The sequence below is a fragment of the Paraburkholderia diazotrophica genome, from assembly GCF_900108945.1.
GTDB lineage: Bacteria > Pseudomonadota > Gammaproteobacteria > Burkholderiales > Burkholderiaceae > Paraburkholderia > Paraburkholderia diazotrophica.
On record NZ_FNYE01000014.1, the window covers coordinates 114,388 to 201,878 of the forward strand.

At 64.6% G+C, this 87,491-nt stretch carries 77 protein-coding genes, 1 other RNA gene and 1 riboswitch (1 of these 79 running past the window's edge); of the genes, 53 read left to right on the forward strand and 25 right to left on the reverse strand.

Annotated elements, in window-relative coordinates:
• A protein-coding gene (gene pepN / locus BMW76_RS19215) for an aminopeptidase N (RefSeq protein ID WP_090867849.1) crosses the window boundary here: on the reverse strand, positions 1-1,993 show its 5' portion. It extends 710 nt beyond the left edge of the window; the window shows 1,993 of its 2,703 coding nt (coding positions 1-1,993); it begins with the start codon at positions 1,991-1,993; its stop codon lies beyond the left edge, outside the window.
• A 190-nt stretch (positions 1,994-2,183) separates the two neighbouring features.
• Between pepN and BMW76_RS19220 the strand changes: the two genes are divergently transcribed.
• Positions 2,184-2,879: a DUF4136 domain-containing protein gene (locus BMW76_RS19220; protein WP_090867851.1), complete on the forward strand. Its 696-nt coding sequence runs from the start codon at positions 2,184-2,186 to the stop codon at positions 2,877-2,879.
• A 114-nt stretch (positions 2,880-2,993) separates the two neighbouring features.
• Here the strand turns inward: BMW76_RS19220 and BMW76_RS19225 are convergent, their stop codons facing one another.
• Entirely contained in the window at positions 2,994-3,566 is a 573-nt protein-coding gene (locus BMW76_RS19225; RefSeq protein WP_090867853.1) for a TMEM165/GDT1 family protein, read from the reverse strand.
• Positions 3,567-3,623: 57 nt separating this feature from the next.
• Positions 3,624-3,805: riboswitch (yybP-ykoY riboswitch) on the reverse strand.
• Between the two features lie 531 nt (positions 3,806-4,336).
• Between BMW76_RS19225 and BMW76_RS19230 the strand changes: the two genes are divergently transcribed.
• The 18 genes from BMW76_RS19230 to BMW76_RS19315 all read left to right on the forward strand — a co-directional run bounded on the left by BMW76_RS19230 (position 4,337) and on the right by BMW76_RS19315 (position 21,449).
• Entirely contained in the window at positions 4,337-5,050 is a 714-nt protein-coding gene (locus BMW76_RS19230; protein WP_090867855.1) for a beta-ketoacyl synthase chain length factor, read from the forward strand.
• The gene (locus BMW76_RS19235; protein ID WP_090867857.1) at positions 5,034-5,828 is read left to right on the forward strand and encodes a lysophospholipid acyltransferase family protein; all 795 of its coding nucleotides are present in this window, start codon (positions 5,034-5,036) and stop codon (positions 5,826-5,828) included. The genes BMW76_RS19230 and BMW76_RS19235 overlap by 17 nt, the downstream gene beginning before the upstream one ends.
• Positions 5,809-6,108 (forward strand): phosphopantetheine-binding protein, encoded by a 300-nt coding sequence (locus tag BMW76_RS19240; protein WP_090868006.1) that lies wholly within the window; start codon positions 5,809-5,811, stop codon positions 6,106-6,108. The genes BMW76_RS19235 and BMW76_RS19240 overlap by 20 nt, the downstream gene beginning before the upstream one ends.
• The gene (locus BMW76_RS19245; protein ID WP_090867859.1) at positions 6,105-6,362 is read left to right on the forward strand and encodes an acyl carrier protein; all 258 of its coding nucleotides are present in this window, start codon (positions 6,105-6,107) and stop codon (positions 6,360-6,362) included. The genes BMW76_RS19240 and BMW76_RS19245 overlap by 4 nt, the downstream gene beginning before the upstream one ends.
• 47 nt (positions 6,363-6,409) lie before the next feature.
• Positions 6,410-7,060: a COG4648 family protein gene (locus tag BMW76_RS19250; protein ID WP_245763279.1), complete on the forward strand. Its 651-nt coding sequence runs from the start codon at positions 6,410-6,412 to the stop codon at positions 7,058-7,060.
• On the forward strand, positions 7,057-8,760 hold the full coding sequence (locus tag BMW76_RS19255; protein WP_090867863.1) for an AMP-binding protein: 1,704 nt from the start codon (positions 7,057-7,059) through the stop codon (positions 8,758-8,760). The genes BMW76_RS19250 and BMW76_RS19255 overlap by 4 nt, the downstream gene beginning before the upstream one ends.
• Positions 8,757-10,523, forward strand: a complete 1,767-nt coding sequence (locus tag BMW76_RS19260) for a glycosyltransferase family 2 protein (protein ID WP_090867865.1) — start codon at positions 8,757-8,759, stop codon at positions 10,521-10,523. Before BMW76_RS19255 ends, BMW76_RS19260 begins: the two co-directional genes overlap by 4 nt.
• Positions 10,510-12,099 (forward strand): HAL/PAL/TAL family ammonia-lyase, encoded by a 1,590-nt coding sequence (locus BMW76_RS19265; RefSeq protein WP_090867868.1) that lies wholly within the window; start codon positions 10,510-10,512, stop codon positions 12,097-12,099. Before BMW76_RS19260 ends, BMW76_RS19265 begins: the two co-directional genes overlap by 14 nt.
• Positions 12,099-12,536, forward strand: coding sequence for an acyl-CoA thioesterase (locus BMW76_RS19270; RefSeq protein WP_090868008.1), 438 nt, complete (start codon positions 12,099-12,101; stop codon positions 12,534-12,536). Before BMW76_RS19265 ends, BMW76_RS19270 begins: the two co-directional genes overlap by 1 nt.
• Complete coding sequence (locus tag BMW76_RS19275; RefSeq protein ID WP_090867870.1) at positions 12,524-13,207, forward strand: outer membrane lipoprotein carrier protein LolA; 684 nt, start codon at positions 12,524-12,526, stop codon at positions 13,205-13,207. The genes BMW76_RS19270 and BMW76_RS19275 overlap by 13 nt, the downstream gene beginning before the upstream one ends.
• On the forward strand, positions 13,207-15,624 hold the full coding sequence (locus tag BMW76_RS19280; RefSeq protein ID WP_090867872.1) for an MMPL family transporter: 2,418 nt from the start codon (positions 13,207-13,209) through the stop codon (positions 15,622-15,624). The genes BMW76_RS19275 and BMW76_RS19280 overlap by 1 nt, the downstream gene beginning before the upstream one ends.
• Positions 15,621-16,802, forward strand: coding sequence for a beta-ketoacyl-[acyl-carrier-protein] synthase family protein (locus BMW76_RS19285; RefSeq protein ID WP_090867874.1), 1,182 nt, complete (start codon positions 15,621-15,623; stop codon positions 16,800-16,802). The genes BMW76_RS19280 and BMW76_RS19285 overlap by 4 nt, the downstream gene beginning before the upstream one ends.
• Before the next feature lie 36 nt (positions 16,803-16,838).
• A complete protein-coding gene (locus tag BMW76_RS19290) occupies positions 16,839-17,321 on the forward strand; it encodes a hotdog family protein (protein ID WP_090867876.1) in 483 nt (160 codons plus the stop codon).
• Positions 17,318-18,043, forward strand: a complete 726-nt coding sequence (locus BMW76_RS19295; protein ID WP_090867878.1) for a 3-ketoacyl-ACP reductase FabG2 — start codon at positions 17,318-17,320, stop codon at positions 18,041-18,043. The genes BMW76_RS19290 and BMW76_RS19295 overlap by 4 nt, the downstream gene beginning before the upstream one ends.
• A complete protein-coding gene (locus BMW76_RS19300; protein WP_090867880.1) occupies positions 18,043-19,269 on the forward strand; it encodes a beta-ketoacyl-ACP synthase in 1,227 nt (408 codons plus the stop codon). The genes BMW76_RS19295 and BMW76_RS19300 overlap by 1 nt, the downstream gene beginning before the upstream one ends.
• Positions 19,266-20,492: a beta-ketoacyl-[acyl-carrier-protein] synthase family protein gene (locus tag BMW76_RS19305; RefSeq protein WP_090867882.1), complete on the forward strand. Its 1,227-nt coding sequence runs from the start codon at positions 19,266-19,268 to the stop codon at positions 20,490-20,492. Before BMW76_RS19300 ends, BMW76_RS19305 begins: the two co-directional genes overlap by 4 nt.
• A gap of 72 nt (positions 20,493-20,564) precedes the next feature.
• A complete protein-coding gene (locus BMW76_RS19310) occupies positions 20,565-20,993 on the forward strand; it encodes a hypothetical protein (RefSeq protein ID WP_090867885.1) in 429 nt (142 codons plus the stop codon).
• Positions 20,994-21,017: 24 nt separating this feature from the next.
• A complete protein-coding gene (locus BMW76_RS19315; RefSeq protein ID WP_090867887.1) occupies positions 21,018-21,449 on the forward strand; it encodes an excinuclease ABC subunit A in 432 nt (143 codons plus the stop codon).
• 67 nt (positions 21,450-21,516) lie between these two features.
• Here BMW76_RS19315 and BMW76_RS19320 read toward each other — a convergent pair whose 3' ends face one another.
• Positions 21,517-22,257: a class I SAM-dependent methyltransferase gene (locus tag BMW76_RS19320; protein WP_090867889.1), complete on the reverse strand. Its 741-nt coding sequence runs from the start codon at positions 22,255-22,257 to the stop codon at positions 21,517-21,519.
• Positions 22,258-22,383: 126 nt separating this feature from the next.
• Between BMW76_RS19320 and BMW76_RS19325 the strand changes: the two genes are divergently transcribed.
• Entirely contained in the window at positions 22,384-23,625 is a 1,242-nt protein-coding gene (locus BMW76_RS19325; protein WP_090867891.1) for an NAD(P)/FAD-dependent oxidoreductase, read from the forward strand.
• A gap of 97 nt (positions 23,626-23,722) precedes the next feature.
• Here BMW76_RS19325 and guaD read toward each other — a convergent pair whose 3' ends face one another.
• The 7 genes from guaD to BMW76_RS19360 form a co-directional block, all read right to left on the reverse strand.
• Positions 23,723-25,060 (reverse strand): guanine deaminase, encoded by a 1,338-nt coding sequence (gene guaD / locus BMW76_RS19330; protein ID WP_090868010.1) that lies wholly within the window; start codon positions 25,058-25,060, stop codon positions 23,723-23,725.
• Positions 25,061-25,088: 28 nt separating this feature from the next.
• Positions 25,089-26,129, reverse strand: coding sequence for an adenosine deaminase (locus tag BMW76_RS19335; protein WP_090867893.1), 1,041 nt, complete (start codon positions 26,127-26,129; stop codon positions 25,089-25,091).
• A gap of 100 nt (positions 26,130-26,229) precedes the next feature.
• Positions 26,230-27,240, reverse strand: a complete 1,011-nt coding sequence (gene xdhC / locus BMW76_RS19340; RefSeq protein ID WP_090867895.1) for a xanthine dehydrogenase accessory protein XdhC — start codon at positions 27,238-27,240, stop codon at positions 26,230-26,232.
• A 101-nt stretch (positions 27,241-27,341) separates the two neighbouring features.
• Positions 27,342-29,771: a xanthine dehydrogenase molybdopterin binding subunit gene (xdhB, locus tag BMW76_RS19345; protein WP_090867897.1), complete on the reverse strand. Its 2,430-nt coding sequence runs from the start codon at positions 29,769-29,771 to the stop codon at positions 27,342-27,344.
• Positions 29,768-31,318 carry a xanthine dehydrogenase small subunit gene (gene xdhA / locus BMW76_RS19350; protein ID WP_090868012.1) on the reverse strand — a complete coding sequence of 517 codons (1,551 nt, stop codon included), beginning with the start codon at positions 31,316-31,318 and terminating at the stop codon, positions 29,768-29,770. The genes xdhB and xdhA overlap by 4 nt, the downstream gene beginning before the upstream one ends.
• A 428-nt stretch (positions 31,319-31,746) precedes the next feature.
• On the reverse strand, positions 31,747-32,253 hold the full coding sequence (locus BMW76_RS19355; RefSeq protein ID WP_090867899.1) for a disulfide bond formation protein B: 507 nt from the start codon (positions 32,251-32,253) through the stop codon (positions 31,747-31,749).
• 108 nt (positions 32,254-32,361) lie between these two features.
• On the reverse strand, positions 32,362-33,738 hold the full coding sequence (locus tag BMW76_RS19360; protein ID WP_090867901.1) for an amidase: 1,377 nt from the start codon (positions 33,736-33,738) through the stop codon (positions 32,362-32,364).
• A 197-nt stretch (positions 33,739-33,935) separates the two neighbouring features.
• Between BMW76_RS19360 and BMW76_RS19365 the strand changes: the two genes are divergently transcribed.
• The 3 genes from BMW76_RS19365 to BMW76_RS19375 all read left to right on the forward strand — a co-directional run bounded on the left by BMW76_RS19365 (position 33,936) and on the right by BMW76_RS19375 (position 38,255).
• On the forward strand, positions 33,936-35,693 hold the full coding sequence (locus tag BMW76_RS19365) for a cation:proton antiporter (protein WP_090867903.1): 1,758 nt from the start codon (positions 33,936-33,938) through the stop codon (positions 35,691-35,693).
• Between the two features lie 192 nt (positions 35,694-35,885).
• A complete protein-coding gene (locus BMW76_RS19370) occupies positions 35,886-37,241 on the forward strand; it encodes a gamma-glutamyl-gamma-aminobutyrate hydrolase family protein (protein ID WP_090867905.1) in 1,356 nt (451 codons plus the stop codon).
• 270 nt (positions 37,242-37,511) lie between these two features.
• Positions 37,512-38,255 (forward strand): DUF2968 domain-containing protein, encoded by a 744-nt coding sequence (locus BMW76_RS19375; RefSeq protein ID WP_090867907.1) that lies wholly within the window; start codon positions 37,512-37,514, stop codon positions 38,253-38,255.
• A 150-nt stretch (positions 38,256-38,405) separates the two neighbouring features.
• Here BMW76_RS19375 and BMW76_RS19380 read toward each other — a convergent pair whose 3' ends face one another.
• Together BMW76_RS19380 and BMW76_RS19385 are read right to left on the reverse strand one after the other, a co-directional pair.
• On the reverse strand, positions 38,406-39,506 hold the full coding sequence (locus BMW76_RS19380; protein WP_090868014.1) for a hypothetical protein: 1,101 nt from the start codon (positions 39,504-39,506) through the stop codon (positions 38,406-38,408).
• A gap of 219 nt (positions 39,507-39,725) precedes the next feature.
• Positions 39,726-40,283: a GNAT family N-acetyltransferase gene (locus BMW76_RS19385; RefSeq protein WP_090868016.1), complete on the reverse strand. Its 558-nt coding sequence runs from the start codon at positions 40,281-40,283 to the stop codon at positions 39,726-39,728.
• A 446-nt stretch (positions 40,284-40,729) separates the two neighbouring features.
• On the opposite strand from BMW76_RS19385, the gene tcuC reads away from it, so the two are divergent.
• A complete protein-coding gene (gene tcuC, locus BMW76_RS19390; RefSeq protein ID WP_090867909.1) occupies positions 40,730-42,031 on the forward strand; it encodes an MFS transporter in 1,302 nt (433 codons plus the stop codon).
• Between the two features lie 98 nt (positions 42,032-42,129).
• Here the strand turns inward: tcuC and BMW76_RS19395 are convergent, their stop codons facing one another.
• On the reverse strand, positions 42,130-43,977 hold the full coding sequence (locus BMW76_RS19395) for a tetratricopeptide repeat protein (protein WP_090867911.1): 1,848 nt from the start codon (positions 43,975-43,977) through the stop codon (positions 42,130-42,132).
• A 126-nt stretch (positions 43,978-44,103) separates the two neighbouring features.
• Between BMW76_RS19395 and BMW76_RS19400 the strand changes: the two genes are divergently transcribed.
• The 3 genes from BMW76_RS19400 (at position 44,104) to BMW76_RS19410 (ending at position 47,411) form a co-directional block, all read left to right on the forward strand.
• Positions 44,104-44,460: an ArsR/SmtB family transcription factor gene (locus BMW76_RS19400; protein WP_087738087.1), complete on the forward strand. Its 357-nt coding sequence runs from the start codon at positions 44,104-44,106 to the stop codon at positions 44,458-44,460.
• Positions 44,457-45,584, forward strand: coding sequence for a cation diffusion facilitator family transporter (locus tag BMW76_RS19405; RefSeq protein ID WP_090867913.1), 1,128 nt, complete (start codon positions 44,457-44,459; stop codon positions 45,582-45,584). Before BMW76_RS19400 ends, BMW76_RS19405 begins: the two co-directional genes overlap by 4 nt.
• A gap of 105 nt (positions 45,585-45,689) precedes the next feature.
• A complete protein-coding gene (locus BMW76_RS19410; RefSeq protein WP_090867915.1) occupies positions 45,690-47,411 on the forward strand; it encodes an FAD-dependent monooxygenase in 1,722 nt (573 codons plus the stop codon).
• A 78-nt stretch (positions 47,412-47,489) separates the two neighbouring features.
• Here the strand turns inward: BMW76_RS19410 and BMW76_RS19415 are convergent, their stop codons facing one another.
• The 4 genes from BMW76_RS19415 to BMW76_RS19430 are packed head-to-tail and all read right to left on the reverse strand — an operon-like array spanning position 47,490 to position 52,808.
• Positions 47,490-47,744 (reverse strand): formate dehydrogenase subunit delta, encoded by a 255-nt coding sequence (locus BMW76_RS19415; protein ID WP_090867917.1) that lies wholly within the window; start codon positions 47,742-47,744, stop codon positions 47,490-47,492.
• A 9-nt stretch (positions 47,745-47,753) separates the two neighbouring features.
• Positions 47,754-50,696, reverse strand: a complete 2,943-nt coding sequence (gene fdhF / locus BMW76_RS19420; protein WP_090867919.1) for a formate dehydrogenase subunit alpha — start codon at positions 50,694-50,696, stop codon at positions 47,754-47,756.
• Positions 50,697-50,709: 13 nt separating this feature from the next.
• Positions 50,710-52,266 carry a formate dehydrogenase beta subunit gene (locus BMW76_RS19425; protein WP_090867921.1) on the reverse strand — a complete coding sequence of 519 codons (1,557 nt, stop codon included), beginning with the start codon at positions 52,264-52,266 and terminating at the stop codon, positions 50,710-50,712.
• A complete protein-coding gene (locus BMW76_RS19430) occupies positions 52,263-52,808 on the reverse strand; it encodes an NAD(P)H-dependent oxidoreductase subunit E (RefSeq protein ID WP_152760786.1) in 546 nt (181 codons plus the stop codon). Before BMW76_RS19430 ends, BMW76_RS19425 begins: the two co-directional genes overlap by 4 nt.
• A 92-nt stretch (positions 52,809-52,900) precedes the next feature.
• Here BMW76_RS19430 and BMW76_RS19435 point away from each other — a divergent pair, with 92 nt between their 5' ends.
• Both BMW76_RS19435 and BMW76_RS19440 read left to right on the forward strand, forming a co-directional pair.
• A complete protein-coding gene (locus tag BMW76_RS19435; RefSeq protein ID WP_090867924.1) occupies positions 52,901-53,971 on the forward strand; it encodes a substrate-binding domain-containing protein in 1,071 nt (356 codons plus the stop codon).
• 153 nt (positions 53,972-54,124) lie between these two features.
• Positions 54,125-54,391: a hypothetical protein gene (locus BMW76_RS19440; RefSeq protein WP_090867926.1), complete on the forward strand. Its 267-nt coding sequence runs from the start codon at positions 54,125-54,127 to the stop codon at positions 54,389-54,391.
• Positions 54,392-54,454: 63 nt separating this feature from the next.
• On the opposite strand, the gene BMW76_RS19445 is transcribed toward BMW76_RS19440, so the two are convergent.
• The 6 genes from BMW76_RS19445 to ompA all read right to left on the reverse strand — a co-directional run bounded on the left by BMW76_RS19445 (position 54,455) and on the right by ompA (position 58,331).
• Positions 54,455-54,814, reverse strand: coding sequence for a COG4315 family predicted lipoprotein (locus tag BMW76_RS19445; RefSeq protein WP_090867928.1), 360 nt, complete (start codon positions 54,812-54,814; stop codon positions 54,455-54,457).
• Positions 54,815-55,018: 204 nt separating this feature from the next.
• A complete protein-coding gene (locus BMW76_RS19450; RefSeq protein ID WP_321574485.1) occupies positions 55,019-55,246 on the reverse strand; it encodes a PAAR domain-containing protein in 228 nt (75 codons plus the stop codon).
• 272 nt (positions 55,247-55,518) lie between these two features.
• Positions 55,519-55,887, reverse strand: a transfer-messenger RNA (tmRNA) gene (ssrA, locus tag BMW76_RS19455).
• Between the two features lie 113 nt (positions 55,888-56,000).
• Entirely contained in the window at positions 56,001-56,714 is a 714-nt protein-coding gene (locus BMW76_RS19460) for an HAD family hydrolase (RefSeq protein WP_090867932.1), read from the reverse strand.
• 34 nt (positions 56,715-56,748) lie between these two features.
• On the reverse strand, positions 56,749-57,447 hold the full coding sequence (ubiG, locus tag BMW76_RS19465) for a bifunctional 2-polyprenyl-6-hydroxyphenol methylase/3-demethylubiquinol 3-O-methyltransferase UbiG (protein ID WP_090867934.1): 699 nt from the start codon (positions 57,445-57,447) through the stop codon (positions 56,749-56,751).
• A gap of 236 nt (positions 57,448-57,683) precedes the next feature.
• Positions 57,684-58,331: an outer membrane protein OmpA gene (ompA, locus tag BMW76_RS19470; protein WP_090867936.1), complete on the reverse strand. Its 648-nt coding sequence runs from the start codon at positions 58,329-58,331 to the stop codon at positions 57,684-57,686.
• A 502-nt stretch (positions 58,332-58,833) separates the two neighbouring features.
• On the opposite strand from ompA, the gene gyrA reads away from it, so the two are divergent.
• The 17 genes from gyrA (at position 58,834) to cysM (ending at position 78,256) form a co-directional block, all read left to right on the forward strand.
• Positions 58,834-61,461 carry a DNA gyrase subunit A gene (gene gyrA / locus BMW76_RS19475; protein WP_090867938.1) on the forward strand — a complete coding sequence of 876 codons (2,628 nt, stop codon included), beginning with the start codon at positions 58,834-58,836 and terminating at the stop codon, positions 61,459-61,461.
• A 115-nt stretch (positions 61,462-61,576) separates the two neighbouring features.
• A complete protein-coding gene (locus tag BMW76_RS19480) occupies positions 61,577-62,182 on the forward strand; it encodes a DUF2059 domain-containing protein (protein ID WP_090867940.1) in 606 nt (201 codons plus the stop codon).
• Positions 62,183-62,394: 212 nt separating this feature from the next.
• The gene (gene serC, locus BMW76_RS19485) at positions 62,395-63,477 is read left to right on the forward strand and encodes a 3-phosphoserine/phosphohydroxythreonine transaminase (protein WP_090868018.1); all 1,083 of its coding nucleotides are present in this window, start codon (positions 62,395-62,397) and stop codon (positions 63,475-63,477) included.
• Positions 63,478-63,548: 71 nt separating this feature from the next.
• Positions 63,549-64,631: a prephenate dehydratase gene (pheA, locus tag BMW76_RS19490; RefSeq protein WP_090867941.1), complete on the forward strand. Its 1,083-nt coding sequence runs from the start codon at positions 63,549-63,551 to the stop codon at positions 64,629-64,631.
• Between the two features lie 61 nt (positions 64,632-64,692).
• Positions 64,693-65,805: a histidinol-phosphate transaminase gene (gene hisC, locus BMW76_RS19495; RefSeq protein WP_090867943.1), complete on the forward strand. Its 1,113-nt coding sequence runs from the start codon at positions 64,693-64,695 to the stop codon at positions 65,803-65,805.
• A 50-nt stretch (positions 65,806-65,855) separates the two neighbouring features.
• Positions 65,856-66,842, forward strand: a complete 987-nt coding sequence (locus tag BMW76_RS19500) for a prephenate dehydrogenase (protein WP_090867945.1) — start codon at positions 65,856-65,858, stop codon at positions 66,840-66,842.
• A gap of 18 nt (positions 66,843-66,860) precedes the next feature.
• A complete protein-coding gene (aroA, locus tag BMW76_RS19505; RefSeq protein WP_090867947.1) occupies positions 66,861-68,165 on the forward strand; it encodes a 3-phosphoshikimate 1-carboxyvinyltransferase in 1,305 nt (434 codons plus the stop codon).
• A 49-nt stretch (positions 68,166-68,214) separates the two neighbouring features.
• The gene (cmk, locus tag BMW76_RS19510; protein ID WP_090867950.1) at positions 68,215-68,901 is read left to right on the forward strand and encodes a (d)CMP kinase; all 687 of its coding nucleotides are present in this window, start codon (positions 68,215-68,217) and stop codon (positions 68,899-68,901) included.
• A 161-nt stretch (positions 68,902-69,062) separates the two neighbouring features.
• Positions 69,063-70,793 (forward strand): 30S ribosomal protein S1, encoded by a 1,731-nt coding sequence (gene rpsA / locus BMW76_RS19515; RefSeq protein WP_090867952.1) that lies wholly within the window; start codon positions 69,063-69,065, stop codon positions 70,791-70,793.
• A 22-nt stretch (positions 70,794-70,815) separates the two neighbouring features.
• Complete coding sequence (locus BMW76_RS19520; protein ID WP_090867955.1) at positions 70,816-71,139, forward strand: integration host factor subunit beta; 324 nt, start codon at positions 70,816-70,818, stop codon at positions 71,137-71,139.
• Positions 71,140-71,440: 301 nt separating this feature from the next.
• A complete protein-coding gene (locus tag BMW76_RS19525) occupies positions 71,441-71,734 on the forward strand; it encodes a LapA family protein (protein ID WP_087738089.1) in 294 nt (97 codons plus the stop codon).
• Between the two features lie 55 nt (positions 71,735-71,789).
• Positions 71,790-72,965 carry a lipopolysaccharide assembly protein LapB gene (lapB, locus tag BMW76_RS19530; RefSeq protein ID WP_090867957.1) on the forward strand — a complete coding sequence of 392 codons (1,176 nt, stop codon included), beginning with the start codon at positions 71,790-71,792 and terminating at the stop codon, positions 72,963-72,965.
• Between the two features lie 90 nt (positions 72,966-73,055).
• Positions 73,056-74,468 (forward strand): UDP-glucose dehydrogenase family protein, encoded by a 1,413-nt coding sequence (locus tag BMW76_RS19535; RefSeq protein WP_090867959.1) that lies wholly within the window; start codon positions 73,056-73,058, stop codon positions 74,466-74,468.
• On the forward strand, positions 74,425-75,423 hold the full coding sequence (gene rfaE1, locus BMW76_RS19540; RefSeq protein ID WP_090867960.1) for a D-glycero-beta-D-manno-heptose-7-phosphate kinase: 999 nt from the start codon (positions 74,425-74,427) through the stop codon (positions 75,421-75,423). Before BMW76_RS19535 ends, rfaE1 begins: the two co-directional genes overlap by 44 nt.
• 80 nt (positions 75,424-75,503) lie before the next feature.
• Positions 75,504-76,496: an ADP-glyceromanno-heptose 6-epimerase gene (rfaD, locus tag BMW76_RS19545; RefSeq protein ID WP_090867962.1), complete on the forward strand. Its 993-nt coding sequence runs from the start codon at positions 75,504-75,506 to the stop codon at positions 76,494-76,496.
• Between the two features lie 76 nt (positions 76,497-76,572).
• Positions 76,573-76,941: a ComEA family DNA-binding protein gene (locus BMW76_RS19550; RefSeq protein ID WP_090867964.1), complete on the forward strand. Its 369-nt coding sequence runs from the start codon at positions 76,573-76,575 to the stop codon at positions 76,939-76,941.
• A gap of 412 nt (positions 76,942-77,353) precedes the next feature.
• Positions 77,354-78,256, forward strand: a complete 903-nt coding sequence (gene cysM, locus BMW76_RS19555) for a cysteine synthase CysM (RefSeq protein ID WP_090867967.1) — start codon at positions 77,354-77,356, stop codon at positions 78,254-78,256.
• A gap of 88 nt (positions 78,257-78,344) precedes the next feature.
• Here the strand turns inward: cysM and mltB are convergent, their stop codons facing one another.
• Positions 78,345-79,556 (reverse strand): lytic murein transglycosylase B, encoded by a 1,212-nt coding sequence (gene mltB / locus BMW76_RS19560; RefSeq protein ID WP_090867969.1) that lies wholly within the window; start codon positions 79,554-79,556, stop codon positions 78,345-78,347.
• A gap of 207 nt (positions 79,557-79,763) precedes the next feature.
• Between mltB and BMW76_RS19565 the strand changes: the two genes are divergently transcribed.
• A complete protein-coding gene (locus BMW76_RS19565; RefSeq protein ID WP_090867971.1) occupies positions 79,764-80,687 on the forward strand; it encodes a histone deacetylase family protein in 924 nt (307 codons plus the stop codon).
• 33 nt (positions 80,688-80,720) lie between these two features.
• The gene (locus BMW76_RS19570) at positions 80,721-81,542 is read left to right on the forward strand and encodes an enoyl-CoA hydratase (protein ID WP_090867974.1); all 822 of its coding nucleotides are present in this window, start codon (positions 80,721-80,723) and stop codon (positions 81,540-81,542) included.
• A 6-nt stretch (positions 81,543-81,548) separates the two neighbouring features.
• On the opposite strand, the gene BMW76_RS19575 is transcribed toward BMW76_RS19570, so the two are convergent.
• Complete coding sequence (locus BMW76_RS19575) at positions 81,549-82,394, reverse strand: alpha/beta hydrolase (RefSeq protein ID WP_245763283.1); 846 nt, start codon at positions 82,392-82,394, stop codon at positions 81,549-81,551.
• A 273-nt stretch (positions 82,395-82,667) separates the two neighbouring features.
• Here BMW76_RS19575 and BMW76_RS19580 point away from each other — a divergent pair, with 273 nt between their 5' ends.
• From BMW76_RS19580 to BMW76_RS19600, 5 genes are all read left to right on the forward strand, one after another.
• The gene (locus BMW76_RS19580) at positions 82,668-83,702 is read left to right on the forward strand and encodes a methionine ABC transporter ATP-binding protein (protein ID WP_090868020.1); all 1,035 of its coding nucleotides are present in this window, start codon (positions 82,668-82,670) and stop codon (positions 83,700-83,702) included.
• On the forward strand, positions 83,692-84,345 hold the full coding sequence (locus BMW76_RS19585; protein WP_090867978.1) for a methionine ABC transporter permease: 654 nt from the start codon (positions 83,692-83,694) through the stop codon (positions 84,343-84,345). The genes BMW76_RS19580 and BMW76_RS19585 overlap by 11 nt, the downstream gene beginning before the upstream one ends.
• A gap of 26 nt (positions 84,346-84,371) precedes the next feature.
• Positions 84,372-85,172, forward strand: a complete 801-nt coding sequence (locus tag BMW76_RS19590) for a MetQ/NlpA family ABC transporter substrate-binding protein (protein WP_090867980.1) — start codon at positions 84,372-84,374, stop codon at positions 85,170-85,172.
• Between the two features lie 318 nt (positions 85,173-85,490).
• A complete protein-coding gene (locus BMW76_RS19595; protein ID WP_090867982.1) occupies positions 85,491-86,240 on the forward strand; it encodes an electron transfer flavoprotein subunit beta/FixA family protein in 750 nt (249 codons plus the stop codon).
• Between the two features lie 35 nt (positions 86,241-86,275).
• Positions 86,276-87,211 carry an electron transfer flavoprotein subunit alpha/FixB family protein gene (locus BMW76_RS19600; protein WP_090868022.1) on the forward strand — a complete coding sequence of 312 codons (936 nt, stop codon included), beginning with the start codon at positions 86,276-86,278 and terminating at the stop codon, positions 87,209-87,211.
• Positions 87,212-87,491 lie beyond the last annotated feature (280 nt).

Below are 87,491 nucleotides of genomic sequence, written 5' to 3' on the forward strand. Positions count from 1 at the left end.
ACTGCCGCGCGCTATGCACGGCAGCCGGGTTCGACTCGTCCATCTGCTCGGCGAGATACGCCTCCGACGGCAGCATCAGTGCGAGTTCGCGGAACGCCGGCGACAACGTCTCGTCGTTTAGCACGCGGCCGAACGCGGCGACGACGGTATCGTCGAGTTCGAGCGTCTTGCCTGTTGCCGCGCGCTCGGCGAGCGTCAGCAGCTCGCGCGTCGCGAGTCGCTGGCCGGCCTCCCAGCGGTTGAACGGATCGCTGTCATGCGCGAGCAGGAACGCGAGTTCATCGGCCGTGTAGTCGTATTCGACGACGACGGGCGCCGAGAAATTGCGCAGCAGCGACGGCAGCGGCTTTTCGGCGACATCGACGAACGTGAAGGTCTGCTCGGTCTCAGTGAATTCGAGCACGCGAGTAGATTGCGGCGACGCCGATGCTTCGCCTTCGAGGCGCAGCGGCAAGTCCTGGCCGTCCGCGCCGATCAGGCCGATCGCGAACGGTATCAGCAGCGGACCTTTCTGCGTTTCGCGCGCGGCCGGCGACGCGTCGCCGAAGCCTTGCGTGAGCTTCACGGTGTAGCGTTTTTGCGCGGCGTCGTAGTGCGTTGCGACCGTGATGCGCGGCGTGCCCGCCTGGCTGTACCAGCGCTCGAACTGCGCGAGGTCGCGGCCATTCGCGTCGGCCATCGCGTGACGGAAGTCGTCGCATGTCACCGCGTGACCGTCGTGGCGCTTGAAGTACAGATCCATCCCGCGCCGGAAGCCTTCGCGTCCGAACAGCGTCTGATACATCCGCACGACTTCCGAGCCTTTCTCATAGACGGTCATCGTGTAGAAGTTGTTGATCTCGACGTAGCTTTCCGGGCGGACAGGATGGGCCATCGGGCCGGCATCTTCGGCGAACTGCATCTGACGCAGCACGCGCACGTCTTCGATGCGCTTGGTCGCGCGCGCTGCCTGATCCTGGCCGGAGCTGCCGCCGCTTGCCATATCCGCGGAAAACTCCTGGTCGCGAAATACGGTCAGCCCTTCTTTCAGACTCAACTGAAACCAGTCGCGGCACGTGACGCGATTGCCCGTCCAGTTATGGAAGTATTCGTGACCGACGACGGCTTCGATATTCGAAAAGTCCGTATCGGTCGCGGTTTCGGGATTGGCCAGCACGTACTTCGTGTTGAAGATATTGAGGCCCTTGTTTTCCATCGCGCCCATGTTGAAGTCGCTCACGGCGACGATCATGAAGCGGTCCAGATCGAGTTCGAGGCCGAAGCGCTCTTCGTCCCAGCGGATCGAGTGGATCAGCGAATCCATCGCGTGACGCGTCTTGTCGAGATCGTGCGCCTCGACCCACACCTGCAGCAGCTTTTCCTTGCCGGAATTCGTCTTCACGCGTTCTTCGAGCGCGACGAGCTTGCCCGCGACGAGCGCGAACAGATAGCTCGGTTTCCTGAACGGGTCTTCCCAGCGCGCGAAGTGGCGGCCGTCGGGCAGATCGCCCTGTTCGAGCAGATTGCCGTTGGACAGCAGCACCGGGTACGTGGCCTTGTCGGCGCGCATCGTCACCGTGTAGGTGGCCATCACGTCCGGGCGGTCGAGGAACCACGTGATGCGCCGGAAGCCTTCCGCTTCGCACTGCGTGAAGAAGTTGCCGCTCGATACATACAGGCCCGAGAGCGTCGTGTTCGCGGCGGGATTGCAGATGCCCGTCACCGTCAGCTCGAACGAGTCGGGCACGTTGTCGACGGTCAGGCCGTGTTCGTGCGCGTGCACGCCTGCGTAAGGCTTGCCGTCGAGTGACGCCTCGACGAATTCCAGCTGCTCGCCGATCAGCTCGAGGTGCGTGGCGCGTACGGCATCGGGATTGCGACGGATGCGCATCGTATTCCTGACGACGGTGCGCTCGGGCACGAGATCGAATTCGAGTGCGACGGTATCGATGAGAAAGGCGGGCGGCGCGTAGTCGGCGCGGCGGATCACTTGAGGCGTTTCGGTATCGGCCATGGTGTCGTGACGGAAGAAAGCTCGAAGCCGGCGAGCGTCGTGCGCAGGCCGGGCGGGTCGGACCATTGTACAAAGCCTCGGCCGATCGTGCGGATCGTGCGGACAGAACTTTTTACCGGCCGTGTCGGTCAGCGTATTATCGGGCCGCTCGCGCGGCAGACGCGGGCGGACGATATCAACGAGGTAGACCATGAAGCTCGACCGATTGACCCGCCACGCGGTACGGGTGCTGGCGGCGCTCGCTACGCTGCTGGCGGGCTGCACGACCTATGTCACGACGCAGGTGACGGCCTTTTCCGACTGGAACGGCAGCGACGCGACGCGCACCTACGCATTCACGCGCGCGCCGGAGCAGAAGAACAATCTCGAACAGGCCACATACGAACAGATCGTCGCGAACGAACTCGCGTTGCATGCGTTCCGGCAAGCCGATGCGCGCGATGCGCGCTATCTGGTGGCGCTCGCATGGGGCATGCGCTCCGATACCGTGACGGTCGCGCAGCCCGTCTACTACTACAACCCGTGGCCGGGCCCGTACTACTGGGGAAGGCCATTCGATCCGTGGGGCCCGTGGGGTCCGTTCCCGCCGACGTACGTGAACCAGAGCTATCCCGTGTACACGCACCTGCTCGGCATTCGCATCACGGAGCACGCGTCGGGCAAGGAAGTCTATAACGTGACGGCGCGCAACACGGACGAGCAGTCGTCATTGTTCGCCGCGATGCCTTTTCTCGCGCGCAGCGCGATGTCCGATTTCCCGTTGAGCAACGGCGCGGTGCGCACGGTGAAGATCCCACTGAATGGGAAAGAAGGCGCGCCGAACGAGGTCGCGGCGGGCGGCGCCGCGCCGCCGGCTCCGGCGTCGGGCGCGAAGACCGTCGAGTAAGCGCCGAAGACCTTCGGATAAGCGCGTTTTCGCGCGAAGAAAAAAGCCGCATCGCGTGTGAGCGATGCGGCTTTTTCGTTCAGCGACGCCGCGCACAAAGTGCGGCCCGCATCGTCAAACGCCGATGCCCATCAGCGCCATTGCACCCAGCACGACGAACATGATCGCCGCGATGCCATGTACGAGCTTCGTCGGCAGCTTGTGGGCGAAGCGGTCGCCGAGCAGGATTGCCGGCACGTTCGCGATCATCATGCCGAGGGTCGTGCCCGCGACGACGCCGAAGAATTCGTGGAAGCGCGCCGCGAGCGCGACGGTCGCGATCTGCGTCTTGTCGCCCATTTCGGCGAGAAAGAATGTGACCACGGTCGCGCCGAACACGCCGAAGTGCGTGCGGCTGGTGTTCGCTTCCTCGTCCTCCAGCTTGTCGGGCACGAGAATCCACAGGCCCATGCCGATGAACGAGGCGGCCAGCGCCCAGCGCATCACGGTCGGCGTGACGAGCGAGCCGAGCCACGCGCCGAGCGCGCCGGCGCCCGCATGATTGATGAGCGTCGCGGCAAGCACGCCGAGAATGATGGGGAGCGGCTTGCGGTAGCGCGCGGCGAGGACCAGCGAGAGCAGTTGCGTCTTGTCGCCGATTTCAGCGAGCGCAACGGCGCCGGTCGAGATCAGAAAAGCTTGTTCCACGTTTTGATAGATTCCCCGGGCCGAGATGTGTGCGAGCGACGACCCACGACGCGCCGGGCCCTAGAGCGGCGGTGGTGGATCATCGGTCTCGCCAGGCCAGAGGCTGCGTCTGCCATGGCCGATATGGCCAAGTCTGTTGACAGGCGCCCCCGCGATTCATGCGCGCTGCGCTCGCTGTCCGGTCTGACCGAACGTTGCGCGGGCATGAAGCAGGGCGGCTACTCCCCAATGAGCGACGGAGTATAGCACGGCGCCTTGTGCGGCCGACCCGCGCCTTGCGGCCTGTGGCGCCTCCTCGCCCGTTTACAGCAAGCCGTTGCGGTGCGGAGCAGGAATGTCGATTTTTGACGGAATCGTCGTATGCGCCCCACTGGAACGGGGACCTAACCAAACGCGTGGTACTGTTCCGTCCCTGCGTTCGACCGGGCGCGGCGAAAACCCTTGCAACAGCCTGCTGCCCGATCACGGGTAGCCCAGCGAAACGCTTTCGTCGCGTGCAAGAGACGGATACAGATGGATACGTCTTTTCTGGCTGATTTCGGCCAGAATGCTCTGTATCATTTCGGGCGGCCGAGGTAATGACCAGACGAAAGCCCGGTTTTGGCATTCCACCCTAAATAATCGTCGCTGCGTGCCGTTATTTCCGTGATTCCTTAAAACGATTCTGGAGTCACCCAGGCGTCGCGCCCCGCCCCGGAGTAGCGCGCCTCACGTGCTGTCGACGGCAGGCGCGCCCACGGCGCCAGCAGCCTTCACGCGCGAACACCGATATGCCCGATCTGCACTGGACAATTCCGGTTGCTCGCTGGTCTTCGTGGCCTGCCGTCGCAGCCGTCGCCCCCGACATTGGCTTCATCGAGCCGATGGCGCGGCGTCGTCTGAGTACGCTGTCGCGGGTTGCGCTGAAGGTCGCGCACGATTGCGCCGCCGACCACCCCAATGTGCGGATCGTTTTCGCGTCGCGCCACGGCGAGCTGCGCCGCACGACCGATATTCTGCGCAACATCAGTGCGGGCGAGCCCGTCTCGCCGACTTCGTTCAGTCTTTCCGTGCTCAACGCGATGACGGGCGTGTTCGGCATCTCGCGCGGCGACCGCACGGCGGCAAGCGCGCTGTCCGCGGGCGCGGAAACGCTCGGCTACGCGCTGCTCGAAGCGCACGCCCAATACGCGACCGACCCGTCGACGCCCGTGCTGCTCGTCTACGCCGACGAGCCGGCCGATCCCGCCTACGGCACGATCGAAGAGGAAGTGCACGGCGGCGCGCTCGCGATCCTGCTCGAAGATTCCGCGGCAACAGGGCGGCTGACCTGCGCACGCACGGTTGCGATCGCAACGGAGGCGCCCGGCGACAAGGGCGCCACGGACACCGTCTTTGCGACGCAGAGCCAGGCCGTGCATCACTGTCTCGACACGCGCACGGCCGCGCAGTGGCGCGGCGAGCACGCCGCCTGGGCATGGAGCTGGCATGAAGGCGTGGCTTGACTATCACTGGCGCCTCGTGGCGACGGCGCTCGCGTTCACGGCGTTCGGCGTCTGCGGGCTCGGCTTTTCGCTGATCCTGTTCCCGATCGCGTGGATGTGGCCGCATCGCGCGTCGAAGCAACGTGCTGTTACCGCGATCATCCATGCGTTCTTCCGCGCGCTCGTCGCCGTGCTGCAATGGGCGGGCGTGATGGAGCTCGACGCGCACGGCGTAAAAGCGCTGCGCCGCAAGGGCCAAGGCCCCGCGATCGTCGTCGCGAATCATCCGACGTGGCTCGACGTGATGGTGCTGCTGTCGCTGACGCCGCATGCGTGCTGTGTCGTGAAGAGCGCGCACTGGGGCAATCCGTTTTTCTGGGGCGTCGTGCGCGCGGCGGAGTACGTGAGCAACGCCGACCCCGTCGAGCTCGTCGACGCAGGCTCGCGGCAACTGGCGCGCGGCTACACGATGATCATCTTTCCGGAAGGCACGCGCAGCCCGGCGCGCAACCGGATGCATGCCTTTTCGCGCGGTTTCGCGCACATGGCGCTCAAATCCGGCGCGCCGATCCTGCCCGTCCTGATGGACTGCGATCCGCCGGCATTCACGAAGGGCATGCGCTGGTACAACGTGCCCGAGCGCGCGTTCCGCATGCGCGTCAACGTGCTCGAACCCGTCGGCGCGGACGGGCTGGCAGCGCACGACGAACCGCCCGCGCTCGCCGCTCGCGCGGTGACGAGCGCAATCGAAGCACACATTACCCGGCACCTGTTCGACTATGGATTCTTTAAAGCTTGAAATCAAACAGCTTCTGATCGAAGCGCTCGATCTGGAAGACCTGACGCCCGCCGACATCGACGACGATGCGCCGCTCTTCGATACCGACGGCGTCGGTCTCGATTCGATCGACGCGCTCGAGATCGGCATCGTGCTGCGCAAACACTATCAACTGACGATCGCGGCGAATGACGAACGCACGCGAGAGCACTTCCGCTCGATCAATACGCTTGCAGCGCTGGTGGCGAGCCAGCGCGAACTGGCGCATGAGTCGGGCGAAACCACAAAGAAAGGGGAATGACCGTGACCGACACCGAGATTCTTGAGCGCATCCGCGCGATCTTCAAAGAGAACTTTGCGATCGAGCCCGAACGCGTGACGCCCGACGCGCATCTGTTCGAAGAACTCGATCTGGACAGCATCGATGCCGTCGATCTCGCGATCAAGCTGCAGGAAATGACAGGCCGCCGGATCAAGCCCGAGGAGTTCAAGTCGGTGCGCACGGTCGGCGACGTGATCGTCGCCATCGAGTCGCTGCTCGCGGCGCAGGGCTGATGCACGCGCAACGTTCGCACGCGCGCGACGCTTCGGACGACGCGCACATGCAGGCCTCCACGCGACGTCCGCACGACGACGCTCACGCGTCCGCAGTCAACGCGCGTGGCTGGGCAGGGCTCGTGCTCTCGATCGTCGCGAAACTCGCGTATCCCGCCGTGATTTTGTGCGCGTGGTTCTGGGACACGCCGCGTTATGTCGGCTGTCTGCTGTTCGTGCTGTTGTGGCTGCAGCGCTGCGCGGGCACGGGCGCGTTCGGCGCGTCGTTGCGCAGGCTCACGCGTGTCGACTGGAGCGTCGCGTTCATGCTGAGCATCGCATCGGCTGCCATCGTGTGGACCAACAGCGAGCTGTTGTTGCGCATCTATCCGTCGCTGGTGAATCTCGGTCTGCTGATCGCGTTCGGTGCGACGCTCGTGCGCGGCCCGACGATGATCGAAAAATTCGCGCGCATCGGCACGCCGGATCTCGGCGAGCCCGCGATCCGCTACACGCGCCGTGTGACGCAGATCTGGTGTGCGTTCTTCGTGCTCAATGGCGCGTTCTCGCTGTACACGGCGCTGTACTGGTCGCGCGAAGCGTGGTCGCTGTATAACGGCGCGATTGCGTATGGACTGATCGGCGTGCTGCTGATCGGCGAAATCGCATGGCGCTATCTGGTGATTCAGCCGCACGCACGGCGTTCGGAGGCAGCATGATCGCGCTGCACGAACTGCTGTCGTGCGGCCATGACGATCGGGTGCCCGTCTGCCGCAACACACCTCGCGACGGCGAAGCCAACGCCACGATCGACTTCGCGTCGTTCCGCGCGCGCGTTGCCGCGATCGCCGCGCAACTGAGTGGCGCGCATGCGCGCCACTACGCGCTGTGCATCGACGATCCGTTCGACTTTGCGTGCGCATTGTTCGCGCTTTTTGCATGCGGCAAAGAGCCCGTGATTCCGGCGAACGCAACGCCCGGCTATCTCGCCGATCTGGCGGGCGCCTACGATGCCGTGCTGACGGACGCCGACGTCCGCGCGCATGCCGACGCGCAAGCAGCCGCGCCCGTTGCATCGTTGGCAATCGATCCGGACGCGCCGCTCACGCTTTACACGTCGGGCAGCAGCGGTACGCCGAAGCCGATCCACAAGACGCTCGCGCAGTTCAACGCAGAAGTGCACACGCTCGAACGCGAGTGGGGTGCTCTTGTCGGCGATGCGACGATGCTCGCGAGCGTGCCGCATCATCACATCTACGGTTTGCTGTTTCGCGTGATGTGGCCGCTCGCGGCGGGACGCGCGTTCGATCGTGCGATCTGTAACGAGCCGCAGCATGTGCAGTCGCGCATCGAGCGATGCGGCGCGGCTGTCGTCGTATCGTCGCCGGCGCAACTGTCGCGCTGGCCCGCGTTGCCGGGCTTCGCTGCGTTGACGCCTGCGCCGCGCGCGTTCTTTTCGTCGGGCGGGCCGCTGTCGGCCGAAGCCGCCGCCGAATACACGGCGGCCTTCGGCAGCGCGCCGATCGAGATCTACGGCAGCACGGAAACGGGCGGCATCGCGTGGCGCCGGCAGAACGAGACGGCGGCGTGGCAGCCCGTCAACGGCGTCGAAGTGCGGCGCGGCGAAGACGGCGCGCTCGACGTGCGCTCGCCGCATCTCGGCCACGCCGACTGGCATCGCACCGACGACGCCATCGCGTTCGACGACGACGGCCGCTTTCGTCTGCAAGGGCGGCTCGATCGCGTGATCAAGCTCGACGGCAAGCGCGTGTCGCTGCCCGAAGTCGAGGCGCGTCTCGCGCTGCATCCGTATGTCGCGCAGGCTTGCGTCGTGCCGCTCGCGGGCGCGTCGCGCGAGCGGGTCGGTGCCGTCGTCGCGCTCAACGATGCGGGCGGCGACGCGCTGCGCAGCGAAGGGCGCGTCGCGCTCGCGAAGACGTTGCGCCGCCATCTCGCCGCGTATTTCGACGTGGTCGTGCTGCCGCGTCACTGGCGCTTTCGCATCGCGTTGCCGTTCGATGCGCGTGGCAAGCTGCCCGTCGCGGCCGTTGCCGCCGCATTCGACGCGCGCGCCGAAGGATTCGAACTGCTGTCGGAAGCACGCAGTGGCGACGACTTGCACTACGCGCTGCGTGTGCCGCCGACGCTCGTGCATTTCGAAGGCCACTTTCCCGGCCTGCCGATTCTGCCCGGCGTCGTGCAGCTCGACTGGGCGATCCGCCTCGCCGCCGAGCACGTGACGGGCGTGCGCGACATCGAATCCGTCGATCGCCTGAAGTTCACCGCGCCCGTGATGCCCGGCGCGATGCTCGATCTGAAGTTGTCGCACGACGCGGCGCGGCGGCGCGTGCAGTTCGCGTTTCGGCTCGACGGACGCGACTGCTCGTCGGGCGTCATCGTGTATCGGGAGCGCGCATGAGCGAGACCGCCTTCGCCGCGTGCATCGTCATTCCGATCTACAACCATAAGGATGCGATCGGCGGCACGGTCGAGCGTCTGATCGTGCATGGCCTGCCCATTTTCGTCGTCGACGATGGCAGCGACCAGGCGACGCAAGCCGTGCTCGCGAAGCTCGCGTGCCAGTATCGCCACCATATGACGCTGCTGCGCCTGCCCGTCAACGGCGGCAAAGGCGCGGCTGTGATGGCGGGACTGCGTGCCGCGAAGCGCGCCGGCTACACGCACGCATTGCAGATCGACGCCGACGGTCAGCACGACGCGAACGACGTGCCGCTTTTCATCGCCGCCGCGCGCGCCGAGCCGGGTGCCGTGATTCTCGGCCGACCTGTCTATGACGAGAGCGTGCCGAAGGCGCGTCTCTATGGCCGCTATCTGACGCATGTATGGGTGTGGATCGAAACGCTGTCGTTCACGATCCGCGATTCGATGTGCGGCTTTCGCCTCTATCCGCTCGATGCCGCGTGCGCGTTGATCGACAGCGTCGATCTGCCGACGCGCATGGACTTCGACATCGAGATTCTCGTGCGTTTGTACTGGCGGCGTCTCGCGTTCCGCGCGATTCCGACCCGCGTTACCTATGCGACGGATGGCGTCTCGCACTTCGACGTGCTGTGGGACAACCTGCGCATCAGCGCGAGCCATACGCGGCTCGTGTGCGGGATGCTGCTGCGTTTGCCGCTGTTGCTCGCACACAAGTGCATGCCGCGCAAATCCGCCGCTGTCGCGAGCGGCGACGATGCGAAGTGGTGGCGCATCGCCGAACGCGGCAGCCGCCTTGGCATGACGTTGCTCGCGCTCAGTTGCAAGCTGTTCGGCATGCGCTTTACCGCGTTGTGGCTGCATCCCATCGTCGCGTATTTTCTGCTGACGGGCCGCGCCGCGCGCGATGCTTCGCGAAGCTACTTCGCGCATCTCGCGCATTCGACGCAAGGCGGTCGCACGCCGCGGCCCGGCTGGGGTTCCGCCTACCGGCACATGCTCGCGTTCGCGCAATCGGGGCTCGACAAGCTCGCGGCGTGGTCGGGGCGCATCGGCTCGAACGATGTCATCTTCGACGATGCATCCGCATTCGAAGCGCTCGTCGCGAGCGGACGCGGCGCGCTCGTGATCGGCGCGCATCTGGGCAACCTCGAAATGACGCGCGCGCTCGCGTGGAGCGGCGGCCATGCGAAGGTCACGGCCATCGTCTACACCGAGCACGCGAAGCGCTTCAACAGCGTGCTGTCGATGGCGAGCAGCGAGTTTGCGAAGCGCCTCGTGCAGGTGAGCGACTTCGGACCCGAGACGTCGATGATGATGCAGGAGCGCATCGATGCGGGCGAGCTGCTCGTGATCGTCGGCGACCGCGTGCCCGCGCGCGAATCGGGCCGCACGACCGACGCGCAGTTTCTCGGCGCGACGGCGCCGTTCGCGCAAGGGCCGTATGTGCTCGCGCATGCGCTAGGCTGCCCGGTGTATCTGTTCTTCTGCCTGAAAGAGCGCGATGAAGGAAACCGCGAGCGCTATCGGCTGTATTTCGAGCCGTTCGCCGAGCGCATCGACCTGCCGCGCCGCGAACGCGCGCAGCACATCGCGGCATGGGCGCAGCGCTACGCGTCGCGCCTCGAACATTATTGCCGCAAGGCGCCTTATCAATGGTTCAACTTCTTCGATTTCTGGGCGCGTCCCCGAAAAGCGATAACGGGTGGCATCCCGCACGGAGACGCGAATGTCAGAACATGATCTGATCGACGATGCACACACTCACGCCACGCATGCAGCAGCGCCGCGCGCGGTGGTGATCGGCGGACGCAGGCTGTCGATCGAAGAGGTCGTCGCGATTGCGAAGGGGCGCGCGAGTGTCGCGCTGAGCGGCGATCCCGCGTGGCGTTCGCGCATCCAGCGCGGCGCGGATTTTCTGCGCCGGCATCTCGCGGCGGGCGAAACGGTGTATGGCGTGAACACGGGCTACGGCGATGCGTGCATCGTCGATGTGCCGATGGAACTCGTCGAAGCGCTGCCGCTGCAACTGACGCGCTATCACGGCTGCGGCATGGGCGCGTATCTCGACGACGCGCAGACGCTCGCCGTGATCGCCGCGCGTCTGAACTCGCTGGCGTATGGCTTTTCCGGCGTGCGTCCCGTGCTGCTCGAACGGCTCGCCGATCTGATCAATCATCGCGTGCTGCCGCGCATTCCTGCCGAAGGGTCGGTCGGCGCGAGCGGCGATCTCACGCCGCTTTCATATGTGGCCGCGGCGCTCGTCGGCGAACGCGACGTGGTGTTCGACGGCACGCTGCGTGATGCCGCAGGCGTATGGGCGCAACTCGGCCACGCGCCGCTGACGCTCGCGCCGAAAGAAGGTCTCGCGCTGATGAACGGCACGGCTGTGATGACGGGGCTCGCGTGCCTCGCATTCGCGCGCGCCGGGCATCTCGCGCGTCTTGCCGCGCGCCTGACGGCTCTCGCGACAGTTGCGCTCGACGGACGCGCCGCGCACTTCGACGCACTGATCTTCGAAGCGAAGCCGCATGCGGGCCAGGCCGATGCGGCCGCATGGATACGCGCGGATCTCGCGGGCCGCGACGATACGCCGGGCCATCGTTTGCAGGACCGCTATTCGATCCGCTGTGCGCCGCATGTGATAGGCGTCGCCGTCGATGCGCTGTCGTGGGTGCGGCGCGACGTCGAGAACGAACTCAATAGTGCCAACGACAATCCGCTGATCGATCCCGATGGCGAGCGTGTGCTGCATGGCGGCAACTTCTACGGCGGACATATCGCGTTCGCAATGGACGCGTTGAAAACAGCCGTCGCGAATCTCGCCGATCTGATGGACCGGCAACTGGCGCTGCTCGTCGACGACAAGTTCAACAACGGCTTGCCGCGCAATCTGTCGGGTGCAACGTCGGCACGCGCGCCGATCAATCACGGCTTCAAGGCGGTGCAGATTTCGTCGTCGGCGTGGACGGCGGAAGCGCTCAAGCACACGATGCCCGCGAGCGTGTTCTCGCGTTCGACGGAAGCGCACAATCAGGACAAGGTCAGCATGGGCACGATCGCCGCGCGCGACTGCCTGCGCGTGCTCGAACTGACCGAGCAGGTCGCCGCCGCGCACACGCTCGCGACGGTGCAGGCGCTCGAACTGCGCATGCGCATCGACGGCGCGACGCCCGTGCCCGCGCCGCTGCACGCGTTCGCTGCACAGGTCGCGGCGCTGTCGCCGTTCGTCGACGAAGACCGTGCGCTCGAAAGCGATCTGCGCGCGCTGACGGCTCGCATCGCCGATTGCGCGCTCATCGAAAGCGGAGGCGCATGATGAACGAGCGTCTTCAGGGCAAGTCATTGACGGCAAGCGCGGTCGTCGAAGTGCCGTTTCATGATGTCGATGCAATGAACGTCTGCTGGCATGGCCATTATCTGAAGTACTTCGAGATCGGCCGCGCCGCGTTGTTGCGCGCGTTCGACTACGACTATCGCGAGATGCAGGCGTCGGGCTATCTGTGGCCGATCGTCGAGGCGCATCTGAAATACGTGCGGCCCGCGACCTACGGCCAGCGGCTCGACGTGCGCACGGAACTGCTCGAATTCGAAAACCGCCTGAAAATAGGCTATCAAATCGTCGATTGCGCGACGGGTGCACGGCTGACGAAGGGCTACACGATTCAGGTGGCCGTCGATGCAGCCACGCAGGAGTTGCAGTTCGTGTCGCCGTCTGTCGTGTTCGAGAAGCTGGAGCGCGCATGGGCACGCTGACACTTCGCGCCGCGCTGACGGCTGCATTGCTTGCCGTCAGCTTGAGCACGCTGACGACCGCGCATGCTGCAGCTCAGACGCAGCCCCAGACGCAAACCCAAGCGCAGAACGCCAACGCAGCGCTCGTCTCGCAGATCGCCGCACGACTCGCGCAAACGAAGGGTGCGCGCGCGCAGTTCACGCAGACACAGACGCTCTCCGCGATGAAGCAGCCGCTCGTCAGCACGGGCTCGCTCGTGTTCTTTCGAGAGCGCGGCGTGATCTGGCGCATCGACACGCCGTACAAGGCGACCTACGTGATTGGCGACGCGGGTGTGAGCGAAGTCGATGCGAACGGCAAGCGCATCAATACAAAAAGCGCGCAAGGCGTGCGTGGCGTCGCGCAGGTATCGAAGATGATGCGCGCGATGCTCGGCGGCGATCTGTCCGCGCTGTACTCGCAGTTCGACGTCGATGCGCAAGGCACGCCGTCGCAATGGAAGCTCGAACTGAAGCCGAACCAGCCGCAGCTCGCGCAATCGATCAAGGGCTTGCAGATGACGGGCGGTGAATTCCTGCGGACGCTGCGCATCGCGCTCGCGAACGGCGACGTCACGCAGATCGAATTCGCGAAGAGCGAAGCCGTCAGCGAACTGGCGCCCGGCGAACGGACGCTGCTCGGAGCGCAATGATGCTGCTGGCGCGACAGTGGACGAAGACGCAGTTGTGGGGCATCCGGGCCGCGTGGCTCGTCCTCGCGCTCGCCGCTTCGCTTTACTGCGTCCATCGCTTCATGGGGCCGTCGCCGCTGGAGACGAACCTGCTCGCGCTGCTGCCCGCGACGGAAGCCGACCCTGTGGCCGAAAAGGCCGTCGATACGCTCGCCAACGCGCTGGGCGACCGCACGGTGTTTCTCGTCACGAGCCAGGACCCCGATCACGCGAAAGCGGCTGCAAAGCAGTTCGGCGCGGCGCTGCAAAAGAGCGGCGCGTTCGGCTCGGTGACGGCGGAGCTGCCGCCGTTCGACATGTCGCAGATCGGCGCGCTGTACATGCCTTATCGCTTCGGCCTGCTGACGCGCGACGACCGCGATGCGCTCGCGAGCAACACGATGCCGCTGCGCGACACGCTGATGCAGCGCATCTACAACCCGGTGCGCGGCCCGCTCGCAACACAGCTCGCCGACGATCCGTTCGGCTGGCTCGAACACTGGCTCGCGAACTTGCCGCTCGCGACATCGAATCTCGATCTCGAAGACAACATGCTCGTCGCGCATCGCGGCGACAGGACGAGCGTGCTCGTCGTCACGACGCTGCCGGGCTCTGCATACGAAACGCAGACTCAAAGAGCGGTGCTGTCGGCCGTCGGGCAAGCCGAAGCGTCGTTGAAGGCGAGCCATCCCGATGCAAGCGTCGCGCGCACGGGCGCCGTGTTCTACGCGGAAGCGGCGCGCAGCGCGTCGGAGCGCGAAGTGCATCTGATCGGCGTCGCATCCGCGTGCGGCATCGCGTTGCTGATGCTGTGGGTGTTCCGCTCGCCGCGTCTGCTTCTGCTCGGCTTCGTGTCGACGGCGCTCGGCATCGTGTGCGCGCTCGCCGCGACGATGCTCGTGTTCGGCAAGCTGCATCTGCTGACGCTCGTGTTCGGCGCGAGCCTGATCGGCGAGGCCGTCGATTATTCGATTCAATACTTCGTCGTTTACCTCGGCGCGAGGCAAGGCTGGAATGCGCGGCAAGGCGCGCGCTGGGTGCGGCCCGCGTTGAGCGTCGCGCTCGCGACGAGCCTGCTCGGCTACGCGATTCTCGCGTGGGTGCCTTTCCCGGCGCTCAAGCAGATTGCGTGCTTCGCGATCGCCGGCATCTGCACGGCATTCGCGTCCGTGCTGTGGCTGCTGCCCGTGCTGCTCGTCAAAGGGCCGAAGCGCGCGCAACGGCGTCTCTTCGTGCGTGCAGCGGCGCTGCTCGCGCGCTGGCATGCGGCGATCGGCGGACGGCGCGCGTGGATCGTCGCGGGCGTGCTCGTGCTCGCCGCGATTCCTGGCTGGCTGCGCCTGACGAGCGACGACGACATTCATCTGCTGATCCAGCGCGATGCGTCGCTGGTTGCGCAGGAAGATCAGGTGCGCAATGCGATCGGCGTCGACAACACAGCGCAGTTCTTCGTCGTGCGCGGTCCGTCGCAGGAAGTGGTTTTGCAGCGCGCGGAAGCGCTCGGCGCGAAGCTCGATGCACTGAGCGGCGCGCAATCGGTGGACGGCTGGCAGTCGGTTACGCAGTTCGTGCCGTCGGCGCAACGCCAGGCCGATGCGCATGCCGTGCTCACGCAGCATGTGTTCACCGATCCCGCTGCATTGCGTTCGATGCTGCTGCAAGCGGGCTTTCGCGATGAAGTCGCCGATGCGTGGCTTGCCTCTTACGCGAAGTCGAATGCCGCGCCGCTGACGGTCGAACAGTGGCTCTCGGCGCAATGGTCGCAGCCGTATCGTCATCTGTGGCTGGGTGCCGTGGACGCTCGCGGTCAACGCGGCTATGCGGCCATCGTGATTCCGCAGCGCGTGACGCCCGACAACGTTCGAACGTTGACGAACACCGCGCGTTCTGTCGAAGGCGTCGTATTCGTCGACAAGGCCGCGAGCGTGTCGAAGCTCTTCGGCGCGTATCGCGTCGATAGCGGCATCTGGCTCGCGCTCGCGCTGCTGTTCGTGCTGGTGCTGCTGATGGTGCGCTACAAGCCGCGCGGCGGCATCGCGACCACGTTGCCCGTGTTGCTCGCGATTGGCGTGACGCTGGCCGCGTTCGGCTACGCGCGCGTGCCGCTCAATCTGTTCAACTGTCTCGCGCTGATGCTGGTACTCGGCGTCGGCGCAAACTATGCGGTGTTTCTGCGCGAAGGCTGCCTGCGTGACGACGCCGATCTCGGCGCCGTGTGGACGGGCGTGCTGCTGTCGGCGGCGACGACGCTGCTGTCGTTCGGCATGCTCGGCATGAGCGAGATGCCCGCATTGAAGAGTTTCGGCGCCACGCTGGCGCTCGGCATCCTCGTGTCGGTGCTGCTTGCGCCAATCGGGATGCCGCATCAGGAAAGATCCGCAACGAGGAGAGCCGCATGACGCTGCAATCTGTTTATCTGCACGCGCTCGGCATGGTCAATGCGCTCGGTGGCGATGTCGATTCGATTGTGCCCGCGCTCGCGGCGGCGCAATCGCCGGGCATGGGGCTGATGCACACAGGCATCGGCGATGCGTTCGTCGGCCGCGTGTCGACGCCGCTCGACATCGCGCCGCCCGAACGGTTGACGCGCTTCGACTGCCGCAACAACCGCATGCTGCTCGCGGCGCTCGCGCAGATTCGCCCCGCGATCGAAGCGGCGCGCGAGCGCTACGGCGCGCATCGCATCGGCGTCGTGCTCGGCACGAGCACATCGGGCATCGACGCAGCGGAAGTCGCGTTCGTTCACCAGGCGCAAGCGGGGCAACTCCCCGACAACTTCAACTACCGGCAGATGGAGATCGGCACGGCCGCGCCGTTCGCGGCCGCCGCGCTCGACGTGCAGGGTCCCGCGTTCACGATTTCGACGGCGTGCACATCGAGCGCCAAGGCGTTCGTGTCGGCGCGCCGTTTGTTGCAACTGGGTCTGTGCGACGCGATGATCGTCGGCGGCGTCGATACGCTGTGCGAGCTGACGGTGCAGGGCTTCGCGTCGCTCGAATCGACGAGCATCACGCGCACCAATCCGATGAGCCGCAATCGCAACGGCATCAACGTCGGCGAAGGCGCAGCCGTGTTTCTGATGACGCGCGACGAAGGCGAAGTGCGCCTCGCGGGCGCGGGCGAATCGAGCGACGCGCATCATGTGTCCGCGCCGGACCCGCGTGGCGTCGGCGGCGAGCTCGCGTTGCGCGATGCGCTGAAGAACGCGGGCATCGAAGCATCGGCGATTGCGTATGTGAATCTGCACGCGACGGCCACGCGCAAGAACGACGACATGGAAGCGCATCTGATGGCGCGCGTGTTCGCGAACGGCGTGCCCGCGAGCGGCACGAAGCCGTTCACGGGGCACCAGCTCGGCGCGGCGGGCGCGACGGAACTGGGCTTCGCGTGGCTCACGCTCGCGCGCGATGCCGCGATGCCGCTTCATCAGTGGGATGGCGAAGCCGACCCCGCGTTGCCCGCGCTCGATCTCGTGCAGGACGAGCGGCATGTACCGCGCACGGGCGGCGCGCGGTACGTGATGAGCAATTCGTTCGCGTTCGGCGGCAGCAACGTGAGCCTGATACTGGCGCGTTGACCCGCATCGAATGCCACGCAGCAAAAACATAACGACATGACGGCCACACCCGAGACCAACGAAATTTTTCCGCCGATCGACACGATCCTGCCGCATCGCGGCACGATGCTGCTGATCGACGACGTGAGCGCATGCAGCGACGTTGCGCTGATGGCCCATGCAGCCGTGCGCGGCGACGCATGGTACGCGGACCAGAGCGGCGCGATGCCCGCATGGATCGGCATCGAACTGATGGCGCAAGCGGTGGCCGCGCACATCGCGCTGCTCGCGATGCGCGCGGGCGGCCATGCGCGTCCGGGCGTGCTGCTCGGCACACGCAGCTATAAGGCACACGCGAGCGCGTTCGCACGCGACGCGCAACTGACGATCGGCGCGCATGAAGTGCTGCGCAGCGAAGAGGGGCACAGCGCGTACGAATGCACGATCGACCATGACGGCGCGCGCTGTGCGGAGGCCGTCATCAAGGTGTTTCAACCGGGCGATTTTCAGACGTTCATCGAAGGGAGTCTCAGTACATGAGCCGGCGAGTTCTCGTAACGGGCGCGAGCCGCGGCATCGGCCGCGCGATTGCGTATCAACTGGCCGCCGACGGTTTCGCCGTCTCCGTGCATTGCCGCACGGGCCGCACGGAAGCGGAAGCCGTCACGGCGGGCATCGCGGCGCAAGGCGGCTCGGCGCGCGTGCTGCAGTTCGACGTGCGCGAGCGTGCCGCGTGCCGTGAAGTGCTCGAAGCGGATGTGGCCGCGCACGGTCCGTATTACGGCATCGTGTGCAGCGCGGGCGTGACGCGCGACGCCGCCTTTCCCGCGCTCACCGACGAAGACTGGGACGTCGTAATCGAAACGGGACTCGACGCGTTCTACAACGTGATCCATCCGCTGACGATGCCGATGGTCCGCGCAAAGAAAGGCGGCCGCATCGTGACGATCGCGTCGGTGTCGGGCGTGATCGGCAATCGCGGACAGGTGAACTACAGCGCGGCGAAAGCGGGGCTGATCGGCGCGACGAAGGCGCTCGCCGTCGAACTCGCGTCGCGCAGCATTACGGTCAACTGCGTGGCGCCCGGTCTGATTGAAACGGGCATGCTCGACGACGTGCCGCTCGAACACGCGTTGAAGACCGTGCCGATGAACCGTGTCGGTCAACCGGCTGAAGTGGCGTCGGTGGTCAGCTTCCTGATGTCGGACGCGGCCTCGTATGTGACGCGCCAGGTGATCGGCGTCAATGGCGGGATGATCTGATGAAGCGAGTCGTCGTTACGGGCATGGGCGGCGTCACGGCGCTCGGCAGCCGCTGGGACGAGATCGAAGCGGCGTTGAAGGCCGGTCGCAATGCGGTGCGGCGCATGCCGGAGTGGGACTACTTCGAGTCGCTGCATACGCGCCTCGCGTGTCCGCTGCCCGCTTTCGAGCAGCCCGCGCAATGGCCGCGCAAGAAGACGCGCTCGATGGGCACGGTGTCGATGTACGCGGTACGCGCGAGCGAACTGGCGCTCGCCGACGCGGGCCTCGCTGACGATGCGTCGATCAAGGACGGCCGCATGGGCGTCGCCTATGGCTCGTCGTCGGGCTCCGTCGAGCCGATACGCGCGTTCGGCGCGATGCTCGAATCGGGCGCGATGACCAACGTCACGTCGAACAGCTACGTGCAGATGATGCCGCACACGACGGCCGTCAACGTGAGCCTCTTCTGGGACCTGAAAGGGCGCATCGTGCCGACGTCGTCGGCGTGTGCATCGGGCAGCCAGGCAATCGGCTACGCGTATGAAACGATCGCGACGGGCAAGCAGGCGCTGATGCTCGCGGGCGGCGCGGAAGAGCTGTCGGGACCGGCGGTGGCCGTGTTCGACACGCTCTATGCGACCAGCACGCGCAACGACGAGCCGCATCTGACGCCGCGCCCGTTCGATGCGAAGCGCGACGGCCTCGTGGTCGGCGAGGGCGCGGCGACGCTCGTGCTCGAAGAGTACGAGCACGCGAAAGCGCGCGGCGCGATGATACACGCGGAGATCGTCGGCTTCGGCTGCAATTCGGACGGTGCGCACATGACGCAGCCGACGGCGAACACGATGGCGCGCGCGATGCAGCTCGCGCTCGAAGACGCGAAGCTCGACGCGCAGGCCATCGCGTATGTGAACGCGCACGGCACGTCGACGGATCGCGGCGACATCGCGGAGAGCGAGGCCACCGCGCAGACCTTCGGCGAACGCATGCCGATTTCATCGCTGAAGAGCTACGTCGGCCATACGCTCGGCGCGTGCGGCGCGCTCGAAGCGTGGTGGACGATCGAGATGATGAAGCGCAACTGGTATGCGCCGACGTTGAATCTCACCGACGTCGATCCCGCCTGCGCGCCGCTCGACTACATCCGGGGCGAAGGTCGCAGCATCGACGCCGGGTATGTGATGAGCAACAACTTCGCGTTTGGCGGCATCAATACGTCGCTGATTTTCAGGCGCGTTCGATGAGCGGTCAGCGACGCTTGCAGCGTGTCGTCGTGACGGGCATGGGCATCGTGTCCTGTCTCGGCAATACGCTCGATGAAGTGAGCGCCGCGTTGCGCGAAGGGCGCAGCGGCGTCACGCATATCGACGCATGGCGCGCGCGCGGCTTCGGCTCGCAGGTCGCGGGCGCGGCATCGGTGGCGGGCGAGCCGCCGTTCGACCGCAAGCTCGAACGCTTCATGGGCGACACCGCGCGCTTTGCGTGTCACGCGGCGCGCAAGGCGATCGACGACGCCCGTCTCGATCCCGTTGCGCTGCGCTCGTCCGATGTCGGAGCGGTGATCGGCTCGGGCGTCGGCACGATGTCCGCGTATGACGAAGCAGTGGCCGTGGCGCATGCGCGCGGTATCGACAGGACGCCGCCGTACACGGTGCCGCAGGCGATGAGCAGCACGGCGTCCGCGAATATCGCGCAGGTGTTCGGCATCGAAGGTGTCACGTATTCGCCGTCGTCGGCCTGCACGACATCGACGCTCGCCATCGGCCAGGCGATGCAGCTGATCCAGACAGGCCGTCAACAGATCGTGCTCGCAGGCGGCAGCGAATGCCTGCACGACAACATGACGCTGATGTTCGACGCGATGCACGCGTTGTCGCGCCGCTTCAACGACACGCCCGCGCGCGCATCGCGGCCATACGATACGGCACGGGACGGCTTCGTGATCGCCTCGGGCGGCGGCGTGCTGGTGCTTGAAGCGCTCGATCACGCGCTCGCGCGCGGCGCGCGCATCTACGCGGAGCTCGCAGGCTTCGGCCACAGCACGGATGGCGCGGGCATGGTGACGCCGCACGCGCCGGGCATCGCGCGCGCGATCAGGGCCGCGCTCGACGAAGCGGGCACGCGCCCCGGCTACGTGAACACGCACGCGCCGTCGACGCCGCTCGGCGATATCGAAGAACTGCGCGCGTTGCAAACGGTATTCGGCTCGGACGTGCCGCCGTTTTCATCGACGAAAGGACTGACGGGGCACCCGCTCGGCGCATGCGGCGCGCACGAAGCGATCTACACGCTGCTGATGATGCGCGACGGCTTCATTGCGGGCACGCCGGGCATCGAGCACATCGAGCCGTTGGCGCAGGCGCTGCCGCTCGTGCAGACGACGCGCGACGCGCGCATCGACACGGCGATGTCGGTGTCGTTCGGCTTCGGCGGCAGTTGCGCGAGTTTGATGTTCGCAAGGATTTGACCGCCGCCTGTCGGGACGAATCACAGGCACGTGAATGACGCAAAACAAACGACGAAAAAGGGAAGTCGAAAAATGAAAACGAAAATCACGCTGGGGCTGATCGCTGCCGTTTTGCTGACGCAAGCGGGATGCACAACCAAAATCAGGTCGCTGCCGCTGCCGTCCGCGTTGCAGACGCAGAACGCGCAAGACGTCGCGCTCTACTTCGGCGACGACGCGCATGCGCCCGTCAAGCAGACGTTCGGCAACAAGGAGTTTGCAGTGCGTGTGAACCGCCAGCCGGAAAAGAGCCCGGAGGCCACCTGCAACATCGCGCTGACGAAGGCGATCCAGGAACTGCGCGACTATGCGCGCACGCAGCACGCGAATGCCGTTATCAACGTGAAGACGCGCTTCCAGCACAACGAATCGACGTCGCCGGCGGAGTTCACCTGCGGTGCGAGCCTGAACGGTTCGACCCTCGCCGTGCGCGGTGACGTCGTGATGCTTGAAACGAACTAAGCGAATCCAATACGGGGTTAAGCCATGAAAGGTCGTCTCATCAGTGCAGCACTTGTCGCATGTCTGTCCTCGCACGCGTTTGCGCGCGACACGATCGCGAACTATCCTGTCGCCGCCGCGCTTGCGAGCGAGCCCGACAAGGTCGGCGACGATATTCCGCTGTATTTCGCGGGGCAGAATCATCCGGGCGTCGTGAAGTCGTTCGGCGAATTCGCGACGAACAAGAAGACCAACGCGTTCGGCAAGAGTGACGAGACCGCGTGCCAGCACGTGTTCCTGTCGGCCGTGATCGAACTGCAGGATCGCGCACGCAAGGAAGGCGGCAATGCCGTCATCAACATCAAGAGCAACTACAGGAACGAGCTGCGCGAAAGCCCAACGGAGTTCACATGCGGAGCAGGTGCGGTGATTGCTGGCGTCGCGCTGAAGGGCGAAGTGGTGACGCTGAAGAAGTGATGCTGAAAAGGTGATGGAACGGCGTGGCCGGGCATCGTCGATGCGGCCACGCCGCCGCTCAGTACGGTCACGCGGTCTTGACGGCCGCGACGTTGACGAGTGTTTCGCGCCGCTTGCCGGGCTTCGGCGTATAGATGCGCAGACGTTCGAGCAGCCCGAAATCTTTCGCGCGGCTCCACCACAGATACGGCAGCGACACGTTGCGCGCGCCGAACGTGAAGCCGCCTCGACGGATCATGTCGAGATAGCCGTCCGCGCTCTTTTGCACGTGCATCGGGTGGCGGAACAGCAGACGGATCACCCACGACTTGATGTATGCGTCGGTGGATTCGGCGAACAGCAGCACGCCGCCAGGCTTCAGCACGCGGCGGAATTCGGCGAGCGCGCGCTCCTGTTCGACGAGGTGGTGGAACGTCTGATGGCAGAAGACGATATCGGCGCTCGCGTCGGGCATCGGCAGGTTCGCGCAGTCGCCGTGCAGCAGGTCGATCTGCGTCGAACGGGTATCGGCGTGATTGGCGCAGTTGCGCGCCGATTGCGCGGCAAGCGCGAGCGACGCGCGATGAAAGTCCACGCCGACGATACGCGCCGGCTTGAACGTTTGCGCGAGCAGCCGGAATGAAATGCCCTGGCCGCAACCGGCATCGACGATCACGGGCGAAGCGGGCAGCGGCGTATCGATCAGGCGCTTCAGATCGTTGATCGCGACGCGCAGCACGTGATGTTCCCAGGTATGGGTGCGGAGGAACCAGACGCCGAAGGCCGTCTCCGGTACGAAGGGCACGCTGGATGTTTCGGTGGACTGCACGTTGTTCCCCGTGAATCGTTGGTCGTGGTTTGATTTCTTGATGATTGCGCGACATTGTAATCGCTGGCGGGTCTGGCGGATGTCGCGTGTGCAATACGTAATAACGGGTTATCTGAAGGAAGATTGATGAATACGGAATTGTCACTGAACGCCGCCGTGGATGTGGCCATCATCGGAGCCGGGCCGTCGGGCGCGGTCGCCGCGGCGCTGCTGCGCAAGGCGGGGCGCTCGGTGCTCGTGCTCGAACGCCAGCACTTTCCGCGCTTCTCGATTGGCGAGAGCCTGTTGCCGCAGAGCATGGCGTACCTCGAAGAAGCGGGCATGCTGCAGGCGGTCGTCGAAGCGGGCTTCCAGTACAAGAACGGTGCGCAGTTCGTGCATCGCGAACAGACGTCGGCGTATGACTTCCGCGACAAGCATTCGGCCGGCTGGGGCACGACGTATCAGGTCGAGCGTGCCGCATTCGACGATCTGCTGATCCGCTGCGCGGCGCAGCAGGGCGCCGACGTGCGCTTCGGCCACACGGTACTCGCGATGAAGACGGGCGACGCGCCCGTGCTCGATGTGACCGACGAAGCGGGCAATCGCTACGAAGTGCATGCGCGGTTCGTGCTCGATGCGAGCGGATTCGGCCGCGTGCTGCCGCGTCTGTTGAATCTCGAAGCGCCCACGCGCATGCCGACGCGTGCCGCGATCTTCACGCATGTTCGCGACGGCATACCCGTCGACACGCACGATCGCAACAAGATCACGGTCGCCGTGCATCCCGGGCATCGCGACGTGTGGTACTGGATGATTCCCTTGGCGAACGGCCGGTCGTCGGTGGGCTGTGTTGCAGAGGCCGCATTCCTCGATGTGCCGGAAGCGGAGCGCGAGGCGAAGCTGCGCACGCTGATTCAAAGCGAGCCGACGTTGAACCGCTTGATCGGCCACGCGCCGTTCCTGATGCCTGTTCGACATATCGGCGGCTATTCGGCGAATGTCGAGCGGCTGCATGGACCGGGCTTTGCGCTGCTCGGCAATGCCGGCGAGTTCCTGGACCCGGTTTTTTCATCGGGCGTGACGATCGCGCTGCGTTCCGCGCATCTGGCCGTGAAGACGCTGGAGCGTCAATTGAACGGCGAGACGGTCGACTGGCAGCAGGCTTATGACGTCCCGCTGAGAAAGGGCATCGACGCATTCCGTGCATTCGTCGAGCGCTGGTACACCGGCGAGTTGCAGGACATCATCTTCTATCCGGACCAGACGCCTTCGATCAGGCGCATGATCAGCGCGGTCCTCGCAGGCTATGCGTGGGACGAGACGAATCCTTATGTCGCGGACCCGGCTCGCAGATTGAATGCGCTGCATGAGTTGTGCAGGCAGTAGGCGTAGATGAAGAACGGCGGACGAGCGGCGCTTCGTGAACCCACGAAGCGCCGTTTTCACTTCAGCGCACTTCAGCGATATGGCTCGCTGAAAACCGTCATGCCGCGATGCGCGCCTTCCCCGCCGCGTGCTGGCGTGCGTCGTCGCGCCGATGCACGCGCTGGCCCGCCGCATAGGTCTCGTACACCGCGCGATCGTCGCCCAGCAGCGCGAACGCGAACAGCAGTTCTTCGAGCGTTTCCGTGCGCGCCGTGCGTCGCGCGAGCAGCGGCGTCGCCTTCGGGTCGAGCACGATGAAGTCCGCTTCCGACTTCGGCTTGAGCGTGCCAATAGTGTCGCCGAGGTGGAGCGCTTCCGCCGCGCCCGCCGTCGCGAGCCAGAACATGCGCGTCGCCGTCAGATGATGGCCGCCCAGGCGCGCGACCTTGTGCGCTTCGTTCATTGTCTGCAGCATCGAGAACGACGTGCCGCCGCCGACGTCCGTTGCAAGCGCAATGGGCATCCGCGATTCGGCTGCTTTGTCGAAATCGAACAGGCCGCTGCCGAGGAACAGATTCGACGTCGGGCAGTGCGATGCGACCGTGCGCGTCTCGGCCATCCGGCGGCGGTCTTCGGCATCGAGATGAATGCAGTGTCCATAGACGGCACGCGGGCGCAGCAGGCCGTAGTGATCGTACACATCGAGGTAGCTGCGATGACCGGGGAAGAGGCTCGCGACCCACTTCACTTCGTCGTGATTCTCCGCGACGTGGCTCTGGATGAACACATCGGGATGCAGCTTCGCGAGCGCGCCTGTCGCTTCGAGTTGCGCTTGCGTCGACGTCGGCGCGAAGCGCGGCGTCAGCGCGTACATCTGACGCCCGTGGTTGTGCCAGCGCGCGATCAATTCGGCGCTGTCGTCGTAGCCCGATTGCGCGGTGTCGCGCAGGAACTCCGGACAGTTGCGGTCCATCAGCACCTTGCCGCCTATCATCCGCACATTGCGTGCTTGCGCTTCCGTAAAGAGCGCGTCGGCCGACTGCTTGTGCACGGTGCAGTAGACGAGCGCCGTCGTCGTGCCGCACGCGAGCAGTTCGTCGATGAAAAAGCGCGCCGTGTCCTGCGCAACGGCGGGATCGCTGAAGCCGCGCTCGGTCGGAAACGTGTACGTGTCGAGCCACGGCAACAGCCCCGGCGCCGGCGACGCGATCATGTCCGTCTGCGGGAAGTGGATGTGCGTATCGATGAAACCGGGGACGATCAGCTTGTCGCGCATCTCGACCACTTGCGTTCCGGGCGCGAGTTGCGACGCAACGGACGCATGCGCACCCGCCGCGACGACATGTCCGTCTTCGACGATCAGAAGCCCGTCTTCGTCGAAGATGGCCGCGTTGGACGATTGCGCAGGATCGCCGTTGAACGTCAGCAGTTGCGCGCGATAAGCCGTTTGAGTCATGAGTGAAACCGTCTCCGAACTGTATGAATCATGCTGATGCGCGCCAGTGCGCATCGAGTCTGTCGATCATCGCGTCGCGCTCCGCGGGCGTCACGAACGACGCCTCGAAGCCGTTGCGGATGATCGTGTACACCTCATCGTCGCCGAGCCTGAGGGCTTCGATCGTCGCGAGGTAGTTCTCGTTGACGTAGCCGCCGAAGTAGGCGGGATCGTCGGAATTCACGGTGACGGCGACGCCCTCATCGAGCAGCGCCTTCAGCGTGTGTTTGGTCAGGTCGTCGAATACGCACAGCTTCAGGTTCGATAGCGGGCATACCGTCAATGCGACGCGCGTGTCGGCCAGGCGCGTGACGAGCGCCGGGTCTTCGATGCTGCGCACGCCGTGATCGACGCGGTCTACCTTGAGCAGATCGAGTGCTTCGTAGATGTACGACGGCGGGCCTTCTTCGCCCGCATGCGCGACGAGCTTCAGCCCTTTGGCGCGGGCCTTCGCGAACACGCGCTCGAACTTCGACGGCGGATGGCCGCGCTCCGACGAATCGAGACCGACGCCGATCAGCCTGTGCGCGTACTGATCGAACAGGGGCAGCGCGGCATCGAACGTCGCGAGCGCATCGTCTTCGGACAGATGGCGCAGGAAGCACAGGATCAGCTTGCTCGTGAGGCCGCGCTGTTCGGCTTCGGCGAGCGCGCGCTCGATGCCCGCGACGACGGTCGCAATCGGCACGCCGCGCTCGGTGTGCGTCTGCGGATCGAAGAAGATTTCCGTGTGCACGACGTTGTCCGCGAGCGCGCGCTCGACGTAGGCCATCGTCATGTCGTAGAAGTCCTCTTCCTTCAGCAGCACGCTTGCGCCCGCATAGTAGATGTCGAGAAACGATTGCAGATCGGTGAACGCATACGCGGCGCGCAGCGCTTCGATCGAGTCGTACGCGAGCTTCACGCCGTTGCGTTCGGCGAGCCTGAAGATCAGCTCCGGTTCGAGCGAGCCTTCGATATGAATGTGCAGCTCGGCCTTCGGCGCGTCCTTCGTCTTTTGCGCCAGCGGAGAAAGTGTGGTTGTCGTCATGGTCGGTCAATGATTCGAGTTATCGATGAAAAGCTGCAGCGCCCGATGGCTGGTCAGGCGTCCCCCAGGATGTGTCCGGTGATTGCCGCGCTCGTCGTGTTCAGGCCGTCTGCGCCGCGCGCGTCGCGTTGGCCTCGACGGCTTGCAGCAGTTGCGCCGCCGCTGAAATTGCGATGATTTCCGGCGACTTGTCGATGATGCCGTCCACGCCGAGCGGGCACTTCATTCGCGCGACGAGCGCAGGGTCGAAGCCGCGCGCGGCGAGCCGGTGCTCGAACTGCTTGCGCTTCGTGTGCGAGCCGATCATGCCGAAGAACGCGAAGTCGCCGCGCCGCAGGATGCGCTCGGCGAGATCGAGGTCGCGTGCATGGTTGTGCGTCATCACGATGAAGTACGTGTTGGGCGCGGCCTTGTCGACGGCTTCGTCGGGCGCGTCGTTCGCGTCGATGGTCACGTTCGGCGCACCTAGCGTGTCGGGCGGCGGGAACTGCGCGTCGCGTTCGTCGACCCAGCGCACATGGCAGGGCAGCGTCGCGAGCACGCGCACGAGCGCCGCGCCCACGTGCCCTGCGCCGAACAGCACGACGGGGAAATCGCGCGGCGCGATGGTTTCGGTGAGCAGCGCGCTGCTGTCGTCGAAACCCGCGCCGTCCCACAGCAGGCAATCGGCGCTTTCGACGCCCGGCTCCGGATCGGACAGCATCACGGCATCGGGCGCGGGCCCGAATGATACGCTACGCACCACCGATTGGCCCGCCGCGACGCGCTTCGCCAGCGACGTGACCCAGCCCAGGTCACCGATATCGAGCCGCTCGAATGCGAGCACGACGGCACCGCCGCAGCACTGGCCGAGGCTCGGGCCGAGCGCGAAACGCTCGAGCCGCCGCATGTTCGGCGTGCGCATGCCGTCGCGCAGCACCTGGCGCGCGCCTTCGATCGCTTTCCATTCGAGGTGTCCGCCGCCGATCGTGTGACGCGCCGAGTCACGCGTGACGATCATCTTCGTGCCGGCGTCGCGCGGCGCCGAGCCTTCGGCGCGGGCGACCGTCACGAGCACGACGGCGTCGCCGTGCGCGAGCAGTTGTTGCAGATCGGTGAGCCAGGCGTGCATCCGGCAGTTCTCCATGCGAGGCCGCGCGGGATGGCCGCGCAGCCGGTTGATCTCGTGCGCCTCGCGGTCGTGTCGCGCGGCACTTTATTTCGGCGCATTCGCTAGGCCGTCGTGCCCGCGCCGGCGGGCGCAGTCTCTGGTGATTTTGGACTGGCCGTCGTGGCAATCGTTGCGGCGGGCTTCAGCGCGTCGATTGCATCGAGAATCGCTTCGGGCGTCGCGGGCGCGCGCAACGCGGGCGCATGCGCGGCATCGGGCGCCGTCGCGGCGACGGCATCGCGGATCGCGAGAAACACCGAGAACGGCAGCAGCAGCGGCGGCTCGCCGACGGCCTTCGAGCGGAACACGGTCGGCTCGGCGTTCACGTTGCGATACAGCTTCACGTTGAACGCGGCAGGCGTATCGCTGACGGCGGGAATCTTGTACGTCGAAGGCGCATGTGTCATCAGGCGGCCATCGCGATTCCACCAGAGCTCTTCCGTCGTGAGCCAGCCCATGCCCTGAATGAATGCGCCTTCGACCTGGCCGAGATCGATGCCCGGGTTGATCGACTGGCCGGCGTCGTGCAACGCGTCGACGCGCACGAGCTTCCACTCGCCCGTCAGCGTGTCGATCACGACTTCGGAGACGGCCGCGCCATACGCGAAGTAGTAGAACGGATGGCCCGTCAGCGTCTTCGCGTCCCAGTGAACTTTGGGCGTCGCATAGAAGCCATCGGACCACAACTGCACGCGCGCGAGATACGCCGCGCCGACCAGTTGCGCGAACGGCATCGATGCGCCATTCGCGTGCACTGCGCCGTTCGCGAACGTCACGTCTTCCGCGCCGCCGCCGAGTTCTTTCGCGGCCAGCGCGGCAAGCCTTTCGCGGATCGTGCGCGCGGCGGCTTCGGCGGCCTTGCCGTTCAGGTCGCTGCCCGTCGATGCAGCCGTCGCCGACGTGTTCGCCACTTTCGATGTATCGGCGGCCGTCACGCGCACGCGCGTAAGCGGCAGGCCGAATTCGTTCGCGACGACTTGCGCAACCTTCGTGTTGAGGCCCTGGCCCATTTCGGTGCCGCCGTGATTCACGAGCACCGAGCCGTCCTTGTAGACGTGCACGAGCGCGCCCGCCTGATTCAGAAACGGCACGTTGAACGAGATGCCGAACTTCACGGGCGTATAGGCGATGCCGCGCTTGAGAACAGGACTCGTCGCGTTGAATGCGGCGATCGCGTCGCGCCTCGCGTGATAGTCGCTCGATTCGATGAGGTCATCCGTCAGCGGCGCGATGATGTTGTCTTCGACGGTCTGTCCATACGGCGTGACGTTGCGCTCGCCGATGCCGTAGAAATTCGCGCGGCGCACGTCCAGCGGATCGCGCTTCAGTTCGCGCGCGATGCCGTCCATCATCACTTCCATCACGAGCGCGCCCTGTGGCCCGCCGAAGCCGCGAAACGCGGTGTTCGACTGCGTGTTCGTCTTGCACGGCAGCGCGACGATCTCGACGTCCGACAGGTAATACGCGTTGTCGAAGTGGCAGACGGCGCGTGTCGCGACAGCGCCGGAGAGGTCCGCCGAAAAGCCCGCGCGCAGCGCGATCTCGACGCGCGCGCCGAGAATGCGGCCGTCGTCGTCGAAGCCGGCTTCGTACTCGTAGACGGCATCGTGACGCTTGCCGGTGATCATGAAGTCGTCGTCGCGATCGGCGCGCAGCTTGATCGGGCGGCGCAACCGATGCGCGGCGAGCGACGCCGCGCACGCAAACAGCGCCGATTGCGATTCCTTGCCGCCGAAGCCGCCGCCCATCCGACGGCATTCGCACACGACGTTATGCGTCGGCCAGCCGAGCATATGCGCGACGACGTGCTGCATCTCGCTCGGATGCTGCGTCGAGCTATAGACGAGCATGCCGTCCATTTCCTTCGGCACGGCATACGCGACCTGGCCTTCCAGATAGAACTGCTCCTGCCCGCCGACTTCATACGTGCCCGCGATCCGGTGCGGCGCGCCGGCGATTTTTTCGGCGGGCGCGCCGCGCTTCAGATGCAACGGCGGCAGCACGTACTGCTTCTTCGCTTTCGCTTCGGTGGCGGTGAGCACGGCTTCGAGCGGCTCGTAGCGCACGACGTCGTCGCTCTTCGCAAGCGCCGCCGCGCGCCGCGCGAGTTCATGGCTCTGCGCGACGACGATAAAGACGGGCTGCCCGAGATACAGCACTTCGCCGTCCGCGAGAATCGGATCGTCGTGCAGCACGGGGCCGCAGTTGTTCTCGCCGGGGATGTCGTCGGCCGTCAGCACGGCGACGACGCCTGGCGCCGCGCGCACCGCATCGAGATCGAGCGACACGATGCGCGCATGCGCGTGCCGCGACAGGCCGAGCGCCGCGTGCAGCGTCTGTTGAAGCTCGGGGATGTCATCGGTGTAGGTCGCTTCGCCGCTCACGTGCAGCGCCGCCGATTCATGCGGCAACGGCACGCCGATCGCCGCTTGCGTCGTCTGATCTTCGGATGACGCGGCCTGATGGATGAAGGCATCCGTCTGCTTGTTCATGACGTCGGCTCCTGCGCGGGCGCGGCCTGACTCGCGCCTGCATCGAATGCGAATGCGTTGACGTCGCGGAGCGCGAGCGGGGCGGCGTCGCGCGTTTCCAGATGGAAGCGCCATAGCAGATTGCACGCGATCTTCAGCCGGTACGCGGCCGACGCACGCATGTCGGTGAGCGGCTGATAGTCGGCGGCGAGCGCGTCCATCGCGCGTTGTGCCGTCGCTTCGTCCCACGGCGCGCCGTTGAGCGCGGCTTCGGCATGCGGCGCACGCTTCGGCGTGGCAGCCATTCCGCCGAATGCGACGCGCGCATCGGCGATCGTGCCGTCCTCGACGATGCGCAGGGCGAACGCGGCGCACACGGCCGAGATGTCCTGATCGTAGCGCTTCGAGACCTTGTAGGTCCGAAAGCGCAGATCCGGTGCGGGACGCGGCACGCGGATCGCGGCGACGAATTCGCCCGGCTCCAGTGCCGTCTTCTGATAGCCGACGTAGAACGCATCGAGCGGCAGCGTGCGCGTCTTTTGCTCGCGCTGCAGCACGACGAGCGCGTTGAGCGCGATCAGCGCCGGCATCGAGTCGCCGATGGGCGAACCGTTCGCGACATTGCCGCCGAGCGTGCCCGCATTGCGGATCGGCAGCGACGCGAAGCGTGTCCACAGTTCGGCGAGCTCGGGGTAGTCGGCCGTCAACGCGGCATAGGCGTCTTCGAGGGATGCGGCTGCGCCGATCGTCAGCGTCTGCGCATCGCGCTCGATCGTCTTCAGTTCGGCGACGTTGCCGATGTAGAGGATGTCGCCCAGGTCGCGGAACTGCTTCGTGACCCACAGGCCGACGTCGGTGCTGCCTGCGAGCAGCCGTGCGTGCGGATGCCGCGCGCGCAGCGTGGCGAAGCCGTCGAGCGTGACGGGGGCGTAGAAGGTCGGCGAGCCGAACGAAGCGCCGCGCGTGTCGGGCGCGGTGTATTCGAACGTCGCTTCGCGCTGGATCGAACGAAGCGCGTTGACGACAGCGGCGCGGTCAAGCGCGACGCGCGGGTACTGCTGCTCGTCGAACATCTTCTGCGCCGCTTCGACGATCGGCCGGTAGCCGGTGCAGCGGCATAGATTGCCGGAAAGCGCAGTGTTGATCTCGTCGCGGGTGGGCAGGCCCGCGCCCACGGGCTGGTTTTCATACAGCGCCCACATCGACATCACGAAGCCGGGCGTGCAGAACCCGCACTGCGAGCCGTGGCAATCGACCATCGCCTGCTGGACAGGGTGCAGCGCGCCGTTCGCGGAGCGCAGGTCTTCGACGGTGAAGAGTGCACGGCCGTCGAGCGTGGGAAGAAACTGGATGCACGCGTTGACGGCCTTGAGCGAAAGCTCGCCGTGCGCATCGGCTTCACCGACGACGACGGTGCAAGCGCCGCAATCGCCTTCCGCGCAGCCTTCCTTGGTTCCCGTGCAATGCAGGTCGTCGCGCAGATGCTGGAGCACGGTGCGCGAGGCGGGGACGTCGGCAACTTCGTGGACGGTCCCCTGGTGATAGAAACGGATGGTTTGCGTTGTCACGGCGAATCCTGAAGACATTGCGGACCAGGCGCGCGTTACGCATGGGGTCGCGCCGCAGCGGGCCTCGCGCACGTAGATCGCCATCCATGACCGAACATAACACCACTTTGTCCCAAAAATATTTCCCGGCGCGAATGGGGGTTATTCGGGAGCGGTCATGAGGGGCGCAGGTTGGTGGCCGCGAGCGGAGCTCGGGCGCACTGAAAAAGGGCGCGAAGCCTTATGGCGTGCGGCTTTGCGCGTTTCGCGAGCGGCGGACAGGGGATCAGGCGATGCGCTCGCGGCTGGCCAGGTGTTTACGCCGAAGCTGAAGCCGGAGCCGGGCCGTCGCGCCGCTGGGAGCAACGGCAACGCGGACGGCCCCGCGCGGCGGATCAGCAAGGGAGCGCGTTGCGCCGGAAAGGCTTTCCCGGCGCAGTCCAGCGGAATCAGCGTGCCCGCCGGTTCCGCCACAGGCTTATGGCGAGCGCCAGAAACGCGACGACAAACCCAACCAGCGACCATTGCGGCAGCGAGAGACCAAGAATCGGCGGATAGAGCGTCTCGCACAGCCCGGCGACCTTGAACAGACTCGGCAGCCAATGCGCGGGAGGCAGTCCGTCGACGATCGGCTGCAGCGCATCGAACCCGCAGCTGAAGTTCGGGTGCGACTGCACATACACATGCCGCACGGCCGTCGACAAGCCCCCGAGCGCGGAGAGCAGCGCCAGCACTTCGAGCGCACGCACGCCGCGCCATCCGCGCATCGTTGCGCCGATAAAAGCGAACACGGCGATCAGCAGATAGAAATACCGCTGGATGATGCACAGCGGACAAGGGTCTTGATGCTCGACGAACTGGAGGTAAAGCGCCCCGCCGACGAGCGCGACGCAGACGAGCCCGAGCAGAACGAGGAGATTGCGCTCGCGGCGCAGCGTGACGTTATCGTTGACCATAATCCTTATAGCGGTTGAGATTCCGAACAGGCGTCGCGCGATTCTAGCCGAAGGCCGTGGCGCTTGCCGGTGGGCAAAAACTTTGCGATGAGCCGTCGCGAGCAGCCGTCAGCGGATCGTGTTCAATACCGCTTCGACGGCCCGTCCTATTCCCAGCAGCGCATCGTCCGCGTGCGGCGCGGCGGCCAGCATCAGCCCGACGGGCGCATCGCCGCGCGGATGGCAGGGCAGCGACAACGCGCACGCATCAAGGAAATTGAACGCGCTCGGATTGCGCAGCACCAGACCGTTGGCGCGGAAAAACGCGTCGTCATCATCGACGAGTCCGGCGACGCGCGGCGGCATGATGGGCGTCGTCGGCGCGACGATGGCATCGAAGCGCTGCCACATCGTGCGCGCCTCGGCGAGCACGGCGGCGCGTTCCGCGAGCAGGTCGAGATAGTCGGCGGCCGTCGCCGGCTCGCCCTTCAGGATGCGCACGAGCACGCGCGGATCGTAGTCGCCGCGATGCGCCTCGAGCAACGGCCTGTGCCACGCATACGCCTCGATCGGCGAAAAGCCGAAGCGGTTGATTTCCGCGAGACGGTCGAGCGGCGCAAAGCGCACGTCGCTGACGATGGCGCCCGCCGCTTCCAGGTGCTTCAGCGCGGCGTCGTAGGCCTGCGCGACTTCCGGCTCGATGTCGTCCGTCACGTAGTGATTCAGCACGCCGAGCCGCATGCCTTCGATCGGCCGCGCGGCCGGGACGACGGGCTCCAGTCCCGCGAGAATCCGGTCGACGAGCGCGCAGCACGCGACCGTCGTGCCGATCGGACCAAACGCATCGAGCGTCGGCGAGAGCGGCACGCCGCCTTGCTTCGGCACGCGGTCGGCGGTCGGCTTGAAGCCCGTCAGGCCGCACAGCGCGGCGGGGATGCGCAGTGAGCCGCCCGTGTCGCTGCCGAGCGCGACGGCCGCCATGCCGTCCGCCACCGACGCGGCCGCGCCCGACGACGATCCGCCCGACACCCGCTCGTCGCCTTTCACGCCGCGCCGGTACGGCGACAGCGGATTGCCGTAGTGCGGATTCAGCCCGAGGCCGGAAAACGCGAACTCGCTCATGTTCGTGCGGCCGACGATCACGGCGCCCGCGCGTTTGAGCCGCGCGACAGCGGGCGCATCCGACGCGGCGGGCGCAGCGCCCGCCAATGCCGTCGAGCCGGCGCGCGTCACCTGGCCTTCGATGTCGAACAGGTCCTTCACCGACACGGGAATGCCCGCCAGCGGCGACAGCACAGTGCCGGCGGCGCGCAGGCGGTCGTGTGCATCGGCTGTCGCGCGGGCGTTGTCGGCGTCGACGTGCATGAAGACAGTCGAGCCCTGGCCGGCGGGATCGGCGATCCGCTCGAGCGCGGCTTCGACGAGCGCGCGGCTCGTCGTGCGGCCGGCGGCGAGCTCGGCGCCAAGCTGGGCGAGCGGCGGGAAGGGCGTGAGATCGGTAGGCATGGCGGTAGGCATGGCAGTGGTCATGGCGTGAGCGCGGCCGATACGGTCGACGATGGCTGGGAATCGTATTGTGACGCCTCATGCGGGACACGCGCCAATCGCGCGCGATTGCACTCCTTCGCGCTTCGCCACAATGGGTTTTCACCGTTCGTGCGGTACCATCGCGCTCTGTATTACTTTTTGTAAGGAAGGGCGCCATGCACCACGGAATCGGCTTCATTCAGGATCTGGCAGTCGTGATGGCGCTCGCGGGCGTCGTCACCGTGCTGTTCCATCGCCTGAAGCAGCCGGTGGTGCTCGGCTATATCGCGGCGGGTGTGATCATCGGGCCGTACACACCGCCGTTTCAGCTAATCCACGACGAACAGACGATCAAGACGCTCGGCGAGCTCGGCGTCGTGTTCCTGATGTTCTCGCTGGGGCTCGAATTCAGCCTGCGCAAGCTGCTCAAGGTCGGCGCGACAGCCATCGTGGCGGCGCTGTCGGAGATCGTGCTGATGCTGTGGATCGGCTACGAGATCGGCAGCGCGTTCGGCTGGAGCCCGATGGATTCGCTGTTTCTCGGCGCGATTCTCGCGATTTCGTCGACGACGATTATCGTCAAGGCGCTCGCCGACCTCGGCCTGAAGCGCGAGAATTTCGCGCAGCTGGTGTTCGGCATTCTGATCGTCGAGGACATTCTCGGCATCGCGATGCTCGTGCTGCTGTCGGGCATCGCGCAGACGGGCGAACTTTCCGCGGGCATCGCGCTCGTCACGCTCGGCAAGCTGCTGCTGTTCATGACGGTGTCGCTGGTGGTCGGGATTCTCGTCGTGCCGCGCGCGCTCAACTACGTCGCGAAATCCCAGAGCGACGAGATGCTGCTCGTCTCCGTGCTGGGCTTCTGCTTCGCGTTCTGCCTGCTGGTCGTCAAGCTGGACTACAGCATCGCGCTCGGCGCGTTCCTGATCGGCGCGATCATGGCCGAGTCGCGCCACCTGCACCGCATCGAGCATCTGATCGCGCCGCTGCGCGACACGTTTTCCGCAATCTTCTTCGTGACGATCGGGCTGATGCTGAACCCCGCCGTGCTGGTCGACTACGCATGGCCGATCGCGGTGATCACGATCGCGGTGATCGTCGGCAAGATCGTGTCGTGCGGCCTCGGCACTTTCCTGGCCGGCAAGGACGGGCGCACGGCGATGCGCGTCGGCATGACGGTGTCGCAGATCGGCGAGTTCTCGTTCATCATCGCGTCGCTCGGGCTCACGCTGAAGGTGACGAGCGCGTTTCTCTATCCGATCGCCGTCGCCGTGTCCGCGCTGACGACGCTTTTCACGCCGTATCTGATCCGCGCCGCCGATCCCCTCACGCGGCGCCTGGGCCACGCGATGCCGCCCACCATCGCCAACGTGTTCGGCATGTACGGACAGTGGCTCGGCAGCCTGCGGCCGGCCTCGGGCGGGCCGACGGTGTTCGGCCTCACGCGGCGGATCATTCTGCAGATCGCGGTCAATCTGGCGATCGTCGCGGCGATTTTTCTGGGCGCATCGTATGGCGCGCCTTACGGAAGCCGCTTCATCACAGAATGGTTGCCGTCGGAGCCAATACAGCGCGTGGTGCTGTGGAGCGCGGCGCTCGTCGTGTCGATGCCGTTTCTCGTCGCCGTTTACCGGAAGACCAAGTCGCTCGCGCTGCTGCTCGCCGAAATCAGCGTGCAGCCGGCGAAGGCAGGGCGGTTTACGAGCGCGATCCGTAACGCCATTTCGGATCTCGTGCCCGTCGTCTCGATGCTCGGCGTGTTCCTGCTGGTCTCGGCGCTGTCGAGCGCGATCCTGCCGCCGACGGGGCTGCTCGTCGCCGTGCTGCTGGTCGCCGCGCTGCTGCTGGCGGTGCTCTGGCGTTGGTGCGTGCGGATTCACGCGACGATGCAGATCGCGCTGCGCGAAACCTTCGACGAACAGCCGGACCCTTGATGGCAGAGCGTCGTCGAAGTGGCGCATGATGGCGTTGCGCGGATGCATCGGGGACGCGGTATCCGTTCGCACAACATTGCATGTTGTGACGCGATGTGACGAAATGTGTGCTGGTTTGCCCACCCACTGCGCGAGGCGGATAATCAATTATGTTTATTCGTTCGCGCGCCAGGACGCGTTTGGACCACAGTCATGAGCGAAAACAATTCCGATAACGCCGGCGCACCCGGCACCCCCACGCCTTCGACGAGCCAGCCCGGCGCGCCGAAATCCGCACCGGCTCCGACTCCCACACCCGCCAAAGAAGCGGCCTCCACCGATTCCCCCGAAAGCGCCTCCAACGTGACGCCCAAGGACGTCCCCGCGCCGCAGCGCAGCGAGGCCGAGCGCGCGAGGGCGAGCGCCGCAGAGGCCACCGCGCAGCAGGAAGCGGCGGCGCGCGTGCAGTCGGTCGTGTCGAGCGCGGAGCGGGCAGCGGCGCAGGTGGGAAGCTCCGCGGAAACGGCGGACGCATCGGGCACGGCTGCGGCTGCGCCCGTCGGCGGCGAGCCGGACGGCACGCTCGGCTCGTCGGCGAAACCCAGCGGTTCGCCGCCGCCCGGTTTCGGCTCGGCACCGGATTTCAGCGCAGCCAATCCGCCGCCTGCCACCGCCATTCCGCCGGGACCGCCGGCGTATCTGAAGCGCAGCGATTCGGCGTGGTCCGTCTTCGGACGGATCATGGCCGCGCGCGCGCGTCAGCTGTTTGACCGCGCGGGGCGGAGGATCACGCAGCGCACGCTGCGTATCGGCGTGTCGGCGCGAATCTTCCATCCGGAGCCGGGCGCGAAGGGGCTGCGCGGCAAGACGCTGCAGTACCTGGAAGAATCGATTGCGCACTGGGTGATGTCGCGCGACGTGCTCGTGTTCATGATTCCGACGGTCGGCCATCAAGGCATGCTGCACCCGAGCAACATCCGTCTGCGCGACTACGCGAAGCATCTGGACGGGCTGCTGCTGCAAGGCGGCGCCGATGTGTCGCCGCAAACCTATGCCGAAGTCGCCACGCGGCCCGAGTGGCCCGGCGACCGCGTGCGCGACATGTACGAGCTGGAACTGCTGCACGAATTCATCGAGTCGGGCAAGCCGGTGCTGGGCGTGTGCCGCGGCTGCCAGCTGATCAACGTCGCGTTCGGCGGCACGCTGTATCAGGACATCGCCAGCGACGTGCCGACGGCGGGCATCCACGTCAACGAACATTACGACCAGCACCGTCACTCGGTTCACTTCCCCGAGGGCTCGACGCTCGTCAATATGTTTCCCGGACGGCGCGAGGCGATCGTCAACTCGATCCACCATCAGGCGGTCAATCAGTTGGGACGCGATCTGAATATCGAAGCGGTGTCGGCATCGGACGGCATCATCGAAGCCGTGCGCTACCGGCGTGCGCCGTTCGTGATGGGCGTGCAGTGGCATCCGGAATTCCACCGCGCGGGCGGCCCGGAACTGCTCGATTGCACGCCGTTGCTCGACACGTTCTTGCGGGTCGCACGCGAAACGCGCTTCTGATTTCGCGTCTTTCCGTCGATACGCGGGCGCACACGTGATGTGGCGCCCGCGTTTCTTTTTTGCGTCGGCGGCTGGTGGCGGCGATCGTCTCGATTCCGGGGGGGGGCGATTCAGGAATAGGGCGCGTGTTTTACGATGTTTTGCGTTTGGGCATCAGATTGATTAGTTGTCCATTTATCTCGATTTAAAGTCCTGTAGCAGCGCGTCAGAAAGGGCAAAATCCGCGCGATAATCCGAGGCTGTTTCTGGATACGCATGGAGTATCGACGTATGAAGTACCCGTTGGATCTGCGCCGTATAGGATTGCTTGCGATTACTTGCGCGCTCATGCATGGCGGCGTCGCGTGGGCGGCGGGCAAGGCGGCGTCGAACCCGGACGTCGCTCGCGCGAGCGGTGCCACAATCGCGCAGGCCGGCGCGTCGTCTAATGCGCAAAGCGATGCGGACTCCGCCGCCGAGCCGGCCAACGAAGCGAATTCCGACGCGGACATTGGGGCGGGCGGCGTGCAGGGCGATGTCGCCGATCTGATGCAGCTGCTCCACGACGGCGCGCTCACGGAAATGCGCACGACGTACAACGGCGGCTACGGCGCATCGATGTTCTTCTACGCGCAGGACATGACGTACTACGTCGCGCTGTTCCAGAACAAGCGCTTCTGGCGAGTCATCCGGACCTCCGATCAGGCACGCGCCGAAGCCATCTATGCGGGCTTTGCGCGGCAGACGGCGCAGCTTGCCGAAGTCGAAATCCGCACGACGCAATTGCAGGCGCAGAACGCGTCGATAGAGCGCGTGATCAGCGAGTCGCAGGCACGCGCGCAGCGTTTGCAGGCGGACATCCAGGTGGCGCGCGCCCAGGAAGCGAAGGTCGCGGATTACCAGCGGCAAACGCAGGATGAAATGCTCGCGTTGCGCGAAGAGAAGGAAAAGGCGCAGTCGCAGTTACGCCAGTTGCAGCAGCAGGTTCTGCAATTGCAGCGTCAAGCGGAGGCCGGATTGCCTGGCGGGCGCTGAGGGATTGCGCTAGCGGGCTTCAACGTGAAGCCGCGCTGCGCGTCGCGCTTTGCCAGAAAAAACACCCGAAAAGCTGGAGTTCAGCTTTTCGGGTGTTTTTTTGTGCGCGGGTGCTGCGTCTTGTCTGACCGGCATGCTTGCTGACTGGTCCTACTTCGAGAAGTGGTCGGGTATCTCGGTGACGCGTCGTTGCGACATATGGTTCATCCACTCGGTGCTGTCCGTATCGACGTGTCGACGCGCGATGGCAGCGGGCGCCATGCCGTGTATGCCCGCCGACATCGTGACGGAAGCGTAGTCGCTGTCGGCTCGCGGCGACGGCGCGAACGGCGAGTAGGCGCCCGCCATCGACGGTTGAGGACGCGTGCGATGCAGCGAGCCGTGTGTCGCGTGATGGCGTGCGTCCAGCTGCGATCGCCAGCCGTAGCGCGGCTCGGCATCGAGCGAGCGGATCGTCGAATGCTGAGCGCGGTGCGTGGCTGCACTGACGATGGCGTCTTGCTCCCGCTTCGTCGAATGCGTTCGGATCGCGGCTGGTGCGAGTCGATCGACGGCGGGCTTGGGCGACGCGCTTGCGTTCGTATCGACAGTACGTCTGGCAACGGGCAATGCGCGTTCAGATACGTCACGATTGCCGGCGTCGAAGCGCCGGGCGTTCGCGGCGGTGGATGCGCCCGGCTTCTCCGCGGCTTGCGGCGCCGTTTCCGCAGACGCGCGTGCATTCAGATCGCCGCGAGCGCGATTCCAGGCGCCGGGCGCTTCAGTCGATCGCGCGACGTTTCCGGAGCGTAGATGTTCCGAGGTCGCGGGTTCATCGCCGATATGCGTCGCGCGGGCATTGAGCGTCACGTCCGGTGCGGCTGCCAGCGTCGGCGCCGGCGGTTGCCGCTGCTGGCTCGCGACGAGCCACGCAATCAGGGCCGCGCCGCTGATCGCGCATGCGCCGCTCGCAATCGTGTTCCATTGACGGTCCTTGCGCTTGAACGAGCGCGCCGGATCACGCAAGTCGAGCGGAATGGCGCTGCTGCTGGGTGCGGGAGTCGGCGCGTTCGGGATGGCCGGTTGGCGGCGTAGCGTCTGCGGGTCCCATCGGCACATTGCGCGGATAGCTGCGGCGTTCAGGCAGAACGTGCGCATCATCGCCGCATAGAGAACTTTCAGTTCCTTTCGGAGGCTGATGTTCGGCGGCAACAGCGACCATTCACAGCCAATGGAGCGCGAGACCAGCTCGAGAGGGCGGAGGCGCGGCATCGCCATGGCGCCGGCAATGAGAGTGAATTGTGGTGTCGACACGGTCTTCGCCTCGTTCCCTCGTTTTTGTTGGCATTTCAGGAGCCTCGAAGCGGCAGACAACATCAGCGTGAACCGGCATCCTGCCTACGCTGGCCGTCGGGGCCTTCGACGCGGCATGGTGGCAGGCGGATGCATAGCAATCGATCAGATAACTCCGAAACCTGATCGGGTCAGGTATCAGTGATAGTCAGAAGTGCGATCCAGGCGATACACGTATCGCAATGCGGTGATATCGATGCCGCCCATATGATCGGGCTCCGCGCCCGAAAGCCGCCAGCCCTGCCGCTCGTAGAACGCGATCGCGGGCGCATTCCCTTCGAGCACGTAGAGATAGAGCTGCGCTTCCCCTTGTTCGCGCGCCCAGTCCTGAGCGGCGCGCATCAGCAGCTTGCCCGCGCCGATGCCCTGGTGCGCGGGCAGCGCATGCAGGTTGTCGAGCAGCACGCCCCACGGCGAATCCGGTTGACGCTCGACGCACACGAAGCCGATCGGCTCTCCGGCGCGTTCGGCGATCAGCACGATGCGCCGGTCGGCACCTGGCGCCGAGAGCCGCGCGCGCCAATAGGACGCGCGCTCTTGCACGACTTCGCCATCGAGAAACGCATCGGGCAACAGCCCGCGGTACGTCGCCTGCCAGCTTGCACTGTGGATGGCGGCGATGAGATCGGCGTCTGCGTCGGTGGCCGGGCGCAGCGCGAGAGTGGAAAGAGCAGGTGGCGAAACAGGATCGGGCATTGCGGCGGTACCGGACAGACGGAAGCAGACAGGTTGGGCGGATCGAAAGCAGCGAAACCAGCAGAACGAAATCGCCAAGGACTCACGATACGGCGCATGGGCTTCCGCGTCATCTGGCGGCGCGGAAGCGGTGGCAACCGCATCGGAAGAATTTTCCTGAAACGGCATTAATGTAAGCAGATTGTATTAAATGCGTGCCATTCTCAGAAACGTTATTATCGAGGCAACCACGCGTCGTAAGCGAGACTACAGGTTTACCCTGATATATCGGTGGGGTTCGCAGGATCAGACTACCGCGCCCACGTGAACGCCGTGCCCGAGCCAATTGCATTTGCTTTGGCCGCCGCCCGATCCGGGCATCCGCGGGCATCCGTTTCCGTGCGGATCGTTTCCACTGCCCCGCGTCACCTGCCTCGCGCAGGTTGCGGGCCAATACCGGGATTGACATGGCAACAGCATCCCATGCCCACGCATCGACGGGCGAATCCAAGGCCCGGACTGTATTCCGCGTCGTCAGCGGCAACTTCCTGGAAATGTACGACTTCATGGTCTACGGCTATTACGCCGGCGCGATTGCGAAGACGTATTTTCCGAGCGGCAACGAATTCGCCTCGCTGATGCTGTCGCTGTCGGTGTTCGGCGCGGGCTTCCTGATGCGTCCGCTGGGCGCGATCGTGCTCGGCGCTTACATCGACCATCACGGCCGGCGCAAGGGTCTGATCCTCACGCTGTCGCTGATGGCGCTCGGCACGCTGACGGTGGCCGCGATTCCGGGCTACGCGACGATCGGCGTGCTAGCGCCCGCGCTCGTGCTGCTCGGGCGCCTGTTGCAGGGATTCTCGGCGGGCGTCGAGCTGGGCGGCGTCTCCGTCTATCTGTCGGAGATCGCGACGAAGGGCAACAAGGGCTTTTACTGTTCGTGGCAATCGGGCAGCCAGCAGGTGGCTGTCGTATTCGCCGCGCTGATCGGCGTGTTCCTGAACCGCCTCCTGCACGCCGACCAGATGACCGCATGGGGCTGGCGCGTGCCGTTCCTGATCGGCTGTCTGATCGTGCCGTTCCTGTTCCTGATCCGCCGCTCGCTGAAGGAAACGGAAGAGTTCCTCGCGAAGAAGCATCGCCCGACGGCCGGCGAAATCTTCCGTTCGATGGCTCAGAACTGGGGCATCGTGCTCGGCGGCATGGGCATGGTCATCATGACGACGGTGTCGTTCTACATGATCACCGCGTACACGCCGACCTTCGGCAAGGAAGTGCTGAAGCTCTCCGCGATCGATACGCTGATCGTGACCGTCTGCATCGGCGTATCGAACCTGATCTGGCTGCCCGTCTCGGGGGCGATCTCGGACCGCGTCGGCCGTCGTCCCGTGCTGCTGACGTTCACGATTCTGACGATTCTCACGTCGTATCCGGCCGTACAGTGGCTCGTCGCCGATCCGTCGTTCGTGCGCCTGCTGATGGTCGAACTGTGGCTGTCGTTCCTGTATGGCTGCTACAACGGCGGCATGGTCGTCGCGCTGACGGAAGTGATGCCGTCGGATGTGCGCACGGCCGGCTTCTCGCTGGCGTACAGTCTCGCGACGACGATCGGCGGCTTCACGCCCGCGATCGCGACATATCTGATTCATGCGACGGGCAACAAGGCCGCGCCCGGCCTGTGGATGAGCGTGGCGGCCGTCTGCGGCCTGATCGCGACGCTCGTGCTGTACCGCACGCCGCAAGCGCGCAACCAGTACCGGGCGGCGTAAGCGCCTTTCGCGCATCCGGCTGCGTCGCCGGAAAAACAAAACCCCCGCTAGCTAGCGGGGGTTTTTTGTTGGATCGCCAGGGGCGTTACGCCGCGCGATCAGCTGCGCAACGCGGACGCCACCTCTTCGACGACTTCCGCCCACGCGCCCGGCCGTGGTTGCCGCACGAGACGCGCCGACGGGTACCACGGGCTGCGCGCGTCGCCGGCAAACCAGCGCCAGTCGGCGGCGAAAGGCAGCATCAGCCACAGCGGCCGGTTCAGCGCGCCCGCCAGATGCGCGATCGACGTATCGACCGACACCACGCCGTCGAGCCGCTCGATGATCGCCGCAGTGTCCGCGAAGTCGTGAATGCGCGCATCGAAGCGATGGATGTTCTTCGCGCGCGGATGCACGTCGAGCGCGGCGCGCTCGTTGTCGCTGAGCGCGGGCTGCAGCACGATCCAGTCGATGCCGTCGAGCGTGAACAGCGGTTCGAGCGCTTCGAGCGGCAGTGAGCGGTTTTCCTGGCGCTGCGCGCGTCCCGACCACGCGAGCCCGATCTTGCGCTTCGCGTGTCCGCCGAGCGAACCGCGCCACGCGCGGCGCGACGCGGCGGGTGCATTCAGATAAGGCGCGCGTGCGGGAATCGCGTCGAAATCGGTGCCGAGCGCGAGCGGCAGGCTCAGCAACGGGCACTCCAAGTCGGCATGAGGACGTTTCGCGTCTTGCGCGATCAACGTGACGCGCCATTGCTGCGCGGTGGGCGCGAGCAGCGAGACGAGCTGCGGCTGCACTTCGAGCACGACATGCGCGGCACGCTGCGCGGCAATTTCGACGAAGCGCACGAATTGCAGCGTATCGCCGAAGCCCTGTTCCGCATGCACGAAGAGCGTGCGCCCGGCGATCGGCTCGCCGTTCCAGCGCGGCAGTGCGGCCGCGTTCGGCGACTGCGCCGCGTTCTCGAGACGCCATTCGTATTCGGGCAGGCCGCGCTTGAAGTCGCCGAGCGTGAGCAGCGTCACGCCGCGGTTCATATGCGCGACGGCGAGATCGGGCCGCAGACGCAACGCCTGATCGAACGCGCGAATCGCGGCTTCGTGCGCGCCGAGCGCATGATGCGCGGCGCCCAGGCTCAGCCACGCGAGCGCGAATGTGGGGTCGAGGCCGACCGCGCGCTCGAAACGCGGCAGCGCTTCTGCGTGACGGCCGAGCGCGGCCAGCGCGTTGCCGAGCCCGAACAGTGCGGGCGGCAGGTTCGGCTGGAGCGCGAGCGCGGCTTCGAGCGCGGCGACGGCTTCCTGATGCCGGCCTGTTGCGTCGAGCGTGTTGCCGAGATTGAACTGCGCAGCGACGAAGCGTGGCTCTGCGCTGAGCGCCGCGCGGAAATGCACGATCGCCTCGTCAGCCGAGCCGAGCGCATTGAGCGCCATGCCGAGATTGTTGTGCGCGCCCGCGTGGCCCGGCCGCAGTTCGAGCGCGCGCCGTAACGAGTCGACGGCTTCACGATGGCGTCCGAGCGCATGCAGCGCGTTGCCGAGATTGACGTGCGACGACGCGTCCGCCGGCTGCAGCCGCAAGGACTTCTGGAAGGCGTCGACGGCATCTTCGTGGCGGCCGGCGAGCGCATACGCATTGCCGAGGTTGTAGTGCGCGATCGCGAATGCGGGCGCGAGGGTCAGCGCGTTGCGAAAGCGTTCGATTGCCTTGTCGAGCTGGCCGAGCGCCTTCAGCGCATTGCCGAGGTTCAACTGCAGCGCAGCGTCCTGCGGGCGCAGATCGGCGGCACGGCGCACGAGGTCGGCCGCTTCTTCGTGCTGGCCTTGCTGATGGCGCAGCACGCCGAGCAGATGCAGCGCGTCGACGTGAGCAGGATCGAGTTCGAGCGTCGCGCGATAGCCGCGCTCTGCGTCGTCGAGCCGGCCGTCGCGATGCGCGCTATACGCGCGATCGAAAAGGGGTTGCATGACGGAGGCGGTAGGGTTATGCGGGAAAACGCGCATTTTCCCACACTCGGCTTGCACACCTCCGACTTGACGCGGCGAGTGTTGCTCAATAACATATGAACACGTGTTCATATGTATGTCCGAATCATGTCAGCCGTTGTCTCTTTCAATGCCGACGACCGCGTCGTCCAGATCGCTGATCTGTTCCGCCTGCTGGGCGACCCGACGCGCCTGCGCATCGTGCTTGCGTGCGTCGACGAGCGGCGTGCGGTCGGTGCGATCGCCGAGTCGTTGAAGCTGTCGCCTTCGCTGGTGAGCCATCATCTGCGGCTGTTGCGCGCGGCGCGCATCGTGCGCGCGGAGCGGCAGGGCAAGCAGGTGTTCTACGTGGCAGCCGACCGCCACATCAGCGGCATGCTGGCGGACATGCTCGAACACGTCGCCGAACCTCTCAACGATTCCGTCGGCGAACCGGCCGTCGATCTCGCGCAGGACCACACATGAAATACAACACCAACACAAACACCGACATCTCGGCGGCGAAGCATCAGCCGGAGTCCGGCGCGCATGTGCACACCGACGCATGCGGTCACGCGGGCGATGACCTCACGTCGCACGATCACGATCACGACCACGACCACGACCACGACCACGCGCACGCGCACGCGCACGCGCACGCGGATGGCGGCAACGCATCGCACGCGCATCATCACGGCCACGGCCATCATCACCATCACCACGCGCCTGTCGCGGGACATGGCCGCGCGTTTGCGCTCGCCGTCGCGCTGAATGTGTTCATCGTGGTCGTGCAAGCGGTCTATGGCGTGCTTGCCAACTCGACGGCGCTGCTCGCCGACGCCGGCCATAATCTCTCGGACGTGCTGGGCCTTTTGCTCGCGTGGGGCGCGACGTGGCTCGCGACGCGGCGACCGTCGGCGCGCTTCACGTTCGGCCTCGGCGGCTCGTCGATTCTCGCAAGCCTGCTCAACGCAGGCTTGCTGCTCTTTGCGTGCGGCGTGATCGTCGCGGAAGCGGTCGAGCGTCTGATTCATCCCGCGCCCGTCGCGGGTCTCGACGTGTTCATCGTCGCCGCCGTCGGCATGGTCGTGAACGGCTTCTCGGCGTGGCTCTTCATGCGCGGCCAGGAAGACGACCTGAACATCCGCGGCGCGTTTCTGCACATGGCAGCCGACGCCGCGGTGTCCGCCGCCGTCGCGATCAGCGGTCTCGCGATTCTCTTCACCGGCTGGAGCTGGCTCGACCCGGTGATGAGCATCGTCGTAGTTGCGGTGATCGTCTACGGCACGTGGGGCCTGCTGCGCGATTCCGTGAGCCTCGCGCTCGACGCCGTGCCACCCGGCGTCGACGTGCAGAAGATCCGCGACTATCTCGCCGCGCAGCCGGGCGTGATCGACGTGCACGACCTGCACGTGTGGGCGATCTCGACGACGGGCAACGCACTCTCCGCGCATCTCGTGATACCGGACGGGCATCCGGGGGACAACGTCATCGACGGCATCGTCTGCACGCTGCGCGACGAGTTCGACATGCATCATGCGACGTTGCAGGTCGACATCGGCACGACGCATCACCGCTGTTCGCTGGATCACACGCGCGGCACGCATTGAGCCGTCGCACCGCGTGTCTGTTTGATGCGGCGCGTCGTCGGCGATGGCTCAGCGATCGGAATGCGCGGCGTACACTAGCAGGCATGTCCGACAGCGGAGGTCTGCATGACGGGTGCTTCCTTCGACGTGCCGCCCGTGCTGATCGTCGGCGCGGGGCCGACGGGACTCGCGGCGGCCATGAGCCTTGCACGCGCGCGCGTGCCCGTGCGGCTCATCGACAAGGCGCTGCAACCCGATCCCCATTCGCGCGCGATCGGCATTCAGGCACGCACACTCGAACTGCTGGAACAGCATCGCCTCGTTGAACCGTTTCTCGATCTCGGCCATCGCGCGCGTGCCGCGAATCTCTATTCGAATGGGCAGCGTCTTGCGCGGCTCGATTTCGATCCGTTGCAAACGCGCTATCCGTATCTGCTGTTCCTCGATCAGTCGATCACGGAGCGCCTGTTGACGGAACACCTCGCGACGTTTGGCGTGCGCGTCGAACGCGGCGTTGAACTGACGATGTTCGCGCAGGGCTCGGCGGGCATCAACGCGACGTTGCGGCGCGCGGACGGCCACATCGAGACGCTTCATCCGTCGTACATGATCGCCGCCGACGGCGCGCACAGTGCGATCCGTCATCGGCTCGGCATGAGCTTCGCGGGCAAGACGTTCGAACAGACCTTTCTGCTCGCCGACGCGGAGGTCGACACCGGCTGGTCCGACGACGAGTTCCACATCTTCGCGTCGGGCGCGGGGCTTGCGGGACTGTTTCCGATGGGCAAGGGCCGGCACCGGTTGATCGCCGATCATCCCGCGATGCCATCGAATGCATCGGCGAGCGGCAACCCGGCGCCGCTCTCGTCGATCCCCGCGCCGACGCTCGACGAGTGCCGGCAGATCGCGAAGAGCCGCATTCATCATCCCCTCGCGCTGACCGCGCTGTCGTGGTCGAGCTACTTTCACCTGAATAGCCGGATGGTCGAGCAGTTGCGCTCGCAGCGCGTGTTTCTCGCCGGCGATTCAGCGCACGTGCACAGCCCGGCGGGCGCGCAAGGGATGAACACGGGCATCCAGGAAGCGTTCAACCTGGGCTGGAAACTTGCGCGCGTGCTGAAGGGCGACGCGCCCGATCGCCTGCTCGATACGTACCATCTCGAACGTCATCCCATCGAGCGCGACGTGCTGCGTCAGACGACCTTCGTCACGCATATGGCGGAAGCGGATCATGGTCCGATGAAGTTGCTGCGCGATCGCGTGATGCCCGTGCTGGCCGCGCTCGGACCATTGCGCGATGCCGCGCGGCTCACTGTCAGCGAGCTTTCGATTCAATACCGGCGCAGTCCGCTGACGCTCGAACGCGTGCTCGACGGCGGCCCGCGCGCAGGCGAGCGCGCGCCCGATGCGCTCGTGCATGTCGTCGATGGACCGCTGGGACGCGCGCCAGGCGTCGGCTGCATTTTCGATCTGCACGACCCCGCGTTCTTTTCGCTTTTTCTGCTCGTCGAGCCACCGGAAGATGCCTCATCGAACAACGGCAAGCTGCTCCCGCTGTCTCGCAAGCCCGTGCGTCCCGCTGATCTCGACCGTTTCGTCGCGGCCGTCGAAGACCTGCTGCCGGGCGCGGTGCGTATCTGGCGCGTGTCGGATGCGAACGGCGAGGGCGGCGGCCCGTCGCTCAGCGAATCGTTCGGGCGCACGCGGCCTTCGTTCTATCTGGTGCGGCCCGATGGCTACGTTTGCGCGCGCGGCCGCCCCGGCTCCGATCTGAACGGACTGCTGCGCCATTGCGAAGCGTGGTTCACGAAGAGCGCGCTGCCTGAGCCGCCGTCGCCGGCGCCGTGACGCGCCAATAAAAAAAGCGTTCGCATCGGACACGATGCGAACGCCAGGTGCTGTTGCTTCTGCGTGAATGAAAGCGTGCTACGCCGCCGCTGCCTCCTTCGGCGTCAGCTCCTCGCGATGGCGGACGAGCGCCTCGCGGACCATCTCATGCAACTCCAGCTCCAGGCCTTCGGGCTTCGAATGAAGCGTGGCCAGCAGCGCGCGACGCATCCGCGGTTCCCAGAAGCGGCGGATATGATCCGCGATGTTGTCGATCGCTTCTTCGCGATCCGGCATCGACTCGAAGAAATCGCCGATCCGGTTTGCCATGTCGACCAGGTTGTGTACGTCCATTGTGTTGCCTCACTTGCCTGACGTGATAGCCGCCAGCTCGCGGTTGCGCAGATGCTCGAGCTGTTCGTTGTTGAAGCGCGAGTAGTCCTTCTGCCATTGCGACGGCTGCTCGACGGGCAGAACCTGCACGGCCGTCACCTTGTACTCGGGGCAGTTGGTCGCCCAGTCGGAGCTTTCCGTCGTGATCACGTTCGCGCCCGATTCAGGGAAGTGGAACGTCGTATAGACGACGCCCGGCTGCATCCGGTCGGCCACTTTCGCGCGCAGCACGGTGTAGCCCGCGCGCGATTCGATGCCGACCCAGTCGCCGTCCCTGATGCCGCGGTCTTCGGCGTCTTGCGGATGGATCTCCAGGCGGTCCTCCTCGTGCCAGCGCGAGTTCTCCGTGCGGCGCGTCTGCGCACCGACGTTGTACTGCGACAGGATGCGGCCCGTCGTCAGAATCAGCGGGAACTTCTGCGTGACCTTTTCCGGCGACGCGACGTACCGCGTGATCACGAACTTGCCCTTGCCGCGCACGAACTCTTCGATGTGCATCGTCGGCGTGCCTTCCGGCGCCTGTTCGTTGCACGGCCACTGGATGCTGCCGAGCTTGTCGATCTTCTCGAACGACACGCCGTGGAAAGTCGGCGTGAGACGCGCGATCTCATCCATGATCTGCGAAGGATGCGTGTACTCCATCTCGTAGCCAAGTGCGCGCGAGAGCAGGATCGTCACTTCCCAGTCCGAGTAGCCGGCGAGCGGCGGCATCACCTTGCGCACGCGAGAGATGCGGCGCTCGGCGTTCGTGAATGTGCCGTCCTTTTCGAGGAACGTCGAGCCCGGCAGCAGCACGTGTGCATACTTCGCGGTCTCGTTCAGGAAGATGTCCTGCACGACGATGCACTCCATCGACTCCAGCGCCGCGCCCACATGCTGCGTGTTCGGATCGGACTGGACGATGTCTTCGCCCTGGCAATACAGGCCCTTGAACGTGCCGTGAATCGCGGCGTCGAACATGTTCGGAATGCGCAGGCCCGGTTCCGGCTGCAGCGTCACGCCCCATTCGCCTTCGAACAGCGAGCGGGTGATCGTATCGCTGATATGGCGATAGCCCGGCAGCTCGTGCGGGAACGAGCCCATGTCGCACGAGCCCTGCACGTTGTTCTGGCCGCGCAGCGGATTCACGCCGACGCCTTCGCGGCCGATGTTGCCCGTCGCCATCGCGAGGTTCGCGATGCCCATCACCGTCGTCGAGCCTTGCGCGTGCTCCGTCACGCCCAGGCCGTAGTAGATCGCCGCGTTGCCGCCCGTCGCATAGAGGCGCGCGGCTTCGCGCACGTCCTGTGCCGGCACGCCCGTCACGCTTTCCATCATCTCCGGCGAGTTTTCCGGCAGCGCGACGAAATCGCGCCATTGCTGGAATGCGCGCGTCTCACAGCGCTCGGCGATGAACTTCTCGTTCAGCAGCCCTTCCGTGACGATCACGTGAGCAAGCGCCGTGACGATCGCGACGTTCGTGCCCGGACGCAATTGCAGATGATGCGAGGCCTTCACGTGCGCGGTATCGACGATATCGATGCGGCGCGGGTCGATGACGATCAGCTTCGCGCCCTGACGCACGCGGCGCTTCAGACGCGAGCCGAACACCGGATGGCCGTCGGTCGGATTCGCGCCGATCACGATGATGACGTCGGACTTGTCGACGGACGCGAAGGTCTGCGTGCCCGCCGATTCACCGAGCGTTGTCTTCAGGCCGTAGCCCGTCGGCGAGTGGCACACACGCGCGCAGGTGTCGACGTTGTTGTTGCCGAATGCGGCGCGCACGAGCTTCTGCACCAGATACGTTTCTTCGTTCGTGCAGCGCGACGACGTGATGCCGCCAATCGAATCGCGGCCATACTTCTGCTGGATGCGGCGGAACTCCGACGCTGCGTAGCTCAGCGCTTCTTCCCAGCTGACTTCGCGCCACGGATCGGTGATCTTCGCGCGGATCATCGGCTTCTTGATGCGGTCCTTGTGCGTCGCGTAGCCCCATGCGAAGCGTCCCTTCACGCACGCGTGGCCTTCGTTCGCCTGGCCGTTCTTGTGCGGCACCATCCGCACGACCTGGTTGCCCTTCATCTCGGCCTTGAACGAGCAGCCGACGCCGCAGTACGCGCACGTCGTCACGACGGAGTGCTCGGCCTGGCCCATCATCACGATGCTCTTTTCGGAGAGCGTCGCCGTCGGGCATGCCGCGACGCACGCGCCGCACGACACGCACTCGGATTCCATGAACGGCTGGCTCTCGCTCGCGGCGACGCGCGATTCGAAGCCGCGTCCGCTGATGGTCAGCGCGAACGTGCCTTGCGTCTCTTCACATGCGCGCACGCAGCGGTTGCAGACGATGCACTTCGACGGATCGTAGGTGAAGTACGGATTCGACTCGTCCTTCTCGTCCTTCAGGTGATTCGCGCCGTCGAAGCCGTAGCGCACTTCGCGCAGTCCCGTCACGCCTGCCATGTCCTGCAGCTCGCAATTGCCGTTGGCGGGGCAGGTGAGGCAGTCGAGCGGGTGATCGGAGATGTACAGCTCCATCACGTTGCGGCGCAGGTCTTGCAGACGGTCGGTCTGCGTGCGCACCCTCATGCCCGCTTCGACGGGCGTCGTGCACGATGCGGGATAGCCGCGCCGTCCTTCGATTTCGACGAGGCACAGACGGCATGAGCCGAACGGTTCGAGCGAATCGGTCGCGCACAGCTTCGGGATGTTGACGCCCGCTTCGGCAGCGGCGCGCATCACCGACGTGCCAGCGGGCACCGTGATCGATTCGCCGTCGATTTCGAGCGTCACGTCGACGTCGGAGTGGCGCAGCGGCGTGCCGTAGTCGGTATCGTCGAACGGGCCGCGCTCGTTGCGCAGCGCGCCTGCCTTGCAGGCACAGTTGCCGGAGCCGCAGCCGCCGGACTTGAAAGTGATCGGATCAGACATGTTGGGCTCCCTGTTACGCCGCCTGTTTCGGCGTCGCGGTTCCGAGACCGAAGTCTTCGGGGAAATGGTCGAGGGCGGAGACAACCGGGAACGGCGTCATGCCGCCCATCGCGCACAGCGAACCGGACACCATCGTGTCGCACAGATCGCGCAGCAGTTGCACCTGCTTCGTCGACGTGTCGCCGTTGCGGATGCGCTGGATCACTTCGACGCCGCGAGTCGAGCCGATCCGGCACGGCGTGCACTTGCCGCACGATTCGAGCGCGCAGAAGTGCATCGCGTATTGCGCGAGCTCGGCGAGATTCGACGTGTCGTCGTGAATCACGAGACCGCCGTGACCGACGACGGCGCCGACCTTCGCGTATTCCTCGTAGTCGAGCGGGATGTCCCACTGGCTTTCGGGCAGATACGTGCCGAGCGGGCCGCCGACCTGCACCGCGCGCGCCGGACGGCCGCTCGCCGTGCCGCCGCCGTAGTCGAACATCAGCTCGCGCAGCGTGCAGCCGAACGCGAGCTCGACGAGACCGCCGCGCTTCACGTTGCCCGCGATCTGGAACGGCAGCGTGCCGCGCGAGCGGCCCATGCCGAAGTCCTTGTAGTACGCGGCGCCCTTCGCGAAGATGATGGGCACGGTCGCGAGCGTGATCACGTTGTTGATGACGGTCGGTTTGCCGAACAGGCCTTCGATGGCGGGCAGCGGCGGCTTCGCGCGCACGATGCCGCGCTTGCCTTCGAGCGATTCGAGCAGCGCCGTTTCCTCGCCGCACACATAGGCGCCCGCGCCCTTCGCGACGAACAGCTCGAAGCGATGCGCCGAGCCGAGCACGCTGTCGCCGAGCCAGCCGGCCGCGCGCGCCTTGACGATGGCTTCTTCGAGCGCCGCGATCGAATGCGGATACTCGCTGCGCACATAGATATGGCCCACCGTCGCGCCCGTCACGATGCCCGCGATGATCATCCCTTCGATCAGCACGAACGGATCGCTTTCCATCACGAGACGATCGGAGAAGGTCCCTGAGTCGCCTTCGTCCGCGTTGCAGACGATGTACTTCTGGTCCGCTTTCGCGGCGCGCACCGTGCGCCACTTGATGCCCGCCGGGAACGCCGCGCCGCCGCGGCCGCGCAGGCCCGATTCGACGAGCGCTTCGACGGCTGCGTCGCCGTTCATCGCGAGCGCGTTGTACAGGCCGACGATGCCGCCGTTCGCGATGTAGTCGTCAGTCGAAAGCGGATCGGTGATGCCGATGCGCGCGAACGTCAGGCGCTGCTGCTTCTTCAGATAAGGAATCTCTTCGACGAGGCCGACATGCTTCGCGTGCGCCTTGCCGTTGACAAAGCCGGCGTCGAACAGCGACTTCACATCGTCGGCTTCGACATTGGCGTAACCGACGCGGCCTTCCGGCGTCGCCACTTCGATGAGCGGCTCGAGATACAGCAAGCCGCGCGTGCCGTTGCGCACGAGTTCGATTTCGATGCCGCGTGCTTGCGCTTCATCGGCGATGGCCTGGGCGACGGCGTCCGCGCCGAGCGCGAGTGCCGACGAGTCGCGGGGAACGTAGATGCGCGTCATACCGTTTCCTCCACGCGTTTCATTGCGGCTGCGAGCAGCGCGTCGAACTTCTGCGGCGTCACTTTCGCGTGCAGCTCGCCGTTGATCATCATCGCCGGAGACAGCGCGCATTGACCGAGGCAGTAGACCGATTCGAGGCCGACGGCGCCATCGCACGCGTGATCGTGTGCGTCGTGCTTGTGCGCATCGAAGCGGCAGCCCGTGCGCGCTTCGATATGCTGTGCGAGCGCTTCCGTGCCCATGCTGCGGCACGCTTCCGCGCGGCACAGCTGCACCGTGACGGGCGCCGCAGGCGACTGGCGGAAGTGGTGGTAGTAGGTAATCACGCCGTGGACTTCCGCACGCGAGAGGTTCATCGTCCGCGCGAGCGGCGCGACGGTCGCGGGCGGCACGAAGCCGACGTCATCCTGAATGGCATGTAGTACAGCAACCAGCGACATGCCGGGTTGTGCATGACGTCGCACGAGGTCATCTGGTGCTATGGCGGTCGAACGATCCACAGTGGGGCTCCTCCAAAGGCTATATATGCACTTGTTATTCATAAGTCGTGCATCTATGCTTTGCTTGTTTGATATATCAATGCGAACGATAGGCGGGTGTACCGGCTTTCGCAATAGGAACTACGACTGCATATATGATTCGAATCGAATGCCAGGCGCAGCTGATTGTGCGGGACAGCAACGGCGGAACGTCCAGCCTGACTGACGCTGTACCGTTGCTCGCGCTCGTCGACCAGACAGGGAGCATTGCGCAGGCCGCTGCGCTTAAGGGTTTGTCCTACCGTCATGCGTGGGGTTTGCTGCGCGCGATCGAGACGCAGCTGGGCGGCGCGCTGATCGAAAAGGAACGCGGGCGCGGCTCTGCGCTGTCGGAATTGGGGCAGGCCGTGTTGCGCGCGCAACGACTTTGCGGCGAGCGGCTGGACGGCAACATGCAGGCGCTGGCGAGCGAAGTCGCAAGCGATCTGAACCGTTGGCTCGCGCCGCCTGCTGACGATGTGCGCATCCATGCATCGCATGGTTACGCGGTGGCCGCGCTCGTGACGGCGCTCGTCGCCGACGACGTGCCGCTCGACATCAAGTATCGCGACAGCGCCGAAGCAATCACCGCGCTCGCGCGCGGCGAGTGCGACCTGGCGGGCTTTCACCTGCCGCGCGGCGAGTTTCGTGCTGTGTGCGCGGACAAGTATCGCCAGTGGCTCGATCCGCAACGTCACGTGCTCGTGCATCTGACGCGGCGCAAGCAGGGGCTCTTTCTCGCGAAGGGCAATCCGAAACGCATCGAAGGATTGACGGACCTTGCGCGCGACGACATTCGCTTTGTCAACCGGCAGCACGGTTCGGGCACGCGCATGCTGATCGACCTGGCGCTGCGTCGCGTGGGCGTCGATCCGGACCGGATCAACGGCTATGCATCGACGGAGCTGACGCATTCGGCGATCGCGGCGTTCGTCGCGAGCGGAATGGCGGATGTCGGGTTCGGCGTCGAGCCGGCCGCGCATCACTTTGGGCTCGACTTCATTCCGATCGTCGACGAGGACTATTACTTTGCGTGCGATCGCGCGCGCCTCGAACGCGAGCCGCTGGCAACCGTCATGACGGTGCTGGGCGGCGACACGTTCCGGCAGAGCGTCGCGCATCTGGAAGGCTACGATCCCATCGATTGCGGCAGGCTGCTCGAACTGGACGAAGGTCTCGCGGGATAGGGTGGCGTGTGGCACACCGCTTTCGGCGCGCGGGTAAGCGACGGTAATAGCGCGCAAAGCCATAGAGGCTGCGTCGCCGCGCGCTTTGCGCTAATCTCTACGCTTTCGTTACTCCGCCTCATTTACGTGGCGCTTGTGCCGCGCCCAATCGACATGAAATTTCTAGTTTCCGCTTGTGCAGCCGCGCTCACTGCCGGCACGTTGTTTGCCACGATGTCTGTTGCGTTCGCGCAGAATTCGCCCGGCGTGCCGGGCGGCATCCTTAACGACGAGTTCCGTCTGAACGAGCATCCGCAGATGCCGTTCGGCGCTTCGGCTCCATCGAAGAAGTTCCAGAGCGACAAGCCTTCGAAAATGCGCAAGCGCGGCGACAACGGCGATCCGAACGGCTGCAACCTCAAGTGCCCCGAGGATCAATAACTATTCGGGGTTTCGGCTGCGGCCGTTTTGTCGCGCTTGCGTGCTGATGGAAAGGTTGTGCGATTACGGCTTCGCTGTGTGCCACATGTCCTTGAAGCCCTCGCCGTTCATGTCGCCGGGCTTTTCGTCCTTGGCGAAGCGGTAGAGCGGTTTTCCTTTGTACGCCCATTGCTTCTTGCCATCCCCCCCGTCGATCACGGTCCAGTCGCCCGAGGGCTTGTCGGCCGAGTCGGCGGCGGCGGCAGGCCAATACGTCGTGCAGCCGCCCGTGCAGGCGCTTTTTCCGGGTGTCGTGTCCTTGTCGAAGGTATAGAGCGTTCTGCCTTGTTCATCGACGAGACGTCCGTCCATGGTTTTCGGCGGCGCCGCGAAGGCAGTCTGCTGAACAGCGAGAGCGGCGATGAGAAGGAGAGTCTTGCGCATGATGCGGCTCCTGTTCTGACGTTGTATATGGAGTTTATGCAATCGATCGGCATGCGTACGCTGTAATTGCGTGCGCATGGATTAAACGGTTTGCGAGCCGCAATATTCCATGCGTTGTGGGACGGCAACGATTATTGTTTGTTTGTCTCGCCGTTGTCATCTGAGCAGATGAAGCATAGCCCCGCGCGTCAGATCGGCAGCCGATCAGGTTCGAATCAGCGTCGCGCCGCAAGTGGTGATGTCGCCGAGGTAGGCCACACGCAGACCGTCGTGCCGACGTCTGCCGCTGGCGATGATCGGATATTTGCCGCCGCAGCGAGGGCACGCGACCAGATGGCCATCAAGTGCCACGCGGACGCCTTCGTCCGTCAAATCCAACGCTGCCTCGACGATCTTTCCGCCGTGACTGGTGGTGTCGCCGAGGCGTGCCATTGAGCGCTCGTCTATGTCTCTCATGTCTGTTTCTGTCAGTTGAGGTGGTTAGTTCTACTGTGCGAATATTGCGGACCGTCGGAACCGATCGGTGATTCGGGATTTCACGCCATGGCGCGTGAAGCTGGCTATCAGAAAAGGTTGAAAAAGGGGCGCGGCGTTTGGCTTGCATCGAGACGCCTGCCGCGCACAGGCGACCCGCAACAAAAAACCCGCGTAGCCAAGGCTATCGCGGGTCTCGGGGCAGCGCAGACGCTGCCGGGAAAAATATGTGGTGGAGGCGGCGGGAATCGAACCCGCGTCCAGAAGTCCTCCACGACCAGTTCTACATGTTTAGTTCTGTCTTTTGATTTAACCGCAGCGACGCGGACGAACACGCTGCGCTACGGCGATTCACTAGATTTTCGACCTTGGCGTCGTGACGCCACCAAGGCTTAACTGACGTATATGACCTCTGGCGGTATTGCTACCGGTCTTGCGACTCTGACCCGTCAGTGAGCCAGGCAGAGGACGGCGGCCTTAGGCTGCCAGTGCGAACGTATCGTCGTTTGCAGTTACGTTTTTCCCATTGATTAACGAGGTGACGGGTCCTCGACATGCCCTAGCCGCTTCGCAACCCCTGTCGAAACCAGGTCGCCCCCACAGAAGGAATGAGCCACATATGTGGCTCAAATGTCATTTTACAACACCGGCTCCCGCGAGTCACGGCGAACGTTCGCGTGTTGCCGATCCGGCGTCGACATCCGCCAGCGGCTCAGCTGATGTAGCGCAGCAGTTCCAGCAATTCGGCAGGCGAATTCACCACGTGCCTTGCGTGCCACTGAGTCGGCGGAATGTCGTTGCCGCAATAGCCGTATGCGGCGGCCACCGTCACCATGCCGGCGGCAAAGCCCGCCTGCACGTCGCGCAGGTCGTCACCGACATACACGACCCGCTCGGCCGGCAAGTCCAGTTCCTTCGCGGCGTGCAGCAGCGGCGCGGGGTGCGGCTTCGAGTGCGGCGTGGTGTCGCCGCTGACGACGCATCCCGCGCGCGTATCGAGCCCCAGCTGGGCGACGAGCGGTTCCGTCAGCCGCGCGACCTTGTTTGTCACGATGCCCCAGCGCACGCCACGCGCATCGAGTTCGTCGAGTATGTCGCCGATGCCGGGAAAGAGCGTGGTCTCGATGCACAGGTCGGCTTCGTAGTTCGCGAGGAACTCTTCGCGCATCGACGAGTAGTCGTGATGCTCGGGCCCGATGCCAAACGCGCCGCCGAGGAGCCCGCGTGCGCCGGCAGACGCGAGCGGCCTCAGCTGCTCGAGCGGCACCATCTCGAGGCCGCGCTCGTGACGCATCTTGTTGACGGCGGCAGCGAGGTCGGGCGCGGTGTCCGCGAGCGTGCCGTCGAGATCGAACAGGATGCCTTGGCAGAGGCTGATCGACGCGTCTTCGTCTTCTCGTTGTGGCAGGGGCGTGGGATCGCTCATTGATATAGGCGCGAGGCGTGAAAAGGCGGGTGGCTCAGGCGTCGCGACGGCACGCGAGCATGTAGTTGACGTCGGTATCGCTCGATAGCCCGAAGTGGCGGGTGAGCGGGTTGTACGTGATGCCCTTGATGTCCGCCGTTCGCAGCCCCGCGACGCGCGCGAAGCCCGCGAGCTCCGACGGACGGATGAAGCGGGCGTAGTCATGCGTGCCCTTCGGCAGCATGCGCGCGACGTACTCCGCACCGATCACTGCCAGAAGATACGACTTGACGTTACGGTTGAGCGTCGAAAAGAATACCCAGCCGCCCGGTTTGACCAGCGTCTTGCACGCCTCGACGACCTTCGACGGATCGGGCACGTGCTCGAGCATTTCCATGCACGTCACGACGTCGAACGAGGCCGGTTCGCGGGCCGCAAGCGCCTCGGCGGCGATTTCCTCGTAATTTACCGTTACGCCGCTTTCAAGGCTGTGAAGATCCGCGACGCCCAGCGCTTCGTTAGAAAGGTCGATTCCCTTCACGTCAGCGCCCAAAGTGGCCATCGATTCGGACAGAATGCCGCCGCCGCAGCCAATATCGAGCACACGCTTGCCTGCCAGATGCGCATGCGAGTCGATCCAGTTGAGCCGTACCGGATTCAGTTCGTGCAGAGGTTTGAATTCGGCGTTCGGGTCCCACCAGCGATGCGCTAGATCGCTGAATTTCTGCAGTTCGTGGGGATCGGCGTTGGTCATGACGGATGCGGCCTCGAAGGCTGAAAAGCAGGGTGGATCGGAGAAACCCCGAGTATATAGGGCCGCGAACAGGGCGGCAAAAGCGGCTGGCATGGGCACGGCTTCGCGTTGCCGTTGCACCTCTGTCCATGTAGATGCCTGGCCAGGTGCTCGTTGGCGCTCGCGCCAGACGTCGTAAGCAGGGCATAAAAAAAGCCCCGCTGGAGCGGGGCTTTGACACTGCGGTAATTTGTAGCTTACTGCTTCGAAGTGCCGACAACTTCGACTTCCACGCGACGATCCGGCGCGAGGCAGGTGATGAGTTGCTTGCGGTTCTTCTGGTTGCAGCCCGTCGTGACCGGGTTGCGCTTGCCCTTGCCTTCCGTGTAGATGCGGTTGGCTTCGATGCCCTTGCTGACCAGGTATGCCTTGACAGCTTGTGCACGACGCAGCGACAGACGGTCGTTGTACTTGTCCGAACCGATGCGGTCGGTGTAGCCCGTGGCCACGACGACTTCCAGGTTCAGGGAGCCGATCTTCGATGCCAGGTCGTCCAGCTTTTCCTTGCCGGCCGGCTTCAGGATTGCCTTATCGAAGTCGAACAGGGCGTCAGCCTGATACGTGATCTTCTGGCTGGTGATAGCGGGAGCTGCCGGCGGCGGAGCCGGCGGGGTCGGTGCTTGTGCGACCAGTGCGCCATCGCACTTTGCGTTAGCCGTTGCCGGCGTCCAGAACGCATCGCGCCAGCAAAGCTCGTTCGTGCCGTTCATCCACACGTATTCGCCGGTGCCGTTCACCCAGTTGTCATTCGTGGCTTGTCGCGACGCCGGCACCGACTGTGCCGAAGCGGATGCAGCCATAACTGCGGTAGCTGCAATGAACGCGAGCTTTGAAAGTTTATTCATATTTCTCCTCTCGAAATTGAGATTACCGCAGGTTTACTGCGAGCCTGTTGACGAAGACCAGTCATACATTGCTCGAAGTATAACATCGGTGCGGAACAAAAGACGCTGTGTGTAGACTTCGAGCAGTGTCTAACTTTGTGCGTTCGCATTTTGCCATATCGTTCCCTTCCGACGATAAAAAAATCCTCCCCCTACAGATACGCCCGGTCGAATGTGGTGCATGCGCAACAAAAGGTGCCATGTTCGCCAGGAGCCCGCCGGAGGCGGTTCCGCGCGGGTTGCCGGACAGCATTTTCCGGGCCCGGCTGTGACACTGGCGAGGCGCTTCCAGGTGCCGTTTTCGTGTGTCCCACTAATAGGTATACGCACGTCGCCGGGAGCGGTTGCGCCGCATGTTAGAATCGCGTGATGCGCTGCGCTCGCAGACGCATAGGGGTAGGCCCAAGCGGTGAGGCGAAAAACGCGTGTCCCTCATCGTCTTCGCGCGTAAACGATACGGACAATGGATCAATTCGCCAAAGAGACTCTACCAATCTCCCTAGAGGAGGAAATGCGCCGCTCGTATATCGAGTACGCGATGAGCGTGATCGTAGGGCGCGCGCTTCCCGATGTCCGCGATGGTCTGAAGCCGGTTCACCGGCGCGTGCTCTACGCGATGCACGAGTTGAACAACGACTGGAACCGGGCGTACAAGAAATCGGCGCGTATCGTCGGCGACGTGATCGGTAAATACCATCCGCACGGCGACTCGGCTGTATACGACACGATCGTGCGCATGGCGCAGGATTTTTCGCTGCGCTATATGCTCGTCGATGGACAAGGCAATTTCGGGTCAGTCGACGGCGACAACGCCGCGGCGATGCGTTACACCGAAATCCGCATGGCGAAGATCGGCCACGAGCTGCTCGCCGACATCGACAAGGAAACGGTCGACTTCCAGCCAAACTACGACGGCAGCGAGAACGAGCCGTCCATTCTGCCCTCGCGCATTCCCAATCTGCTGATCAACGGCTCGTCGGGCATTGCAGTGGGCATGGCGACGAACATTCCGCCGCACAATCTGAGCGAAATCGTCGACGCCTGCCATCACCTTCTGAAGAATCCGGAATCGACGATCGACGAACTGATCGAGATCGTGCCGGCCCCGGACTTCCCGACGGCGGGCATCATCTACGGCGTCGCCGGCGTGCGCGACGGCTATCGCACAGGCCGTGGCCGAGTGGTGATGCGCGCCGCGACGCACTTCGAAGAGATCGACCGCGGTCAGCGCATGGCGATCATCGTCGACGAGCTGCCGTATCAGGTGAACAAGCGCTCGCTGCTCGAGCGGATCGCCGAGCTGGTGAACGAGAAAAAGCTCGAAGGCATTTCGGACATTCGCGACGAATCTGACAAGAGCGGTATGCGCGTCGTGATCGAGCTGAAGCGCGGCGAAGTGCCTGAGGTCATTCTCAACAATCTTTATAAGGCAACGCAGCTCCAGGACACGTTCGGCATGAACATGGTCGCGCTGGTCGACGGCCAGCCGAAGCTGCTGAACCTGAAGGAAATGCTCACGCATTTCCTGTCGCATCGTCGCGAAGTGCTGACGCGGCGCACCGTGTACGAGTTGCGCAAGGCGCGCGAGCGCGGTCACGTGCTCGAAGGTCTCGCCGTCGCGCTTGCCAACATCGACGAGTTCATTGCGATCATCAAGGCCGCGCCCACACCGCCGATCGCGAAGCAGGAACTGATGGACCGCACGTGGGATTCGACGATCGTGCGGGACATGCTGCAGCGCGCGGAATCCGACGCGGCGTCATCCGGCGGCCGCGCGGCGTATCGTCCGGAGGGGCTGAACCCTGCGTACGGCATGCAGGCCGACGGTCTCTACCGACTGTCGGACACGCAGGCTCAGGAAATCCTTCAGATGCGCCTGCAACGCCTGACGGGTCTCGAGCAGGACAAGATCATCGGCGAGTACCGTGACGTGATGGCGCAGATCGCCGACCTGCTGGATATTCTGGCGCGCCCGGAGCGCATAACTGCCATCATCTTCGACGAACTCACGTCGATCAAGAGCGAATTCGGCGATGAGCGCCGCTCGAAGATCGAAATGAACGCGACGGAGCTGAACACCGAAGACCTGATCACGCCGCAGGACATGGTCGTGACGATGTCGCACGCCGGTTATGTGAAATCGCAGCCGTTGTCCGAATATCGCGCCCAGAAGCGCGGAGGTCGCGGCAAACAGGCGACGCAGATGAAGGACGACGACTGGATCGACACGCTCTTCATCGCGAACACGCACGATCACATCCTGTGCTTCTCGAACCGCGGCCGCGTCTACTGGTTGAAGGTCTATGAAGTGCCGCAGGGCTCGCGCAACTCGCGCGGCCGTCCGATCGTCAACATGTTCCCGCTGCAGGAAGGCGAGAAGATCACGGTGGTTTTGCCCGTCAAGGAATTTTCGGCGGACAAGTTCGTTTTCATGGCGACGGCGCTCGGCACCGTCAAGAAGACGCCGCTCGAACAGTTTAGCCGTCCGCTGAAGAAGGGCATCATCGCGGTCGGTCTGGATGACGGCGATTACCTGATCGGCGCTGCGATCACCGACGGCGAACACGACGTGATGCTGTTCTCGGATTCGGGCAAGGCAGTCCGGTTCGACGAAAACGACGTTCGTCCGATGGGCCGCGAAGCGCGCGGCGTGCGCGGCATGCAGCTCGAAGACGGCCAGCAGGTGATCGCACTGCTCGTCGCCGGCGACGAGCAGCAATCGGTGCTGACGGCAACGGAAAACGGCTACGGCAAGCGCACGCCGATCACGGAGTACACGCGCCACGGCCGCGGCACAAAGGGCATGATCGCGATCCAGACGTCCGAGCGCAACGGCAAGGTGGTCGCCGCGACGCTGGCCGATCCGGAATCGCAGATCATGCTGATCACCAACACGGGCGTGCTGATCCGTACGCGTGTGTCGGAAATTCGAGAAATGGGCCGGGCAACGCAAGGTGTTACACTCATCAGCCTTGATGAAGGCACCAAGCTTTCCGGTCTGCAACAGATTGCCGAAGCGGAAGCCGACGTGGACGGCGACGCCGACATTTCCGCCGACGAAGCGGGCGACACCAACGGCGAAGCGTCCTGATCCGCACGAAGCTTCTCAAGTCATGCGTATGATCGCGCGGGCCTCATGGGCGTATCGGGTCGATGCGCCGCCTGCGCGGCAAACCAGTTAGGTTAATTTCTCTTAGGGAGTAGTGATGCAAAAACGATTCAAGCAGTTGATGGTTGTGGCCGCTTTCGTGCCGACCCTGGCGATGGCGCAAGCGCTGCAAAACCAGCAGCCGGCTCCGGCTGCCCCGGCTGCCGCTGCCCCGGTCGACCCCGCGAAACAAGCCGCCATCAAGGATCTGCTGGATGCGATCGACGCGCAGAAGCTGGTCGGCGCGATCGGCAACAGCGCGCAGATGCAGGCCAAGCAACTGGTGCCGGCGATCCTGTCGGACGCGCTGTCGGAAAACAAGACGATGACGGACAAGCAAAAGCAGGCTTCCGTCCCGGCGCTGCAGAAGAATGCCGTGCCGAAGCTGGTTGACTCGGCTGGCCAGGTCTTCGCAACGGACGCGTTCAAGCAGGACGCGATGCAGGCTCAGTATGACGCCTACGCGAAGTACTACAGCGTGCAGGAAATCAAGGACCTGACGACGTTCTACAAGAGCCCGACGGGCCGCAAGTTCATCCAGGTTCAGGACCAGGTTGGCCGCGACGTGGTAAATGGTCTGATGCAGAAGTACATGCCGCAATCGATCAAGGCGACGCGCGACCAGGCCGACAAGGAAGTCGCTTCCGTCAAGCCGGCGAAGTAAGCAGGTCGACAAGGCTGAACGGCGTTCGAAGCGCGTAACACAGGCGACGGTCGAAGGAATTGGTTGAATCCCTTTGAATCGCCGCGGTTTGGCGGGTTTTGAGCGTCAATGCGATAATGGCTGTTTGCGCTTGCGCGCAGACGGCCATTTTCTTTCAGGCGCGGTTTCCGGTTCTTTTCTACGCCGCGCGCCTGCCTTCCGGGATTCTCACGATGCGCGTGTTCAATTTCTCCGCCGGTCCGGCGGCCATGCCCGAAGAAGTGCTGCGCCAGGCAGCCGACGAAATGCTCGATTGGCGCGGCAGCGGCATGAGTGTGATGGAAATGAGCCATCGCGGCAAAGAGTTCATGACGATCCACGAAGAGGCGTTGACCGATCTGCGCGATCTGCTGCAGGTGCCGTCCAGCCATCAGATCCTCTTCCTGCAAGGTGGCGGGCTCGGCGAAAACGCAATCGTGCCGATGAACCTGATGGGCCGCAAGGCACGCGCCGACTTCATCGTGACGGGCTCGTGGTCGCAGAAGTCGTTCAAGGAAGCGCAGAAATACGGCACGGCGAATCTGGCCGCCAGTGGCGAAACGCCCGAAGGCTTTACGCGCGTGCCGCCGCGCGCCGAGTGGAAGCTGTCCGACGATCCCGCGTACGTGCACCTCTGTACGAACGAGACGATTCACGGCGTCGAGACTTTCGAGATTCCCGATCTCGGCGACATCCCGCTCGTCGCGGACGCGTCGTCGCACATCCTGTCGCGCCCGATGGACATCGCCAAATACGGTGTGCTGTTCGGCGGGGCGCAGAAGAACATCGGCATGGCGGGCGTGACCGTCGTGATCGTGCGCGAGGACCTGCTGGACCGTTCGATGACTATCTGTCCGTCGGCGTTCGAATGGAAGACGGTCGCGCTGAACAATTCGATGTACAACACGCCGCCCACATACGCGATCTACGTCGCGGGGCTCGTGTTCAAGTGGTTGAAGAAGCAGGGTGGTCTGAAGGCGATCGAGGCACGCAACGTCGAGAAGGCGAAGCTGCTGTACGACACCATCGATTCGAGCCGCTTCTATCTGAACAAGGTCGAGCGCAACGCGCGGTCGCGGATGAACGTACCGTTCTTCCTCGCCGACGAGTCGCGCAACGAAGATTTCCTGGCCGGCGCGAAAGCGCGCGGGCTGGTGCAGCTGAAGGGCCACAAGTCCGTCGGCGGCATGCGGGCGTCGATTTACAACGCGGTGCCGCTCGAAGGCGTCAAAGCGCTTGTCGAGTACATGAGGGAATTCGAACAGCGCAGCGCGTGATCCTTCGGGACACCGCGCGCGCATCCTTTCCGAACTGGCCCATACAGGACCCGAAGCGGCCCTTTAGAAGCATGGACGACGAACTCAATTCCCAACTCAAACCGCTGCGCGACCGGATCGACGCGATCGACGCGCAGCTCATCGCGTTGCTGAATCAACGCGCCGCCGTCGCGCTCGAAGTCGGCGAGGTGAAGAAGCATTTCAACGCGCCCGTGTTTCGTCCGGAGCGCGAGCAGCAGGTGATCGCGCGTCTGCAGGACATGAGTCAGGGCCCGCTTGCCGGCGAGCACATCGATGCGATCTGGCGCGAAATCATGGCCGCAAGCCGCGCGCTGGAAAGGAACCTCACGGCCGCATACCTCGGGCCGGCGGGTACCTACAGCGAACAGGCGATGCACGAATATTTCGGCCAGTCGATCGAAGGGCTGCCGTGTTCGTCGATCGACGAAGTGTTCCGCTCGGTCGAAGCGGGCGGCGCGGAATTCGGCGTCGTGCCCATCGAGAATTCGACGGAAGGCGCAGTGTCGCGCACGCTTGATCTGCTGCTGCAAACGCAGTTGCTGATCGGCGGCGAACTCGCGTTGCCGATCCACCACAATCTGCTGACGCTCGACGGCGCGCTGACGGGCGTGACCCGCGTATGCGCGCACGCGCAGGCGTTGGCGCAGTGTCAGCGCTGGCTGTCCACGCACGCGCCGCATGTCGAGCGCCAGGCGGTGTCGAGCAATGCCGAAGCCGCGCGCATGGCGGCGGAAGACCCAACTATCGCGGCCATCGCCGGCGACCGCGCGGCGACCCAGTACGGTCTGCAAGTCACATATGCGCTGATCCAGGACGACCCGCACAACCGCACCCGCTTCGTGATGATCGGCAAGGAGCCGACGGGCGCAAGCGGCTACGACAAGACGTCGCTGATCGTGTCGGTTGCGAACGAACCCGGCGCGGTGTTCAAGCTGCTGGAGCCGCTCGCGCGGCACGGCGTGTCGATGACGCGCTTCGAGTCGCGTCCGGCGCGCGTCGGCACGTGGGAGTACTACTTCTACATCGACGTCGAAGGCCATCGCGACGATGCGCCCGTTGCGGCCGCGCTTGCCGAACTGGGCCAGAAAGCGGCCTTTCTGAAGATTCTCGGCTCGTATCCGCGCGCCCGCTGATGCGCCGCGTTCGATTCCGATCCAAACCAACACACCTGGACAGAGCTACCCGGAGAGCCCTATGACAACGTCTTTCGGTCCTTCCTATGTGCGCGCGATCGCGCCTTATGTGGCTGGCAAGCCGATCTCGGAAGTCGCGCGTGAATTCGGGCTGGACGAAACGCGCATCGTGAAGCTGGCGTCGAACGAGAATCCGCTCGGCATGCCGGATTCCGCGAAGACGGCGATGGCGCAGGCCGCGAGCGAACTCGGCCGCTATCCGGATGCGAATGCGTTCGAACTGAAGGCGGCGCTCTCCGCGCACTACGACGTGCCCGCCGACTGGATCACGCTCGGCAACGGCAGCAATGACATTCTCGAACTGGCCGCGCACGCGTTCGTCGAGAAGGATCAGTCGGTCGTCTACTCGCAGTATTCGTTCGCCGTCTACGCGCTCGCGACGCAAGGCCTGGGCGCACGCGCGATCGTCGTTCCCGCCGTGAAGTACGGCCACGACCTCGACGCGATGCTCGCCGCAATCGCCGACGACACGCGGCTCGTTTTCGTTGCGAACCCGAACAATCCGACAGGCACGTTCATCGACGGTCCGACGATCGAAGCGTTCCTGTCGAAGGTGCCGCGCCACGTCGCCGTGGTGCTCGACGAGGCGTACACGGAATACCTGAGCGCGGACAAGCGCTACGACTCGATCGCGTGGGTGCGCCGCTATCCGAACCTGCTGGTGTCGCGCACGTTCTCGAAGGCGTTCGGTCTTGCCGGCTTGCGCGTCGGCTTCGCGATCGCGCAGCCGGAGCTGACCGATCTGATGAACCGTCTGCGTCAGCCGTTCAACGTGAACACGCTGGCGCAGGCGGCCGCGATCGCCGCGCTGAACGACAAGCCTTTCCTGCAGAAGAGCGCGGAACTGAACGTGCAGGGCTATCGCCGGCTGACGGAAGCGTTCGACAAGCTGGGTCTCGAATACGTGCCGTCGGACGGCAATTTCGTGCTGGTGCGCGTCGGCGACGACGACAGCGCGGGCAATCGCGTGAACCTCGAGCTGCTGAAGCAGGGCGTGATCGTGCGGCCCGTGGGGAGCTACGGCTTGCCGCAGTGGCTGCGCGTGACGATCGGCCTGCCCGAGGAAAACGAGGCGTTTATCGCCGCGCTCGAAAAGACGCTGGCGACGGCCTGAGCGTTCAATGCAATCCACGCGCCTCATCGAGTGCGAGGCGCGTTTTTTCTGTGACTGACGTGGCAGCGTTCTCTTTCGACAAACTGGTGATTTTCGGCGTCGGGCTGATCGGCGGATCGCTCGCTCGCGCGCTGCGCGAACGCGCGGACGTAGGCGGCGAGCGCTGCGTGATCGGCGTGGGGCGCTCGGCGGCGTCGATGCAACGCGCGCTGGAGCTGGGCGTAATCGACGCGAGCGCAGCGCTCGCCGACGACGCCGCGCTGCGCGACGCGCTCAAGGGCGCCGATCTGGTTCTGCTCGCGGCGCCCGTTGCGCAGACGCAGCCGTTGCTCGAACGCATCGCGCCGTTTCTCGATCCGTCGACGATCGTCACCGATGCCGGCAGCACGAAGTCCGACGTCGTCGCTGCGGCGCGCGCGGCATTGGGCGAGCGCATCGGCCAGTTCGTGCCGGGGCATCCGATCGCGGGCCGCGAATCGAGCGGCGTCGATGCGGCGCTGCCGGACCTTTACGTGAACCGCAACGTCGTGCTGTGCGCGTTGCCGGAGAATGCACCGGCGCCCGTCGAACGCGTTGCCGCCATGTGGCGCGCGACGGGAGCGAGCGTGCACGCGATGTCGGCTGCGCAGCACGATCGCGTGTTCGCGTCGGTCAGCCATTTGCCACATGTGTTGTCGTTCGCGCTCGTCGAGCAGATTCTCAATTCACCCGACGCCGCGCTCAAGTTCTCGTTCGCGGCGGGCGGATTCCGCGACTTCACGCGGATTGCCGCGTCGAGCCCGGAAATGTGGCGCGACGTGTGCGTGGCGAACCGCGCGGCGCTGCTCGACGAGCTCGATGCCTATACGGCCGTGCTGGCGCGCCTGCGCACGGCGATTGAAGCCGGCGACGGCGCCACGCTCGAAGCCGTGTTCGCGCGCTCGCGCTCGGCGCGCAGCGAGTGGCAGGAACGCGCCGCATCGTCGCAACGAGCGTCGCAACAGGCGTCCCAGCAGCCGTCGCCCGCACGCTCCGCAACCGACGACGCGTCGAAATAACTGGACACTGGAATCCACATGGAACATCTCGATCTCGGACCATTTTCCCGTGCGTCCGGCACGGTCCGTCTGCCCGGCTCGAAGAGCATCTCGAACCGCGTGCTGCTGCTCGCGGCGTTGGCCGAGGGCGAGACGACGATCACGAATCTGCTCGATTCGGACGACACGCGCGTGATGCTCGACGCGCTCGAAAAGCTCGGCGTAAAGCTCAAACGCGACGGCGACACGTGCGTCGTCACGGGCACGCGCGGCGCGCTGCCGGCGGCGCGCGCCGATCTGTTCCTCGGCAACGCGGGCACGGCCGTGCGGCCGCTGACGGCGGCGCTCGCGGTGAACGGTGGCGATTACCGCATTCACGGCGTGCCGCGCATGCACGAGCGGCCGATCCGCGATCTGGTCGACGGGCTGCGTCAGATCGGCGCGAAGATCGATTACGAAGAGAACGAAGGCTTTCCGCCGCTGCGCATCCGTCCGGCGCAAATTGCCGTCGACGCGCCGATCCGCGTGCGCGGCGACGTGTCGAGCCAGTTCCTGACGGCGCTGCTGATGGCGCTGCCGCTCGTCAGGACGGCAAGCGGCGAGACGGTCGTCGAAGTGGCGGGCGAACTGATTTCGAAGCCCTATATCGAGATCACGATTGCGCTGATGGCGCGCTTCGGCATCAAGGTCGAGCGGCTCGGCTGGGAGCGCTTCACGATTCCGAACGGCGTGCGCTATCAGTCGCCGGGCAAGATCATGGTGGAGGGCGATGCGTCGTCGGCGTCGTACTTCCTCGCGGCGGGCGCGCTGGGCGGCGGGCCGCTGCGCGTCGAGGGCGTGGGCCGCGCGAGCATCCAGGGCGACGTCGGTTTCGCGACGGCGCTCACGAAAATGGGCGCGAACGTCACGATGGGCGACGACTGGATTGAGGTGCGCGGTGTCGGCAACGACCACGGCAAGCTCGACCCGATCGACATGGACTTCAACCTGATCCCCGACGCGGCGATGACGATCGCCGTGGCGGCGCTGTTTGCCGACGGCACGTCGACGCTGCGCAATATCGCGAGTTGGCGCGTCAAGGAAACCGACCGGATTGCCGCGATGGCGACAGAATTGCGCAAGGTCGGCGCGAAGGTGCAGGAAGGCGAGGATTTCCTCGTCGTCACGCCGCCCGAAAAACTGACGGCGAACGCCGCAATCGACACCTACGACGATCACCGGATGGCGATGTGCTTCTCGCTGGTGAGCCTGGGTGGCGTGCCCGTGCGAATCAACGACCCGAAGTGCGTCGGCAAGACGTTCCCCGATTATTTCGAGCGCTTCCTTGCGCTCGCTCAACCCTGACCCTCGCATTGACAACATCCGCCGCCCGTTTCGACGGGCGACTTTCTAGATGAAATCGACTCGTCCCTTTCACCAGACGCCCGTCATCACGATCGACGGCCCGACCGCATCCGGCAAAGGCACGGTAGCCGCGCTGGTAGCCGCCGAACTGGGCTTCCACCTGCTGGACAGCGGCGCGCTGTACCGGCTCGCCGCGCTCGCCAGCGTGCGCTACAACATCTCCGCCGCCGACGCCGAGGCGCTCGCAAAACTGGTCGGCGATCTTCATATCACCTTTCGCGAGGGCATCGCGCAACTGGACGGCGTCGACGTGTCGACGGAAATCCGCGCGGAGGAAATCGGCAACCGGGCGTCGGCTATTGCCGTTCATGCACCCGTCAGGACTGCGCTGATGGCCCGTCAGCGGGCTTTTCGCAAGCAGCCCGGCCTGGTCGCGGACGGCCGCGACATGGGCACTGTGATCTTTCCTGATGCCTTGCTGAAGGTGTTTTTGACGGCGAGCGTCGAGGCGCGCGCGGCCCGCCGGCATAAGCAATTGATCCAAAAAGGTTTTTCTGCTAATATGGATGACTTGCTTCGGGATTTGCGTGAACGCGACCAGCGCGATAGCAAGCGTGAAGCCGCGCCGCTCAAGCCCGCAGCCGATGCGCAGCTGCTCGATACCTCGGCACTGTCGATCGACCAGGCGGTCGAACAGGTGGTGCAATGGTACCGGGCGCTGGTTCCGCAGAACTGAACGCGGAAACTCGCATCAAAGGTGTTTTTGTTGTCGTGTAGGTGCTTTGCCGCCGAGTGTGAACGAAGCGCGAAGCAATTGTTTAACCCTTAACCCCGTATGGCTTTCGCTCCTTTGCCGTAGTGCTGAACCATGGTGGTTCACCTGACGCTGCGAAAACCATGCAAATTCAGATTTTTATGTCCGACCTGCAAACCTCTACCCCGAATACCGAATCTTTTGCGGCTCTGTTCGAAGAGTCGCTGACCAAGCAGGACATGCGCGCTGGCGAAGTCATCTCCGCCGAAGTCGTGCGCGTCGACCACAACTTCGTCGTTGTGAACGCTGGTCTCAAGTCCGAAGCCTACATCCCGCTCGAAGAGTTCCTGAATGACGCGGGCGAGGTAGAAGTGCAGGCGGGCGACTTCGTTTCCGTCGCGATCGACGCGCTGGAAAACGGCTATGGCGACACGATCCTGTCGCGCGACAAGGCGAAGCGTCTGGCTTCGTGGCTGTCGCTGGAAAAGGCCCTCGACAACAACGAACTCGTGACGGGCACGATCACGGGCAAGGTCAAGGGCGGCATGACCGTCATGGTCAACGGCATCCGCGCGTTCCTGCCGGGCTCGCTGGTCGACACGCGCCCCGTCAAGGACACGACGCCGTACGAAGGCAAGACGCTGGAATTCCGCGTCATCAAGCTGGATCGCAAGCGCAACAACGTCGTGCTGTCGCGCCGCGCCGTCATCGAGGCGACGCAAGGCGAAGAGCGCGCAAAGCTGCTCGAGACGCTGAAGGAAGGCGCGATTGTCGAAGGCGTGGTCAAGAACATCACCGACTACGGCGCGTTCGTGGACCTCGGCGGCATCGACGGCCTGCTGCACATCACCGACATCGCATGGCGTCGCGTGCGTCACCCGAGCGAAGTGCTGTCGGTTGGCCAGGAAGTCACCGCAAAGATCCTCAAGTTCGACCAGGAAAAGAACCGCGTTTCGCTCGGTATCAAGCAACTGGGCGACGATCCGTGGGAAGGCATCTCGCGCCGCTACCCGTCGGGCACGCGTCTGTTCGGCAAGGTCACGAACATCACCGACTACGGTGCGTTCGTCGAAGTCGAATCGGGCATCGAAGGCCTCGTCCACGTGTCGGAAATGGACTGGACCAACAAGAACGTTGCGCCGTCGAAGGTTGTCCAGCTGGGCGACGAAGTCGAAGTCATGGTTCTCGAAATCGACGAAGACCGCCGCCGTATCAGCCTCGGCATGAAGCAGTGCAAGCCGAATCCGTGGGACGACTTCAGCCGCAACTTCAAGAAGGGCGACAAGATCCAGGGCGCCATCAAGTCGATCACCGACTTCGGCGTGTTCATCGGTCTGCCTGGCGGCATCGACGGTCTGGTTCATCTGTCGGACCTGTCGTGGAGCGAAACGGGCGAAGAAGCTGTTCGCAAGTACAAGAAGGGCGACGAAGTGGAAGCGATCGTTCTCGGCATCGACGTCGAGAAGGAACGCATTTCGCTGGGCATCAAGCAGCTCGAAGGCGACCCGTTCAGCAACTTCGTTGCAATGAACGACAAGGGTTCGATCGTCGACGGCACGGTCAAATCGATTGACGCGAAGGGCGCTGTGGTTCAGCTGACGGCTGACGTCGAAGGCTACCTGCGCGCTTCCGAAATCGCGCAGGATCGCGTGGAAGACGCTCGCAACGTGCTGAAGGAAGGCGACAAGGTCAATGCGATGATCATCAACATCGACCGCAAGTCGCGCGGCATCAACCTGTCGATCAAGGCGAAGGACTCGGCTGAGCAGCAGGAAGCGATGCGCGGCCTGCAAGCTGACAGCAGCTCGGCGGCAAGCGGCACGACGAACCTCGGCGCGCTGCTGAAGGCCAAGCTCGACGGCCAGAACCAGTAAGCCTTAAGGGGTCTGCTGCAGTATGACCAAATCGGAATTGGTCGCCCAGCTGGCTATGCGATTTCCGCAACTTGTCCTCAAGGATGCGGATTTCGCGGTGAAGACGATGCTCGATGCGATGTCGGACGCTCTGGCCAACGGCCATCGCATCGAAATTCGTGGCTTCGGCAGCTTCGGCCTCAACCGTCGTCCATCCCGCGTCGGGCGCAACCCGAAGTCGGGCGAAAAGGTGTTGGTGCCCGAGAAGCACGTGCCGCACTTCAAGCCTGGCAAAGAGTTGCGTGAACGCGTCGATCGTCGCGCGGGTGAGCCGCTGAAAGACGAAGCGCCGGACGACGATCTTTGAGCCTGCTGTATGCAAGTATGCAGTTCGCGTTGAAGTTCACCGGTGGCCACACCAGTCGGCATTGACCAGAAAAAGCGCCTTTGGGCGCTTTTTTTTCGCCCGTCGATTCTGACGGCCACCGGGTCCGGAACGTGCGCCATATTCATTCCCTAAACGACAGCTAGGCATCACGATCGGCACGCCTGTGCCAGTCGTCATGGCGTTCATTTACAATACGGGTCACTTCGGCGCGGGCATACACCGTGGCGCGACGCGTCATCTGGCCGGCGTCCTCCCGCAACTGCCGTCAAGAGATCACTACATGAAATTTATCGTCTGGCTGATTCGCGTGCTGGTGTTCGTGCTGCTGCTGGTGCTTGCACTGTCCAATACGCAGAGCGCTACGCTGAATTTCCTCGCCGGATATTCGTGGCAGGCGCCCTTGATCCTGATCGGACTGGCGTTCTTCGTGGTGGGCCTGCTGGCCGGGCTGGTGTCGTCATTGCCGGCGATGTTCCGCTTGAGGATGGAAAACGGCCGGCTCAAGCGCGAACTGCGCGTGGCGCGCGAAACGCCCGTTGCCGTCGAAGAACCGCCGATGCCGCCGCTCATCTAGCCCTTACACGCCGCGTGCGCTGCGCGCGGCCTCTTTCGCATTCCCGCACATTCGCATGGATCTAGACCTCTGGTGGCTGCTCGTCATACCCGTCGCGTTCGCGTTCGGTTGGGTGGCCGCGCGTTATGACCTCAAGACGCTGCTTTCCGAAAGCGCCAATCTGCCGCGTTCCTATTTTCGCGGACTCAATTTTCTGTTGAACGAACAGCCGGACCAGGCGATCGACGCGTTCATCGAAGTCGTCAAGCTCGACCCGGAAACGATCGAATTGCACTTCGCGCTGGGCAATCTGTTCCGCCGCCGCGGCGAAACCGACCGCGCGATCCGCGTGCATCAGAACCTGTTGAACCGCGCCGATCTGCCCGTCACCGAGCGCGATCATGCGTTGTACGAACTGGGCCAGGACTTCCTGAAGGCCGGCCTGCTGGATCGCGCGGAAGAGACGTTCAAGGCGCTGCAATCGGGCGACTATGCGCTGGGTGCGCAACGTGCTCTGTTGACCATCTATCAGATCGAGAGGGACTGGAACAAGTCGATCGATACGGCGCGCCGGCTCGAATCGATGGGCGTCGAGTCGCTCGACAAGGAAATCGGCCATTTCCACTGCGAGCTCGCGCAGGAAGCGCTGCAGCAGAAGAAGCCCGATGAAGCGCGGCGTCAGCTGGATCTCGCGTTGAAGGCGCATCCGCAGAACGTGCGCGCGACGATCCTGTTCGGCGACGTCGACGCGGCGGCCGGTGATCACGACAAGGCGATCGCCCAATGGCGGCACGTCGAGGAGCAGAATCCCGCGTATCTGCCGCTCGTCGCCGAGAAGGTCATGAAAGCCTACGAAGCGCTCGGACGGCAGAATGAGGGCGCCGATCTTCTGACCACCTGGGTCGACGGCTATCCGTCGAACGATCTGCTCGACGTCGCGTACCAGTACGTGTCGGCGTTGCGGGGCCCCGAGGCCGCGCATGCGCTCGCGCGCACGCAGATGCAGAAGTCGCCGAATCTGGCGGGCATGACGCGCTTGCTCGAAGCGCAACAGGCGGTGGCCGAAGAGCCTCGCCGCAGCGAACTGGAACTGATGCGCACGCTGATCCGTCAGCGGACCAAAAATCTGCCACGGTACACGTGCCAGAATTGCGGCTTCCGGGCGCGGCTGTTCTATTGGCAGTGTCCGGGCTGCAGTGGTTGGGAAACCTATGCGCCGCGCCGCGTCGAGCCGATCACGGCATCGAGCTGACGCGCGCCGCGAGCGCATCAGCGCGGAGAGCGGCCGTTGCGCAGCATTCAAGTTTCGAACTTTGAACCGGCATCACCTACCGGAAAGCGTATGAAAATCACCATTATCGGCACGGGTTACGTAGGTCTCGTCACGGGCGCATGTCTTGCCGAGGTCGGCAACGACGTTTTCTGTCTGGACGTGGACCCACGCAAGATCGAAATCCTGAATAACGGCGGCATGCCGATTCACGAGCCGGGTCTGCAAGAGATCATCGCGCGTTCACGCGCGGCGGGACGCATCACTTTTTCGACGGATGTCGAGGCGAGCGTCGCGCACGGCGAGGTCCAGTTCATCGCGGTGGGCACGCCGCCCGACGAGGACGGTTCCGCCGACCTGCAATACGTGCTCGAAGCGGCACGCAATATCGGCCGCACGATGAACAGCTTCAAGGCGATTGTCGACAAGTCGACGGTGCCCGTCGGCACCGCGCAACGCGTGCGCGCCGTGATCGACGAAGAGCTGCACAAGCGCGGTCTCGCGGGCAGCCCGCAGCACCGCTTCTCGATCGTGTCGAACCCGGAATTCCTGAAAGAGGGCGCGGCCGTCGATGACTTCATGCGGCCTGATCGCATCGTGGTCGGCATCGACAACGACGCAGACGGCAACAAGGCGCGCGAGAAGATGCGCCGCCTCTACGCGCCGTTCAACCGCAATCACGACCGCACGCTGTACATGGACGTGCGCTCGGCCGAATTCACGAAATACGCGGCCAACGCGATGCTCGCCACGCGCATCTCGTTCATGAACGAGATGGCGAATCTGGCCGATACCGTCGGCGCGGACATCGAGGCCGTGCGCCGCGGCATCGGCTCGGACCCGCGCATCGGCTATCACTTCCTGTATGCGGGCGTCGGCTACGGCGGCTCGTGCTTCCCGAAGGACGTGCAGGCGCTGATCCGGACGGGGAACGAGATGGGGCACAATCTGCGCATTCTGGAAGCCGTCGAAGAGGTGAACCACGAGCAGAAGGAAGTGCTCGTGCGCAAGATCACGGATGCGCTCGGCGACGATCTGAGTGGCCGTACGTTCGCGGTATGGGGCCTGTCGTTCAAGCCGAACACCGACGACATGCGCGAGGCGCCGAGCCGCCGCGTCATCTCTCAGCTGCTCGCGCGGGGCGCGACGGTGCGCGCGTACGACCCGGTCGCGACGGCGGAAGCGAGGCGCGTCTTCGCGCTCGATCTCGCAGGCGTGCCCGACCAGCAGGCGCGCCTGCATTTCACGAGCACGCAGGACGAGACGCTGGCGGGCGCCGATGCCCTCGTCATCGTCACGGAATGGAAGGAATTCAAGAGCCCGGACTTCGTGCATATGAAGGCCGAACTGAAGACGCCGCTGATCTTCGATGGCCGCAATCTGTATGAACCCGACGCGATGGCCGAACTCGGCATCGACTATCACTCGATTGGACGTCCCTATGCACGACCCGCTGAATCTACATCCGACTCCGACCGTACCTGAAGGCGCGGCGCTCGCACCCGAGGTCGGCATCGTCGCACGCGAGCGCCTCGCGGCGGCGCGCGTGCTGGTGGTCGGCGACGTGATGCTCGACCGTTACTGGTTCGGTGACGTCAATCGCATTTCGCCGGAAGCGCCCGTTCCCGTGGTGCTCGTGCAGAAGCAGGAAGACCGGCTGGGCGGCGCCGCGAACGTCGCGCGCAACGCCGCGGCGCTTGGCGCGCAGGCGGGCTTGCTGTGCGTCGTCGGCCACGACGAGCCGGGCGAGCGCGTCGTGCAACTGCTGGGCGATAGCGGCGTCGCGCCGCATCTGGAGCGCGACCCCGAGCTACCGACGACGATCAAGCTGCGCGTGCTGTCGCGTCAGCAACAGCTTCTGCGCGTCGACTTCGAAAGGGCGCCGGCGCACGAAGCGCTGCTCGCGGGCCTCGCGCGCTACGACGCGCTGCTGCCGACGCACGACGTGATCCTGATGTCGGACTACGCGAAGGGCGGTCTCACGCACGTCACGAAGATGATCGAAAAGGCGCGCGCGGCCGGCAAGCCGGTGCTGGTCGATCCGAAGGGCGACGATTGGGAGCGCTATCGCGGCGCGACGCTGATCACGCCGAACCGCGCAGAGCTGCGCGAGGTGGTCGGGCAGTGGAAGTCGGAAGCCGATCTGCTCGCGCGCGTGACGAAGCTGCGCGCCGAACTCGACCTGAACGCGCTGCTGCTTACGCGCTCGGAAGAGGGCATGACGCTCTTCTCCGATGAGGGCATTCTGCACGCATCGGCTGTAGCTCGCGAAGTGTATGATGTGTCGGGCGCGGGCGATACCGTGATCGCGACACTCGCCGTGATGATCGGCGCGGGCCTGCCGCTCGACGAAGCCGTCACGCTCGCGAATCGCGCGGCGGGCATCGTGGTCGCCAAGCTCGGTACGGCCACCGTCGACTACGACGAACTCTTTCATTGATGTCGCCGCGCGCCGGCTCGTGCAGCGGGGCGCGCGGTTCATCTCCCGCATCCGTTGATACTCATCACATCAGGACGACCATGACCCTCATCGTCACCGGCGCGGCTGGATTTGTCGGCAGCAATATCGTCAAGGCGCTCAACGAGCGCGGCGAAGACCGCATCATCGCCGTCGACAACCTGACGCGCGCCGACAAGTTCAAGAATCTCGTCGACTGCGAAATCATCGATTACATCGACAAGACCGAATTCGTCGAGCGTTTTGCGCGCGGCGACTTCGGCAAGGTGCGCGCGATTTTCCATGAAGGCGCCTGCTCGGACACGATGGAAACCGACGGCCGCTACATGATGGACAACAACTTCCGCTATAGCCGCGCGGTGCTCGACGCCTGCCTCGCACAGGGAGCGCAGTTTCTGTATGCGTCGTCGGCGGCGACGTATGGCGGCTCGTCACGCTTCGTCGAGGAGCGCGAGTTCGAAGCGCCCCTCAACGTGTACGGCTATTCGAAATTCCTTTTCGATCAGGTGATCCGCCGCGTGCTGCCTGCCGCGAAGAGCCAGATCGTCGGCTTTCGCTACTTCAACGTGTACGGGCCGCGCGAGGCGCACAAGGGGCGCATGGCGTCCGTCGCGTTCCACAACTTCAACCAGTTCCGCGCCGAAGGCAAGGTGAAGCTGTTCGGCGAGTACAACGGTTACGCAGCAGGCGAGCAGACGCGCGATTTCGTTTCCGTCGAAGACGTCGCGAAGGTCAATCTGCATTTCTTCGATCACCCGGAGAAGTCGGGCATCTTCAATCTCGGCAGCGGCCGCGCGCAGCCGTTCAACGATATCGCATCGACGGTCGTCAACACGCTGCGCGTGCTCGACGGCGAGCCGGCGCTGTCGCTCGCCGAACTGGTGCAGCGCGGGCTGATCGAGTACATCCCGTTCCCCGATGCGCTGCGCGGCAAGTACCAGTGCTTCACGCAGGCCGATCAGACGAAGCTGCGCGCCGCGGGCTACGATGCGCCGTTCCTGACGGTGCAGGAAGGCGTCGATCGCTACGTGCGTTGGCTATTCGGCCAGGTGTAAATCGTTCGTACGCCTCTCTACACTGGAGTCTCCCGGTCGGTGATCGTCACCGGCCGGTGTTTCAGGGAGATTCCATATGTTCAAAAAAGTCATCGTCACGGCGGCCATGCTTGCCGCTTTCGGCCAGGCGTTCGCCACCGTCGACGTCAACTCCGCTAACGAAGCAGCGCTGCGCGGCATCAAGGGCATCGGTCCCGCGAAGGCGAAAGCCATCCTCGACGAACGCGCGGCCCACGGCCCGTTCAAGGATGCGGCGGATCTCAGCAAGCGCGTCAAGGGGCTCGGCGGTCATACCGTCGAGCGTCTGCAGACCGAGGGCCTCGCTGTCGGCACATCGGGCGCTGGTGCGGCGACTGTCGCTGCTGCTGGCGCACAGGCTGCGGCGCCTCATGCGAAGGCCGCGCCCGCTGCGAAGAACGATGCCGCCGTGGCGGTCAAGAAATAGCCGCCTGAACTGAGCGCCTGACATGCGCGGCAACGCTCGCGCGCGGCGGGCGCTCGCCCCGTGCCATCTTCCTTCTGGCCGGAGTTGTGGCAACCGCTCCCTTCAGCCGTCACGCAAGTGACTGGCTTCCGCGGCAGATCCAGCCTGCCGCGGCTTTTTGCGTTTGCGCGACTGGTCGTCGCAAGGACTGGCGCGGTTCGTTTGCCGTCGAAAGAGCGGCAAATGCCTCGGCCAGTGCCTGCCCGTATGCAGCCACATCGCGGCGAAATCGCAGCTACATCGCAACCACATACGGCGCGACAGGAACCCCGGCGGCATCCATGCAGCCGTTATGGGCTGCGGGCGGGCATGCGGATGCTGGTTTAGAATCGACGGATTCCAGACTCCGCGCATCGTCACAGCACACAACGACATGGCTTACAAAACGATTGAAGACACGATCGGCAACACGCCTCTCATCCAGCTCGTCCGTCTCGTGGACGACGACATCCGCAGCCGCAACAACGTTGTGCTGGGCAAGCTCGAAGGCAACAATCCGGCGGGATCGGTGAAAGACCGCCCCGCGCTTTCGATGATCAAGAAAGCGGAACTGCGCGGGCGCATCAAGCCGGGCGACACGCTGATCGAAGCGACGAGCGGCAACACGGGCATCGCGCTCGCAATGGCGGCGGCGATCCGCGGCTACAAGATGATCCTGATCATGCCCGAAGACCTGTCGCTGGAGCGGCGCCAGAGCATGGCGGCATACGGCGCCGAAATCCTGCTGACGCCCGTGAAGGGCGGCATGGAATACGCGCGCGATCTCGCCGAGCAGATGCAGCGCGAGGGCAAGGGCATCATCCTCGACCAGTTCGGCAACCCCGACAATCCGCTTGCGCACTACGAAGCGACGGGCCCCGAAATCTGGCGCGACACGGAAGGACGCATCACGCATTTCGTGTCGGCGATGGGCACGACGGGCACGATCATGGGTGTGTCGCAGTATCTGAAGGAACAGAATCCGTCGATCGAGATCATCGGCGCGCAGCCGGAAGAGGGCTCACGTATTCCGGGCATCCGCAAATGGCCCGAGGCCTATCTGCCGAAGATTTTCGACCGCAGCCGCGTCGATCGCGTCGAGAACGTGAGCCAGTCGGCATCGGAAGCGATGGCGCGCCGGATGGCGGCCGTCGAAGGCGTGTTCTGCGGCATCTCGTCGGCGGGCGCGTGCGAAGTGGCGCTGCGTATCGCGCGCCAGGTCGAGAACGCAACGATCGTGTTCATCGTGTGCGATCGTGGCGACCGCTATCTGTCGACGGGCGTGTTCCCCGCCTGAACCTGGCTTGCCGGCTGCGGCAAGCCAGAGCGGAAAACGAAAACGCCGGCAAGCGCCGGCGTTTTTCATGAATCGTATCGACAGCCGGTTACTGCGAAGCGGAAGGCACCGATGCGTTGCCCGCCGACGTCGCATCCAGTTGCGCCTTCACGCGTTCGCCGAGCTCATAGACGGCGAGCGCATAGAAGAAGCTGCGGTTGTAGCGCGTGAGCACATAGAAGTTCTTCAGACCCAGCACGTATTCCGTCGGCCGGCCCGGCGACGGCAGATCGACCACGGTGACGGGCGTGCCTGCTTCCGTGTGCATGTCGAGGCCCGGCTGGTTCATCAGCATGCCCGCCTTCAGCAGTTGCTGCAGCGACCAGCGCGGTTCCGGCGCGCCCGTCGCGGCCGCCTGCGCGATGCCGAGGCTGCCTGTATCCGTCCCGATGTTCCACACGACGGGCCGGCCCGTTTCCCAGCCGTTCTGTCTGAGATAGTTCGCGACGCTGCCGATTGCATCGGCTTGGCTCGTGCGCAGATCGATCTTCTTGTTGCCTTCGTAGTCGACCGCGTACTGGACGATGCTGCTCGGCAGGAATTGCGGAATGCCGATCGCGCCCGTGTACGAGCCGAGCACTGTCGTCGGATCGATCTGCGCGTCGCGCGTCCACACCAGATAGTCTTCGAGATTCTTGCGGAACGTCACCTGGCGTTCGTCGCGATTGGGCGTGCCCGGGTAGTCGAACGAGAGCGTGGTGAGCGCGTCGAGCACACGGAAGTTGCCCATGTAGCGCCCATAGATCGTCTCGACGCCGATGATGCCGACGATCACTTCCGGCGGCACGCCGTACTGCTCGTAGGCGCGCTGCAGCGTCGCCTGGTTCGCGCGCCAGAATTTCACGCCCGCGTTGATGCGCACCGGGTCGAGAAAGCGCGCCTGATAGACACGCCAGTTCTTGATCGACGGCGTCGGCGATGGCGTCACGAGTTTTACGGCCGTCGCCGAATAGTTCACGCGCGCGAAGAGCGCATGCAATGCCGTGGGATCGAAGTCGTAGCGCGCGACCATGTCGTTGATGAATGCATCGACATTGCCGTTGTTCGCATAGCGCTGCGGAACGATCTCCTCTTCGAACGTCTGTCCTTGCGTCGGCTGCTCAGGCTGGCTTTGCGCGAGCAGCGCGCGTGGTTTGGTCTTGACGGTCTGCGCCGAGGCCGGGCCGGCTCCCGCGAACACGCACCACGCGACGGTCAGTGCGGCGGCTACAGTCGTTGCGCGTAGCCGATGTTGAGCGGACAGAGCAAGCTTGACGGTCATAGTGAACTGAAGGTGTGTGCGGGCAAAAAAAAGTTACGGGGAGTATACCCGACGAGGTTCGCCAATCTGTGTAGAAGCGTTGCGCCAGCGCGGTCCTGGCGCTTCGTGTGGTAACTTCGTAGTATTCGCGCAACCCATTGCGCTCATGAACGGAGACACGCAGCGCCCCTCGCACCCCTCGCGCGGCGCGCCGCTCGAAATCGACTCATGGCAACCGGCTTCTATACACACGCAGACTGTCTGCAGCATGAGATGGGGCAATGGCATCCCGAATGCCCCGCGCGTCTGCAGGCAATCGAAGACCAACTGATCGCAAGCCGCATCGGCGAACTGATCGAACGCGAGTCCGCACCGCTTGCCGACGAGTCCGCGCTGCTGCGCGTGCATACGAAAGCGCATGTCGACTACATCCGCGAGCGCTCGCCGGGCACCGGCTATGCGGAGATCGATCCTGACACGTCGATGAATCCGCATACGTGGACGGCCGCGTTGCGTGCGGCGGGCGCGGCCATTGCGGCCACCGACGCCGTCATCGAAGGCCGTTACGACAACGCGTTTTGCAGCGTGCGTCCGCCGGGCCATCACGCGGAGCCGGCGCGGGCAATGGGCTTCTGCTTCTTCAACAACGTCGCGATTGCCGCGCGGCACGCGCTCGAAGTGCACGGACTCGAGCGCGTCGCGATCGTCGATTTCGATGTGCACCACGGCAACGGCACGGAGGCCGCGTTCTCCAACGATACGCGCGTGCTGATGTGCAGCATCTTCCAGCATCCGTTCTATCCGTTCACGGGCGCCGACAACCAGGCGCCGAACATGTGCAACGTGCCTATCGCAGCACGCTCGAAGGGCATGGTCGTGCGCGAGGCGATCGACATGATCTGGCTGCCGCGCCTCGACGCGTTCAAGCCGCAGATGCTGTTCGTGTCGGCGGGCTTCGACGCGCATCGCGAGGACGATCTCGGCAACATGGGTCTCGTCGAGGACGACTATGTGTGGATCACCGAGCAGATTCGCCATGTTGCGGACAAGTACGCGCAAGGGCGCATCGTCAGCTGTCTGGAAGGCGGCTACAACCTGTCGGCGCTCGGACGCAGCGTCGTCGCGCATGTGCGCACGCTCGCGGGCATCTGAACACGGGCGCCGCGCACGGGAGGAAAGCTCATCATGAATAGCGATGCAACGGGCCCGCTAATCGACGTTACACGCGATGCCTACGATGTGCGCGGCGTCGTCCGTCTCACGCTGAACCGGCCGGACGCGTTCAATGCGCTGTCGGAGGCGCTGCTCGAAGAACTGCACACGCAACTCGCCGACATCGCGAAGAGCGACGCGCGCGTGGTGGTGATCGCGGGCGCGGGCCGCGCGTTCTGCGCCGGGCACGATCTGAAGGAAATGCGCGCCGCGCCGTCGCTCGACTATTACCAGGCGCTTTTCGCGCGCTGCTCGAAAGTGATGCTCGCGATCCAGCGCATGCCGCAACCGGTGATCGCGCGCGTGCACGGCATCGCGACGGCGGCGGGCTGTCAGCTGGTGGCGATGTGCGATCTCGCCGTAGCCGCCGACATCGCGCGCTTCGCCGTGTCAGGCGTCAATCTCGGACTGTTCTGCGCGACGCCATCGGTGCCGCTGGCGCGCAACGTGTCGCGCAAGGCCGCGCTCGAAATGCTGCTGACGGGCGATTTCATCGACGCAATGGCGGCGAAGCAGCAAGGCCTCGTGAATCGCGTGGTGCCGCTCGACATCCTCGATATCGAGGTGGCGGCGCTCGCGAAGAGCATCTGCGCGAAACCGCGCGAGGCCGTCGAAGCGGGCAAGAGCCTGTTCTACCGGCAGCTCGAAATGGGCATCGAGGCGGCGTATCAGCTGGCTGGGCAGGCGATGGCCTGCAACATGATGGACGACTCCGCGCTCGAAGGCGTGCAGGCGTTCATCGACAAGCGGCCGCCCGACTGGAAGCACACGTCCGGTCGCCAGGCCGCGCGATAGTCGGCTTCATTCCGAACGCTTCAATATCCAGTCGACGAGCGCGCCCATCACGCGCTCGCGATCGAGGTCGTTCATCGTCTCGTGATAGCTGCCGTCGTAAAGCGTCAGCGTTTTGTCCGGCGAGCCGGCGTGCGCGCCGAAGTCGCGGCTGCCGTCGGGCTCGGTGAGCTTGTCCGCCGTGCCGTGCCAGATCAGCAGCGGCACGCGCAGGCCCGCGCGGCCTTGCTCGATGCGCTGCATCGCGAGCAGCAGTTCGGCGCCCGTGCGCGCGGGGATCGGGCCATGATGCACGAGCGGATCGTTCCGGTTCGCCTCGACCACAGCGCGATCGCGCGATAACAGCGCGGCTTCGATTTTCATCGCCGGGAAGCGTGGCCATACGCGGCTGATCTTCTGGCTCAACGCCAGCATCCAGCGCGGCACGTTATGGCCGGGAGCCATCGCGGGGCTCGACAGGATCAGGCCGTTCAACGGCCGTCCGTAAGGGGCGTGCTTTTCGATCGCGTGCAACGCGGCAATCGCGCCGCCCATGCTGTGGCCCATCAGGAACAGCGGCCCGTCGTTGTGTGCGGCCACCGTGACGAGCGCGTCGGCATCGAGCAGATATTCGTCGAAGCGCTCAATCCATGCGCGCGGTCCGGGCGCACGGCCGTGACCGCGCAGATCGACCGCGATCAGTTCGATGCCGTTCGCGTTAAGCGCCTGCGCAAGCGCCGCGTAGCGTCCGGCATGCTCTGCGAGTCCGTGCAGAAGAGCGACCGTCGCGCGCCTTATCCCCGACGCGCGCCATCGGTAGACGGGCAACTCGACGCCGTCGGTCGTGACGGCGTGGGACCGTTCGGGTTGGGACATCGCGGGAATGGCAGCGGCCTGGGTCGTCTCCATGGGCATCGTCCGATTGTTGTCGTTGTGCGCCCGATCATAGCGGCGCGCCTCGCTCCCGTTGCGGCCAATCGAAGCGGGCAGTCCTCTAATTCCGGTCGGTTATGAAAGTCTCTGAATTGATTATTAAAGGATATGAACACGTCTGCGGTAAAATCGGCGGCTCAAATCCCAATAAAAGTCACGGCGGCCGGTGCCTGGAGCGTGCGACGCTTGCTGGCAAAGTCCGCCGTTTCGTTTTTCATGATCGAACTACGCAATCTTTCGCAGCGTTTTCCGGGGCCACGGGGCTGGGTCGAAGCGCTGCACAACGTCAATCTGTCGATTCCCCAAGGCGAGGTGTTCGGCATCATTGGACGCAGTGGAGCGGGCAAGAGCACGCTGGTCCGCACAATCAATTTGCTGACGCGCCCGACGGAAGGCAATGTCGTCGTCGATGGCCGCGACCTCACGACGATGCCGGCCGCGCAGTTGCGCGAGGCGCGCCGCGAGATCGGCATGATCTTCCAGCACTTCAACCTGCTGTCGTCGCGCACGGTGTTCGACAACGTTGCGCTGCCGCTCGAACTGGCCGGCATGAAGCGCGCGGAGATCGAGGCGCACGTGCTGCCGCTGCTCGAACTCGTCGGGCTGACGGCGCAGAAGGACCGCTATCCGTCGCAGATCAGCGGCGGGCAGAAGCAGCGCGTCGGCATTGCGCGCGCGCTCGCAAGCAAGCCGAAAGTGCTGCTCTCCGACGAAGCGACGTCCGCGCTCGACCCCGAAACGACGCGCGCGATTCTCGATCTGCTCAAGCGCATCAACCGCGAGCTGAAGCTGACCGTCGTGCTGATCACGCACCAGATGGAAGTGATCAAGCAGGTGTGCGACCGCGTCGCCGTGCTGGATAACGGACGTGTGGTCGAAGAGGGCAAGGTCATCGACGTGTTCCTGCAACCGCATCACGAAGTCACGCGCGCGCTGATCGGCGATGTGATCGCGCAAGAATTGCCGCCGGCGCTGAAGGCGCGCGTCGCGGAGCGTCTGAAGACGGGCAGCGGCCATCTGCTGCGGCTCGCGTTCACGGGTTCGGGCGTCGATCAGCCGATTCTCTCGGAGACGATTCGCCGCTACGAACTGGACTTCAACATCCTGCATGGCCAGATCGACGAGATTCAGGGGCAGGCGTTCGGCTCGCTCGCCGTGCTCGCGGGCGGCGAGCCGTCGAAGGTGGCGCAGGCGCAGGCGTTTCTGCGCGAACAGGGCGTGGTGGTCGAGGAGTTGTCACATGTTGAGTGAAATGTTCGATATGTTCGTGCAGTCGTTCTGGGAAACGCTGATCATGGTCGGCATCTCGGGGCTGATCGGCGCGGCCGTCGGCCTGCCGCTCGGCGTGCTGCTCTATCTGACCGACCGCCAGGGTGTGCTGCAGAACCTCGGCGTCAATCGCGCGATGGGCGTGGTCGTCAATGCCGTGCGCTCGACGCCGTTCATCATTCTTCTCGTCGCTGTGATTCCTTTTACGCGCCTCGTCGTCGGCTCGTCGATCGGCACGGCCGCGGCCGTCGTGCCGCTGACGATCGCCGCCGCGCCGTTCATCGCGCGCCTTGTCGAGACGGCGCTGCGCGAAGTCGATCGCGGCCTGATCGAAGCGGCGCAGGCGATGGGCGCGACGACGTCGCAGATCGTTTTCAAGGTGCTGCTGCCGGAATCGCTGCCGGGCATCGTCGCGGGTCTGACGATCACGTTCGTGTCGCTGGTCGGCTATTCGGCGATGGCGGGCGCGATCGGCGGCGGCGGTCTGGGCGATCTCGGCATCCGCTATGGGTATCAGCGTTTTTTGCCGGAAGTGATGGTGACGGTCGTCGTGATCCTAATCGTCTTCGTGCAGCTGGTGCAGTCGTTCGGGGATTGGCTCGTGCGTCGTTTGAGCCACAAATAACACTCTTGGAAAATAAAGGTTTGGTCATGCAACGTCGTTTCATTCTCAAGCTCGCGGCCGCAGTGGGCGCCGTGTCGCTGTTCGGCGCATCGTCGCTCGCGTTCGCCGACGAATCGATCAAGGTCGGCGTGACGGGCGGTCCGCACGCGCAGCTGATGGACGTCGTGAAGACAGTCGCCGCGAAGAACGGCCTGAACATCAAGGTGATCGAATTCTCGGACTACGTGCAGCCGAACGCGGCGCTCGCCGGCGGCGACCTCGACGCGAACAGCTACCAGCACGAGCCGTATCTGCAGGCGCAGGTGAAGGACCGCGGCTACAAGCTGATCAAGGTCGCCGATACCGTGACCTTCCCGATGGGCATCTATTCGAAGAAGCTGAAGTCGCTTGCCGAACTGCCGACGGGCGCGAAGATCGCGGTGCCGAACGATCCGACCAACGGCGGACGCGCGCTGCTTCTGCTGGAAAAGCAGGGCTTGATCAAGCTGCGCGCGGATGCGGGCCTGAAGGCGACGCCGCTCGACATCGCCGAGAACCCGAAGAAGCTGAAGATCGTCGAACTCGACGCGGCGCAGATTCCGCGCTCGCTCGGCGATGTCGACGCAGCCGCGATCAACACGAACTTCGCGATGGAAGCGGGTCTGAAGCCGAAGCAGGACGCAATTGCGATCGAGGACCCGAAAGGGCCGTACGTGAACGTCATTGCAATCCGCGAGTCGGACCGCAACAAGCCGTGGGTGGCGAAGCTGATCGCGGCGTATCACTCGCCAGAAGTGAAGCAGTTCATCGACAGCAAGTTTGGCGGCGCGGTGATCGCCTCCTGGTGATTGTGTCTCGATGAGCGCGTCTCGGTGAGCGGTGCTGCGCAGTGCCGTGGGAGCCGGCCGCGCCGCTGCGTGCAAGACCATAGGGTGAATGGCGCCGCATCGTGCGGCGCATCTGGCCCCGCTATGCGGTCGTATCGGTAGGAACCCCGACTTGGCTTTTGGGCTCTTTCCGATCTAGAATAGCACGACCGTTCGATATTGCAGTCATCGCCATCGGGGAGCGATATCCTCGATATCCAGCAATCCCGGGCGGCTCCCGCGGAGGCTATCGCTATAATGTCCGTCGGGTTGACGTATTCGTAACTTTGGAGCGTGTGCATGAAAATCCTGGTGCCAGTCAAGAGAGTGGTTGACTACAACGTGAAGGTCCGCGTGAAGTCGGACAACACGGGCGTCGACATTGCCAATGTAAAGATGTCGATGAATCCGTTCGACGAAATCGCCGTCGAAGAGGCCGTGCGCCTGAAGGAAGCGGGCGTCGCGACGGAAGTGATCGCGGTGTCGGCAGGCGTCGCGCAGTGCCAGGAAACGCTGCGCACGGCGCTGGCGATCGGCGCGGATCGCGCGATCCTCATCGAATCGAATGAAGACCTGCAGCCGCTGGCTGTGGCCAAGCTGCTGAAGGCGCTGGTCGACAAGGAACAGCCGTCGCTGGTCATTCTCGGCAAGCAGGCCATCGACGACGATTCCAACCAGACGGGCCAGATGCTGGCCGCGCTGGCGAATCTGCCGCAGGCGACGTTTGCATCGAAGGTCGTCGTGGCTGACGGCAAGGCGACGGTGTCGCGTGAAGTCGATGGCGGCGCGGAAACGCTTTCGCTGCAATTGCCCGCCGTGGTGACGACTGATCTGCGCCTGAACGAGCCGCGCTATGTGACGCTGCCCAACATCATGAAGGCGAAGAAGAAGCCGCTGGAAACCGTGAAGCCCGAAGAACTGGGCGTCGATGTGACGCCGCGTCTGAAGACGCTGAAAGTGAGCGAGCCGCCGAAGCGTTCCGCCGGCGTCAAGGTGCCGGACGTGAAGACGCTGGTCGAGAAGCTCAAGACGGAAGCCAAAGTGCTTTGATCGACGCGAATTTACGGAAAGCGGAGACGAATGAAATGACGATTCTGGTAATTGCTGAACACGACAACGCGTCGATCAAGGCCGCGACGCTGAACACGGTCGCGGCCGCACAGAAGATTGGCGGCGACATTCACGTGCTGGTCGCTGGCCACAACGCACAAGCTGCTGCGGACGCGGCTGCGAAGATTGCGGGCGTCGCAAAGGTGCTGCTCGCCGATGCGCCGCAACTCGAAGCGGGTCTCGCAGAAAACGTCGAGGCGACGGTGCTGAAGATCGCGAAGGACTACTCGCACATCTTCGCGCCCGCGACGGCCTACGGCAAGAACATCGCGCCGCGCATCGCGGCAAAACTCGACGTCGCGCAGATCAGCGACATCACGGCTGTCGATAGCGCGGACACGTTCGAACGTCCGATCTACGCGGGCAATGCGATTGCGATCGTGCAGTCGGCTGATCCCGTCAAGGTCATCACGGTGCGTGCGACGGGCTTCGACCCGGTCGCAGCGGAAGGCGGCAGCGCGTCGGTCGAGAAGATCGAAGCGGCGGCCGACGCAGGCATCTCGCAGTTCGTGAGCCGCGAAGTGACGAAGCTGGACCGTCCGGAACTGACGTCGGCGAACATCATCGTGTCGGGCGGCCGGGGTCTCGGCAGCGGCGAGAACTACACGAAGATTCTCGAGCCTTTGGCCGACAAACTCGGCGCGGCAATGGGTGCCTCGCGCGCCGCCGTCGATGCAGGCTACGTGCCGAACGACTATCAGGTCGGCCAGACGGGCAAGATCGTCGCGCCGCAACTGTACATCGCGGTCGGCATCTCGGGCGCGATCCAGCACCTTGCGGGCATGAAGGACTCGAAGGTGATCGTCGCAATCAACAAGGACGAAGAGGCGCCCATCTTCAGCGTCGCGGACTACGGTCTCGTCGGCGATCTGTTCACGCTCGTGCCGGAACTGGTGAACGCACTCGGCTGATAGAACACCGCGTCGCATGACGGCGCACGATAGTCAGGCACCAGACAAAGGGGCGCGAGGATGTTGAATCCGGCGCCCCTTTTTTATCGAAGTCGTGGAGGAGACACAAATGAGCTACACGGCACCCACCAAGGACATGATGTTCGTGATTCGGGAACTGGCGGGCCTTGACGACGTCGCTGAACTGCCCGGCTTCGAAGAGGCCGGCCTTGAAACGGCCCAGGCCGTGATCGAGGAATCCGCGAAGCTGTGCGGCGAAGTACTGGCGCCGCTGAACGTC

Excerpts from the sequence above, each read along its gene's own strand:
- BMW76_RS19525 (WP_087738089.1), top strand. The coding sequence starts at position 71,441 with ATGAAATTTATCGTCTGGCTGATTCGCGTGCTGGTGTTCGTGCTGCTG.
- BMW76_RS19240 (WP_090868006.1), top strand. The coding sequence starts at position 5,809 with ATGGATTCTTTAAAGCTTGAAATCAAACAGCTTCTGATCGAAGCGCTC.
- tcuC (WP_090867909.1), top strand. The coding sequence starts at position 40,730 with ATGGCAACAGCATCCCATGCCCACGCATCGACGGGCGAATCCAAGGCC.
- BMW76_RS19220 (WP_090867851.1), top strand. The coding sequence starts at position 2,184 with ATGAAGCTCGACCGATTGACCCGCCACGCGGTACGGGTGCTGGCGGCG.
- BMW76_RS19395 (WP_090867911.1), bottom strand. The coding sequence starts at position 43,977 with ATGCAACCCCTTTTCGATCGCGCGTATAGCGCGCATCGCGACGGCCGG.
- BMW76_RS19590 (WP_090867980.1), top strand. The coding sequence starts at position 84,372 with ATGCAACGTCGTTTCATTCTCAAGCTCGCGGCCGCAGTGGGCGCCGTG.
- BMW76_RS19460 (WP_090867932.1), bottom strand. The coding sequence starts at position 56,714 with ATGAGCGATCCCACGCCCCTGCCACAACGAGAAGACGAAGACGCGTCG.
- BMW76_RS19275 (WP_090867870.1), top strand. The coding sequence starts at position 12,524 with ATGGGCACGCTGACACTTCGCGCCGCGCTGACGGCTGCATTGCTTGCC.
- BMW76_RS19250 (WP_245763279.1), top strand. The coding sequence starts at position 6,410 with ATGCAGGCCTCCACGCGACGTCCGCACGACGACGCTCACGCGTCCGCA.
- BMW76_RS19425 (WP_090867921.1), bottom strand. The coding sequence starts at position 52,266 with ATGACGCGCATCTACGTTCCCCGCGACTCGTCGGCACTCGCGCTCGGC.
- BMW76_RS19445 (WP_090867928.1), bottom strand. The coding sequence starts at position 54,814 with ATGCGCAAGACTCTCCTTCTCATCGCCGCTCTCGCTGTTCAGCAGACT.
- BMW76_RS19400 (WP_087738087.1), top strand. The coding sequence starts at position 44,104 with ATGTCAGCCGTTGTCTCTTTCAATGCCGACGACCGCGTCGTCCAGATC.
- BMW76_RS19415 (WP_090867917.1), bottom strand. The coding sequence starts at position 47,744 with ATGGACGTACACAACCTGGTCGACATGGCAAACCGGATCGGCGATTTC.
- rfaD (WP_090867962.1), top strand. The coding sequence starts at position 75,504 with ATGACCCTCATCGTCACCGGCGCGGCTGGATTTGTCGGCAGCAATATC.
- BMW76_RS19435 (WP_090867924.1), top strand. The coding sequence starts at position 52,901 with ATGATTCGAATCGAATGCCAGGCGCAGCTGATTGTGCGGGACAGCAAC.
- BMW76_RS19410 (WP_090867915.1), top strand. The coding sequence starts at position 45,690 with ATGACGGGTGCTTCCTTCGACGTGCCGCCCGTGCTGATCGTCGGCGCG.
- BMW76_RS19270 (WP_090868008.1), top strand. The coding sequence starts at position 12,099 with ATGAACGAGCGTCTTCAGGGCAAGTCATTGACGGCAAGCGCGGTCGTC.
- gyrA (WP_090867938.1), top strand. The coding sequence starts at position 58,834 with ATGGATCAATTCGCCAAAGAGACTCTACCAATCTCCCTAGAGGAGGAA.
- BMW76_RS19285 (WP_090867874.1), top strand. The coding sequence starts at position 15,621 with ATGACGCTGCAATCTGTTTATCTGCACGCGCTCGGCATGGTCAATGCG.
- BMW76_RS19335 (WP_090867893.1), bottom strand. The coding sequence starts at position 26,129 with ATGACGACAACCACACTTTCTCCGCTGGCGCAAAAGACGAAGGACGCG.
- lapB (WP_090867957.1), top strand. The coding sequence starts at position 71,790 with ATGGATCTAGACCTCTGGTGGCTGCTCGTCATACCCGTCGCGTTCGCG.
- BMW76_RS19480 (WP_090867940.1), top strand. The coding sequence starts at position 61,577 with ATGCAAAAACGATTCAAGCAGTTGATGGTTGTGGCCGCTTTCGTGCCG.
- xdhC (WP_090867895.1), bottom strand. The coding sequence starts at position 27,240 with ATGCACGCCTGGCTCACCGATCTGCAACAACTGCTCGCGCACGGCGAC.
- BMW76_RS19295 (WP_090867878.1), top strand. The coding sequence starts at position 17,318 with ATGAGCCGGCGAGTTCTCGTAACGGGCGCGAGCCGCGGCATCGGCCGC.
- BMW76_RS19380 (WP_090868014.1), bottom strand. The coding sequence starts at position 39,506 with ATGCCGCGCCTCCGCCCTCTCGAGCTGGTCTCGCGCTCCATTGGCTGT.
- hisC (WP_090867943.1), top strand. The coding sequence starts at position 64,693 with ATGACAACGTCTTTCGGTCCTTCCTATGTGCGCGCGATCGCGCCTTAT.
- BMW76_RS19355 (WP_090867899.1), bottom strand. The coding sequence starts at position 32,253 with ATGGTCAACGATAACGTCACGCTGCGCCGCGAGCGCAATCTCCTCGTT.
- BMW76_RS19365 (WP_090867903.1), top strand. The coding sequence starts at position 33,936 with ATGCACCACGGAATCGGCTTCATTCAGGATCTGGCAGTCGTGATGGCG.
- BMW76_RS19520 (WP_090867955.1), top strand. The coding sequence starts at position 70,816 with ATGACCAAATCGGAATTGGTCGCCCAGCTGGCTATGCGATTTCCGCAA.
- BMW76_RS19580 (WP_090868020.1), top strand. The coding sequence starts at position 82,668 with ATGATCGAACTACGCAATCTTTCGCAGCGTTTTCCGGGGCCACGGGGC.
- BMW76_RS19430 (WP_152760786.1), bottom strand. The coding sequence starts at position 52,808 with ATGAATAACAAGTGCATATATAGCCTTTGGAGGAGCCCCACTGTGGAT.
- BMW76_RS19290 (WP_090867876.1), top strand. The coding sequence starts at position 16,839 with ATGACGGCCACACCCGAGACCAACGAAATTTTTCCGCCGATCGACACG.
- BMW76_RS19375 (WP_090867907.1), top strand. The coding sequence starts at position 37,512 with ATGAAGTACCCGTTGGATCTGCGCCGTATAGGATTGCTTGCGATTACT.
- fdhF (WP_090867919.1), bottom strand. The coding sequence starts at position 50,696 with ATGTCTGATCCGATCACTTTCAAGTCCGGCGGCTGCGGCTCCGGCAAC.
- BMW76_RS19245 (WP_090867859.1), top strand. The coding sequence starts at position 6,105 with ATGACCGTGACCGACACCGAGATTCTTGAGCGCATCCGCGCGATCTTC.
- BMW76_RS19440 (WP_090867926.1), top strand. The coding sequence starts at position 54,125 with ATGAAATTTCTAGTTTCCGCTTGTGCAGCCGCGCTCACTGCCGGCACG.
- ompA (WP_090867936.1), bottom strand. The coding sequence starts at position 58,331 with ATGAATAAACTTTCAAAGCTCGCGTTCATTGCAGCTACCGCAGTTATG.
- BMW76_RS19260 (WP_090867865.1), top strand. The coding sequence starts at position 8,757 with ATGAGCGAGACCGCCTTCGCCGCGTGCATCGTCATTCCGATCTACAAC.
- xdhB (WP_090867897.1), bottom strand. The coding sequence starts at position 29,771 with ATGAACAAGCAGACGGATGCCTTCATCCATCAGGCCGCGTCATCCGAA.
- aroA (WP_090867947.1), top strand. The coding sequence starts at position 66,861 with ATGGAACATCTCGATCTCGGACCATTTTCCCGTGCGTCCGGCACGGTC.
- BMW76_RS19600 (WP_090868022.1), top strand. The coding sequence starts at position 86,276 with ATGACGATTCTGGTAATTGCTGAACACGACAACGCGTCGATCAAGGCC.
- BMW76_RS19280 (WP_090867872.1), top strand. The coding sequence starts at position 13,207 with ATGCTGCTGGCGCGACAGTGGACGAAGACGCAGTTGTGGGGCATCCGG.
- BMW76_RS19300 (WP_090867880.1), top strand. The coding sequence starts at position 18,043 with ATGAAGCGAGTCGTCGTTACGGGCATGGGCGGCGTCACGGCGCTCGGC.
- BMW76_RS19535 (WP_090867959.1), top strand. The coding sequence starts at position 73,056 with ATGAAAATCACCATTATCGGCACGGGTTACGTAGGTCTCGTCACGGGC.
- pheA (WP_090867941.1), top strand. The coding sequence starts at position 63,549 with ATGGACGACGAACTCAATTCCCAACTCAAACCGCTGCGCGACCGGATC.
- BMW76_RS19585 (WP_090867978.1), top strand. The coding sequence starts at position 83,692 with ATGTTGAGTGAAATGTTCGATATGTTCGTGCAGTCGTTCTGGGAAACG.
- BMW76_RS19575 (WP_245763283.1), bottom strand. The coding sequence starts at position 82,394 with ATGTCCCAACCCGAACGGTCCCACGCCGTCACGACCGACGGCGTCGAG.
- BMW76_RS19315 (WP_090867887.1), top strand. The coding sequence starts at position 21,018 with ATGAAAGGTCGTCTCATCAGTGCAGCACTTGTCGCATGTCTGTCCTCG.
- BMW76_RS19595 (WP_090867982.1), top strand. The coding sequence starts at position 85,491 with ATGAAAATCCTGGTGCCAGTCAAGAGAGTGGTTGACTACAACGTGAAG.
- BMW76_RS19550 (WP_090867964.1), top strand. The coding sequence starts at position 76,573 with ATGTTCAAAAAAGTCATCGTCACGGCGGCCATGCTTGCCGCTTTCGGC.
- BMW76_RS19230 (WP_090867855.1), top strand. The coding sequence starts at position 4,337 with ATGCCCGATCTGCACTGGACAATTCCGGTTGCTCGCTGGTCTTCGTGG.
- cmk (WP_090867950.1), top strand. The coding sequence starts at position 68,215 with ATGAAATCGACTCGTCCCTTTCACCAGACGCCCGTCATCACGATCGAC.
- BMW76_RS19450 (WP_321574485.1), bottom strand. The coding sequence starts at position 55,246 with ATGGCACGCCTCGGCGACACCACCAGTCACGGCGGAAAGATCGTCGAG.
- BMW76_RS19360 (WP_090867901.1), bottom strand. The coding sequence starts at position 33,738 with ATGCCTACCGATCTCACGCCCTTCCCGCCGCTCGCCCAGCTTGGCGCC.
- BMW76_RS19265 (WP_090867868.1), top strand. The coding sequence starts at position 10,510 with ATGTCAGAACATGATCTGATCGACGATGCACACACTCACGCCACGCAT.
- BMW76_RS19570 (WP_090867974.1), top strand. The coding sequence starts at position 80,721 with ATGAATAGCGATGCAACGGGCCCGCTAATCGACGTTACACGCGATGCC.
- BMW76_RS19310 (WP_090867885.1), top strand. The coding sequence starts at position 20,565 with ATGAAAACGAAAATCACGCTGGGGCTGATCGCTGCCGTTTTGCTGACG.
- ubiG (WP_090867934.1), bottom strand. The coding sequence starts at position 57,447 with ATGACCAACGCCGATCCCCACGAACTGCAGAAATTCAGCGATCTAGCG.
- BMW76_RS19235 (WP_090867857.1), top strand. The coding sequence starts at position 5,034 with ATGAAGGCGTGGCTTGACTATCACTGGCGCCTCGTGGCGACGGCGCTC.
- serC (WP_090868018.1), top strand. The coding sequence starts at position 62,395 with ATGCGCGTGTTCAATTTCTCCGCCGGTCCGGCGGCCATGCCCGAAGAA.
- BMW76_RS19385 (WP_090868016.1), bottom strand. The coding sequence starts at position 40,283 with ATGCCCGATCCTGTTTCGCCACCTGCTCTTTCCACTCTCGCGCTGCGC.
- mltB (WP_090867969.1), bottom strand. The coding sequence starts at position 79,556 with ATGACCGTCAAGCTTGCTCTGTCCGCTCAACATCGGCTACGCGCAACG.
- BMW76_RS19325 (WP_090867891.1), top strand. The coding sequence starts at position 22,384 with ATGAATACGGAATTGTCACTGAACGCCGCCGTGGATGTGGCCATCATC.
- BMW76_RS19405 (WP_090867913.1), top strand. The coding sequence starts at position 44,457 with ATGAAATACAACACCAACACAAACACCGACATCTCGGCGGCGAAGCAT.
- rpsA (WP_090867952.1), top strand. The coding sequence starts at position 69,063 with ATGCAAATTCAGATTTTTATGTCCGACCTGCAAACCTCTACCCCGAAT.
- BMW76_RS19255 (WP_090867863.1), top strand. The coding sequence starts at position 7,057 with ATGATCGCGCTGCACGAACTGCTGTCGTGCGGCCATGACGATCGGGTG.
- cysM (WP_090867967.1), top strand. The coding sequence starts at position 77,354 with ATGGCTTACAAAACGATTGAAGACACGATCGGCAACACGCCTCTCATC.
- BMW76_RS19305 (WP_090867882.1), top strand. The coding sequence starts at position 19,266 with ATGAGCGGTCAGCGACGCTTGCAGCGTGTCGTCGTGACGGGCATGGGC.
- BMW76_RS19565 (WP_090867971.1), top strand. The coding sequence starts at position 79,764 with ATGGCAACCGGCTTCTATACACACGCAGACTGTCTGCAGCATGAGATG.
- rfaE1 (WP_090867960.1), top strand. The coding sequence starts at position 74,425 with ATGCACGACCCGCTGAATCTACATCCGACTCCGACCGTACCTGAAGGC.
- guaD (WP_090868010.1), bottom strand. The coding sequence starts at position 25,060 with ATGACTCAAACGGCTTATCGCGCGCAACTGCTGACGTTCAACGGCGAT.
- BMW76_RS19370 (WP_090867905.1), top strand. The coding sequence starts at position 35,886 with ATGAGCGAAAACAATTCCGATAACGCCGGCGCACCCGGCACCCCCACG.